The 113,712-nt window shown below is 65.0% G+C and carries 102 protein-coding genes, 2 tRNA genes, 1 pseudogene and 1 riboswitch (2 of these 106 running past the window's edge); of the genes and pseudogenes, 48 read left to right on the top strand and 57 right to left on the bottom strand.

Annotation, left to right across the window (positions count from 1 at the left end; translation table 11 throughout):
- Positions 1–541, top strand: partial view of a bifunctional 2',3'-cyclic-nucleotide 2'-phosphodiesterase/3'-nucleotidase gene (locus AC1DYU_RS16260; protein WP_476792536.1) — the 3' end only. The gene continues 1,415 nt to the left of window position 1, outside the view; the window shows 541 of its 1,956 coding nt (coding positions 1,416–1,956); its start codon lies beyond the left edge, outside the window; it ends in the stop codon at positions 539–541.
- 88 nt (positions 542–629) lie between these two features.
- Positions 630–1,955, top strand: a complete 1,326-nt coding sequence (locus AC1DYU_RS16255; RefSeq protein WP_476792535.1) for a GDSL-type esterase/lipase family protein — start codon at positions 630–632, stop codon at positions 1,953–1,955.
- Positions 1,956–1,969: 14 nt separating this feature from the next.
- Here the strand turns inward: AC1DYU_RS16255 and AC1DYU_RS16250 are convergent, their stop codons facing one another.
- The 5 genes from AC1DYU_RS16250 to AC1DYU_RS16230 all read right to left on the bottom strand — a co-directional run bounded on the left by AC1DYU_RS16250 (position 1,970) and on the right by AC1DYU_RS16230 (position 7,419).
- On the bottom strand, positions 1,970–3,040 hold the full coding sequence (locus AC1DYU_RS16250; RefSeq protein WP_476792534.1) for an HD-GYP domain-containing protein: 1,071 nt from the start codon (positions 3,038–3,040) through the stop codon (positions 1,970–1,972).
- 126 nt (positions 3,041–3,166) lie between these two features.
- The gene (locus AC1DYU_RS16245) at positions 3,167–3,904 is read right to left on the bottom strand and encodes an SIMPL domain-containing protein (protein ID WP_476792533.1); all 738 of its coding nucleotides are present in this window, start codon (positions 3,902–3,904) and stop codon (positions 3,167–3,169) included.
- A gap of 85 nt (positions 3,905–3,989) precedes the next feature.
- The gene (locus AC1DYU_RS16240) at positions 3,990–5,681 is read right to left on the bottom strand and encodes an acyl-CoA dehydrogenase family protein (protein ID WP_476792532.1); all 1,692 of its coding nucleotides are present in this window, start codon (positions 5,679–5,681) and stop codon (positions 3,990–3,992) included.
- A gap of 86 nt (positions 5,682–5,767) precedes the next feature.
- Positions 5,768–6,652 carry a DMT family transporter gene (locus AC1DYU_RS16235; RefSeq protein ID WP_476792531.1) on the bottom strand — a complete coding sequence of 295 codons (885 nt, stop codon included), beginning with the start codon at positions 6,650–6,652 and terminating at the stop codon, positions 5,768–5,770.
- Between the two features lie 107 nt (positions 6,653–6,759).
- Entirely contained in the window at positions 6,760–7,419 is a 660-nt protein-coding gene (locus AC1DYU_RS16230; protein WP_476792530.1) for a glutathione S-transferase family protein, read from the bottom strand.
- A gap of 175 nt (positions 7,420–7,594) precedes the next feature.
- Between AC1DYU_RS16230 and AC1DYU_RS16225 the strand changes: the two genes are divergently transcribed.
- Both AC1DYU_RS16225 and AC1DYU_RS16220 read left to right on the top strand, forming a co-directional pair.
- On the top strand, positions 7,595–7,777 hold the full coding sequence (locus tag AC1DYU_RS16225) for a type II toxin-antitoxin system HicA family toxin (RefSeq protein WP_476792529.1): 183 nt from the start codon (positions 7,595–7,597) through the stop codon (positions 7,775–7,777).
- Positions 7,778–7,814: 37 nt separating this feature from the next.
- Positions 7,815–8,243: a type II toxin-antitoxin system HicB family antitoxin gene (locus AC1DYU_RS16220; RefSeq protein ID WP_476792528.1), complete on the top strand. Its 429-nt coding sequence runs from the start codon at positions 7,815–7,817 to the stop codon at positions 8,241–8,243.
- A gap of 7 nt (positions 8,244–8,250) precedes the next feature.
- On the opposite strand, the gene ccrA is transcribed toward AC1DYU_RS16220, so the two are convergent.
- Positions 8,251–9,522, bottom strand: a complete 1,272-nt coding sequence (ccrA, locus tag AC1DYU_RS16215) for a crotonyl-CoA carboxylase/reductase (protein WP_476792527.1) — start codon at positions 9,520–9,522, stop codon at positions 8,251–8,253.
- A gap of 235 nt (positions 9,523–9,757) precedes the next feature.
- On the opposite strand from ccrA, the gene AC1DYU_RS16210 reads away from it, so the two are divergent.
- Positions 9,758–10,066, top strand: a complete 309-nt coding sequence (locus tag AC1DYU_RS16210; protein WP_158487108.1) for a hypothetical protein — start codon at positions 9,758–9,760, stop codon at positions 10,064–10,066.
- A gap of 24 nt (positions 10,067–10,090) precedes the next feature.
- On the opposite strand, the gene ubiG is transcribed toward AC1DYU_RS16210, so the two are convergent.
- Positions 10,091–10,861 carry a bifunctional 2-polyprenyl-6-hydroxyphenol methylase/3-demethylubiquinol 3-O-methyltransferase UbiG gene (gene ubiG / locus AC1DYU_RS16205; RefSeq protein ID WP_158487109.1) on the bottom strand — a complete coding sequence of 257 codons (771 nt, stop codon included), beginning with the start codon at positions 10,859–10,861 and terminating at the stop codon, positions 10,091–10,093.
- A gap of 149 nt (positions 10,862–11,010) precedes the next feature.
- Between ubiG and AC1DYU_RS16200 the strand changes: the two genes are divergently transcribed.
- The 8 genes from AC1DYU_RS16200 to AC1DYU_RS16165 all read left to right on the top strand — a co-directional run bounded on the left by AC1DYU_RS16200 (position 11,011) and on the right by AC1DYU_RS16165 (position 20,421).
- Positions 11,011–12,249 carry an aspartate kinase gene (locus tag AC1DYU_RS16200; protein WP_158487110.1) on the top strand — a complete coding sequence of 413 codons (1,239 nt, stop codon included), beginning with the start codon at positions 11,011–11,013 and terminating at the stop codon, positions 12,247–12,249.
- A gap of 89 nt (positions 12,250–12,338) precedes the next feature.
- Positions 12,339–13,721, top strand: coding sequence for a methyl-accepting chemotaxis protein (locus AC1DYU_RS16195; RefSeq protein WP_476792526.1), 1,383 nt, complete (start codon positions 12,339–12,341; stop codon positions 13,719–13,721).
- Between the two features lie 73 nt (positions 13,722–13,794).
- Positions 13,795–14,535 (top strand): metallophosphoesterase family protein, encoded by a 741-nt coding sequence (locus AC1DYU_RS16190; RefSeq protein ID WP_476792525.1) that lies wholly within the window; start codon positions 13,795–13,797, stop codon positions 14,533–14,535.
- A gap of 17 nt (positions 14,536–14,552) precedes the next feature.
- Positions 14,553–15,953 (top strand): protein kinase domain-containing protein, encoded by a 1,401-nt coding sequence (locus tag AC1DYU_RS16185; protein ID WP_476792524.1) that lies wholly within the window; start codon positions 14,553–14,555, stop codon positions 15,951–15,953.
- Between the two features lie 52 nt (positions 15,954–16,005).
- Complete coding sequence (locus AC1DYU_RS16180; RefSeq protein ID WP_476792523.1) at positions 16,006–17,049, top strand: phosphotransferase family protein; 1,044 nt, start codon at positions 16,006–16,008, stop codon at positions 17,047–17,049.
- 11 nt (positions 17,050–17,060) lie between these two features.
- The gene (locus AC1DYU_RS16175) at positions 17,061–18,332 is read left to right on the top strand and encodes an acyl-CoA dehydrogenase family protein (protein ID WP_476792522.1); all 1,272 of its coding nucleotides are present in this window, start codon (positions 17,061–17,063) and stop codon (positions 18,330–18,332) included.
- A 2-nt stretch (positions 18,333–18,334) separates the two neighbouring features.
- Positions 18,335–18,751 carry a thiol-disulfide oxidoreductase DCC family protein gene (locus AC1DYU_RS16170; RefSeq protein WP_476792521.1) on the top strand — a complete coding sequence of 139 codons (417 nt, stop codon included), beginning with the start codon at positions 18,335–18,337 and terminating at the stop codon, positions 18,749–18,751.
- Positions 18,748–20,421, top strand: coding sequence for a DUF4166 domain-containing protein (locus AC1DYU_RS16165; protein ID WP_476792520.1), 1,674 nt, complete (start codon positions 18,748–18,750; stop codon positions 20,419–20,421). The genes AC1DYU_RS16170 and AC1DYU_RS16165 overlap by 4 nt, the downstream gene beginning before the upstream one ends.
- A gap of 19 nt (positions 20,422–20,440) precedes the next feature.
- Here AC1DYU_RS16165 and AC1DYU_RS16160 read toward each other — a convergent pair whose 3' ends face one another.
- Genes AC1DYU_RS16160 through AC1DYU_RS16150 form a run of 3 tightly spaced genes read right to left on the bottom strand, consistent with a single transcriptional unit; the run spans position 20,441 to position 25,273 of the window.
- Positions 20,441–23,566 (bottom strand): efflux RND transporter permease subunit, encoded by a 3,126-nt coding sequence (locus AC1DYU_RS16160; RefSeq protein WP_476792519.1) that lies wholly within the window; start codon positions 23,564–23,566, stop codon positions 20,441–20,443.
- Positions 23,563–24,771 (bottom strand): efflux RND transporter periplasmic adaptor subunit, encoded by a 1,209-nt coding sequence (locus AC1DYU_RS16155; protein WP_476792518.1) that lies wholly within the window; start codon positions 24,769–24,771, stop codon positions 23,563–23,565. The genes AC1DYU_RS16160 and AC1DYU_RS16155 overlap by 4 nt, the downstream gene beginning before the upstream one ends.
- A gap of 19 nt (positions 24,772–24,790) precedes the next feature.
- Positions 24,791–25,273, bottom strand: a complete 483-nt coding sequence (locus AC1DYU_RS16150; protein WP_158487119.1) for a MarR family transcriptional regulator — start codon at positions 25,271–25,273, stop codon at positions 24,791–24,793.
- 170 nt (positions 25,274–25,443) lie between these two features.
- On the opposite strand from AC1DYU_RS16150, the gene AC1DYU_RS16145 reads away from it, so the two are divergent.
- The 3 genes from AC1DYU_RS16145 to AC1DYU_RS16135 are packed head-to-tail and all read left to right on the top strand — an operon-like array spanning position 25,444 to position 29,031.
- A complete protein-coding gene (locus AC1DYU_RS16145; protein WP_158487120.1) occupies positions 25,444–26,535 on the top strand; it encodes an NADH:flavin oxidoreductase/NADH oxidase in 1,092 nt (363 codons plus the stop codon).
- A gap of 33 nt (positions 26,536–26,568) precedes the next feature.
- On the top strand, positions 26,569–27,516 hold the full coding sequence (locus AC1DYU_RS16140; RefSeq protein ID WP_476792517.1) for an AEC family transporter: 948 nt from the start codon (positions 26,569–26,571) through the stop codon (positions 27,514–27,516).
- Between the two features lie 21 nt (positions 27,517–27,537).
- On the top strand, positions 27,538–29,031 hold the full coding sequence (locus AC1DYU_RS16135; RefSeq protein ID WP_476792516.1) for a carboxypeptidase M32: 1,494 nt from the start codon (positions 27,538–27,540) through the stop codon (positions 29,029–29,031).
- A gap of 114 nt (positions 29,032–29,145) precedes the next feature.
- On the opposite strand, the gene AC1DYU_RS16130 is transcribed toward AC1DYU_RS16135, so the two are convergent.
- Genes AC1DYU_RS16130 through AC1DYU_RS16115 form a run of 4 tightly spaced genes read right to left on the bottom strand, consistent with a single transcriptional unit; the run spans position 29,146 to position 31,762 of the window.
- Entirely contained in the window at positions 29,146–29,787 is a 642-nt protein-coding gene (locus AC1DYU_RS16130; RefSeq protein ID WP_476792515.1) for a CDP-alcohol phosphatidyltransferase family protein, read from the bottom strand.
- 3 nt (positions 29,788–29,790) lie between these two features.
- Positions 29,791–30,180, bottom strand: coding sequence for a hypothetical protein (locus tag AC1DYU_RS16125; RefSeq protein ID WP_476792514.1), 390 nt, complete (start codon positions 30,178–30,180; stop codon positions 29,791–29,793).
- Positions 30,177–31,127: a phosphatidate cytidylyltransferase gene (locus AC1DYU_RS16120; RefSeq protein ID WP_476792513.1), complete on the bottom strand. Its 951-nt coding sequence runs from the start codon at positions 31,125–31,127 to the stop codon at positions 30,177–30,179. Before AC1DYU_RS16120 ends, AC1DYU_RS16125 begins: the two co-directional genes overlap by 4 nt.
- The gene (locus AC1DYU_RS16115; RefSeq protein ID WP_476792702.1) at positions 31,124–31,762 is read right to left on the bottom strand and encodes a lysophospholipid acyltransferase family protein; all 639 of its coding nucleotides are present in this window, start codon (positions 31,760–31,762) and stop codon (positions 31,124–31,126) included. Before AC1DYU_RS16115 ends, AC1DYU_RS16120 begins: the two co-directional genes overlap by 4 nt.
- A 247-nt stretch (positions 31,763–32,009) precedes the next feature.
- Here AC1DYU_RS16115 and AC1DYU_RS16110 point away from each other — a divergent pair, with 247 nt between their 5' ends.
- Positions 32,010–32,300: a hypothetical protein gene (locus AC1DYU_RS16110; protein ID WP_476792512.1), complete on the top strand. Its 291-nt coding sequence runs from the start codon at positions 32,010–32,012 to the stop codon at positions 32,298–32,300.
- Positions 32,301–32,514: 214 nt separating this feature from the next.
- On the opposite strand, the gene AC1DYU_RS16105 is transcribed toward AC1DYU_RS16110, so the two are convergent.
- Positions 32,515–33,471 carry a LysR family transcriptional regulator gene (locus tag AC1DYU_RS16105; RefSeq protein WP_476792511.1) on the bottom strand — a complete coding sequence of 319 codons (957 nt, stop codon included), beginning with the start codon at positions 33,469–33,471 and terminating at the stop codon, positions 32,515–32,517.
- A gap of 135 nt (positions 33,472–33,606) precedes the next feature.
- On the opposite strand from AC1DYU_RS16105, the gene AC1DYU_RS16100 reads away from it, so the two are divergent.
- From AC1DYU_RS16100 to AC1DYU_RS16090, 3 genes are all read left to right on the top strand, one after another.
- Positions 33,607–34,443: an alpha/beta hydrolase gene (locus AC1DYU_RS16100; RefSeq protein ID WP_476792510.1), complete on the top strand. Its 837-nt coding sequence runs from the start codon at positions 33,607–33,609 to the stop codon at positions 34,441–34,443.
- Positions 34,444–34,500: 57 nt separating this feature from the next.
- On the top strand, positions 34,501–35,727 hold the full coding sequence (locus AC1DYU_RS16095; protein ID WP_476792509.1) for an efflux RND transporter periplasmic adaptor subunit: 1,227 nt from the start codon (positions 34,501–34,503) through the stop codon (positions 35,725–35,727).
- Positions 35,728–35,882: 155 nt separating this feature from the next.
- Complete coding sequence (locus tag AC1DYU_RS16090) at positions 35,883–39,068, top strand: efflux RND transporter permease subunit (protein WP_476792508.1); 3,186 nt, start codon at positions 35,883–35,885, stop codon at positions 39,066–39,068.
- A gap of 148 nt (positions 39,069–39,216) precedes the next feature.
- Here the strand turns inward: AC1DYU_RS16090 and AC1DYU_RS16085 are convergent, their stop codons facing one another.
- The 7 genes from AC1DYU_RS16085 to AC1DYU_RS16055 are packed head-to-tail and all read right to left on the bottom strand — an operon-like array spanning position 39,217 to position 45,884.
- The gene (locus AC1DYU_RS16085; protein ID WP_476792507.1) at positions 39,217–40,269 is read right to left on the bottom strand and encodes an ABC transporter substrate-binding protein; all 1,053 of its coding nucleotides are present in this window, start codon (positions 40,267–40,269) and stop codon (positions 39,217–39,219) included.
- A complete protein-coding gene (locus AC1DYU_RS16080) occupies positions 40,266–41,462 on the bottom strand; it encodes an NAD(P)/FAD-dependent oxidoreductase (RefSeq protein ID WP_476792506.1) in 1,197 nt (398 codons plus the stop codon). The genes AC1DYU_RS16085 and AC1DYU_RS16080 overlap by 4 nt, the downstream gene beginning before the upstream one ends.
- Positions 41,459–42,847 (bottom strand): FAD/NAD(P)-dependent oxidoreductase, encoded by a 1,389-nt coding sequence (locus AC1DYU_RS16075; RefSeq protein ID WP_476792505.1) that lies wholly within the window; start codon positions 42,845–42,847, stop codon positions 41,459–41,461. The genes AC1DYU_RS16080 and AC1DYU_RS16075 overlap by 4 nt, the downstream gene beginning before the upstream one ends.
- Positions 42,844–43,134 (bottom strand): (2Fe-2S)-binding protein, encoded by a 291-nt coding sequence (locus tag AC1DYU_RS16070; protein ID WP_476792504.1) that lies wholly within the window; start codon positions 43,132–43,134, stop codon positions 42,844–42,846. Before AC1DYU_RS16070 ends, AC1DYU_RS16075 begins: the two co-directional genes overlap by 4 nt.
- A gap of 11 nt (positions 43,135–43,145) precedes the next feature.
- Positions 43,146–43,940, bottom strand: a complete 795-nt coding sequence (locus AC1DYU_RS16065) for an ABC transporter permease (protein WP_476792503.1) — start codon at positions 43,938–43,940, stop codon at positions 43,146–43,148.
- Positions 43,941–43,950: 10 nt separating this feature from the next.
- The gene (locus tag AC1DYU_RS16060; protein WP_476792502.1) at positions 43,951–44,835 is read right to left on the bottom strand and encodes an ABC transporter permease; all 885 of its coding nucleotides are present in this window, start codon (positions 44,833–44,835) and stop codon (positions 43,951–43,953) included.
- Entirely contained in the window at positions 44,832–45,884 is a 1,053-nt protein-coding gene (locus AC1DYU_RS16055; RefSeq protein ID WP_476792501.1) for an ABC transporter ATP-binding protein, read from the bottom strand. Before AC1DYU_RS16055 ends, AC1DYU_RS16060 begins: the two co-directional genes overlap by 4 nt.
- A 179-nt stretch (positions 45,885–46,063) precedes the next feature.
- Between AC1DYU_RS16055 and AC1DYU_RS16050 the strand changes: the two genes are divergently transcribed.
- Both AC1DYU_RS16050 and AC1DYU_RS16045 read left to right on the top strand, forming a co-directional pair.
- Positions 46,064–46,882, top strand: a complete 819-nt coding sequence (locus AC1DYU_RS16050) for an IclR family transcriptional regulator (RefSeq protein ID WP_476792500.1) — start codon at positions 46,064–46,066, stop codon at positions 46,880–46,882.
- 95 nt (positions 46,883–46,977) lie between these two features.
- Positions 46,978–47,292 (top strand): Rdx family protein, encoded by a 315-nt coding sequence (locus AC1DYU_RS16045; protein WP_476792499.1) that lies wholly within the window; start codon positions 46,978–46,980, stop codon positions 47,290–47,292.
- 141 nt (positions 47,293–47,433) lie between these two features.
- Here the strand turns inward: AC1DYU_RS16045 and AC1DYU_RS16040 are convergent, their stop codons facing one another.
- From AC1DYU_RS16040 to thiO, 4 genes are read right to left on the bottom strand one after another with little or no spacing between them, the layout of a single operon-like run.
- Positions 47,434–48,048 carry a thiamine phosphate synthase gene (locus AC1DYU_RS16040; RefSeq protein ID WP_476792701.1) on the bottom strand — a complete coding sequence of 205 codons (615 nt, stop codon included), beginning with the start codon at positions 48,046–48,048 and terminating at the stop codon, positions 47,434–47,436.
- A gap of 14 nt (positions 48,049–48,062) precedes the next feature.
- Positions 48,063–48,851, bottom strand: coding sequence for a thiazole synthase (locus AC1DYU_RS16035; protein WP_476792498.1), 789 nt, complete (start codon positions 48,849–48,851; stop codon positions 48,063–48,065).
- A 2-nt stretch (positions 48,852–48,853) separates the two neighbouring features.
- On the bottom strand, positions 48,854–49,051 hold the full coding sequence (gene thiS / locus AC1DYU_RS16030) for a sulfur carrier protein ThiS (protein ID WP_476792497.1): 198 nt from the start codon (positions 49,049–49,051) through the stop codon (positions 48,854–48,856).
- The gene (thiO, locus tag AC1DYU_RS16025; RefSeq protein ID WP_476792700.1) at positions 49,035–50,030 is read right to left on the bottom strand and encodes a glycine oxidase ThiO; all 996 of its coding nucleotides are present in this window, start codon (positions 50,028–50,030) and stop codon (positions 49,035–49,037) included. The genes thiS and thiO overlap by 17 nt, the downstream gene beginning before the upstream one ends.
- 113 nt (positions 50,031–50,143) lie before the next feature.
- Positions 50,144–50,245: riboswitch (TPP riboswitch) on the bottom strand.
- 98 nt (positions 50,246–50,343) lie between these two features.
- On the opposite strand from thiO, the gene AC1DYU_RS16020 reads away from it, so the two are divergent.
- Complete coding sequence (locus AC1DYU_RS16020; protein WP_476792496.1) at positions 50,344–51,048, top strand: M15 family metallopeptidase; 705 nt, start codon at positions 50,344–50,346, stop codon at positions 51,046–51,048.
- Between the two features lie 6 nt (positions 51,049–51,054).
- On the opposite strand, the gene AC1DYU_RS16015 is transcribed toward AC1DYU_RS16020, so the two are convergent.
- Positions 51,055–52,173, bottom strand: a complete 1,119-nt coding sequence (locus AC1DYU_RS16015; protein ID WP_158483688.1) for a mandelate racemase/muconate lactonizing enzyme family protein — start codon at positions 52,171–52,173, stop codon at positions 51,055–51,057.
- A 312-nt stretch (positions 52,174–52,485) separates the two neighbouring features.
- On the opposite strand from AC1DYU_RS16015, the gene AC1DYU_RS16010 reads away from it, so the two are divergent.
- Positions 52,486–53,607: a patatin-like phospholipase family protein gene (locus tag AC1DYU_RS16010; protein ID WP_476792495.1), complete on the top strand. Its 1,122-nt coding sequence runs from the start codon at positions 52,486–52,488 to the stop codon at positions 53,605–53,607.
- A 178-nt stretch (positions 53,608–53,785) separates the two neighbouring features.
- Here AC1DYU_RS16010 and AC1DYU_RS16005 read toward each other — a convergent pair whose 3' ends face one another.
- Positions 53,786–55,171: an aminotransferase-like domain-containing protein gene (locus AC1DYU_RS16005; RefSeq protein ID WP_476792494.1), complete on the bottom strand. Its 1,386-nt coding sequence runs from the start codon at positions 55,169–55,171 to the stop codon at positions 53,786–53,788.
- Positions 55,172–55,316: 145 nt separating this feature from the next.
- On the opposite strand from AC1DYU_RS16005, the gene AC1DYU_RS16000 reads away from it, so the two are divergent.
- From AC1DYU_RS16000 to AC1DYU_RS15970, 7 genes are all read left to right on the top strand, one after another.
- Positions 55,317–56,636 (top strand): hydroxymethylglutaryl-CoA reductase, degradative, encoded by a 1,320-nt coding sequence (locus tag AC1DYU_RS16000; RefSeq protein WP_476792493.1) that lies wholly within the window; start codon positions 55,317–55,319, stop codon positions 56,634–56,636.
- A gap of 75 nt (positions 56,637–56,711) precedes the next feature.
- Positions 56,712–57,914, top strand: coding sequence for an ABC transporter substrate-binding protein (locus AC1DYU_RS15995; RefSeq protein WP_476792492.1), 1,203 nt, complete (start codon positions 56,712–56,714; stop codon positions 57,912–57,914).
- Between the two features lie 192 nt (positions 57,915–58,106).
- Positions 58,107–59,024: a branched-chain amino acid ABC transporter permease gene (locus AC1DYU_RS15990; protein WP_476792491.1), complete on the top strand. Its 918-nt coding sequence runs from the start codon at positions 58,107–58,109 to the stop codon at positions 59,022–59,024.
- On the top strand, positions 59,024–60,814 hold the full coding sequence (locus tag AC1DYU_RS15985; RefSeq protein ID WP_476792490.1) for a branched-chain amino acid ABC transporter ATP-binding protein/permease: 1,791 nt from the start codon (positions 59,024–59,026) through the stop codon (positions 60,812–60,814). Before AC1DYU_RS15990 ends, AC1DYU_RS15985 begins: the two co-directional genes overlap by 1 nt.
- Positions 60,815–60,816: 2 nt before the next feature.
- Entirely contained in the window at positions 60,817–61,521 is a 705-nt protein-coding gene (locus AC1DYU_RS15980; protein ID WP_476792699.1) for an ABC transporter ATP-binding protein, read from the top strand.
- 1 nt (position 61,522) lies between these two features.
- Positions 61,523–62,395, top strand: coding sequence for a hydroxymethylglutaryl-CoA lyase (locus tag AC1DYU_RS15975; RefSeq protein ID WP_476792489.1), 873 nt, complete (start codon positions 61,523–61,525; stop codon positions 62,393–62,395).
- Positions 62,396–62,600: 205 nt separating this feature from the next.
- Positions 62,601–63,308, top strand: a complete 708-nt coding sequence (locus AC1DYU_RS15970) for a L,D-transpeptidase (protein WP_476792488.1) — start codon at positions 62,601–62,603, stop codon at positions 63,306–63,308.
- A 26-nt stretch (positions 63,309–63,334) separates the two neighbouring features.
- On the opposite strand, the gene AC1DYU_RS15965 is transcribed toward AC1DYU_RS15970, so the two are convergent.
- Positions 63,335–64,021 carry a DUF2161 domain-containing phosphodiesterase gene (locus AC1DYU_RS15965; RefSeq protein ID WP_476792487.1) on the bottom strand — a complete coding sequence of 229 codons (687 nt, stop codon included), beginning with the start codon at positions 64,019–64,021 and terminating at the stop codon, positions 63,335–63,337.
- 241 nt (positions 64,022–64,262) lie between these two features.
- Between AC1DYU_RS15965 and AC1DYU_RS15960 the strand changes: the two genes are divergently transcribed.
- Both AC1DYU_RS15960 and AC1DYU_RS15955 read left to right on the top strand, forming a co-directional pair.
- Positions 64,263–65,012: an SDR family NAD(P)-dependent oxidoreductase gene (locus AC1DYU_RS15960; protein ID WP_476792486.1), complete on the top strand. Its 750-nt coding sequence runs from the start codon at positions 64,263–64,265 to the stop codon at positions 65,010–65,012.
- 72 nt (positions 65,013–65,084) lie between these two features.
- A complete protein-coding gene (locus AC1DYU_RS15955; RefSeq protein ID WP_476792698.1) occupies positions 65,085–66,203 on the top strand; it encodes a metallophosphoesterase in 1,119 nt (372 codons plus the stop codon).
- 125 nt (positions 66,204–66,328) lie between these two features.
- On the opposite strand, the gene AC1DYU_RS15950 is transcribed toward AC1DYU_RS15955, so the two are convergent.
- From AC1DYU_RS15950 to AC1DYU_RS15910, 9 genes are all read right to left on the bottom strand, one after another.
- Positions 66,329–68,086 (bottom strand): ABC transporter substrate-binding protein, encoded by a 1,758-nt coding sequence (locus AC1DYU_RS15950; RefSeq protein WP_476792485.1) that lies wholly within the window; start codon positions 68,084–68,086, stop codon positions 66,329–66,331.
- Between the two features lie 76 nt (positions 68,087–68,162).
- On the bottom strand, positions 68,163–68,441 hold the full coding sequence (locus AC1DYU_RS15945; protein ID WP_158483675.1) for a DUF2160 domain-containing protein: 279 nt from the start codon (positions 68,439–68,441) through the stop codon (positions 68,163–68,165).
- Positions 68,441–69,238, bottom strand: coding sequence for a carbohydrate ABC transporter permease (locus AC1DYU_RS15940; protein WP_476792484.1), 798 nt, complete (start codon positions 69,236–69,238; stop codon positions 68,441–68,443). Before AC1DYU_RS15940 ends, AC1DYU_RS15945 begins: the two co-directional genes overlap by 1 nt.
- Positions 69,238–70,137, bottom strand: a complete 900-nt coding sequence (locus tag AC1DYU_RS15935) for a carbohydrate ABC transporter permease (RefSeq protein WP_158483673.1) — start codon at positions 70,135–70,137, stop codon at positions 69,238–69,240. The genes AC1DYU_RS15940 and AC1DYU_RS15935 overlap by 1 nt, the downstream gene beginning before the upstream one ends.
- The gene (locus tag AC1DYU_RS15930) at positions 70,134–71,231 is read right to left on the bottom strand and encodes an ABC transporter ATP-binding protein (protein ID WP_476792483.1); all 1,098 of its coding nucleotides are present in this window, start codon (positions 71,229–71,231) and stop codon (positions 70,134–70,136) included. The genes AC1DYU_RS15935 and AC1DYU_RS15930 overlap by 4 nt, the downstream gene beginning before the upstream one ends.
- A 1-nt stretch (position 71,232) precedes the next feature.
- Positions 71,233–72,315 (bottom strand): ABC transporter ATP-binding protein, encoded by a 1,083-nt coding sequence (locus AC1DYU_RS15925; RefSeq protein ID WP_476792482.1) that lies wholly within the window; start codon positions 72,313–72,315, stop codon positions 71,233–71,235.
- The gene (glpD, locus tag AC1DYU_RS15920) at positions 72,315–73,853 is read right to left on the bottom strand and encodes a glycerol-3-phosphate dehydrogenase (protein ID WP_476792481.1); all 1,539 of its coding nucleotides are present in this window, start codon (positions 73,851–73,853) and stop codon (positions 72,315–72,317) included. The genes AC1DYU_RS15925 and glpD overlap by 1 nt, the downstream gene beginning before the upstream one ends.
- A 99-nt stretch (positions 73,854–73,952) precedes the next feature.
- A complete protein-coding gene (locus AC1DYU_RS15915; protein ID WP_476792480.1) occupies positions 73,953–74,747 on the bottom strand; it encodes a DeoR/GlpR family DNA-binding transcription regulator in 795 nt (264 codons plus the stop codon).
- 206 nt (positions 74,748–74,953) lie between these two features.
- A tRNA-Ser gene (locus AC1DYU_RS15910) sits at positions 74,954–75,044 on the bottom strand.
- A gap of 438 nt (positions 75,045–75,482) precedes the next feature.
- On the opposite strand from AC1DYU_RS15910, the gene AC1DYU_RS15905 reads away from it, so the two are divergent.
- The 10 genes from AC1DYU_RS15905 to AC1DYU_RS15860 all read left to right on the top strand — a co-directional run bounded on the left by AC1DYU_RS15905 (position 75,483) and on the right by AC1DYU_RS15860 (position 90,505).
- Positions 75,483–75,558: transfer RNA gene (locus AC1DYU_RS15905), tRNA-Phe, on the top strand.
- 94 nt (positions 75,559–75,652) lie between these two features.
- Positions 75,653–77,377, top strand: a complete 1,725-nt coding sequence (locus tag AC1DYU_RS15900) for a tyrosine-type recombinase/integrase (RefSeq protein WP_476792479.1) — start codon at positions 75,653–75,655, stop codon at positions 77,375–77,377.
- A gap of 469 nt (positions 77,378–77,846) precedes the next feature.
- Entirely contained in the window at positions 77,847–80,966 is a 3,120-nt protein-coding gene (locus AC1DYU_RS15895; RefSeq protein ID WP_476792478.1) for an AAA family ATPase, read from the top strand.
- Positions 80,963–82,279, top strand: a complete 1,317-nt coding sequence (locus AC1DYU_RS15890) for an McrC family protein (RefSeq protein WP_476792477.1) — start codon at positions 80,963–80,965, stop codon at positions 82,277–82,279. Before AC1DYU_RS15895 ends, AC1DYU_RS15890 begins: the two co-directional genes overlap by 4 nt.
- Complete coding sequence (locus AC1DYU_RS15885; RefSeq protein ID WP_476792476.1) at positions 82,276–82,539, top strand: hypothetical protein; 264 nt, start codon at positions 82,276–82,278, stop codon at positions 82,537–82,539. The genes AC1DYU_RS15890 and AC1DYU_RS15885 overlap by 4 nt, the downstream gene beginning before the upstream one ends.
- A gap of 831 nt (positions 82,540–83,370) precedes the next feature.
- Positions 83,371–84,066 (top strand): recombinase family protein, encoded by a 696-nt coding sequence (locus AC1DYU_RS15880; protein WP_476792475.1) that lies wholly within the window; start codon positions 83,371–83,373, stop codon positions 84,064–84,066.
- Between the two features lie 325 nt (positions 84,067–84,391).
- Positions 84,392–85,726, top strand: a complete 1,335-nt coding sequence (locus tag AC1DYU_RS15875; RefSeq protein WP_476792474.1) for a DNA cytosine methyltransferase — start codon at positions 84,392–84,394, stop codon at positions 85,724–85,726.
- Between the two features lie 20 nt (positions 85,727–85,746).
- Positions 85,747–87,291 (top strand): ATP-binding protein, encoded by a 1,545-nt coding sequence (locus AC1DYU_RS15870; protein WP_476792473.1) that lies wholly within the window; start codon positions 85,747–85,749, stop codon positions 87,289–87,291.
- Complete coding sequence (locus tag AC1DYU_RS15865) at positions 87,288–89,510, top strand: Z1 domain-containing protein (RefSeq protein ID WP_476792472.1); 2,223 nt, start codon at positions 87,288–87,290, stop codon at positions 89,508–89,510. The genes AC1DYU_RS15870 and AC1DYU_RS15865 overlap by 4 nt, the downstream gene beginning before the upstream one ends.
- The gene (locus AC1DYU_RS15860) at positions 89,510–90,505 is read left to right on the top strand and encodes a PD-(D/E)XK motif protein (protein WP_476792471.1); all 996 of its coding nucleotides are present in this window, start codon (positions 89,510–89,512) and stop codon (positions 90,503–90,505) included. Before AC1DYU_RS15865 ends, AC1DYU_RS15860 begins: the two co-directional genes overlap by 1 nt.
- A 210-nt stretch (positions 90,506–90,715) precedes the next feature.
- Here the strand turns inward: AC1DYU_RS15860 and AC1DYU_RS15855 are convergent, their stop codons facing one another.
- The 8 genes and pseudogenes from AC1DYU_RS15855 to AC1DYU_RS15820 form a co-directional block, all read right to left on the bottom strand.
- A complete protein-coding gene (locus AC1DYU_RS15855; RefSeq protein ID WP_476792470.1) occupies positions 90,716–91,786 on the bottom strand; it encodes an acyltransferase family protein in 1,071 nt (356 codons plus the stop codon).
- Between the two features lie 127 nt (positions 91,787–91,913).
- Positions 91,914–92,198, bottom strand: coding sequence for a hypothetical protein (locus AC1DYU_RS15850; protein WP_476792469.1), 285 nt, complete (start codon positions 92,196–92,198; stop codon positions 91,914–91,916).
- Positions 92,199–92,316: 118 nt separating this feature from the next.
- Positions 92,317–92,748: a hypothetical protein gene (locus tag AC1DYU_RS15845; RefSeq protein WP_476792468.1), complete on the bottom strand. Its 432-nt coding sequence runs from the start codon at positions 92,746–92,748 to the stop codon at positions 92,317–92,319.
- Between the two features lie 115 nt (positions 92,749–92,863).
- A complete protein-coding gene (gene yacG / locus AC1DYU_RS15840; RefSeq protein ID WP_476792467.1) occupies positions 92,864–93,088 on the bottom strand; it encodes a DNA gyrase inhibitor YacG in 225 nt (74 codons plus the stop codon).
- Positions 93,081–93,902: an SDR family NAD(P)-dependent oxidoreductase gene (locus AC1DYU_RS15835; protein ID WP_476792466.1), complete on the bottom strand. Its 822-nt coding sequence runs from the start codon at positions 93,900–93,902 to the stop codon at positions 93,081–93,083. The genes yacG and AC1DYU_RS15835 overlap by 8 nt, the downstream gene beginning before the upstream one ends.
- Positions 93,903–94,120: 218 nt before the next feature.
- Positions 94,121–95,317: an HlyD family secretion protein gene (locus tag AC1DYU_RS15830; RefSeq protein WP_158483663.1), complete on the bottom strand. Its 1,197-nt coding sequence runs from the start codon at positions 95,315–95,317 to the stop codon at positions 94,121–94,123.
- Positions 95,310–95,738: a hypothetical protein gene (locus AC1DYU_RS15825; RefSeq protein WP_476792465.1), complete on the bottom strand. Its 429-nt coding sequence runs from the start codon at positions 95,736–95,738 to the stop codon at positions 95,310–95,312. The genes AC1DYU_RS15830 and AC1DYU_RS15825 overlap by 8 nt, the downstream gene beginning before the upstream one ends.
- Positions 95,739–96,006: 268 nt before the next feature.
- Positions 96,007–96,339, bottom strand: a pseudogene (locus tag AC1DYU_RS15820) (Maf family protein); the annotation flags it as partial.
- 297 nt (positions 96,340–96,636) lie between these two features.
- On the opposite strand from AC1DYU_RS15820, the gene AC1DYU_RS15815 reads away from it, so the two are divergent.
- The gene (locus AC1DYU_RS15815) at positions 96,637–99,114 is read left to right on the top strand and encodes a methyl-accepting chemotaxis protein (RefSeq protein WP_476792464.1); all 2,478 of its coding nucleotides are present in this window, start codon (positions 96,637–96,639) and stop codon (positions 99,112–99,114) included.
- A gap of 113 nt (positions 99,115–99,227) precedes the next feature.
- Here AC1DYU_RS15815 and AC1DYU_RS15810 read toward each other — a convergent pair whose 3' ends face one another.
- Complete coding sequence (locus tag AC1DYU_RS15810; protein ID WP_476792697.1) at positions 99,228–99,836, bottom strand: Maf-like protein; 609 nt, start codon at positions 99,834–99,836, stop codon at positions 99,228–99,230.
- Between the two features lie 344 nt (positions 99,837–100,180).
- Between AC1DYU_RS15810 and AC1DYU_RS15805 the strand changes: the two genes are divergently transcribed.
- Positions 100,181–100,570: a hypothetical protein gene (locus tag AC1DYU_RS15805; protein WP_158483662.1), complete on the top strand. Its 390-nt coding sequence runs from the start codon at positions 100,181–100,183 to the stop codon at positions 100,568–100,570.
- Positions 100,571–100,597: 27 nt separating this feature from the next.
- On the opposite strand, the gene AC1DYU_RS15800 is transcribed toward AC1DYU_RS15805, so the two are convergent.
- The 4 genes from AC1DYU_RS15800 to AC1DYU_RS15785 all read right to left on the bottom strand — a co-directional run bounded on the left by AC1DYU_RS15800 (position 100,598) and on the right by AC1DYU_RS15785 (position 103,593).
- On the bottom strand, positions 100,598–101,434 hold the full coding sequence (locus tag AC1DYU_RS15800; RefSeq protein ID WP_476792463.1) for a CDP-alcohol phosphatidyltransferase family protein: 837 nt from the start codon (positions 101,432–101,434) through the stop codon (positions 100,598–100,600).
- 243 nt (positions 101,435–101,677) lie between these two features.
- A complete protein-coding gene (locus AC1DYU_RS15795; protein WP_476792696.1) occupies positions 101,678–102,397 on the bottom strand; it encodes a phosphatidylserine decarboxylase in 720 nt (239 codons plus the stop codon).
- A gap of 120 nt (positions 102,398–102,517) precedes the next feature.
- A complete protein-coding gene (locus AC1DYU_RS15790) occupies positions 102,518–102,982 on the bottom strand; it encodes a hypothetical protein (RefSeq protein WP_476792462.1) in 465 nt (154 codons plus the stop codon).
- A gap of 56 nt (positions 102,983–103,038) precedes the next feature.
- Complete coding sequence (locus tag AC1DYU_RS15785; protein WP_476792461.1) at positions 103,039–103,593, bottom strand: hypothetical protein; 555 nt, start codon at positions 103,591–103,593, stop codon at positions 103,039–103,041.
- A gap of 209 nt (positions 103,594–103,802) precedes the next feature.
- On the opposite strand from AC1DYU_RS15785, the gene AC1DYU_RS15780 reads away from it, so the two are divergent.
- Complete coding sequence (locus AC1DYU_RS15780; RefSeq protein WP_476792460.1) at positions 103,803–105,167, top strand: cytochrome P450; 1,365 nt, start codon at positions 103,803–103,805, stop codon at positions 105,165–105,167.
- A gap of 12 nt (positions 105,168–105,179) precedes the next feature.
- On the opposite strand, the gene AC1DYU_RS15775 is transcribed toward AC1DYU_RS15780, so the two are convergent.
- Both AC1DYU_RS15775 and AC1DYU_RS15770 read right to left on the bottom strand, forming a co-directional pair.
- The gene (locus AC1DYU_RS15775) at positions 105,180–105,668 is read right to left on the bottom strand and encodes a hypothetical protein (RefSeq protein ID WP_476792459.1); all 489 of its coding nucleotides are present in this window, start codon (positions 105,666–105,668) and stop codon (positions 105,180–105,182) included.
- 235 nt (positions 105,669–105,903) lie between these two features.
- Positions 105,904–107,817, bottom strand: coding sequence for an ABCB family ABC transporter ATP-binding protein/permease (locus AC1DYU_RS15770; RefSeq protein WP_476792458.1), 1,914 nt, complete (start codon positions 107,815–107,817; stop codon positions 105,904–105,906).
- Between the two features lie 167 nt (positions 107,818–107,984).
- Between AC1DYU_RS15770 and AC1DYU_RS15765 the strand changes: the two genes are divergently transcribed.
- Positions 107,985–108,332, top strand: a complete 348-nt coding sequence (locus AC1DYU_RS15765) for a hypothetical protein (RefSeq protein ID WP_476792457.1) — start codon at positions 107,985–107,987, stop codon at positions 108,330–108,332.
- Between the two features lie 117 nt (positions 108,333–108,449).
- On the opposite strand, the gene cimA is transcribed toward AC1DYU_RS15765, so the two are convergent.
- Positions 108,450–110,048 (bottom strand): citramalate synthase, encoded by a 1,599-nt coding sequence (gene cimA / locus AC1DYU_RS15760; protein ID WP_476792456.1) that lies wholly within the window; start codon positions 110,046–110,048, stop codon positions 108,450–108,452.
- Between the two features lie 159 nt (positions 110,049–110,207).
- Positions 110,208–111,980 (bottom strand): cysteine--tRNA ligase, encoded by a 1,773-nt coding sequence (gene cysS, locus AC1DYU_RS15755; RefSeq protein WP_476792455.1) that lies wholly within the window; start codon positions 111,978–111,980, stop codon positions 110,208–110,210.
- A gap of 323 nt (positions 111,981–112,303) precedes the next feature.
- Between cysS and AC1DYU_RS15750 the strand changes: the two genes are divergently transcribed.
- Positions 112,304–112,636 (top strand): hypothetical protein, encoded by a 333-nt coding sequence (locus AC1DYU_RS15750; protein WP_476792454.1) that lies wholly within the window; start codon positions 112,304–112,306, stop codon positions 112,634–112,636.
- On the opposite strand, the gene AC1DYU_RS15745 is transcribed toward AC1DYU_RS15750, so the two are convergent.
- Positions 112,620–113,288 carry a hypothetical protein gene (locus AC1DYU_RS15745; RefSeq protein ID WP_158483650.1) on the bottom strand — a complete coding sequence of 223 codons (669 nt, stop codon included), beginning with the start codon at positions 113,286–113,288 and terminating at the stop codon, positions 112,620–112,622. The two genes, AC1DYU_RS15750 and AC1DYU_RS15745, sit on opposite strands and share 17 nt — an antisense overlap.
- Positions 113,289–113,297: 9 nt before the next feature.
- Positions 113,298–113,712, bottom strand: partial view of a CreA family protein gene (locus AC1DYU_RS15740; protein WP_158483709.1) — the 3' portion only. The gene runs 98 nt beyond the window's last position; only the last 415 of its 513 coding nucleotides appear in the window; its start codon lies beyond the right edge, outside the window; its stop codon occupies positions 113,298–113,300.

Raw genomic sequence — 113,712 nt, 5'->3', positions numbered from 1 at the left:
CGAATGGCTGGAGCGCTCGGCCGGTATCTTCAACCGCATCGACGCGGCCAAAACGGCTGAGCAGCCCTTGATCAATCCGGGCTTCCCGGCGTTCAATTTCGACGTGATCGACGGCGTCACCTACAAGATCGATGTCACGCAGGCCTCGCGCTATGACGGCGACGGCAAGCTCGTCGCGCCAGACGCACGCCGCATCGTCGACCTCGCCTATGAGGGCAAGCCGATCGACAAGGCGGCCGAGTTCCTCGTGGTCACCAACAATTACCGCGCCTCGGGGGGCGGCAACTTCCCGGGCACGAAGACGACGGTGGTGCTGGAGGCGCCCGACCTCAACCGCGACGTGATCGTGCGCTACATCCTCTCGAAGGGCTCGATCGAGCCGAAAGCCGATGGCAACTGGTCGATCGCGCCCCTGCCGGCCAGCGTCGAGGCGACCTTCGTCACCTCCCCCGCCGCGGCCGGGAAGTTGCCCGATGGCCTCAAGGCCGAGGCTGTGGGCGATGGCGGCGAGGGCTTCGCGAAGTACCGGCTGCGGAGCTGACCGGCCGGGCAAGAGCTTGCCGAGCAAGGACTTGCCTGGCGCCCGTCGGCGCGCGATCCTCCCTGCAAAATAAAACGGGAGGATCGACATGCTGAGACTGGCCCTGATCGCTATGACATTCGCACTCGGCCTCGCGGGCGCCGCGACCGCGCAAACGGTGCTTCCCTGGAAGACGAGTTGGGCGGCTTCCGCCCATGGCCCCTACCCCGTTGGCAACCCCAGCGCCCAGCCGGACCAGCGTTTTGCTTTTCCCGATGCGAAAGCGGGCGCGCGAGACCAGAGCTTCCGGCTGATCGTGAAGCCGACGTTGTGGGGACCGCAGGCACGCATTCGCCTGAGCAACGCCTTCGGAACCAAGCCGATCACCGTCGAGGGCGCGCATATCGGCCTGCAGTTCGGCTCGGCCGCTGTCGTTCCCGGTACGAACCGGCCGCTCAGCTTCGGCGGCAAAAGCTCGGTGGTGCTGGAGCCCGGGGCCTCTGTCTGGAGCGATACGACCGATCTGCCTTTCGCCAGTGAACCTGCATCGCCCCTGCTACAGGGCCGCAAGCTCGCGATTTCGTTTCACATCGCGGGCGAGAGCGGGCCGATGACATGGCATGCCAAGGCGCTTCAGACCTCCTATGTCGGCGCGCCCGCCAGCGGCGCGAAGGGCGCCGAGGAGGCCGAGACCGGATTCCCCTACGCCACCGCCTCCTGGTTCTTCCTCGACGCGCTCGATATGCGCGCGCCGGCCGAGACGCCGGTCATCGTCGGCTTCGGCGATTCGATCACTGACGGCACCGCCTCGACAATGAACGGCGATGATCGCTGGCCGGACGTGCTGGCGCGGCGCCTCACACAAGCGCTCGGCATCAACAAGGCCGCCGTTCTCAACGCCGGAATCGGCGGCAATCAGGTGGCCGGGCCCGCTGAATATGGGCCGAGCAAGCCCTTCCCGGGAGGGCCTGCCGCCGTGCAGCGGCTGGAGCGCGACGTGCTGTCGCTGTCCGGGGTGACCAGCGTGATCTGGCTCGAAGGGATCAATGATTTCAGCAAGAACGGCAATGCCTCGCTCGAGGCCGTGACAGCCGGAATGCGCGACGGCGTTGCCCGGCTGAAGGCCAAGGGCATCCGGGTGGTCGGTGCCACCCTGGTCAGTGCGCTCGGCAGCACGAGCCCGGCCCACGGCTTCGCCGAGCAGGACGAGAAGCGCAAGGGCCTCAATGCCTTCATCCGGGCGCCGGGAAACTTCGACGCAGTGGCCGATTTCGACGCGGCAACGCTCGATGCCTCGACCGGCGGCCTCAAGACCGAATTCGTGCCGGATTCCACCACCGGCGGCCCCGGCGACAAGCTGCATCCCAACCGGACCGGCTATCTCATTATGGGCGCGGCGATCGACCCGGCGATCGTCCTGCCGGGCCGGAAGTAGCGGCCCGTGGCCCTTCAGGCCGCCTGCGCCGTCTTCAGCACGACCTGCTGGAACGCCCGCACCAGGGCCGCGTCCAGCTTGCCGCCCATCAGCACGAGGATCTCATAGGCCTGGTCGGGCACCATGGCGGGCTTGTAGCTGCGCCGCTCGATCAGCGCGGCGTAGATGTCGCAGATCGTGATCATCCGCACGAGGTCCGAGATCTGGCTGCTGCCGAGCCCGTCCGGATAGCCGGATCCGTCGAGATATTCGTGATGGGAGCGCACGGCGGCGAGGATTTCGGGCCGGAAGCCGCCCTGGGCGAGCAGCATCGCGTGGCCGATCGCGGGATGGGTGCGCATCACCGCCTGCTCGGCATCGTCGAGCGCGCCGGGCTTGTGCAGGATATCGAGCGGAATCCGTGCCTTGCCGATGTCGTGCAGCACGGCGGCCCGCGTCACGAGCTTGCGGTCCTCAGTTGAAAAGCCGAGCTGATGGGCAAAGCTCGCGGCAAGGCCCGCGACGAGCATGCAGTGCTGATAGGTCAGGTCGTCATAGCTCCAGACCACCTGGAGCCAGTCGCCGATTGCGCTGGCGCCGGCTGCCTGGTCGATCGCCTCGACCGAAGCCTCGACGGCGCGAAGCGCGATCGGCCTGCCGGCGGAAGCCGATTCGAGCATGTCGGCGAGCGACGCCGCCGCCGTCGCGAGATGGGCGCGGGTGAAGGCCACGGTCCCCCTGACGGGGTCGGCGCCGTCACCCTCATGCAGGAGCTGCTCGATGGTCTTCAGAAGCTGCGAGGCCTGCGTATCCGCCGACAGGACCTCGCTCGCGCCGATGGCGCGGGCCTGGATCGTCGAACGGGCGGTCATGTCCCGCAGCAGGCAGAGATAGGGCGCACTCCTGCCCCGATGGCGGGTCAATGCGGCGCGCATCGCCTCGACAGAATGCCGCTGTGCGAGATCGACGTCGCTGACGACGATCTGTGCCTCCGTAACAGGCCCGTCCCCCTGTCGCTCGAGCGAGATGACCCGGCATGGTCCCCACACGCCGAGACGGCGCGCAAGGTCGCGGCTTTCGTCGAAGCGATCGGTAATCAGAAGCATTCCCGCGGATTCCCCGGCCGGCGTGGTGCAGCACCGGACATGAAACAGCGAAATTATGAATTTACTGCGTATTCAATCGCGCACTCAACCGCAGCGAGCATCAACCGCCGGTGGCCGGCCGGTTACCTACGGGACGATCTCGAAGACCACGTTCACGGCCGTGCTGTAGCTGTTCTCGCCGCGCTCCACGGGAACAGAGCTGTCCGCAGACGCCGCCCGCATCATTTTGGCCATTGGCATCGGGCCGGGACGCAAGGATTGCTCCTCGATCGAAAGGATACGGCCGAGCTTGACGCCAGCGGCATCGGCCAGCGTGCGGGCTCGCTCCATGGCATCAGTGACGGCGCGTTTGCGGGCCTCCGTCAGGCTGGGCTTGAGGTCGTCATTGACGAAGCTGATGTCGCCGCCCTGGTTGACGCCGAGGCCGATAGCCTTGTCGAGAATGGCTCCGACCGCGGAAAGATCGCGGATGCGGACGGTCAGGGCGTTGCTGGCGGCATAGCCGCTGATCTTCGGCGCCTGGGGCTTCGCCTGCGGGCCTGCTTGCGTATAGCGCGGCTGGATGCTCAGGCCTGCGGTCTGCAGGTCGCGCTCGGCGATGCCGGCCGCCTTCAGGGCGCCGAGCACCTGCTTCATCGCCTCGCTGCTGGCGCTCAGAGCCTCGCGCGCCGTATCGGCCTCGCGCAGCACCGAGAAATTGAGGATTGCCATATCGGGGGCCACGCTGACCTCGCCCTCTCCGCTGACGCTGATCCGGGGCGAAGGCTGGGCCGGGCCCTGTTGCGCCATGGCAGTGGCCGACAGCACCGTCGTGGCACAGAGAAGCGCCGATCCAAGGAACAGGGTGGCTGCACGTTTCGACATGGAATGATCCTGATACTCTCGTGCCGTGATCGGCGAAGCGAGAGAAGCAGGGCCATCATGTCGAAATTATTGCCGTCTGATGACCTCAGCCCTCGACCAGCCGCCTTGCGATGACCTGCGCCTGGATCTCGGCGGCGCCCTCGAAGATGTTGAGGATGCGGGCGTCGCAGAGCACGCGGCTGATCGGGTATTCCAGCGCGAAGCCGTTGCCGCCATGGATCTGCAGGGCGTTGTCGGCGGCGGCCCAGGCAACGCGGGCCCCTAGCAGCTTGGCCATGCCGGCTTCGAGATCGCAGCGACGCTCAGCGTCCTTCTCGCGGGCGGCGAAATAGGTAAGCTGGCGGGCAATCAGGATTTCGGCCGCCATCATCGCCAGCTTGTCGGCGACGCGGGGGAAGGCGATCAGCTTCTTGCCAAACTGGACGCGCTCCCTGGCATAGCGCAGGCCGAGATCGAAGGCCGATTGCGCAACGCCGACGGCGCGCGCCGCGGTCTGGATGCGGGCGGCCTCGAAGGTCTGCATGAGCTGCTTGAAGCCCTGCCCCTCGACGCCGCCGAGCAGGTTTTCCGCCTTGACCTCGAAACCGTCGAAGGCGAGTTCGTATTCCTTCATGCCGCGATAGCCGAGCACCTCGATCTCGCCTCCGGTGAGACCTTCGACCGGGAACGGATCGGCATCGGTTCCGCGCGGCTTCTCGGCGATCAGCATGGACAGGCCGCGATAGCCGGCAGCGTCGGGATCGGTGCGGACCAGCAGCGTCATGATGTCCGCGCGGACGGGATGGGTGATCCAGGTCTTGTTGCCGGAGACCTTCCAGACGTCTCCGTCCTTGACCGCCCGCGTCCGCAGGCTGGCGAGGTCGGAGCCGGTGTTGGGTTCGGTGAAGACAGCGGTGGGCAAAAGCTCGCCCGAGGCCAACTTCGGCAGCCACTTCTCCTTCTGTTCGGCGGTACCGCCGCAGAGGATCAGTTCAGCCGCGATCTCGGAGCGGGTGCCGAGCGAGCCGACGCCGATATAGCCGCGCGAGAGTTCCTCGGAGACGACGCACATCGAGACCTTGGACAGGCCCATGCCGCCGAACTCCTCGGGAATGGTCAGGCCGAAGACGCCGAGCTCGGCCATCTTCTCGACCACCGCCATCGGGATGTAGTCATTCTTCAGGTGCCACTCATGGGCATGGGGCGTGACCTCGGCGGCGCAAAAGCGGCGCATCTCGGAGCGGATCGCTTCAAGGGTCTCGTCGAGGCCGGGATCGCCGACGCCCGCCGCACCGTCATCCTGGCTGAACAGGGCGACCAGGCGTGCGCGGTTCTCCGGCGTGTTGCCTTCAGCGATCAGCGTGTCAGCCGCCTCGGTCCGGGCTGCAGCAACGGCCTTCGCGGACAAGCCGAGCGCGGCCAGCCGGACGATCTCGTTCTGGCTCATCGGAATGCCGCCGAAGATCTGCGCGGCATATTCGCCGGCGCCGATCCGGATGGCGTAGTCCTCGATCGCGCCGTAGCGGTCCTCCATTGCGAGGCGCTCGCCATAGGCCTTCAGCTCGCGCAGCGCCATGACATAGGTCGCCAGCCAGGCGAGGCCATGGGCAGCGTGCTGCTGCTCCTCCAGCAGGGCCGAGGAGATCTTGCCCTCGGCCGTGACCTTCTCACGGACGGCAGCGATGGCCTCCTGCAGCAGGGTCTCAAAACCCGGCAGTGCCGCCTCGATCAACGCCACGGCGCTGGTCGGCATCTGCGATGCGGCGGCGGACGAAGCGGCGGCGGCTTGGGCGCTCATGGTTTTCCCTCCCTTGTTGCGACGCAGCATAGGGCGGGTTCTTGAAACCAGAAATGACTCTTTTGGCGGAAGACGCGACCGCCGCGCTACTTCCGGCTCGCCAGGACGACGCCGGCGATGGTCAGCGCCATGCCGGCAAGCTGGATCAGCGACATCGTCTCGCCGAACAGCAGCCAGGCCTCGAGCGCCACCAGCGCCGGGACGAGATAGAGGAAGGTGGCAATGCGCGAGACCTCGCCCCGGCGCAGGATGACGAGGTACAGCCCGATGCCGCCGAGCGAGAGCGCCAGCACCGACCAGCCCAGCACCAGAGCCATGGTCAGGTTCCACTCGATCCTCATCGGCTCCAGTGCGAAAGCCAGCGGAGCTGTGAACAGGAAAGCGGCGGCATACTGGATCGTCGTGACCGTGCGCAGGTCGCCGGAGACGATGCGGGCCTTCTGGTAGAAGGAACCGAAGGTCACGGCAAACATGCCTACGATGTTGACCACCACTGGCAGCAGGATGCCCCACAGCGCGACCGGATCGACCCCGACCAGCTTGGGCTCCAGCACGAGCGCGATGCCGACGAAGCCGCAGGCGATCCCCGCCCAGCGAACCAGCGAGATGCGCTCGCCGACAAGCGCCGGCGCCAGCATCGCAGTCAGGATCGGCTGGAGCCCTGCGATCAAGCCGGAGATGCCGGCCGGCAGGCCATGGCGCACCGCCCACCAGACGCCGCAGAGATAGATGGCGTGGAGCAGGACGCCGGTGACGATGCAATCGATCCAGGCCCGCGGCGTCGCGGGCCAGGGCGCCTTCACGGCGAGGGAGAGTGCGGCGAGCAAAATCGCCGCGCTGGCAAAGCGCACGGCCAGAAAGGTCAGCGGATCGGCATATTGCGCCGAATAGCCCGCGACGATCCACCCCGACGACCAGAGGAAGGTGAAGATCAGCGGGACGGCGCTGAGGAAGACGGGCGATGAGAACATGGGACGCCTTTGCGAGCGCGATGCTCTACATGGCTTCCCGTGCCCGTGACAGCGCTTGCGCGCCCGCCCGCCATGTCCGGATGGCGGGAGACAGTCCGTGGACCGCCTCAGTCGCGGTCAGGCGCGCCAGGCGGGAACCAGCTGCGGAAAGGCCGCGCCTCGTCGACCGCCCGCGCGAAGGACGGGCGCGCCAGCAGCCGCGCCCGGTAGGCGCGGGTGTTGGGGAATGCTACGTCGATCTCGTGGACCCAATCGGCGTAGAACAGCGCGGGCGCCGCGGCGCAGTCGGCCATGCCGAAATCGCTGCCGCAGGCCCATTCGCGCGACGCCAGCCTGCCGTCGAGCCATTGATAGGCGGCGTCCAGCATCGCGCGTGCCTCGGCGACGCCGTAGGGGTCGCGGTCCTTGGGCTCGCGGATATGGTCGAAGACGATGCGCTGCATCGGCGTCATGACGTAATTGTCGAAGAACCGGTCCATCATCCTGACCGGCAGTGCCGCCTTCGCGTCGGTCGGGAGCAACCCGTTGCGGCCAGGATGCGCAAGGGAGAGATGCTCGATGATGACGGTCGATTCGAGGATTGTCTCCTTGCCATCGACCAGCACCGGGAAGCGCTTCAACGGCCAGAGCGCGGCGAGCTCCTCGCCGGCCTTGGCATCGTCGGGGCCGAGCACCCGATACGCGAACGGCGTGCCGTTCTCGTAGAGGGCGACGAGCACCTTCTGGCAATAGGAGGAAAAGGGGTGCGCATAGAGCTGGAGCGACATCGCCACCTCGTTCGGATCATTACTTTACCGAATGATTAAGTGTTATCGCAGTGAGATGCAAGCCGGACCCGCTCGCCGTTGGATTTGGCCGTCCGCCACGGCGAGCCTCGTATAGGAACCGCTTGATCGGCGATCTCTGCGTGTGTTATCTTTACACATCATCAGGATCAGGTCGATGCATTCTCGGGACTTGATCAAGGAGCTCGAACGCGATGGCTGGGCGCTGCATTCCGTGACGGGCAGCCACCATCACTTCAAGCATCCGACCAAGCCCGGCAAGGTCACGCTGCCCCATCCGGTTAGGGATATGCATCCCAAGACGGTGAAATCCGTCAAGCGTCAGGCGGGCCTGGCTTGAGATGTCCGGAGTTGGCGGTCAATCTAGGGAGACACAGATGCCAGGCGCATATTTCGCCTTGATCCATCAGCCGGAAAACGGCTCCGAGTGGGGCGTCACATTCCCCGACTTGCCGGGTTGCGTGTCGTCGGGAGCGACCTTCGAGGAGGCGCAGCACAATGCTCGACAGGCTCTGGCCGGGCATGTCGCCGCACTGCGCGCCGATGGCGAGGACGTCCCGGCAAGTCGCAGTTATGTCGAATTGAATCGGGATCCAGATTACCTCGCCGAGGTCAGCGCTCCCCTCGCTCCCATGCCGGCTCTCATCCCGCTCGACGAGATCGCCGCACCCAAGGAGCGCGTGAATGTCATGCTGGATCGCGGCGTACTGCGGAAGATCGACGAAGCCGCACGCGCGAAAGGCGTCAGCCGCTCCGCTTTCATCGAGCAGGCGGCAGGCAAGGCGGCTTTGAAGCGCTCCGCCTGACGATACCCTACCCCGCCAGCGCCTCGGCCACGTCCTCATAGGTCCGCAACCCCGTTCGCGGCGCGTAGACCAGCACGGCCATGTTGCCGGGCGCGTGCTCGTTCTTCCACATCTTGTGATGGGCGAGCGGGATCTTGTCCCAGGGGAAGACCTCGGACATGCAGGGATCGACGCGGCGGTCGATGACGAACTGGTTGGCGGCGCTCGCCTGTTTGAGATGGGCGAAATGCGAGCCCTGCACGCGCTTCTGCCGCATCCAGACATAGCGGGCGTCGAAGGTGATGTTGAAGCCCGAGGTGCCGGCGCAGAAGACGATCATGCCGCCGCGCTTGGCGACGAGGCAGGAGACCGGGAAGGTCGCCTCGCCGGGATGTTCAAAGACGATGTCGACGTCCTTCTTGCCGGTGATGTCCCAGATCGCCTTGCCGAACTTGCGGGCTTCCCTGGTCCAGTCGTTGTATTCGGGCGAGTTCACCTTGGGCATCTGGCCCCAGCAATTGAAATCCTTGCGGTTGATCACGCCCTTGGCGCCGAGCCCCAGCACATAGTCGCGCTTGGTCTCGTCGGAGATCACGCCGATGGCGTTGGCGCCCGACGCGGCGCAGAGCTGCACACCGAAGACGCCGAGGCCGCCCGAGGCCCCCCATACCAGCACGTTGTCGCCGGGCTTGATGGTGTGGGGGGCGTGGCCGAAGAGCATGCGATAGGCGGTGGCCAGCGTCAGCGTGTAGCAGGCCGCCTCCTCCCAGGCCAAATGCCGGGGCTTCTGCATCAATTGCCGCGACTGCACACGGCAGAACTGCGCGAAGGAGCCGTCCGGCGTCTCGTAACCCCAGATGCGCTGGGACGACGAGAACATCGGGTCGCCGCCATTGCACTCCTCGTCGTCGCCGTCATCCTGGTTGCAGTGGACGATGACTTCGTCGCCGACCTTCCAGCGCTTGACCTTGGAACCGACGGCCCAGACGATGCCGGAGCAATCGGAGCCCGCGACGTGGAGCGCGCCCTTGTGGACGTCGAAGGGCGAGATCGGCTGGCCGAGCCCCGCCCAGATGCCGTTGTAGTTGACCCCGCCTGCCATCACGAGGAGCAGAACCTCCTCCTCGCCGATCGTCCAGGTCGGGATCACCTCGACCTGGAAGCTCTCCTGCGGCGGGCCATGGCGCTCGCGGCGGATCGTCCAGGCATACATGCTGGCCGGGACATGGCCGAGCGGCGGCAGTTCGCCGAGTTCGTAGAGATCCTTGAGTGGTGTCGCGGCGGCCTGCGGTTTCGGCATGGTCGTCTCTCCCTGCTTCTCCGGCGGTTTGCGATCCGCGCCTGCGGCCCGACGGAATTGCCGGAGATCATGCATCTTATGCTGCGGCGCGCCATCCATCCATCGGACTATACCGCAGCGCAAAATGATCGCATGCAAGCGCGCCGCTCGCGAAGCCGACCAGGCGGCGTTCCTCATGCAGCATCCCTTTAACGAGCCGATGCTATATCATCGTCGATGATTTCGGGGGTCTTCGATGCGCGCACTGATCCTGATGCTCGGCCTGCCCGACATGTCGACGCCGCAGCTGGTTGTCTTCCTGGCCTTTGTCGGGGTCGGTGTCCTGCTGTTCGGCTGGATTTCCGACATGCTGCTGCGCGACGGCGCCTTCGGCATCATCCTCAACGGCCTGACGATCCTGATCGGCGCCATCGTCGGCACCCTGATCTGGCGCAAGCTGGGCTATACGATCGGCACGAATCCAGCCGCGACCACAGCCTTCGTCGCGTTGGGCGCAGGGCTCGCGACGCTGATCATCATCACGACGGTCAGGCGCTGGCTCTGAACGGCCGCCCGGCAGGCTCCCCTGTCAGGCCTGACGATACGCCGCGAGCATGTAGTTGACGTCCGTGTCGCGAGCGGCCGACCAGCGGTCCGAGAACGGATTGTAGACGACGCCGGTGCTCTCGCCGAGATCGAGGCCGCCCCGCTCGATCGCCGCGCCGAGTTCGCCGGGCGTCACGAACTTCTCCCAGTCATGCGTGCCGCGCGGCAGCCAGCGCAGCACATATTCGGCCCCGACGATGGCCAGCGCATAGGATTTCAGCGTGCGGTTCAGCGTTGCCATGACGAGGAGCCCGCCCGGCCTCACCGCCGCGCAGCAGGCCGCGACGAAGGCCTCGACGTCCGAGACGTGCTCGACCACCTCCATGGCGAGCACGATATCGTAGCGGGCGCCTTCGGCGACCAGCGCCTCGATGGTCTGCTGACGGTAGTCGATCAAAAGCCCGCTGACCTCGGCGTGGGACTTGGCGACGCTGATATTTGTCGGCGCCGGGTCGAGCCCTGTCACCTGTGCGCCCAGCCGCGCCAGCGGCTCGCAGAGCACGCCGCCGCCACAGCCGATATCGACCAGCGTCAGCCCCTCCAGCGACCGCATCGTCTTGGGGTCACGGCCGAAGCGGGCGCAGGCGAGGTCGCGGATGAAGGTCAGCCGCACCGGGTTGAACTTGTGCAGCACGGCCATCGGGCCCTTCGGGTCCCACCAGGTCTTCGCCATCGCCTCGAAACGCGCCACCTCGGCGGGGTCGATGGTCGAATCGTTCTGGGTCGAGCCGTCGCGCTGAGCCGTCGCCGCCATGGTCTTAGCCTTCCGTCCGCGTTCCGTTGCGTGCCTCGCATTGACAGGCCGGCCGCTGCCCGTCATCTACACCCGCCCCGCGCCAGGCGCGAGGGTGACCTTTCGTCCCGGCTCGACCGGGACCACGATATGAGAGCCTCTGGACCGCCATGGCCCGTCTGGTGATGAAATTCGGCGGCACGTCCGTCGCCACGATCGAGCGCATTCGCAACTCCGCGCTTCACGTCAAACGCGAATTCGATGCCGGCAACGAGATCGCGATCGTCGTATCGGCAATGTCGGGCAAGACCAACGAGCTCGTCGCCTGGTGCAAGGAAGCCTCGGCGCTCTACGACCGTGCCGAATACGATGTCGTGGTCGCGTCGGGCGAGCAGGTGACGTCGGGCCTGATGGCGCTTGTCCTGCAAGAGATGGGAATGCCCGCCCGGTCCTGGCAGGGCTGGCAGATCCCGATCTACGGCTCGGACGCCCATGGCTCCTCGCGTATCGAGAGCGTCGACGGCGCCGGCATTCTGGCCGGCTTCGATCGCAACCGCGAGATCGCGGTCTGCTCGGGCTTCCAGGGCATGCATGCGCAGTCCAACCGCGTGGTCACGCTCGGCCGCGGCGGCTCGGACACCTCGGCGGTGGCAATCGCGGCCGGGCTCAAGGCCAACCGCTGCGACATCTACACCGATGTCGACGGCGTCTACACGACCGATCCGCGCGTGGTGCCCAAGGCGCGCCGCATGGACAGGGTCTCCTTCGAGGAGATGCTGGAAATGGCCTCGCTCGGCTCCAAGGTGCTGCAGGTGCGCTCGGTCGAGATCGCCATGGTCCACCGCGTGCCGACCTATGTACGCTCCTCCTTCGACGACCCTAACAATCCCAATCCAGGCACCCTCATCTGCGACGAGGACGACATCGTGGAACAGCAGATTGTCACCGGCATCGCGTTCTCGCGCGACGAAGCCCAGATCACGCTCCGGCGCGTAGCCGACAAGCCCGGCGTCGCGGCCGCCATCTTCGGCCCGCTCGCCGACGCCAACATCAATGTCGACATGATCATCCAGGTCGTCTCGGACGACCAGGCGACCACCGACATCACCTTCACGGTGCCGACTGCCGATTACGAGCGCTCCAGGACCCTGCTGGAGAGCCTGCACGGCCAGATCCACTATCAGGCGCTGCAGGGCGCGACCGACGTGGTCAAGATCTCGGCCATCGGCGTCGGGATGAGGAGCCATGCCGGCGTCGCCGCGCGCGCCTTCCGGGCGCTCTCGGAGAAGGGCATCAACATCCGCGCGATCACGACCTCCGAGATCAAGTTCTCGGTGCTGATCGACGCCGCCTATACCGAACTCGCGGTCCGGACCCTGCATTCGCTCTACGGGCTCGATGCAGCCTAGCGGCTAGAAAGCCGCTCAATTTCGCCTCAAATTCTTTAAGAGATTCATGAGAGCGTCATAACCGACCCATTTCTCGGCTATGGCGTACATTGTCCCAGGATCCCCGCCACCCCTCCTCCCGTGCCAAACCCGTCGCGATCACGGGCGCGGCCATCGACAAGCTCCTGCTCGCCTCGGGCGTCGATGAGCGGGCGCGGAATGTCGCGCGCGCATTGCTGCCGGTTGTCTCCAAACATGCCGGCGAAGCCTGCACCGCCTATTGCGACCATCTCGCGCGCTCCGTCGCAGACATGAAAGTGCATGTCGAGCGGCATCGTCAGCCGATCATCGAGGCCGAGCAGCGGCATTTCGAACTGCTGTTCAAGGCCGAGTACGGCAACGACTACGCCGACGACCTGAACCGGGCCGCGAAGACCGAATTCGGCGACGCGATGGGCATCCGCACCCGTCTTGGAACGGCGTTGCGTCTGATCGAGCCGCTGTTCCAGGAGATCGGCCGGCGGCGCCGCTTCAGCAGCCGCAAGGCCATCGACGACGCCGCCGCGCTGACCCGCCTGATCCTCACCGATGCGCTGGCCGCCACCTCCTGCCATCAGCGCGCGAGCCGTATCGGCCTGACGCAGCGCGAGAACGAACTGCATCTCGCCGCCACGTCCTTCCAGGGCAATGTCGCTCAATTGTCGGAAAGCCTGCAGATCGCAGCCACGGCGCTGCGGGACTACGCCGCGACGAGCCTTTATCGCAGCGGCCAGGCCGACCGCGAGGCGACGCTGGCGGAGGACGCCGCGCGCGACTGCACCGACCGGATCAGCCGCACCGTGGCAGCTACCAACGATCTGGTGAGCGCGCTCGACCATGTCAGCAGCGAAACGCAGCAGAGTTTCTCGGTCACCGGCCAGGCCGTGGCCGACACGCGCGAGGTCACGGCCTCGATGGCGGTCCTGGCGGAAGCGGCCGGCCGCATCGGCTCGATCGTGACGCTGATCGAACAGATCGCGACGAAGACCAACCTGCTCGCCCTCAATGCCACCATCGAGGCGGCGCGGGCCGGAGCGGCCGGGCGAGGCTTTGCGGTCGTCGCCGGCGAGGTCAAATCACTGGCACATCAGACCGCCAGCGCGACCGGCGAGATCTCGACGCAGATCGCCCAGGTCCAGTCGGCCGCCGAATCCTGCGTCCGCCATGTCGACTCGATCAGCCTGACGATCGCGCGGCTGGAGCAATCCGCGGCCTCGATCGCCCGGACCGTCCAGGAGCAGTCCACGGCGACCAGCGACATGGCGTCCGACACCCAGGAAGCCGCGACACGCACGCGCGAAGGGCTCGCCTCGGCACAGGCCGCGCGGCTCTCGATTGGCGACGTCACCAAGATGTCGCTCGAACTCGACAGCGCGGCGGTACAGGTCGAGGCCTCGGCGGGAATGATCAGCGACCTCGTCACGCATTTCCTGGCCGACCTGCGCGCGGCCTGAGCCGAAAGGCCTATGGCGCGAGGCAGCTTGGCCTGCCACATCATCGCCCAGCCTTCCCGCGACCCTGCCGCCCATGCGCATCGCCGTTCTGACGGACCTACACGCGAATCGCGAGGCGACGGAAGCCGTCCTCGCAGCGGTCGAACGCCTTGCGCCTGACCGCATCGCGCTGCTCGGCGACCTCGTCGGCTACGGTCCCGATCCGGTCTACGCAATCGAGACCGCCGAGCGCATGGTCTCCGATGGCGCGCTCTGCCTGCTTGGCAACCACGACGAGGCCGCCATCACCGGCCCATCGGGGATGACGCCGCATGCCCATGACGCGATCCTGTGGACGCGCGAACAGCTCTCGGCCGCGCATCTGGCTTTCCTTGCAACGCTGCCGCTCTCGGCCGAACTACCCGGCATGCTGCTCGTCCATGCCAGCGCGCGGACGCCGGGAAAATGGCCCTATGTCAGCCAGGAGAAGGCCGCCAGCGAATGCCTCGCCGCCACCGATGCCCCGCTCGTGCTGTGCGGCCACACCCATGTGCCGATGATCTATTACGCGCTACCCGGGCGCGAGCCGGTGCGGTTCTCGCCGCTGCCGCACGTCGCCGCGCCGCTTTCGGCAATCCGGCGCCATGTCGTCGTGATCGGGGCGGTCGGCCAGCCCCGCGACGGCAACCCGGCCGCATGCTTCGCACTGCTCGACACGGAACGAGCGGAGATCAGCATGATCCGCGTGCCCTATGACACTCAGGAGACGGCTCGAAAGATCAGCGCGCATGGCCTGCCGGACTGGCTTGGCCTGCGCCTGCACATCGGCCGATAGAAACGGAGGGGACGCCCATGGAGACGCCACGGATCGGCTCGGTCATCGACGGCTTCACCCTGACCGAGCGCCTGCGCTCGGGCGCGATGGCGACGCTGTGGCGTGCGACCCATCCGGATCACGACAGGCCCCTCGTGCTGAAGATCCCGATCCTCGATCCGGGCACCGACGTCTCGGTGATCGTCGGCTACGAGACCGAGGCGATGATCCACAAGCGCCTGTCGGGTCGGCATGTGCCGCGCTTCGTCTCGGCGGGCGACCTGGCCCGCATTCCTTACATCGCGATGGAGTTCGTCGCGGGCACGCCGCTCGCCGAGACGATGCGCGCGGCGCCGCTGCCGGTCGAGGAGGTCGTGCGCATCGGCATCGCGATCGCCGTTGCGCTGGCCGACCTGCATCGCCAAAACGTGGCGCATCTCGACCTGAAGCCGGACAACGTCATGATGACGCCGGCCGGGGCGGTATTGCTCGATTTCGGGCTCTCCCGGCATGCCGAACTGCCGGACCTGCTCGGCGAGGAAAGCTCGGCGCCGATGGGCACCGCCGCCTATATCGCGCCGGAACAGGTCCTCGGCGATCGCAGCGACGCCGCCAGCGACATCTTCGCGCTCGGCTGCATCCTCTACCAGATGACGACAGGCGAGGAGCCGTTCGGGCGACCGGCGACCGTGCCGGGGATGAAAAGGCGCCTCTACCACGCGCCGCGCCCGCCCCGCGCCATCCGCTCGGAAACGCCGGCCTGGCTCGAGGAGATCATCCTGCACTGCCTGGAGGTCGACCGCGGGCGCCGCTATGCCGACGCCGCGAAGGTCGCCTTCGACCTGCGCCATCCGGAACAGGTCGTGGTCGCGCGCCATCGCCGGCCGACGGCGACGCCGGGCCTAGCCAAGCGCCTGCTGGCGCGGTTCCAGAAGCGCGAGGAGGCTGCAATTCTCGGCCCGTCGGCACGCGCGCGCCGCGAGGCGGGTCCCTCCATGATCCTGGCGGCCGTGGACGTGTCCGGCGAGCATGACCGGCTCGCGCAGGCGATCCTGGCCGAAACGAAACGGCTTCTGGATGCGCGGGAGGATTCCTGGCTCGCCTGCCTCACCGTGCTGCGCACCGAGATCATCCGCGAGACGCAGAGTGTCGATGAGCACGGGCGCTCGGTCTACATCAACCGGCTGGTTGCCTTGAAGGACTGGGCGCGGCCGCTGCACCTGCGCGAGGACCGGGTCAGCTATCACGTCATCGAGGCCGTCAGCGCCGCCGATGCGATCCTGACTTATGCCGATCACAACGACATCGATCACATCGTGCTCGGCGCCCGCGCCTCCTCGGCGGTGCGCCGCCATCTCGGCAGTGTATCGACCAAGGTCGTCGCCGAGGCACATTGCTCGGTCTCGGTGATCAGGCTCAAGGGAAGCGCCGCATCTTGACCGGCAGATCGCGGCGTTGACCGTTGCTCCGCACCTCATGATGATGCCCGCCATGTCAGCCGGCGCCGCCTCCAGCACTCCCGAATTCGACCCCGCTCGCCTCGATGCCTTCCTGCGCTCCGCCCTGCCCGGCCGCGCCAGCGGGGCCATGAAGCTGGAACGGATCAGCGGCGGGCAATCGAACCCGACCTTCTTCCTGACCTATCCGGACGCCGGAACGCGGCTCGTGCTGCGCAAGAAGCCGCCGGGACCTCTGCTGCCCTCGGCGCATGCAGTCGATCGCGAATACCGGATCCTGAAGGCGCTGGCGGGAGCGACTGTCCCGGTGCCGCCGGTCGTGCTGTTCCATGGCGAGGACGATGTCGTCGGGACGCCGTTCTACCTGATGGAAAGGCTCGACGGGCGCGTCTTCCACGACACCGCCCTGCCCGGTGTCTCCCGCAACGAGCGCCGGGCGATGTATTTCGCCATGGCCGAGACGCTGGCCGCGCTGCACCGTTTCGACTGGCAGGCCGCGGGCCTCACCGATTTCGGCAAGCCCGGCAATTACTTCGCCCGCCAGATCGCCCGCTGGGGCCGGCAATGGCGCGAGACGAAAACGCATGAGATCGCGGCGGTCGATCGCGTCTTCGACTGGCTCGGCCAGCATCTCGACGACACGCCTGAGACCACCATCGTGCATGGCGATTTCCGGCTCGGCAATCTGATGTTCGCGCCGGCTGAGCCGCGCGTGATCGCGGTGCTCGACTGGGAATTGTCCACGCTCGGGCACCCGCTTTCGGACGCCGCCTTCTCCTGCCTGCCCTGGCATTCGACGCCGCAGATGTATGCCGGCATCGCCGGGCTCGATCGCGAGGCATTCGGCATTCCCACCCAGGCCGAGTATCTCGAACGCTATTGCGCGGCGGCCGGGCGCGGTGATGGGCCGGGACGTTTCCATCTCGCCTTCTCGCTGTTGCGTTTCGCCGTCATCCTCGACGGCATCGCAGCGCGGGCCAGGACGGGCAACGCGGCGGCCGACAACGCGGTCGCGGTCGGCGAGATGGCCGAGAGTTTCGCGCTGCGTGCGCAGGCCGTGATCGACGGCAGCGACTGAAGGATAGCCCCATGGATTTCGCCTATTCCGCCAAGGTCGAGGAGCTGCGCACGCGGCTGCAGGCGTTCATGGACGCCCATGTCCAGCCAGCCGATGCCGCCTGGCGCGCGGAGGTCGAGGCCGGGCGCTATCCGATGGCCCTGATCGACGGGTTAAAGGCCAAGGCCAGGGCGGAAGGGCTGTGGAACCTGTTTCTGCCGGCGCTGAAGCCGGACGAGCCCGGCACGCGGCTCGCCAACCTCGAATATGCGCCGCTCGCCGAGATCATGGGGCGGATCTACTGGTCGTCGGAGGTGTTCAACTGCAACGCGCCCGACACCGGCAACATGGAAATCCTGCACATGTTCGCGACGCCGGAGCAGCGCGAGCGCTGGCTGGTCCCGCTCATGAACGGCGAGATCCGCTCCTGCGTCGGCATCACCGAGCCCGGCGTCGCCTCCTCGGACCCGACAAACCTGCAGACCACGATCGTCCGCGACGGCGACGACTATGTCGTCACCGGCCGCAAATGGTGGACGACCGGCGCGCTGCATCCCAATGTGAAGTTCTGCATCGTCATGGGGTTGTCGAATCTGGCTGCTGATGCCGATCCCCACAAGCGCCATTCGATGATCATCGTGCCGATGGATGCCAAGGGCGTCACGGTCATGCGCAACCTGCCACTGCTGAACCATCATTCGCCCGAGGGGCATACCGAGACGGATTTCGACGCCGTGCGCGTGCCGGCCGCCAATATGCTGGGCGAGGAAGGGGCGGGCTTTGCGCTGGCGCAGGCGCGGCTCGGGCCCGGGCGCATCCATCATTGCATGCGCTCGATCGGGCAATGCGAGGTTGCCCTCGAACTGATGGTCGAGCGGGCCCTGCAGCGCAAGGCCTTCAGCCGCAACCTCGCCGACTACGCCAATGTGCAGGACTGGATCGCGGAGGGGCGCATGGAGATCGACCAGGCGCGGCTGCTCTGCCTGCGCGCTGCCTGGATGATGGACACGCAGGGCAACAAGGCGGCGCGCACCGAGGTCTCGTCGATCAAGGTCGTGGCGACGCGGCTGCAGACCAAGATCGCCGACCGGGCGATGCAGGTCTTCGGCGCGGCGGGGCTCTCGAACGACACCCCGCTCGCCTTCATCTACAGCTGGGGCCGGGCCCTTCGCTTCATCGACGGGCCCGACGAGGTCCATCTGCGCACCGTCGCCCGCGCTGAGATCAAGAAGCGGCAGGGCGCCAACCGCAGCACCATGGCCGAGCAGGGCGTGACGATGCCTTATCTGAAGCCAAGCGCTTAGCGATGAACCCGCCTGCCCTGGTCTGGCTCTATGACGGCGTCTGCGTGCTCTGCTCCGGCGGTGTGCACTACACTCTGCGGCATGAGCGCGACCCTACGATCCGCTTCGTCGCGATCCAGTCGCGCGAGGGCCGCGCGCTGGCGCAGGCGCATGGCATCGATCCGGACGATCCCGAGAGCTTCCTGTTCATCGAGGACGGCCAAGCGCTGGAGAAATCCGACGGCGTGCTGGCGCTGCTGCGGCATCTCGGCGGACCGGCGCGGCTCTTGCTGGTCGGGTTCGTGCTGCCGCGCGCGATCCGCGACTGGCTCTATGACCGGGTGGCGCGCAACCGCTACCGGCTGTTCGGCCAGAAAACATCTTGCGAAATGCCCGACCCGGCGCAGCGCCACCGCTTCAGCCTGCCGGACGGAACGTGACACCGCGCCGCGTCCTGCTGATCGGCGGCACCGGCGTGTTCGGCCGGAGGCTGGCGCGCCATCTGGCCGCCATCCCGGGGCTGGAGCTGCTGATCACCTCGCGCGACGCGGCTAAGGCCCGCGCGCTGGCGAGCGCGATTGTGCCCGTTGCCGGGACGACGATCTCCGGGCTGGGCTTCGACCATCGCCGCGATCCGGCTGCAGAGATGGCGAGATTGACGCCCTGGCTGGTGATCGACGCTTCCGGACCATTTCAGGGTGCCGATTACGAGGTTCCGCGGGCCGCGCTGTCGGCCGGCGCGCATGTCGTCGATCTCGCGGATGCGCGCGACTACATCCTCGGCTATGGCGCCGCGCTGGACGGGCTGGCGCGCGAACGCGGCCTGGTTGCGCTGGCGGGCGCGAGCTCGACGCCCGCTCTCTCGGCCGCCGCCGTGGCCGCCCTCACGACGGGCTGGCAGCGCATCGACACCATCGATATCGCGATCACGCCCGGCGGGCGCAGCGAGGTTGGGGAAGCGGTCATCGCGGCGATCGTGTCCTATGCTGGCCGGCCGATCCCGATCTGGCGCGAGGGCATGCTTCAGGACACGCATGGCTGGCTGGAGAGCCGGCGCATCGCCATGCCCGGTCTCGGCAACCGCCGCGTCGCGGCCGTTGAAACAGTCGATGCGCAATGGCTCGGGCCGAGGCTGAAGGTGCGCTCCCGCGTCGCCTTCCGGGCCGGGCTCGAATCTCCGATCGAGCAATGGGGCATCATGGCCCTGGCGTGGCTTCGCCGTCACGGTGCGATCGGGAAGCTCGATATGCTGATCCCGGCCCTGCTGGCGGCGCGGCGCATCACACGTCTGCCGACCTCGGATCGCGGCGGCATGCTGGTCGCCGTCGGCGGGCTCGATGCCGAGGGCCGATTGCGGCGCGCCTGCTGGTCGCTGCTGGCAGAGCGCGGCGACGGCCCGCATGTGCCGACACTTCCGGCGGCCGCGGCACTGCGGGCACTGCTCGACGGCCGGCTCGCGCCCGGTGCCCGGCCCGCGGCCGGGGCGCTGACGCTGGCGGAGATCGAGGCGGAGGTGGCTCCCTACGCGATCACGACGCGTCGGGAAGACGCGGTCCACGGCGTGTCCGTCTTCCGCCAGGCGCTCGGCGAGGCGGCGTTCGCGGCGCTGCCTGCCCCGCTCGTGGCCCTCCATGCCGGGGAGGGCCCGCCGGTCTGGCGTGGCAGCGCCTGCATCGAGGCCGGCACGCATCCCCTCGCCCGGCTGGTCCGGCGGTTCATCGGCCTGCCGCCGGCCGGCAGCGACGTGCCTGTCACCGTGACCATCGAGCGCATCACCGGCGCCGATGGCGAGGCGGAACTCTGGACGCGGAATTTCGGCGGGAAACGCTTCATGTCGCGCCTGTCGGTGGATGGGCGCGGTGAGCTCGAGGAAGCGTTCGGACCCGTCCGCTTCCGGCTCGGCGTCGCGGCGAGCGGGGATGGCCTCGCCCTTCCCGTCACAGGCGCCCGCTGTCTCGGCATTCCCGTTCCGCGCATCCTGCTGCCCCGTTCGGAGGCGCGCGAGTTCGTCGATGAACAGGGCCGCTTCCGCTTCGACATCAAGCTGTCACTGCCTTTCGTCGGCCTGCTAACGCATTATCGCGGCTGGCTCGTGCCCGCCGGCGACTAAGCAAGGCCGAAGCGGCGTCTCACTCCGCCGGCGCGGGATGAGACGGCGCGGCGGGCCTGCTCTTCGCGAAAAGCCGTTCCAGCCCCTGGCTCAGCTTCTCCATGTAGAGGAACAGCACGGGCGTGATGAACAGCGTCAGCACCTGGCTGATCATCAGGCCGCCGACGACGGCGATGCCGAGCGGCTGGCGCAGCTCCGCGCTGGCGCCGGCGCCGAGCGCGATCGGCAGCGTGCCCATCAGCGCCGCCAGCGTCGTCATCAGGATCGGCCGGAAGCGCATCACGCAGGCCTGATGGATCGCCTGCTCCGGCGTCCTGCCCTCGCGTTTGAGCACCAAAGCGACGTCGATCATCATGATCGCGTTCTTCTTGACGATGCCGATCAGCATCAGGAGGCCGATGATCGCGATCACCGAGAGGTCGAGATCGAAGAGCCTGAGCGCTCCGAGCGCGCCGATCGCAGCCGAAGGCAGGCCGGTCAGGATCGTCAGCGGATGGATGAAGCTCTCATAGAGGATGCCGAGCACGATATAGATCGTCAGGATCGCGCCAGCGATCAGCAGGCCCTGATTGGCGAGCGAATCCTGGAAGGTCTTGGCGGTGCCGGCGAATGTGGTCGAGAGCGAGGCCGGCAGGCCGATCTCGGCTTTCAGGGCGTTGATGCGGTTGACGCTGGCACCCAGCGCGACGCCGGCCGGCAGGTTGTAAGAGATCGTCACGGCCGGAAGCTGGCCGAGCTGATTGACCGTGAGCTGGCCTGCGGTGCGCTCGACATGGGCGAAGGCTCCAACCGGCACCAGCGTGCCGTTGGCCGCGCGGACGCGGATCGCGTCGAGCCGCTCCGGTCCCCAGCCGCCCTTGGGATCGAATTCGACGACGACGTTGTAGTTGTCGCCGGTCGCATAGATCGTCGAGACCTGCCGGACGCCGAAGCCGGAATAGAGCGTTGAGCGCAGGATGTCGGCGCCAATGCCAAGCGAGTTCGCCTTGTCGCGGTCAACGACCAGCGTCGCCTCCAGCGCGTTGTTCTGAAGGTCGGAGGTGACGTCGGCGAAGGTGGCGCGATCCTGGGCCATGGCCTCGGTCAGGCGCACGGCCCATTCGTTCATCTGGGCCTGGTCGAGGCCCTGGACCACGAGCTGGTACTGGCTCTTGGAGGCACGCGCGCCGATGTTGAGGTTCTGCACCGGGGTCATGTAAGCGGTGATGCCGGGAACCTGGGCGAGGTCGCGCCGCAGCGAGGCCAGCACCGGCTGCAGGGCCGGCCGCTGCTCGCGCGGCTTCAGTTCGACGAAGAGCCTGCCGGCGTTGAGCCCGCTGGCGCCGCCGCCACTGCCGCCGACCGAGGAGGCGACATGGGCGACATGGGGCGACTTGCGGAAGACCTCCGCCACCTGGCCCTGGAGTTTCTGCATCGCCTCGAAGGAGATGTCCTGCCGCGCCTCGGTCGAAACCTGGAGCTGGCCGATATCCTCCTGCGGAAAGAAGCCCTTGGGCGCGCTCTGGAGCAGCCAGACGCTGGCGGCCAGCGTCACGAAGAAGGTCAGCAGCATCAGCGGCTTGAAGCGCAGGCAGAAGACGAGGCCCCGATCATAGCCGCGCAGGATCGCGTCGAAACCGCGTTCGAGGAACCGGCCGAAGGCGTTCTCCTCATGATGCTGCGAATAGCCGCTGAGCAGCCGCGAGCACAGCATCGGCGTCAGCGTCAGCGAGACGAAGGCCGAGGCCAGGATCGAGACCGTCACCACCACGGCGAATTCGTTGAAGATGCGCCCGATGACGCCGCCCATCAGCAGGACCGGGATGAACACCGCCACCAGCGACAGCGAGATCGAGACGATGGTGAAGCCGATCTCGGCGGAGCCCTTCAGCGCGGCGTCGAAGGCAGACAGCCCGTCCTCCTCCATGTGCCGGACGATGTTCTCCAGCATGACGATGGCGTCGTCGACGACGAGGCCTACCGAGAGCGTCAGGCCTAAAAGCGAGATGTTGTCGATCGAGAAGCCGAAGAGATACATCGCTGCCAGCGTCGCGACGATCGAGATCGGCACGGCGACCGCCGGGATCAGGGTCGCCGCGACCCGGCGCAGGAAGACGAAGATCACCATGACGACGAGCGCGACCGTCAGCAGCAGCGTGAACTGCACATCGTCCACCGCGTGGCGGATCGAGCTCGAGCGGTCGTTCAGCAGCGCAAGCGAAGCGGCCGCCGGCAGCTGCTCGGAAAAGGCCGGCAGCATCGCCTTGACCTTGTCGACGACCTGAACGGTGTTGGCGTCGGGCTGGCGCTGGACCGCCAGCACCACGGAGGGCGTGCCGTCGAAGGTGCTCGCCGTCTGCAGATTCTCGACGGAGTCGATGACCTTGGCGACGTCGCCGAGCCGGACCGGCTTGCCCTCGCGGGTCGCGATGATGACCTTGGCAAACTGCGCCGCATCGGCGAGCTGGGTCCTGGCCTGGATGGTGAGCTGCTGGCTGGTGTTCTGGAGCGTGCCGACCGGCGTGTTGGCGTTGGTCGCGGTGATTGCGGCCTGCAATTCGTCGACACCGATGCCGCGCGCGGCGAGCGCGGTCGGATCGATCTGGATGCGCACCGCATATTTCTGGCTGCCGAAGATCAGCACCTGCGCCACGCCGTCGACCGTCGAGAGCGCCGGCGAGATCACCTGCTGCGCGAAGGCGTCGAGCTGCGAGAGCGGCACGACGTCGCTCTTCAGCGCCATCAGGATGATCGGCGCATCGGCCGGGTTGACCTTCCGGTAGCTCGGCTGGGTCGTCATCTCCAGCGGGAGCTGGCGCTGGGCGCGGGCGATCGCGGCCTGTACGTCGGCTGCGGCCGCGTCGATGTTGCGGGTCAGCACGAACTGGATCGCGATCGAGGTCGTGCCCTGGGCGTTGGTGGTCGCGATCGAATCGATGCCGGCGATGGTGGCGAACTGCTTGACCAAAGGCGTCGCGACCGAGGTCGCCATCGTGTCGGGCGAGGCGCCGGGCAGTTGCGCCGAGACGTTGACGACCGGGAATTCGGCGCGCGGCAGCGCCGCCACCGGCAGGAAGCGATAGGCGAAGGAGCCGGCCAGCACGAGCGAGGCCGACATCAGGATCGTCGCCACCGGGTGGCGGATGCAGAAGCCGGAGATGTTCATGAGCGTTCTCCGCTGGCGACCGGTACGTCCTGCGCCGGCTGGGCCTTGGCGCCGGGGCTCTTGTCGCGGATATGCGTGCCCTGCTTCAGCCGCATCTGGCCATCGGTGACGACGCGATCGCCGGGCGCGACGCCGCTTGCGATCGCCGTGCGCCCGCCATCGCTCAGCGCGACCTCGACCTGGCGCAGCTCAACCGTCTCGTCAGGCTTCACGACATAGACGTAAGGGCCCTTCTGGCCGGTCTGGACCGCGACGGTGGGGATGATCGTCGTGCCCGTCAGCGTGTCGGCAGCGATCTCGACATCGACATATTGGCCCGGCCAGAGCGCGAGATCGGCGTTGGGGAATGCGGCCTTCGCCGCGATCGTGCCCGAGGCCCTGTCGACGACGGAATCGACGAAGTTGAGCGTGCCCATCGCCGGCGTGCCGCGCGCTCCGGCGACGATGGCGGAGACGGGCACGGCCGTGCTCGCGGCGAGCGCGCGCCGCAGCACCGGCAAATCGCTTTCCGGCATCGAGAAGGCGACCCGCAGCGGCCGCATCTGGGTGATGGTCAGCAGGCCCGTGCCGGTACTGTTGGCGCCGACGAGATTGCCCGGCGTCACCTGCACCGCGCCGACGCGGCCGTCGATCGGGGCCGTGATGCGGGTATAGCCGAGCTTGACCTTGTCGGCTTCGAGCGTGGCCTTGTCGGAGAGGATCGTCGCCGCTGCCGAGCGCTCGTCGGCCGTCGCCTGGTCGACCGATTGCTGGGTTCCGGCGTTCTTGACGAGAAGCTGCTGATAGCGCGCGAGATCGGCCTCGGCCCGCTTGTGCGTGGCCTCGTCGCGGGCGATGGCCGCCTCATCCTTGTCGATCTGGGCCTTGATGTCGCGGTCGTCCAGCGTGAAGAGCAGGTCACCCTTTTTGACGAACTGGCCGTCCTCGACATGCTGGGCCATGATCTGGCTGTCGAGCCGCGACTTCACCACGACGCTGGCCGGCGTCTCGACGAAACCGATGGCGCGCTTGCGGACCGGGAAATCCTCCCTGGTCGCGACGGCCGTCGTGACCGAGACGGGCGCTCCGTCGCCGGCACGGCCGGCACGGGCCGAGCGAGCGGGGTCGGCGGGTTCGACCCTGCCGCGGGAGGTGTTGAACCAGACCCCGGTCGCGATCACGGCCGCCGTCAGAACGGCGATGGTCAGGACGCTCTTGCGCTTCATCAATCTCGGGCTCCGGGTATCAAACGGGGTTGTCGGCAAAAGGTGCCGCGGCTTGCGTCGTGCGGTCCTGCTTTCGGCTGCGAATGCGGTCGCGCACGGTCGCCAGCGTGTCGAGCACCGTGCGGATCGCGTCTTCCTCGACCTCGCCGAGAAGGTCCGTGGCGATCTCGTTGCGCAGGTCGTCGAGACCATCGACCAGCGTGCGCCCCTCCGGCGTCAGATGCAGGAGATGGGCGCGGCGGTCGCGTGGATCGGGCCGGCGCTCGACGAGCTTCTGGTCTTCGAGACGATCGATCAGGCGGGCGACGGAGATCGGCTGCATGTCGAGCTGCTCGGCCAGCGAGACCTGGTTGAGACCCTCCTGGCGGCGCAACCGGCCGAGGATCCCCCACTGCGCCCGCGTGGTGCCATGTTCGCGCGCCCGCTGGTCGACATGAGTGCGCAGGAGACGCGCCGTCTCGACCAGCTGGAAGGTCAGTTCGCGCCGCAGCGGGCGTTGCATGGGCCGGGCCCCTATGAAAAAGCGTCCATATGATAAGCAAGCTTATCATTCATCGGATTGCGGCGAATATGGGTCCGTCTCGCAACTGCACAATCACGCGATGATATGAGAGGGTGTTGGCCGTTGCGGGTCGCGTCGCCTATATCGGTGGCCGCATCAGGAGACAGACGATGAGCCAGCTTTTCAGCCCCTTCCAGATCGGCGGCCTCACGCTCGCCAACCGCATCGTCATCGCGCCGATGTGCCAGTATTCGGCTGAAGACGGCAATGTCAGTGACTGGCACACCATCCATCTCGGCAATCTGGCGCTGTCCGGCGCCGGGCTCTTGATCATCGAGGCGACGGCAGTCGAGCCGGCCGGGCGGATCAGCCCGCAGGATGTCGGCCTCTGGTCGGACGAGAACGAGGCGGCGCTCGCCGGTGTTCTCAAGTCGGTGCGGAAATGGTCGGACATGCCGATCGGCGTCCAGCTCGCTCATGCCGGGCGCAAGGCCTCGGTCGACCAGCCCTGGAAGGGCGGTGGACAGCTCGGCATCGACCAGGGCGGCTGGGAGGTGTTCGGCCCCTCCTCCGCCGGTTTCGAAAGCTATCCGCGCCCTCCGCAGGAGCTCTCGACCGACGACCTCGCACGACTGGTAGAGGCCTTCGCCGCGGCGGCCAAGCGCAGCGTCCGGCTCGGGCTCGATATGATCGAGCTGCACGGCGCCCATGGCTATCTGCTGCACCAGTTCCTGTCGCCGCTCTCGAACCGCCGCACGGATGCCTATGGCGGCTCGCTGGAGAACCGGATGCGTTTCCCGCTCGCGGTGTTCGCGGCGGTGAAGGCGGCGGTGCCGGCGGGCTATCCGGTGGGCATGCGGGTCTCGGGCACGGACTGGGTCGCGGGCGGCTGGGACATCGAGCAGACCCTCGTCTTCGCCGGCGAACTCAAGGCGCGCGGCGCCGATTTCATCCATGTCTCCAGCGGCGGCAACTCGACCGCGCAGCAGATTCCGCTCGGCCCGAACTACCAGGTGCCGCTGGCGCGCGCTGTCAAGCAGGCGACCGGCCTGCCGACCATCGCGGTTGGGCTGATCACCGAGGCCGACCAGGCCGAGGCGATCATCGGCACGGGCGATGCCGATATGGTCGGGATCGCGCGCGGCATCCTGTTCGATCCGCGCTGGCCCTGGCATGCTGCGGCGCAGCTCGGCGCCCGCGTCAAGGCGGCGCCGCAGTTCCTGCGCTCGCAGCCGCGGCAGTACAAGGAGCTGTTCAGCTAAGGCCACAGCCCGCCTGCTGGCACCTGCCACATCATGCTCCAGTTCCTTGCGACTTCGACGCCGTTCTTCGCGGTGATCGCCTTCGGCGCGCTGATGTCGGGGCGGATGGGGCTCGGCCCCGAGGCCATCCGCATCCTCAACGTCTTCGCCTTCTTCGTGGCGGCGCCGGCGATGATCCTGCGCGTGGTCGCGCGGCAGCCGCTGGCCGAAGTCTGGAACATGGTGTTCTTCGGCGCGCTCTCGGCGATCGCCGTCATAATCCTGCTGGTTGGGCTCGCGATCGCGCAAAAGGTGCTGCGCGTGCCCTATCTCGACGCGGTTTCGCGCGGACAGGCCGTCGTCGCCGGTAATTTCACCTTCCTCGGCGTGCCATTGATGCTGGCCTTTCTCGGCGACGCGGCGGCGGGGCCGATCGCCATCGGCTTGATCATCGACGGCGCCGTGGTGCTGCCCTTCGCCTATGGGCTGCTTGAGGCCGGGCGAGGCGATGGCTCGTTCTCGGCCAGCGCCTGGAAGCTCGTGCGCGGCACCCTGATCAACCCGTTCATGCTGTCGATTCTGGGCGGCGTCGGGCTTTCGCTGGCGCAGATCGCAATACCTGACCCGATCGATCGCTTCCTCGGCTTTCTCGGACCGGCTGCGGCGCCCGCGGGCATCTTCGCGCTGGGCCTGGCCACGCGGCAGTGGAGCGGTGGCGCCTGGCCGATCAGAGCCGTGCTGCCGCTGGTCGCCGGCAAGCTGATCCTGCATCCGCTGATCGTGTTCGTGGTCATGGCCTATGTGCTCAGGCTCGACCCTTTCTGGGTGAAGGCCGGCGTGCTCTATTCGGCGCTGCCGATCGCCGCCAATGTGTTCGTGCTCGCCGAACGCGCCGGAGGCGATGCGCGCGTCATTGCGCTCGCCATCGTCGCCTCGACCGCGCTCGCGGCACTGAGCTTCCCCATCGCAAGCTGGCTCGTGACACTCTGGGCCGGCGGCTGAGACAAACCGGAGCCGTTTCGCATGACTGCCTATTCCGACCTCTCCGCCCATTTCGGCCGCACGGCCGCGCTCGGCAATGCAGTCGGCATCCTGCAATGGGACAGCGACGTGATGATGCCCAAGGGTGCGGCCGGCACGCGGGCCGAGAGCATGGCCCTGCTGCGGGTGATGCATCACGGCATGATCACGGACGAACGCATCGGCGACTGGCTGGCGGATGCCGATGCCGACAATGACCTCGGCCCCTGGGAGCGCGCCAATCTGCGCGAGATCCGCCGGCTCTGGACGGTCGAGACCGCCCTGCCCGCCGATCTGGTCGAGGCTTCATCCAAGGCGATCTCGGCCTGCGAGATGCGCTGGCGGCAGGCCCGCGCCGAGGCCGATTTCGCCGGGCTGCTGCCCTGTCTCGCCGAAGTCCTGACGATCCAGCGCGAGATCGGCCGGGCCAAGGGCGAGAAGCTCGGCCTGTCGCCTTACAACGCGCTGCTCAACGACTACGAGCCGGGCGGGCGCTCGGCCAAGATCGACCTGCTGTTCGACGACCTTGCCGCCTTCCTGCCGGGCTTCACGCAGGAGGTGCTGGCGGTGCAGGGCAAGCGCCCGCAGGTGGCCGACCCGGAGGGGCCCTTCGCGATCGAGAAGCAGCGGGCCCTGGGCCTCAGGATGATGGCAGCGCTGGGCTATGATTTCGAGCGCGGCCGGCTCGACGTCTCCACCCATCCGTTCTGCGGCGGGGCCGACAATGATGTGCGCATCACCACGCGCTATGACGAGAGCGACTTCGCCAAGGCGCTGATGGGCGTGCTGCACGAGACAGGCCACGCGCTCTACGAGCAGGGGCGGCCGCAGGGCTTCCTGAACCAGCCGGTCGGCGCCGCGCGCGGCATGAGCCTGCATGAGAGCCAGTCGCTGCTGGTCGAGATGCAGGCCTGCCGTTCACAAGAGTTCATCGCCTTCGCCGCGCCGCTGATGCGCGAGACCTTCGGCGGCTCGGGACCGGCCTGGGAGACCGAGGCGCTGTGGCGGCGCTACACCAAGGTCGAGCCCGGTTTCATCCGCGTCGATGCCGACGAGGTGACCTATCCGGCCCATGTGATCCTGCGCTACCGGCTGGAGAAGGCACTGATCGCCGACGCCATGCCGCTCGCTGAACTACCCGCTGCCTGGAACGCCGGCATGCGCGACCTCCTCGGCGTCACCGTGCCCGACGACCGGCTCGGCTGCCTGCAGGACGTGCATTGGCCGAGCGGCGGCTGGGGCTATTTCCCGACCTATACGCTGGGCGCGATGACCGCCGCGCAGATCTTCGAGGCCGCCTGCACCGCCTCCCCCGACATCCTGCCGGCGATCGGCCGCGGCGATTTCTCCGGGCTTCTGTCCTGGCTGCGCACCAACGTCCACAGCCGGGGCTCGCTGCTGGAGACCGACGACCTGCTGACGCAAGCGACGGGACGGCCGCTGGATGCAGGCGTGTTCAAGGCGCATCTGCGGAGGAGGTATGGGGAGGAGGGTTGAGGAGGTGGCGGGTCAGCTTTCGACGCAACGCAGAACCGATGACGATCCCAAGCTGAAGACCTGGCCCGCACCGATGTTCCAGTCAGTATCGCAGCTAACGAAATTGGATGGCGTTCAACGCGCGCGCAATGCGCGTACGATATTCGCGGCCCGCCTGAGGGCTGTCACAGCGGCGCCCGCCGCGATCAGCCAGAGCGCGCCGATGAGAACCTCGTCCTGGCCGCGCCAGAGCGGCTCCAGCAAGGACAGCAGCGCCGCCGCCGTGATCGTCGCCATGCGGTGCTGCTTGGCCATCGGGCCGGAGAAGTCGGCTGGCAGCCCACAGGCGCGACCAAGCTCGCGCGTATAGGCGGTCAGCACGGCAAAGGCGGCCGCTGCCCATCCCAGCGCCGGCACGCCAGCTCCGTAGCCAGCGCCGACGAGAATGAAGATATCGGCGATGCGGTCGGGAAATTCGTTCCAGAACGGTCCGTCGGGCGCCTGCTTGCCACCCTCGATCGCAACCATGCCATCGAAGAGATTGCAGAGCAGCCTGAACTGGCAGAACAGCGCCGCCGCCAGGAACAGTGCGACGCGCGACCCGGAATGAGCGCCGCCCGCGAGCCAGAAGCAGGCGCCGGCACAGGCTGCCATCACCATACTCGCCATCGAGATCTGGTTCGGCGTGACGGCGGCAGTGCTCAGGCGGCGCGCAATGGAACGGGCCCAGCCTGAATCGCGGCTCGCGAGCGGCCGTCTGTTGTCATCCTGCGCCAAGGCTCAGACCTTCCTGCTCCGCCAGAGCGAGACATTGTAGAGCGCGGCATAGCTGGTCGCGACCGTCAGCGGGACGGCGATCGTCCTGAGTATCTCGGGCGTGCCGCCGATCGTGTGGATGGTTGTTAGCAGCCCGGCCGAGACGAGCCCTGCAATGAGCGGCGGCGCCAGAAGCGCCGTCAGGCCGGAGAAGCGTCTGGCCAGCGCCTCGATGCCGCGTTTCAGGAGCAAGGTGATGGCCGCAGAGAGTGCGCCCTGGATCAACCCTGCCTGGAGGGGGGCCGGCATTGGATGGGTGCGGTTGGCGAAGGCCGCCCAACTCCCCATGGCGAGGAAGGCGAAGGCCACATGGACGACGCTGCTTGCCATCAGACGCTGAAGCTGGAGGCTCATGTCGCCGACCAGCCGTACCGGACGAGATGAAAGAAGATCGGTGCCGAGAAGACCACGGAATCCAGCCGGTCAAGGAAGCCGCCATGACCCGCGATCAGGTGCCCCCAATCCTTGACGCCGCGGTCGCGTTTGATCGCCGACATGACGAGTCCGCCGAAGAAGCCCATCAGGACGATGACCAGCGAGAGGAACGCGGCCTGCAGCGGTGTGAACGGCGTCATCCAGGACAGTGCCGCACCGACAGCCGTGGCACTGAGCGCTCCCCCGACAAAGCCCTCGACCGTCTTGGAGGGCGAGAGCCGGGGCGCGATCTTAGTGCGACCCAGAAGCTTGCCCCAGACATATTGCAGGACGTCGCTGATCTGCACGACGATGACGAGGAAGGCGATCAGGAGCACGTTGCGCCCCTCGAAACCGGGGATATCCAGGGTCAGCAACGCTGGCACGTGCGACGTGCAGAAGACGCAGATCATCAGGGCCCACTGCACCTCGGCGATGCGCACGAGATAATGGTCCGTGTCGCCACGCAACGCTGCGATGATCGGCATCAGCAGAAAGGCGTAGACCGGGATGAAGATCGAGTAGAGACCGTACCAGTCGATCCAGACCAGATAATACTGCACCGGCAGCACGACGAAGAACCCGGCCGCCAGTGCCCAATGGTCGGCACGGCGCGTGTTGGTCAGCGTGATGAATTCGCGCAAGGCTGCGAAAGAGCAGAAGGCGAAGAGCAGCGTCACGCCGGTCTTGCCCCCGATCAATGCCAACCCCATCAGCACGACCATGATCCACCAGGCGCGGATTCGGTCGTTCAGGTTCTCAACCACGGCGTTGGAACCGTTGGGCGACAGCCTGCGCTGAAGCCCATAGCCGATCGCCGAAGCCAGGACGAGGACGGCGAGCAGGCAGGTGAGCACGGCCACCAGGTCAGGATGCGGCATCGTCATGATGCGCTCGCCTTCGGCGACAGGGCGAGCAGCGCAGCTTCCGCCCGAGCGAGAAAATCCTGCTTCGCCTCCGTATCGGTGAGGCGGATGGCAGCGCCGAAGGTGACGGTGCAGATCAGCGGGATCGGCACGATCTCGCCTTTCGGCATGACGCGGTTGAGATTGTCGATCCACACGGGCACGAGCACGACGTTCGGCCGGGTCCGTGCCAGATGGAACAGCCCGCTTTTGAACGGCAGAAGCGGCGCATCGGTGGTGTTGCGCGTACCTTCGGGGAAGACGATGAGTGATGAGCCCGCATCCAGCGCTTCCGTCATCTGGCCGATCGGGTCGTTGGCCCGGCTGGCACGATCGCGATCGATCAGGACGGCCTTGAACACATCGCAACCGATGAAGCGCCGGAGGCGGCTCTTGAGCCAGTAGTCGCTCCCGGCGACCGGCCGGGTCACAAATCGCATGCGACGCGGCAGCACCGTCCAGATGAGGACGAAGTCGCCGTGGCTGGCGTGATTGGCGTAGTAGATCCGCTGCTCGTCGACCGGCGCGACCCCGTCCCACCGTCCACGGACCGCGGTGAGGAAGCGGGCGAACAACACGATGAGCGTGCCAGCTACGCTTATCCCCACTCCGCGCATCGCCATTCCCAACCACATCTCCTTGAGGAAGTAGCGTTCAATTCGGGGGTTGTCGATATCGGAGACCTTGGGTTCGACGATCGGGTTTGCAGTGGGTCTTTCCAGAATCTCCGCTTACGGATGAGGTGTCAGAGTCTGCTTTTGGCGCATCTTATCCGGACGAGCGACGGGCGCTTGTGGCCCCAACCGGAAACCGAGCGAATAGCCGCCACAGCCGCACGTCCCTCACTCCGCCGCGCATAGAGCCATGGACCTGCCAGCCATCATGCGGGATCATGGAGTCATGGTCCGAATCATTGCCGCCCTGATCGCCGCGTCCATCCTGTGGCCCGCTCCTGCGGCGCTCGCAGCCAGCGCGTGCCGCCCAACACGCGACGGCAAGGATCGTATCGAGCCGGTGGGTGGCTGTCCGAGCGGCTATCACATGCGCGGGGCCTGCTGCGAGTCGTTCAAAGTCATGTCGCAACCCAGCAGCGCCGTGAAGACCTGCCCGGCCGGTACGGTGCCGAACCTCGGGGCCTGTGTCGCCAGGAAGTGATCCACCTGAATCGGGCGGCTAGGGCATGCCGTGCTGGCTCAGAAACACGGCATCATCCCGGGCGACCGCAGGGAGACCCGGGATCCATTCCGGAACCTCACGCGGATATGCTCCGGAATGGATCCCGGATCGGCGCCGCTTCGCGGCTTGTCCGGGATGACGGCGCGGTTCCGTACAATGCCGGTGCGCTCTGGGCGCGGAACGGCCCCTTCCCTCACTCCGCCGCGCAGACCTCCTCACCGAGCAGCTTCAAACTAGATTTGCGCTGGATCTTGTCGTCCTTGGCGAAAAGCTCGGCCAGCCAGTCGACGAAGACGCGGACCTTGTTGGAGAGGTGGCGGTTGGGCGGGTAGACGATGTGCAGGGGCTTCGGCGCCGAGCACCAGTTGGTCAGGACCGGCACGAGTTCGCCTGCATTGATGTGGTCCTGCACCATGAAGCTCGGGACCTGGATGACGCCGAGCCCTGCCAGCGCGGCCGCGACATAGCCGGTGCCCTCGTTCAGCGAGACGATGTAGCGGCTCCTGACCTCGATGGTCTCGCGCTCATTGGCATAGATGAAGGGCAAGGTCCGTGCGCCGCCGGCCATGCGATAGCCGACGATGGAGTGGTTATCCTCCAGGTCGCTCGGGTGCTTGGGCATGCCGTGGCGGGCGAGATAGGAGGGGGCGGCGCAGGTGATCGTGAACATCTCGCCGATGCGCCTTGCGATCAGGCTCTGGTCCTGGATTTCGCCGGCGCGCACGGCGCAGTCGAGATTCTCGGCGAGGAGATCGGCCGGGCGGTCGCTCAGGCCGAGATCGAGCTGGATCTCGGGATAGCGCTCATGGAACGCCGGCAGCGCCGGGATGATCACCGCCATCGCGAGCGAGGCGCTGCAATCGACCCGCAAACGCCCGCTCGGGCGTGCCTGCGACAGCGCCATGCTGGCGTCGAGCTCGTCGATCTCGCCGAGCACCCGCAGAGCCCGCTCGTAATAGGCGGCGCCGTCCATGGTCACGGTGACGCGGCGCGTCGTGCGGTTGAGCAGTTTCGCGCGCAGATGCCCCTCGAGCTGTTGGATCTGCTTGGTGATCGTCGGCTTGGGAACGTCGAGCAGGTCCGCGGCGCGGGTGAAGGTGCCGGCCTCGACGACCCGGACGAAGGCGCGCATGGCGCTGAGCTGATCCATTCGAACCCTCCGATCGGGCCTAGCGCCACGCCGTGATTATTTCTCTGAGGAAATAATGAATGAGCGAAAGAGCCATTTATTGCTCCATGAGTATCACTTAAATCGTGCTGCATCGCAACACCACAGGCCGCGCCCATGCTCGCCACGTCGATCCAGCCCTATCGTAACCCCCGCGCCGTCTTCTGGCGGCAGGAGACGATCGTGGCCGGCCCGGCGTCGCTGGCGGCCAGGCTCTATGCGCCCGCCGAGATCGCAGCTGACGCCGGGATCGTCGTGCATCTGCATGGCGGCTCGTTTACCGGCGGCTCGCTGGTGGAGGGCGAGGCGGTCGCGACGATGCTGGCCGAGGCTGGCGCGGTCGTGATCTCGCTCGACTATCCGCTGGCGCCCGCGCATCGCTTTCCCGAAGCGCTGGAGGCGACATATGGGGCGCTCGTCGCCATCGGCAAGATGCGCGCCCGCTGGGCCGCCAAGCAGGCGCCGCTCTATGTCGCGGGCGAAGAGGCGGGCGGCAATCTCGCCGCCGCGCTCGCCCTGATGAGTCGTGACCGGCGCGGACCGGCGCTGGCCGGCCAGATCCTGCTCTCGCCGATGCTGGATGCGTGCCTGGGCACCTATTCGCTGCGCTCCGCCGACGCAGGCCCGGTCGGCTGCCACTGGGCCGATGGCTGGGCCGATTATCTCGGCACGCCCGACAAGGCTGCCCACCCCTATGCCGCCCCGCTCAATGCTTCCAGGCTCGCCGGCCTGCCGCCGGCCCTGCTGATCAGCGCGGGGGACGACCCGATGCGCGACGAGGCCGCGGCCTACGCGGCACGCCTGCAGAAAGCGGGTGTGAGCGTGCGCCACCATGTGCAGACTGGCCCGACGCAATGGCCGGCGGCTTACGCCGGCGCGCCGCAGAACGGCTCCTGCCTTTGTATGGCCTGCCACCATGTGAGTGACTTCTACGCCCTGACCGCACCTCCCTAGGCGCCCCATACCGCGCCTGTCGCCTTCATATTTTTCTCTCATCCAAGGACTGACCCCATGTTTCAGGGAACGCATCGTCGTGGCCTGCTGGGCGGCGGACTCGCCGCCGGCGCCTCGCTCGCCACTCTCGCCCTCGCCTTCAACCTGTTCGGCGGACACGCCCAGGGCGACACCCCGGCGGCTGCGCCTGCCGCACCGCCGGCGACCCCGGTCTCGGTTGCGACCGTCGAGCAGCGCGACATCGTCAACTGGGCCGAATTCTCCGGCCGGCTCGAAGCGATCGAACGCGTCGAGCTGCGCTCGCGCGTGTCGGGCGTGGTCGAGGCCGTGCATTTCCGCGAGGGCGGGCTGGTCAAGCAGGGCGATTTGCTGGTCAGCATCGACCAGGCGCCCTATCTCGCCGAGTTCGAGCGGGCGCAGGCCCAGGTCCTGGCCGCCGAGGCGCGCGTCGCGCTCGCCGTCGGCGAGAACGAGCGCGGCCAGCAGCTGATGGCGAGCCGCAACCTCTCCCAGCGCGAGCTCGACACCCGCTACAACGCGCTGCGCGAGGCGCAGGCCAATCTGCGCGCCGCCCAGGCGACGCAGCAGACGGCGCGGCTCAACCTCGACTACACCCAGATCCGCGCGCCGATCAGCGGGCGCACCGGGCGGCTCGGCATCACCGTCGGCAACCTCGTCACGGCCGGCGCCTCGGCTCCGCTGTTGACGACGCTGGTCTCGGTCGATCCGGTCTATGCCTCGTTCGACGCCGACGAACGCACGGTGCTGGATGCCCTCGCCAGCCTGCCAGGCAGCGAGCGCGCGCTGGAGCGCATCCCGGTCCGGCTTGCGACCGCGACGTCGGAGGCCGCGAACTTCACCGGCAAGCTGCATTTCGTCGACAACGGCGTCGATGCGGCAAGCGGCACGGTGCGGGTGCGGGCGCTGCTCGACAACCCAGACGGCAAGCTGCTGCCGGGCCAGTTCGTGCGCGTGCAGATGGGCCAGGCGCGGGCCGAGCAGGGCCTCGTGATCAATGAGCGGGCCGTTGGCACGGACCAGAACAAGAAATTCGTCTTCGTGGTCGGAGACGACAACAAGGCGCTCTGGCGCGAGGTGACGCTCGGCACCACGCATGAGGGGCTGCGCGTCGTCGTTTCCGGCCTCAAGGCCGGCGAGCGCATCGTCGTCAACGGCCTGCAGCGCATCCGCCCTGGCGCAAGCGTCGCGCCGGAGTCGGTGCCGATGGCCGAGAAGATCGAACTGAAGCGCGGCTCCGCCAAGACCGAGATCGCCCAGCGCTGACTGTCCCAAAACCCTCGGCGTCATCCCGAGCGACCGGAGGGAGACCCGGGATCCATTCCGGAACGGCTCCGGCATGGATCCCGGATCTCCGCTTCGCTGCGTCCGGGATGACGCGTGCTTTATGAATTCACATCCGCTCCAAAGGGGGGCGTGCCATGAACCTGTCCAAATTCTTCATCGACCGGCCGATCTTTGCCGGCGTCCTCTCCGTCCTGATCTTCCTCGCCGGGCTGATCTCGCTGCGCATCCTGCCGATCTCGGAATATCCCGAGGTCGTGCCGCCGACCGTCGTGGTGCGCGCGCAATATCCCGGCGCCAATCCGCGCGTCATCGCCGAAACCGTGGCGACGCCGATCGAGGAGCAGATCAACGGCGTCGAGGGCATGCTCTACATGTCGAGCCAGGCGACGACCGACGGCGTGATGACGCTGAACGTCACCTTCAAGCTCGGCACCGACCCGGACAAAGCCCAGCAGCTCGTCCAGAACCGGGTCAGCCAGGCGGAACCGCGCCTGCCCGAGGAGGTGCGCCGGCTCGGCGTCACCACCATCAAGAGCTCGCCGGACCTGACGATGGTGGTGCACATCACCTCGCCGAACGGCCGCTATGACATGACCTATCTGCGCAACTACGCCGTCCTCAACGTCAAGGACCGGCTGGCCCGCATCGACGGCGTCGGCCAGGTCCAGCTCTTCGGCTCGGGCGACTATTCGATGCGGGTCTGGCTCGATCCGCAGAAGGTCGCCGAGCACGGCCTCTCTCCTTCCGACATCGTGCGCGAGATCCGGGCCCAGAACGTCCAGGCCGCGGCCGGCGTGATCGGCGCCTCGCCAAGCGGCCCGGGGCTCGATCTGCAGCTCTCTGTGAACGCTCAGGGCCGTCTCGCGAACGAGGAGGAATTCGGCGACATCATCGTCAAGACCGTCGCCAGCGGCGCCGTGATCCGCCTCAAGGACATCGCCCGCATCGAGCTGGGCGCCGCCGAATACGCGCTGCGCTCTCTGCTCAACGGCAAGTCGGCCGTCGCCGTACCGGTCTTCCAGGCGCCCAACTCGAACGCGATCGCCATCGCCGACCAGGTCCAGGCGGTGATGCGCGAAATCAAGCAGAACATGCCCGAAGGCGTGGACTACTCGATCGTCTACGACACCACCCAGTTCGTGCGCGCCTCGATCAAGGCCGTAATCACGACTCTGCTCGAGGCGATCGCGCTCGTCGTGCTCGTCGTCATCGTCTTCCTGCAGACCTGGCGGGCCTCGATCATCCCGCTTGTGGCCGTGCCGGTCTCGGTCGTCGGCACCTTCGCCGTGATGTATCTGTTCGGATTCTCGATCAACGCGCTCTCGCTGTTTGGCCTCGTGCTGGCGATCGGCATCGTCGTCGACGACGCGATCGTCGTGGTGGAGAATGTCGAGCGCAACATCGAGCACGGGCTGGAGCCGCGCGAGGCGACCTACAAGGCGATGCGCGAGGTCTCCGGCCCGATCATCGCGATCGCGCTCGTGCTCGTCGCGGTGTTCGTGCCGCTCGCCTTCATCTCGGGCCTGACCGGCCAGTTCTACCGGCAGTTCGCACTGACCATCGCGATCTCGACGGTGATCTCGGCGGTCAACTCGCTGACGCTGTCGCCGGCACTCGCGGCGCTGCTGCTGAAGGGCCACCACGCCCCCAAAGACACGCTGACGCGCTTCATGGACCGCGTGTTCGGCTGGTTCTTCCGCGGCTTCAACCGCTTCTTCAATCGCTCGTCGGAGGCCTATGGCAGCGGCGTGCGCCGCATCCTCGGCCGCAAGACGGTGATGATGGTGGTCTATGTCGGCCTCGTCGCCCTGACCGGCGTGCTGTTTCGCACCGTGCCGTCAGGCTTCGTGCCGGGCCAGGACAAGCAGTATCTCGTCGGCTTCGCGCAACTGCCCGATGCCGCAACGCTGGACCGGACCGAGGACGTGATCCGTCGCATGGACGAGATCGCGCTGAAGCATCCCGGCGTCGAGAACGCGATCTCCTTCCCCGGCCTGTCGATCAACGGCTTCACCAACTCGTCGAATGCCGGCATCGTCTTCGTGGGCCTGAAGCCCTTCGACCAGCGCAAGGACCCCTCGCTCTCCGGCAACGCCGTCGCCATGCAGCTCAACAAGGAGTTCGCCGGCATCAAGGACGCGTTCATCGCGATGTTCCCGCCGCCGCCCGTGCAGGGGCTGGGCACGATCGGCGGCTTCAAGCTGCAGATCGAGGACCGCGCCGGACTCGGCTACAAGGCGCTCGACGAGGCGACCAAGGCCTTCATGGCGAAGGCCGCGACCGCGCCCGAGATCACCGGTATGTTCTCGAGCTTCCAGGTCAACGTGCCGCAGCTCTATGCCGATATCGACCGCACCAAGGCGCGCCAGCTCGGCGTCCCCGTCACCGACGTCTTCGAGACGCTGCAGATCTATCTCGGCTCGTCCTATGTCAACGACTTCAACAAGTTCGGCCGCACCTACACGGTGCGCGTCCAGGCCGATGCGCCCTTCCGCGCCTATCAGGAGGACATCGGCAAGCTGAAGGTCCGCTCGACCTCCGGCGAGATGGTGCCGCTCTCGGCCGTGCTCAACGTGCGCAGCGATTCCGGCCCCGAACGGGCGATGCGTTACAACGGCTTCCTCAGTGCCGACATCAATGCCGGCCCTGCCCCCGGCTATTCCTCGGGGCAGGCGCAGGACGCCGTGACGCGCATCGCAGCAGAGACCCTGCCGCGCGGCTTTGTCTTCGAATGGACCGAGCTGACCTATCAGGAGATCCTTGCCGGCAACTCCGCGCTGCTGGTGTTCCCGATCGCCATCCTGCTCGTCTTCCTGGTGCTGGCTGCCCAGTATGAGAGCCTGACTCTGCCGATCGCGATCATCATGATCATCCCGATGGGCTTGCTCGCAGCCATGGCCGGCGTCTGGTGGACCGGTGGCGACAACAACGTCTTCACCCAGATCGGTCTGGTGGTTCTGGTCGGCTTGTCGGCGAAGAATGCGATCCTGATCGTCGAATTCGCGCGCGAGCTCGAATTCGAGGGCAGGACGCCGGTCGCGGCCGCGATCGAGGCCAGCCGCCTGCGGCTGCGGCCGATCCTGATGACGTCGCTCGCTTTCATCATGGGCGTGGTGCCGCTGGTCACCTCGACCGGCGCCGGCGCCGAGATGCGTCATGCGATGGGCGTGGCGGTGTTTGCCGGCATGATCGGCGTCACCGCCTTCGGCATCTTCCTGACGCCGGTGTTCTACGTGCTGATGCGCAAGCTCACCGGCAACAAGCCGCTGAAGCAGCACGGCGCGGTGGCGGAGCCAGCGCATATGGCCGAAGCGGCGTGAGACGGCCCGCCGACAAATGAAACGCCGTCATCCTGGGCTTCGCGAAGCGAAGTCCCGGGATCCATCGTAGAGCGCTGAGCCCTCCGATGGATCCCGGGTCGACCGTCGGTCGCCCAGGATGACGGCGTGTTTCGTGTGTTTTCCGGAACTACCGCTCGATCATCTTGTTCCAGCGGCTGTTCCATTCCGGGCGCTTGGCGTTGATCGCGTCCCAGTCCAGCACCACGGCGGTCTTCATGAAGCCGTGGAAGGTCTCGAGCTTCTTTTCGGCCTCGGGCGTGGTCGCCTTCGACTTGGTGTTCGAGGGCACGATGTTGCCGGTGGCGAGCGCCTTCGATTGCGCCTCGGCCGAGAGCAGATAGGCGGCGAGCTTCTGCGCTAGTTCGGGCTCGGAGTTGTTGGCGATGACGCATTGCGCCACCATCAGCACGACCGAGCCTTCCTTGGGCTGGGCGTATTCGACCGGGATGCCCTTCTCCTTCAGGTTCGAGACGCCGGTCGGGGTCAGCGGGAAGATCGCAGCCTCGCCGGTCTGGACCATCTCCGAGATCTTGGCCGAGTTCGGAATGAACTCGATGACGTTCTTGCCGATGGTGTCACGGAATTTGCCGAAGCCCGGCTCGACATTGGCCTCGGTGCCGCCCTGGATGCGGTTGAACATCAGGAAGGCGTGCAGGCCGAAGGACGAGGCCGAGGCCGACTGGAACACGACCTTGTCCTTGAACTTGGGATCGGCCAGGTCCATCCAGGAGGTCGGCGCGGCCCAGCCCTTCTCGTCGAACATCTTCTTGTTATAGGCCAGTCCGGTCATCCCCATGTCGATGCCGACAGCCATGTCGCCCTTCATGCGGGCGCCCTTGTCGAGTTCGCCGAGTTCGGGACCGTCCTTCAGCTTCTCGCAGAGGCCGGCGCCGACGGCGCGGACCATGACGCCGTCATCGAGGAACATGACATGCATCTGCGGCTTGTCCTTGGCCGCGGTCGCCTTGGCGAGAATGTCCGACGAAGTGCCGGGAACGACGACGACCTTGACGTTGTTGGCCTTTTCGAACTCCGGGAAGACGCCTTGCGTGAAGGTCTTCTCGAAGTTGCCGCCGTTCATGCCGACATAAAGCGTCTTGGTCTGGGCGAAGGCCGATGTCCCGGCGACGAGCGCCAGAGTGGCGACGGCGGCGCCAAGCGCGGTGCGACGATGGATCATGTGAGAACTCCCCTGTTCTGCGGCTCTGAAACGCGCCCCGCACCCGAGCCGTCGGCTATGCGGTCGCTGGTTGAAGAAGGCGTGTTGAAACGGCCGATCGAGAAGGCCTCGATCGGCGTGGTGGTGGCGCCGTCGCGGATGAGTTCGGCCAGGACCTCGCCGACGCCCGGCGCGATCTGAAATCCGGCTCCGGTAAAGCCGAAGGCGTGGAACAGGCCGGGCGTCGTGCCGCTCGGACCGATCACCGGGTTGTGGTCGGGCATCGCCGCCTCGGTGCCGGTCCAGAAGCGGATCGCCTGGGCATGGCGCAGCGCCGGGAACAGCGCAGCCGCCTTGTTCATGATGGCCAGCGCGCCTGCGCCGGTCGGCCGGGCGAAATCCACATCAGCCAGCGGCAGGCCGCGCTCGCCGCCGACGAGGCAGTTCCCACGGCCGACCTGGCGGGCATAGATGCCGGCGCCCTCCATGCCGGTGTTGACGGTCATGATCGGGGCGAGTGGCTCCGTCACCACCATCGAGGGGTAGATGCGGCTGATCGGGACCGGCTCACCGAAGCTCTCCGCGAAGGGGCCGGCCCAGGCGCCCGCGCTGTTGATCAGCGCGCCGGCCCGGATCTTCAGCCCGTCGCCCGCCTCCAGCGCGAAGCCCGTGCCGTTGCGGGTCGCTGATGTCACCGGCGTGTTCTCCAGCACATGGGCGCCGGCCCGGCGTGCGGCGCTGGCGAAGCCCGCCGCCACGAGGCGCGGATTGGCGTGGCCGTCTCCGGCGCAGAGCGAGGCGCCGGTAATGTCGCCTTCTATCCAGGGATAGCGCTCGCGCAGATCGTTGTGACCGATGAGCTCGAGGTCGAGGCCCTGGTCAGCGACGCCGGCCGCATAGGCTTCGAGCGCCGCCATGTCGGCCTCGCCGCGCGCGAGCTTGAGATGGCCCGAGCGCAGGAACTCGCCGTCGATGCCGATCAGGGCCTTGAGACGCGGCCAGATCGCATGGGCGCGCTGCGACAGCGGCAATTGCTCGCGCGGCCGACCCTGCCGGCGCACGCCGCCATAATTGACGCCGCTCGCCTGCGCGCCACAGAAGCCCTTGTCGAGAAGCGCGACGCTCAGGCCCATGCCGCGCAAGGCGAGGGCAGCCGAGGCGCCGACGAGGCCGCCGCCGATGATCGCGACATCGACATCGAGGCGGACGCTCACTCCACGGCCTCCGTTTCGGCCCCGACCGGCGTCAGCACCAGCGGCACCGGCTTGAGCGGCGCCTGGGCGCGCAACCGCCCGACGCTGTCGAGGCTGCGACCGGTCTGCGCCGCCAGCAGCTCCGCCGCCGCGCCAGCGCAGATGCGGCCCTGGCAGCGGCCCATGCCGACGCGGCTGACAGCCTTCAGCCGGTTGATCTCGACGATGTCGAAGCGCTCGATGGCGTCGCGGGCTTCGCCAGTGCGGATCTCCTCGCAGCGGCAAAGCAACGTGTCGTCGGCGAGGCCCGCGGCCCAATGCGCCGGGAAGGGGAACGCGGCCTCCAGCACATCGCGGAAACGGTCGATCCGGCTGAGTTCGGCTTCCAGCACGGCGGCGCGTTCCAGCGAGTACGGCAGACGCCGATCCTCGCAGAGCGCCAGCGCGGCGCGTTCCCCCGCCCGCTCGGCCGCGTCGGCGCCAGCAATGCCGGCGCCGTCTCCGGCGAGATAAACGTGCGGAACGCTGCTGCGCCCGGTGGCGTCGCGCTGCGGCAGCCAGGTGCGGTCGCGCTGGTCGAAGCGGAAGGCGCAGCCGGCAAGGTCGGCCGCTTGCGTCTCCGAGCGCAAAGCCAGCCCGTAGCCGACGCCATCGCAGGCAATGCGGTGCGCGCGGCCAGCTTGCGTCCAGGCGACGCCAGAGACCGCATCCTCGCCCTCGAACCGGACGTCCTCGACGCCGGAATGGATGGCGACGCCGCGCAGGCGCAGTTCGGCGACGAAGCGCATGCCCCGGAGAACGACGGCCGGAAACAGCGACAGGCCGCGCAGCATGGCGAATTTGGCCGAGAAGGGCGCCGCATCGAGCACGGCCGCGACCTCGACGCCGGCCTTCATGTATTGCCAGGCGACGAGATAAAGCAGCGGCCCCGTACCGACGAAGACGACGCGGCTGCCGATGGCGCAGCCCTGCGCTTTCAGCGCGACCTGCGCGCCGCCGAGCGTGAAAACGCCGGGCAGCGTCCAGCCGGGAAGCGGCAGAATGCGGTCGGTCGCGCCTGTCGCCAGGATCAAGCCATCATAAGCGACGCGGCGGCTTTCGCCGGCGACCGCGATGTCGGCCACACCTTCGCGCAGGTTCCAGAGCAGCGCTTGGGGCCAGTAGTCGAGATGGCCGGCCAAGCCTGAAAAGTCGCGATGCAGCGCCTGCGCCTTGCCGGCTTCCGAACCATAGAGCGCCGTCTCGCTGCGCTCATCCGGGACGAGACGCTGGCGATAGATCTGGCCGCCGCAGGAAGGAGCCTCGTCGACGATGAGGGGCCGCAAGCCGGCAGCGACGAGCGCCTGCGCGGCACGGATGCCGGCCGGCCCGGCACCGACGACCAGGGGCTGTGCACGCCCGCTCATGGCGTCCGCCCCGGTCGCGTGACGATGTTCATGCCCGCCACCAGTGGCGTGGAGCAAGCGCGCAGGCGCTCGCCATGCGAAAGCGTCACCCAGCAATCCTGGCAGGCGCCCATCTGACAGAAGCCGGCGCGCGGCTGGCCGGAGAACTCGCTGGTCCGGACGGCGTTGGCGTTGCTCAGGATCGCGGTCAGCAGCGTGTCGCCCGCCCTGCCCTGGCGCGGCTCGCCGTCGAGCGTGAAGGCGATCGTCGCGTGGCGTTTACGGGCGATGCGATGAAGCAGTGGCATGGCGTTCGCCCTCACTTCTGCCCGACGAGGATCTTGTCGAGGCCGAAGGCGCGGTCGAGGATCAGCATTGCGCCGGCGGTCAGCGCGATCATCAGGGCGGAGACCGCCGCCATCATCGGATCGATCGATTCCGTGGCGTACATGTACATCCGCACCGGCAGCGTCACGGTCTGCGGCGAGGTCACGAAGATCGACATCGTCAGCTCGTCGAAGGAATTGATGAAGGCGAGCAGCCAGCCGCCGGTGATACCGGGCAGGATCATCGGCGCCGTGACGCGGCGAAACACCGTCCAGTGCGAGGCGCCCAGCGTCATCGCCGCCTGCTCGGCGCTGCGATCGAGGCCGGTGAAGGCCGCCATCACCAGCCGCAGCACATAAGGCGTGATGACGATGACATGGGTCGCGACCAGCCAAGCGAAGGAGCCGGCCGCGCCGACCAGCGCGAACAGGCGCAGGAAGGCGACGCCAAGCACGAGATGGGGAATGATCAGCGGCGACAGGAACAGCGCGTTGAGCGTGCCCCTGCCGGGAAACTCGTAGCGGTTGATGGCGAGCGCGGCGGGCACCGCGAGCGCGACCGAGATCGTCGCCGACAGCGTCGCCAACCAGAGGCTGTTGACGAAGGACGCGACGAAATCGGGATGGATGAAGATCTCGCGAAACCAGCGCAGGGAGAACGAGGTCGTCGGGATCGACAGCGTGTTCTCGGGCGTGAAGGCGACGAGGCAGATCACCACCAGCGGCGCCAGTACGAAGGCGACGACGAGGCTGTGAAAGACGAGCGCGATGGGGCCGTTCTTTTGCATAGCGCCGTCCTCAACCCAGAGTCCGGCGGGCGCGCGCCTCGACCATGCGGTTATAGCCCAGCATGATGGCGAGGTTGGCGGCGAGCACGATGATGGCGATGGCGGCGCCGAGCGGCCAGTTCAGCTCATGCATGTATTCGTCATAGACCAGCGTCGCGGCCATCTTGAGCCGGCGGCCGCCGAGCAGGCCGGGAATGGCGAAGGCGCTGGCCGAGAGGCCGAAGACGATCAGGCTGCCCGAGAGCATCCCCAGCGAAACCTGCGGCATCACCACGCGGCGCAGCGCCGTGAAATGCGAGGCGCCCAGCGTCAGGGCTGCCGCCTCGACCATCGGATCGAGCTTCTGCAGCGCGGTCCAGACCGGAATGACCATGAAGGGCAGCATGACGTGGACGAGAGCGATCACGATCGCAGTCTCGGTATAGAGCAGCCGCGCCGTGCCGAAGCCCAGCGCCTGCAGCGTCTGGTTCACCAGCCCGGTGGAGCCAAGCAGCATGCTCCAGCCGAAAGCGCGCACCACCACCGAGACCAGTAGCGGGCCGATGATCACCAGCAGGAAGACCGAGCGCCAGGGATCGCGCATCCGCGACAGGATATAGGCCTCCGGAGCGCCGATGACCGCGCAGATCAGCGTGGTGAGGAAGGCGAGCCGCAGCGTGCGCCAGAAGGTGCCGAGATAGTAGTCGTCCGAGAACACCGCGATGTAGTGGGCCAGCGTGAACTCGTTCTTGATGCCGGTGGTGTGGTCATAGACGTGGAAGGACAGGATCACGGTCAGGACCAGCGGCAGCACCACCAGCCCGAGAAAGATCAGCGCGCCGGGACCGACCAGCAGCCAGGGCGTGGGATTGACGCGTCCGGCCGGCGGGCCAAGGCTCTCGCTGGTGGCGCTCATGCGGCAGCCCCTGCCGGCGCATCGACCTTGAGGCTGGCGGGCGCCCAGCCGAGCGAGACCAGCGCGCCCTCGCCGGGCGGTTCCTCGCCCTGATTGGGCACCGAGACTGAGATGACGCCGACCGGCGTCTCGACGCTGAAGAGCCAGTAGCTGCCGAGGAAGAAGCGGGCGAGGATGCGTCCGTCGACGATACCCTGCCCGGCTTCGGCCAGCACGATTTTTTCGGGCCGCAGCGACAGCGCGACCGCCTGCCCGTCAGGGAATGCAGCCTGCTCGCTCGGCAAGGCGATGCCGGCGACCTCGGCGCGGCCGCCCTGCCAGACGCCCTCGATCCGGTTCATCTTGCCGACGAAGGACGAAATGAAGGCCGTCGCCGGCCGCTCATAGAGCTTGTAGGGCGCATCGACCTGCGTCATGCGGCCCTGCTCCATCACCACGACGCGGTCGCTGATCGAGAGCGCCTCGGCCTGATCATGCGTGACCATGATCGTCGTGGTGCCGACGCTGCGCTGGATGCGGCGCAGTTCGAATTGCATCTCCTCGCGCAGCTTGGCGTCGAGGTTCGACAAGGGTTCGTCGAGCAGCAGCACCGGCGGCTCGATCACCAGCGCACGCGCGATCGCGACGCGCTGGCGCTGGCCGCCCGACAACTGGCGCGGATAGCGCTCGGCGAAGGCGGCGAGATGGACCAGGCCGAGCATCTCGGCGACGCGGCGGTCGCGCTCAGGCCGGGCGATTTTGCGCATCTCCAGGCCGAAAGCGACGTTCTCAGCCACCGTCATATGCGGGAACAGGGCATAGCTCTGGAAGACGATGCCGAGCCCGCGCCTGTTGGGTTTTTCGTGGGTGATGTCGCGGCCGTCCAGCGTGATGCGCCCGCCGGTCGGTTCGACGAGGCCGGCGATCATCTGCAGCGTCGTGGTCTTACCGCAGCCGGAGGGTCCGAGCAGCGAGACGAATTCGCCCTTGGCGACGCTGAGGTCGACATCGCGCACGGCGGCGAGTTCGCCATAGACCTTGCTCAGCGATTGCAGCGTCAGGAAGCCCATCGGCACCTCGGATGCGGGCGCCCGGCTCTGATCGAACCGGAGGCCGAACTGCGATAACCCAAGCAGACGCAGGCGACACAAATCCGTCAATCAAGGATTTCACATTGGAGAATTTATATTGACATAATTTCTTCATATGGAATTTTATTCTGCGTCGAACTCATTTGATTTCAGGACACATGCCGGATTCCGCGGATGCCCCATCAAGCCTGCAGCGCGCCTTGCGGCTGCTGCGCATCGTCGCGGCGGGCGATGCCGCCGGGATGCGGCTGAAGGACATCGCCAGCGCCGCCGGTTGCGGCCAGCCCAGCGCGCACCGTGCCCTGCGGGACCTGATGGCGGAGGGCTTCGTCGAGCAGGTCGCCGGCGGCAAGCGCTATCGGCCGGCCCTGGAGTTCTTCGTGCTCGCCGCCCGCGCCGGCCAAGCCGGTGGCCTGCGCGACCTGGCGCGGCCGGCGCTGCTGCGGCTCTCGGCGACGCTGAGCGACACCGTCTTCCTGCTGGTGCGCAACGGCTATGACGCGGTCTGCCTCGACCGGATCGAGGGCCCCTTTCCGATCCGCTCCTTCACCGGCGACATCGGCGGCAAGGTGCCGCTCGGGCTTGGCCAGGGCAGCCTTGCCATGCTGGCACATCTGCCCGAGGCCGAGCGCGAGGCGGTGATCCGCTTCAACATGCCGCGCCTGCTCGATCGCGGCTTCCTCGACGAGGCCGCGCTGCGCAATGCGCTCGACCGGGCCCGCGCCCAGGGCTGGGTCAACCTGAACACCGGGCTGATCCCCGGCATGGCCGGCGTCGCGGTGCCGGTCTGCGACGCGGATGGGCGTGCGGTCGCAGCGCTCAGCGTCGGCACGCTGCTGGAGCGGCTGCGCGAGGACCGGCTCGCCAATGTCGTCAGCATCCTCAAGACGGAAGCCGAGGCGCTGGGCGCGAGGCTCAACCCCTTCGACATGGCGCTGCGCTATCCCTCGCGCAGCCTGAGCGCGATCGCGAGCTGAACAGCCCGCGCCGATCCGTCATGCCGCAGAATGCTTGCCTGACGCGGAGAACCATGGTTTCGAAGGCGCAGCATCATTCCTGAAGGCAGATCGTCATGACCGAAACCCCAGCAAAGCCCGCCCCGCGCATCGCCATCACCTATTGCTCGATGTGCCAGTGGATGCTGCGCGCCGCGTGGCTCGGCCAGGAACTGCTCTCGACCTTCGGCCAGGATCTCGGCGAGGTCGCGCTGATCCCGCGCACCGGCGGCGTCTTCCAGATCAGCTATGACGGCGAGCTGATCTGGGACCGCAAGACCGAAGGCGGCTTCCCGGATTCGAAGATCCTGAAGCAGCGCGTGCGCGACCGGCTCGACCCCGAGCGCAGCCTCGGCCATGTCGACGGGCATGTGGCGGTGGAGAGCGTCTGAGCCGCCATCGCATCAAGATAAAGCGCGGCCGTCATCCCGGACGCAGCGAAGCGGAGCTCCGGGATCCATCGTAGGGAACTGCGCTCTACGATGGATCCCGGGTCAAGCCCAGGATGACAGCGGTGGTTCGGAAGAGAACCTTCAGGCGCTACGCGCTCTACCCCGCGTCGCCGCGATCCAGGCCTTTGCCCGCGCCTCCAGATCGGCGTTGAGCGTGATGTCCGTCACCGCCGCGACGATGTCGGCACCGGCGGCAAAAACGCCCGGCGCGCGGTCGAGCGAGATGCCGCCGATGCCGACCAGCGGGATGCTCCCGATGCGGCGCTTCCACTCCGTGACGCGGTCGAGCCCCTGCGGATCCCATTTCATCGCCTTGAGGATCGTCGGATAGACCGGGCCGAGCGCGACGTAGTCCGGCTCGGTCGCCAGCGCCCGCTCCAACTCGTCCTCGTCATGGCTGCTGATGCCGAGCCTCATGCCGGCCTTGCGGATCGCATCGAGATCGGCGTCGTCGAGATCCTCCTGGCCGAGATGGACGAAGTCGCAGCCCTCCTCGATCGCCAGATGCCAGTAGTCGTTGACGACGAGGACGCAATCGGCCTCCGCGCAAAGCGTCCTGGCCCGGGCGATCTCGCGCGCGGTCTCGGTCTCGGTTTTGTCCTTGATGCGCAACTGCACGAGCTTGATGCCAAGCGGCAGCATGCGCGCGAGCCAGTCGGCGCTGTCGAAGATCGGGTAGAACGGGTCGAGCTTCATGACGGCAGCCTTGCTCATGATAGAAACGCCTTGCCCATGACGGGGGTGGAGGGAGCGGCCATGTCGCGCGCCTCGATCGGCTGCGCTTCAAAGGCCTGACGACCGGCCTCGATCGCGCTGGCGAAAGCCTTGGCCATCAAGGCGGGATCGCCTGCCCTGGCGACGGCCGTGTTGAGCAGGATGCCGTCATAGCCCAGTTCCATGGCATGGGCGGCATGGGAGGGCAGGCCGATGCCGGCATCGACCACGAGCGGGATGCCCGGGAAATGCTGGCGCATGGTGCGCAGGCCATAGGGGTTGTTGAGGCCCCGGCCCGAGCCGATCGGCGCGCCCCAGGGCATCAGCACCTCGCAGCCGGCGTCGAGCAGGCGGCCGCCGACGACGATGTCCTCGGTGGTGTAGGGAAAGACCTCGAAACCGTCGGCGCTGAGGATGCGCGCCGCCTCGATCAGCCCGACGACATCCGGCTGGAGCGTGTCGTCCTCGCCGATCACCTCGAGCTTGATCCAGTTGGTGCCGAAGACCTCGCGCGCCATCTGCGCGGTGGTGACGGCCTCCTTGACGCCGTGACAGCCCGCCGTGTTGGGCAGGACGCGCACGCCGAGCTCCTTGACCAGGGACCAGAAGGCCTGGCCGCAGGCACTCTCCCCGGTCCCGCCCTCTCCGGCCTCCCGCCGCAGGGAGACCGTGACGACCTCGACGCCCGAGGCCCTGACGGCCTCGGCCAGGATCGCCGGAGAGGGATATTGCGCCGTGCCGAGGAAAAGCCGGCTCTTAGGCTCGAAACCGTAGAATGAGGCCATCATCAGCCGCCCTGCATCGGGGCGACGACCTCGATGCGGTCGCCATCCGCAAGCCTGACGCTCTCGCGCAAACGCGAGGCGACGAAATCGCCGTTGACGGCGGTGGCGACGACCTTGCCGGCATAGCCGAGCTCGGCCAGCGCCTGTGCCAACGTATCGGCCACGACCTCGCGCGGCTCGCCGTTAAGCAGCAACGTCATGAAGCATCTCCGGAATACTGGCTGGATCGAGCACCGCATCCGCCGCCAGCCGCGCCATGGCGGGGCTGAGCAGGAAGCCGTGGCGATAGAGCCCGTTGACATGGATCACCCGGCCCCGACGCGTCAGCCTGGGCAGGTTGTCGGGAAAGGCCGGGCGGGCATCGACGCCGATCTCGACGACCTCCGCCTCACCGAAGGACGGATGCAGCGCGTAAGCCGCGCCGAGCAGTTCCAGCATCGAGCGGGCCGAGATGCGACTGCGGTCGGCGCTCTCGATCATGGTCGCGCCAACCATGAAGAGCCCGTCCGCGCGCGGCACGACATAGAGCGGAATGCGCGGATGCAGCAAGCGGATGGGGCGAGCGAGCGTGATATCGCAACTGCGCAACAGCAGCATCTCGCCCTTGACGCCGCGCAGATCGGGCAGTGCATCGCGGGCCGAGAGACCGCGACAGTCGAGCACGATATCGGCGGCAATGTCGGCCGCCCTCGCCTCGCTGCCGAAATGGATCTGCGCGCCGGCCGCCAGCACATGCTGCGACAACCCGGCGAGCGCCTGGCGCGGATCGAGATGCCCCTCGCCTTCGAAGAACAGCCCCTTGCCGAAGCGGCCGGCGAGATCGGGTTCGAGCGCCGCGATCCCCTCGCCATCGAGCTCGACGAAATGCGAGGTGCGCTGGCCGAAGCGTCGGAGTTCGCTGCGGTCGCGGCTCGGTGCCAGGACGAGCGTGCCCTTGCGGACGACGCCCTCGACATGGCGTTCCCACCAGCCAGCAGCCTCCTGCCCGAGGCGGATCACGGGCTCCTCGGCGCTCTCGCCCTCGCACCAGGGCGCGAGCATGCCGCCGGCGAACCAGGAACAGGCCCGCTCGCCCGCGAAGGCGCCGCGCTCATGCAGCGTGACCGTCGCGCCGCGAGCCAGCAACTCGGCCGCGCAGGCGAGACCGACGACGCCGGCACCGATGATGCCGACATGCACGGGTTTGCCTGCGCCGGTCTTCAGGCGCTGGGGCGGCCTCGGCTGTGCGGACGAATCGGACATGCCATTCCCACTTGACCGGGAAGACAACGGCGATGGCGTGCCGAAGACAGCGACGAGCCTGAACCGTTCCCTTCGCCGGCATTACCCGGATCAGGTTCGATGGGTTGGCGATCGAACGCCTCTCAGCCTTGTGGGCACCCCAACGGACGGGTGAGTTGTAGAACTGCCGGCTCGCAGGGGCAAGCCAGTCACTGCGGCCACGCGCCCACGATTGCCGGTCGGGGCTTTTCCCGCGATATCTGCAGGCACGATGAGCCGACATCTCCTGCCCCGCCTTGCCGTACCCGGACTGGCGCTCGTCCTGGGCGGGTCTTGCCTCGCGACGACGCTGCCGCCGGGCTTCGTGCGTCTTGCTGAGGTGAGCAAGGCGATCCGGCAGGAGATCCGCTATGCCGGCGCCGAGAATTTCACCGGGCGGCCGGTGGCGGGCTATGGCGCGCCCGAATGCTGGCTGAAGCAGGAGACCGCCGAGGCGCTGGCGCGGGTCGCAGGCGTGCTGGCGCGCTCGGGCTGGCGGCTTATCGTCTATGACTGCTACCGACCGCAACGCGCCGTCTCGGCTTTCGCCGCCTGGGCGGCTGACGAGACCGACCAGGCCCGCAAGAGCGACTACTATCCGCGCATCGACAAGCGGGAGCTTTTCGCGCTCGGCTATATCGCCGCGACGTCCTCGCATTCGAAGGGCACGGCGGTGGATGCCGGCGCCGAGGCGGTCGACGGTGCCGGCAATGCTTCGGCCCTGGATTTCGGCACGCCCTTCGACCGCTTCGACCCGAGCTCGGCCGGTGCCAGCCGCGAAGTCGGCGAGATGGCAGCCGCCAACCGGCGCAGGTTGGCCGCCGCCTTCAAGGCGCAGGGTTTCGCCGCCTATTCACGCGAATGGTGGCATTTCGGCTTCAAGGGCGCGGCGCGCGCGCCCAGTTACGATGTTCCGATCGCGGCCGAGGCGAAATAGCCGGCGTCAGCTCAGCGATTTGGCGAAGCGTGCGATGGCGTCGGCTGTCGGCGTCGTGCCGGCGCCCGGTTGCTGGGGTTTCAGGAAACAGCCATCGACGACATTGGCCGGCTCGACGAAGGCGTCCTTGATCCAGGGGATGTATTCGAGCACCGGCGTCGCCTGGTGCCAGTAGGCGAGATGGACATGGACCTGGCTCATCTCGCCGGCATGGGGCGCGACCGGCAGGCGGCTGGCGAGCGCGAGATCGGCGACCTGGATGTATTCGGTGATACCGCCGAGCCGGGTCACGTCGGGCTGGACATAATGGATCGCGTCGGCCGTGATGAAGCTGCGGAAAGCGTCGAGCGAGTACAACTGCTCGCCGAGCGCGACGGGGATCGAGGTCGAGCGGGCGAGCGCCGCATGCGAGCCGACATCGTCATACCAGAGCGGCTCCTCGAACCAGAAGATGTCGAGCGGCTCGGCCCGCGCGCAGAAGCGCTTGCAGGTCGGCAGATCCCATTTGCCGTTGCCGTCGATGGCGAGGCTGACATGGGAGCCGACCGCCTGCCGCACCGCTTCCAGACGGCCGATATCGATGCCGGGATCGGCATGGCCGACCTTGACCTTGATGCGGTGAAAGCCATCGCGCTCGACCGCCATTCGGCAGCCATCGACGAGCTGGTCCTTGGGAATCGAGAGCCAGCCGATATCGGTGTTGTAGGCCTCCAGCCTGGGCTTGGTCGCGCCGCCGAGCAGGTGCCAAAGCGGGACGCCGGCCTTCTTCGCCTTGAGATCCCACAGCGCGATATCCACCGCCGCCAGCGCAAGCTGGGTGATGCCGGCGCGGCCGACCCATTGCAGGGCCGGTTGACGGGCAAGCTTCAGCCAGAGCCGGCTGATCTCGGAGGCATCCTCGCCGATCAGCAGCGGGGCGTAGCAGTCGCGGATACAGGATGTGATCAGCCTGTCGGAGGGCAGATCGGCATGGGTGCCGGTGAAGCCGTAGCCCTCCAGCCCATCCTCGGTGACGATCTTGGTGCCGACCACGCCCCAATGGCTGATGCGGTGCGTCGAATCTGCGATCGAACCGCCCGTCACCGGGATGTGCAGGATGAAGGGTTCGATACTGGCGATGCGCATGGTGGTCCTCCCGGCCTCCGCTCGCGGCCAGGGATCGACCGCGACGGCTTGTTGCGACGAGTTCGACCACAGGATGCCAGCCGCTTCAACGGCCGTCGCCGCAGGGGGCGACCTGCCGAAAAGGCCGACCGGACGATGGCGCGTGGCATGCGGCGATCACGGCGACGGATCACTGCGGGTCCATGTTGCTGGTCGATTACAAATTGTAACGCTGCCGTCATGGTTCGGCCGGGAAGCATGTCTCCTATGCGCCGCCGCCTTCAGCGACAACCAAGGCCCGCCACGACAGCCCCTTCAGCGAAAGCGTCGAAGATGAACGCGCTCGAACATGCCGGCCCGGGCGCAGCAGTGACGGTTGGTGCGAGAGGCTTTCGGCTTCTTGCGATCGCCGCGCTGGTCTTCCTGTCGGCCTGCACGCACCGCGACATTGTCCTGAACGCAGATGAGGCCGTCGTCGCGGCAGGTTTCTATGCGTCGTCAGGGAGCCTGCCGGCAGCGACGCCGAAGCCGCTTCGCTCCGGCGGCAGCGACGTTCTAATCCTGACGAGCGGAGGCGCGGACGGCGCCTTCGGCGCAGGCGTCCTCAGCGCCTGGTCTGCCAGTGGAAAGCGGCCCGTCTTCGACGTCGTCGCGGGCGTCTCGACAGGTGCGCTGCAGGCGACGCCGGCCTTCCTGGGCAAGGGCCATGATGGCCTGCTGGAGCAGGTCTATACGACGACGCGGACGCGCGACGTGTTCCGCTCCAACGGCGTCAAGACGATCATCGGCTCGGGTCTGTACGACCCGGCCCCGCTGCGCCGTCTCCTGATGGAATTGATCACCGATGACCTTCTCGACGAGGTCGCTGCCGCGCACAAGGCGGGTCGGCGGCTTTACGTCGTGACGACCGACATGACGCTCGGCAAGTCGGTGTTCTGGGATATGGGCGTGATCGCGACGGCCAGCGAGAACAGGCGGGGCGACTATGTCGATATCCTGATCGCGTCGGTGGCGGTTCCCGGCCTGGTCGAGCCCGTGCATGTCAACGACCGCAGGCGGAACACCAGTTCGCTCCATGGCGACGGCGCCGTGAAGACGCCGACGCCCCTGGAATCCTTCATGTTGCCCGCGAAAGGCGCCGGGCGGGCCCGGGTCTGGGTCATCGCCAACGGGCATGTCAGCCGGGATGCCGCGCTGCGCAGCGACGCCGCGAACACCCTGACGCTGGCGCGCCGGGGCGTGTCGCAACTGATCCGGCAACTGCTCTACAGCTCGGTCCGCGAGGCCGAGGCAAAAGCCGCGCAGACGGGCGCGCGCTTCCAGCTCATCGCGCTGCCGGAAACAACGCCGGAAGCCGTCGACCCCTTCCAGTTCCGGCCGACCGAGATGAAGAGCCTGTTCGAGACAGGCCGTGCGATCGGCGCCCAGACATTTGGCTCGCTGTCGCGGATTTAAAGCTGGCTGCCCCATTCCAGGTGGCGAAGCGCGCCTGACCTGGAAGCGCTTTCCGCTAGGACAGAGCCTGCCTCAGACGGGCGGCAATCGTCGCGGCTGCGATCGCCGTGTTCAGGCGGCGCTGAAGCGTTCGGCGCGTTGACGCATCTGTTCATTTCAACAGCCCTGCATGGCCTGGTCAGGCCAGGCTCTGCTGCAGGAACGCGATCAGGCGCGTGTCGTCGCCATAAGCGATGTTGACCCGCATTCCCGGCCGCGTCTGCTGGCGATCGGGGAAGAAGACCGTGCCGGGCGCGATGAAGATGCCCTGCTCCGAGGCGAGGCGCGCCAGCTCCAGATCGTCAAGGCCGGGCTCGAAATCGGCCCAGAGATAATAGCCGCCGGTCGGGGCTGCGAAGATCGGGAGGCCGAGCCGGTCGAGGTTCTGCAGCGTGCGCGCGGTCGCCCGCTCGATGCGCTCGCGCAGGCGCTTGAGATGGTGCCGGTACTGCCCGCTGGCGATCAGCTCACTGACCATCCGCTCCAGATAGCCAGAGCTGTTGACCACGGTCAGCATCTTCATGTCCGTCAACGCCCGGCTGACGCCTGGGCTGGCGGCGACATAGCCGACGCGCAGGCTGGCCGAGAGCGTTTTCGAGAAGGTGCCGAGATAGATCACGCGTTCGAGCTGGTCGAGCGCCGCCAGGCGCGGCAGGCCCGCCGGCACCGCATCGGCGAAGACATCGTCCTCCACGACGATGAGATCATGCTTCGCCGCGATCTGCAGCAGGCGATGCGCCACCGGCAGCGCGATCGACCCGCCGGTGGGATTATGCGCCACCGATTGCGTGAAGAAGGCTTTTGGCGCGTGCCGGGCGATCTGCAGCGATAGGTCGTCGAGATCGGGACCGTCGGGCAAGCGCTTGACGCCGACGATCTCGACCCGCGCCAGCTTGAGCTTGCCGAAGAGCGGATAATAGCCGGGGCTGTCGACCAGCACCGTGTCGCCCGGCTGCAGCAGATGCCGGATGATCAGGTCGAGGCCATGATTGATGCCGAAGGTGAGCAGGACCTGCTCCGGCGCGACATGCACCCCGCGCTCGGCCAGCATCAGCCCGATCTGCGCCCGTAAGGGGCCATAGCCGAGCGGATCGCCATAGCCATGCTCGATCGGCCGTTCGCCCTTGCCGGTCTTGAGGCGCAGGTGCCGGCCGAGTTCGGAATCCTCGGTCCATGACGCCGGGGGGCGGCCATCCCCGACGCGGACGGGATGGGTCTGGCGCAATTGCTCCCGCAGCAGCGAGACGATGTCGATCGCCTCCGTCATGTGAGCCGGCGGCGCCTCGATCGCGTTGCGGCCGGCGGCCCGGACATAGAAGCCCGAGCCCGGGCGCGCCTCCAGCCGTCCGAGCGCGACCAGACGGTCATAGGCCTCGACCATGGTGTTCTTGGAGACACCATATTCGAGTGCCGCCGCACGCAGCGACGGCATGCGCCGGCCAGGCGGGGACTGACCGGCCTCGATCGCACGGGCGATGCGCGAAATGATGCGGTCTGTGCGGCTGCCTTCGGTGCCATCGTCCATCGCGGCCTCCGATTGTACCAGTCGATCGACTGGTACGCGGAATGGGATCGTACGGGTAATTGTGCCTTGTTCCTCTTGGGCCTTTGCGAGAGCCTGTCAACCAACAAGCAGGCGACAAGCCCCAATGCGGGCGGAGGAAATCCCCATGACGACGGCTGAGGCGCGCGCCGACGATGCGCGATCCGTGAATTCGCGCATCGAGAACTACCGCAACCTGTCGTGCCTGGAGCGGCTCGACCAGGCCGTTGCAGCAGCCGGCCTCTCGGCCAGCGACCGCGCCCTGCTGGCGACGCCTGGAGCGCTGCCGCTGACGCTCGCCAACGGCATGATCGAGAACGTCGTCGGCACCTTCGAGCTGCCACTGGGCATCGCGACGAACTTCACCGTCAACGGCAAGGATTACCTGATCCCGATGGCGGTCGAGGAGCCCTCGGTCGTCGCAGCCGCATCCTACATGGCCCGGATCGCACGCGGCTCGGGTGGCTTCCTGACCTCCAGCAGCCTGCCGATCATGCGCGCGCAGGTGCAGCTCATCGGCATCAGCGATCCCGAGGGCGCGCGCCACAAGCTGCTGTCGGCGCGCGACGAAATCGTCGCGGCCGCCAATGCCCGGGATAAGGTGCTGATCTCGCTCGGCGGCGGCTGCCGCGACATCGAGGTGCATGTCTTCCCGCAGACGCCGCGCGGGCCGATCGTGGTGATGCATCTCCTGGTCGATGTGCGCGACGCGATGGGCGCCAACACCGTCAACACCATGGCCGAGACGGTCGCTCCGATCGTCGAGCGCATCACCGGCGGCACGGTGCGGCTGCGCATCCTGTCGAACCTGGCCGACCTCAGGCTGGCGCGGGCCACGGTGCGCATTCCCGCCGCGGCGCTGGCCACGCCGGAATTCTCAGGGCAACGCATGATCGACGGCATGCTCGACGCCTACACCTTCGCGGCGATCGACCCCTACCGGGCCACGACCCACAACAAGGGCATCATGAACGGTGTCGACCCTGTCGTGGTCGCCACCGGCAATGACTGGCGCGCGATCGAGGCCGGCGCCCATGCCTATGCGGCGCGGGGCGGCCGCTACACCTCGCTGACGACCTGGGAGGTCTCGAAGGACAACGAACTCGTCGGCTCGATCGAGATGCCGATGGCGCTCGGCCTCGTTGGCGGCGCCACCAAGACGCATCCGTTGGCGCAATGGTCGCTGCGGCTGATGGGCGTCGAGACCGCACAGGAACTGGCCGAGATCACCGTTGCCGTCGGCCTCGCCCAGAACATGGCGGCGCTGCGCGCGCTCGCAACCGAAGGCATCCAGCGCGGCCACATGGCGCTGCATGCCCGCAACATCGCCATCGTCGCCGGCGCCGAGGGCGCCGAGATCGAGGCGATCGCGGCCGAACTCGCCCGGACCCATGACGTCCGCGTCGACCGTGCCCGCGAACTTCTCAGCCAGCGCCGCAAGGCCTGACGCCGAGCCATTCCCGCCCATCTGCCTGCCACGACACAAAACCGCGAAAAGCGGATCATCCCCGGAGGAGACACCATGACCACCCTGTTTTCGCGCCGTGCACTCGGCGCCCTGCTCCTCACGACCAGCCTGGCCTTCGCCGCCCCGGCCCTCGCCCAGAACGAGATCAAGATCGGCTACAATGCCGATCAGTCGGCCAGCGGCGTGGCCGAACTCGGCATAGCCGGGCTGTACGGCTTCCAGGCCGCGATCGAGGACGTCAACGCCAAGGGCGGGGTGCTTGGGCGCAAGCTCGTCGGCGTGGTCCGCGACGACATCGCTTCGCCGCCGAAGTCGATCCAGAACATGAACGAGCTGATCGACAGCGAGAAGGTCGCGGCGGTCGTCGGGCCGACCAATTCCGGCAACGCATTGGCCTGGCTGCACATCCCGCAGCAGAAGAAGGTCCCGGTCATCTCCCATGTCGCGACCGCGACCGACATCACGGCGCGCTATCTGAAGGAGCCGCAGAACTACATCTTCCGCGTCTCGATGGTCGATCGCGAGCAGCTCGCCCTGCTCGCCGCCTATGCGATCAAGGCCACCAAGACCAAGAACATCGCCATCGTCGCCGATACGACGGGCTATGGCCAGGCGGCGACCAAGGACCTGCTGGAGATTCTGGCCCTGCACGGCGTCAAGCCGGTGGCGATCGAGAAATTCGGCCCCAAGGACACCGACATGACCTCGCAGCTCGCCAAGGTGAAGGCGGCGGGCGCCGACATGGTGATCTCCGGCTCGCTCGGCGATGCGACCGCGCAGGTTCTGAAGAGCATGGAGAAGATGGACTACTATCCCGGCCTGCTCTCGACCTGGGGCTCGATCAACACGCCGCTGATCAACATCGCCGGACCCAAGCTCGCGGAGAAGACGATCTTCGCGGCCTCGACCACCGAGGATGCCAACGAACGGGCGGTCGCCCTGCACAAGCGGCTGATCGCCAAGCACCCCAACATGCCGGCGTTCGTCTCGGCGGCGCAGGGCTATGATGCGGTGATGCTGATCGCTGCCGCCATCGCCCAGGCCAACAGCACCGATGGCGAGAAGATCCAGCAGGCGCTGGAGAGCCTCGGCAAGGTCCAGGGCATCATCAAGGCCTATGACAAGCCCTTCTCCAAGGAGCAGCACGAGGCGCTCGGTGTCGCCGATTTCCATCTCGCACAGTGGAAGGACGGCCGCGTCGTCAAGGTCGACAACGAGATCGTCAAATCCCTGACGGCGGCCGATCTGAAGCGGTGACGGACACGGCCCGGCAACCATAGGCAATCCGGGAGCCGGCATTCCTCCGGCATGGTCGGGCTTGTCCCGACCATCTACGTCTTCCCTGGTCGAGCCCCATGACCAAGACGTGGATGCTCGCCACAAGGGCGAGCATGACGGCCAGGCTCGACGGACCAAAGGGCCGACGCCGCGACCCGGCATGGAGCAAAGATGACGGCAATCCTTCAGGCGTTGGCGAGCGGACTGGCGCTGGGCGCGATCTACGGCCTGATCGCGCTCGGCTTCAACATCACCTACGCCACGACCAAGACCTTCAATTTCGGCCAGGGCGCCTTCCTGGTGCCCGGCAGCCTGGTCGGCATCTCGCTGCTGCTGCTGGCCGCCGGCAAGCCGCATTGGGGCAATCTCGCGCCCGAAGAGATGACCCTGCTGAGCTATGGCCTGGCGACGCTGGCGAGCGTCGCCATCGTCGGCGCGATCGGCATCGTCCTGTACTACTGTGCGATCAAGCCCTTCGTCGGGGCCGGCGGCCTGAACTGGGTGTTGAGCACGATCGGCTTCGGCATCATCCTGCAGAACGCGGCGCTCGCAGTCTGGGGCCCGGCCTCGATCGCGGTGCCCTCGCCGCTCGGCAACGAGGTCTGGCGCATCGCCGGCGCCGGCATCCGCCCGCAAGAAGTGCTGATCGCGGTCGTCGCGATCTCGGTCATGGTCGGGCTCGACATCGTCATCCGCAAGACCCGCTTCGGCAAGGCGCTGCGCGCCGTCGCCTTCAATCCGCAGGCGGCAGCGATCGTCGGCATCAATGTCGAGAAGGTCGTCATCATCGCCTTCGTGATCTCGTCCTCGCTGGCGGGGCTGGCCGGCATGCTGATCGCGCCGATCACCACGGCCTCGGTCTTCATCGGGCTCGGCGTCGCGCTCAAGGCCTTCTCGGCGGCGATCGTCGGCGGACTGACCAATCCGCGCGGCTGCATGCTCGGCGGTTTCCTGCTCGGCTTGATCGAGGCGCTGGTCGGGCTCTGGCGCGCCGAAATGCGCGAGATCACCATCTTCCTGCTGATCATCATCGTGCTGGTGCTGCGGCCCGGCGGCCTGCTCGGCGCGCGCAGCGTGGAGAAGATCTGATGGGTCTCGTCCACGGCCTCTCGCTCGCCTTTGTCGCAGCAGCTCTCGCGCTCCTGCCAACGCTTCCGCTCAACGACTTCCATCTGCAGATCCTGTTCACGATCGGCGTGAACTACCTTGCCGCCGCCGGCCTCAACGTGCTGGTCGGCTATGCCGGGCAGAAATCACTGGGCCATGCCGGCCTGTTTGCGGTCGGGGCCTATACGGCGGCCATCGCCAGCGTCGAATGGGGCATCAGCCCCTGGCTCTCTCTGCTGCTCGCCTGCGGCTTTGGGGCGGTCTTCGGGCTGATCATCGCCCTGCCATCCGTCAGGGTCTCGGGCCCGAGTCTGGCCATGGTGACGATCGGCTTCGGCATCGTGGTCGAGAAGATCGTCACGGAATGGACCGACATCTTCAAGGGCCAGGCGGGTCTCTACGGCATCAGCGCGCCCTCGATCGCGGGGCGCGCCTTCACCAACCTGCACTGGGTCTGGTTCATCGCTGCACTCTGCATCCTGACCCATCTGATGCTGCGCTCGCTGCTGAGAGGCCGCTATGGCCGCGCCTTCCTGGCGGTGCAGATGGCCGAGCCCGCCGCGCAATCGGTCGGCATCTCGGTCTCGCGCTACAAGACGCTGGCGTTCGTGATCTCGGCGGTGACCTGCGCGCTGGCAGGCGCGGTGGTGGCGCAGCAGAACCAGTATTTCAACTCCGACTTCGTCACCTTCAACCTGTCGATCTTCTTCCTCGTCGTGGTGATCTTCGGCGGCTCGGGCTCGATCTATGGACCGCTGCTCGGCGCGGTGGTGCTGACCCTGCTCGACGCCTGGCTGGCGCGCTGGCCGGCCCTGCAGCATTTCAGCTATGGCGCGCTGCTGCTGTTCTCGCTCTATCTGATGCCCAATGGCCTGGCCGGCGCGCTCACCGCCCTGTTCCGGGGCCGCTGGAAAACCGTCGGCCGTTCGCAAGCCGAAGCCGGCGTCTCGGTTCTCGCGGCGCGCCCGTCGCCCGGTGACGGCAGCGCACTCCTCGTCGTTGCCGATCTCTACAAGGCCTATGGCGGCATCGTGCCGGTCAACCGCGTCGGCTTCACCATCGGCACGGGCAAGGTCCATGCGCTGATCGGCCCCAACGGCGCCGGCAAGACCACGCTGCTCAACCTGCTGTCGGGCCATGTTGTGCCCGATGGCGGCTCGATCCGCTTTCTCGGGCAGGAATTGGCCGGCCTGCCGGCGCACCGCGTCGCGAGCCTCGGCATCGCCCGCACCTTCCAGAACCTGAAGCTGTTCGGCGATCTCTCGGCGCTCGACAACGTCCTGCTCGGCGCGCATCGCCATGTCGGGGTGAGCTTTCCCGCCGCGCTGCTCGCCCTGCCCGCGAGCCGGCACGCCGAGGCCCGGGCCCGGGCCGATGCGCTGGCGCTGCTGGCCGATCTCGGCCTCGGCGAGCGCGCCTTCGAGCCGGCCCGGAGCCTGCCCTACGGCCTGCAGCGCCGGCTCGAGATCGCGCGTGCGCTGGCCTCCCGGCCAAAGCTCTTGCTGCTGGACGAGCCGGCGGCGGGCCTCAACCCGCAGGAGACGCATGAACTCGGCGACGTCATCAAACGAATCCAGGCGGCAGGCGTCACCGTGCTGCTGATCGAGCATCACATGGACCTGGTCATGGGAATCTCGCAGCATGTTCTGGTGCTCGACTATGGCGCGCTGATCGCGGAGGGCGCGCCGGACGCGATCCGAAAGGACCCCCGCGTCATCGCCGCCTATCTCGGTGCCGATGACGATGCCGCCGTCGTGGAGAGCGTCGCATGAGCATGCTCCGTATCGACGATCTGTGCGTGCGCTACGGCGCGATCGAGGCGCTGAAAGGCATCTCGCTGCAAGTCGCTGCCGGCGAAATCGTCACGTTGATCGGCGGCAACGGCGCCGGCAAATCGACGCTGATGCGTGCCATCGCCGGGCTGGTGAAGCCGGCATCGGGGGCGATCGCCTTCGAAGGCCGCCCGATCGCCGGCATCAGGCCGCATCATTGCGTCCGGCTCGGCATCGGCCACTCGCCCGAGGGCAGGCTCGTCTTCGGCGACCAGAGCGTGCGCGACAATCTGATGCTTGGCGCCTATGCCCGCGACGACTCGGACGCTATCGCAGCCGATATCGACAAATACTTCGCCGTTTTCCCGCGCCTGGCCGAGCGTCAGGACCAGCAGGCCGGCACCTTGTCGGGCGGCGAGCAGCAGATGCTGGCGATCGCGCGCGCGCTGATGAGCCGGCCCAAACTGCTGCTGCTGGACGAGCCTTCGCTCGGGCTCGCGCCGCTGATCGTCCGGGAAGTCTTCGCGGTGATCCGGCGTCTGCGCGAGGAGGGCGTCACCATCCTTCTGGTCGAGCAGATGGCGAATCTGGCGCTTGCCGTCGCAGACCGCGCCTATGTCATCGAGACCGGGCGGATCACGCTGGAGGGGACCGGCGCCGAATTGCTGCGCGACGAGCGCGTTCGCTCGGCCTATCTCGGAGCCTGAAATGACGTCGCGCCGCGTCAGCATCGTCGAGGTCGGCCCGCGCGACGGCTTGCAGAACGAACCCGCCTTTATCTCGACTGCCGACAAGATCACGCTGGTCGGTATGCTGGCCGATGCGGGCTTGCGCCGGATCGAGGCGACCGCATTCGTCTCGCCCCGCTGGGTGCCGCAAATGGCAGATCATGCACAGATCATGGCCGGCCTTACGCAGCGACCCGGCGTCGTTCATTCCGCCCTCGTTCCTAACGAGAAGGGCGCCGAGGCGGCGTTGGCGGCCGGCGCACAGGCGCTCGCCGTTTTCACGGCGGCGTCCGAGACATTCTCGCAGAAGAACACCAACTGCACGATCGCTGAGGGCATCGCGCGCTTCGCGCCGGTGCTGGCGCTCGCGCGGCGGGCCGGCGTACCGGTCCGTGCCTATGTCTCCTGCGCGCTCGATTGTCCCTATGAGGGCGAGATCGCGCCCGATGCCGTGGCGGACGTCAGCGCCCGCCTCCTTGGCATCGGCTGCGACGAGATCGCGGTTTCGGACACGCTCGGGCGCGGCACGCCGGAGCGGACGGCGGGGATGGTCGAGGCGGCGTTGCGGGTGGTGCCGGCGACGCAGATCGCCGGGCATTTCCACGATACGCATCGTCGTGCCATCGCCAATGTCGCTGCGGCCTGGAGCCTGGGCGTCCGCGTCTTCGACGGCGCTGTCGGCGGGCTCGGCGGCTGTCCCTATGCACCCGGCTCCGGCGGCAATCTCGCCACGGAAACGCTGGTCGCGCATTTCGAAGCGCGCGGCATCGAGACGGGAATCGACCTGCCGCGCCTGAAGAGCGTCGCGACCTGGATACGATCTCTCACCAGGACAGGCGGGGCAGGCATCTGATCCTGCGTAGGCAACGGACCTGCCTCGCGAGCCTGCCTAACGATGTCGAGAGGTTCTTCGTAACGGCACAGGAGGCCCAGCGCAGCGACGGCCAAAGCTTGCCAATCCGGTCGAGTGACGGCAATCTGAGCTTAGCAAGATGTTCAGCTTATCTGTGCCGGAGTGTTCTCTCGTCGGGCAACAGGACAAGGGAAACTCCAAAATCATGATCATCGACGGTATGAATGCCGATGCCGGCAAGATGGACGAGATCGCGCCTGGGCGCCGCGCGGGGCTTGTGAACCGCCGCTCGTTTTTGGTCGGCTCGGCTGTCGGTCTCGGCGCGCTGGGGCTGGGCGGTTGTGCGGTCACCGACGGCATGAGCCTCGCCGAGGCCGAGAAGGTTTACGGGCCGGTGCCCCAGGAGAAATTCCCGATTCCCGCGGTCGACGTGACCAAGGTCGATCCGAAATATTTCCGTCGCACCGTTGCCTATGATGGCAAGGAAGCGCCCGGCACGATCATCGTCGACCCTAGCAACTACTACGTCTACCGCGTCGAAGGCGACGGATCCGCCACGCGCTATGGCGTCAACGTCGGCCGCGACGGCTTCCGCTGGAGCGGCGAAGCCTATGTCGGGCGCAAGTCCGAATGGCCGACCTGGACGCCGCCCAAGGAAATGATCAAGCGCCAGCCTGAGGCGGCCCAATACGCCCGCGGCATGCCCGGCGGCCTCGACAACCCGCTCGGCGCCCGCGCCCTGCATCTCTATCAGAACGGCGCCTACACGCTGTACACGATCTACGCCTCGAGCGATCCCGAGACGATCGGCACGGGCATGACCAGCGGTTGCGTCGGCCTGCTCAGCCAAGACATGATCCACTTGTATGATCGAACGCCGGTCAAGTCGAAGGTGGTGGTGCTGCCGGCATAGCCAGCCCCTGGGGGGTGGCTGCGGCCCTATGCGGATGGTCCGTTACGATCCGGGCTGGCTGGCGGCTCAGGCTGCCATCCCGCCAATGCGCTGCGGCCTGTCTCGGTGAGCGCGTAAACGCCGCGCTCGAAGCGTTCGAACCAGCCATAGACGTTACGGTGCAGGATCTTCTGCGCATCGGGGAATGATGGCTTGAGATCGCGCGGCCGCTGCGGCGCCAATGTCATCGCAGCCGCGCAGGCAAGCGCCTGCTGCCGATACGCGGTCATGATGGGTTTGCGCGTGCTTCCGCCGGCGGACGGATCGCCCTGGCGTCGCTTGTGCTCCTCGACCAGCCGCGAACGCCGTCGCGGGTCCTTGCGCGGCATCGGGGCGGCCGGGGACACGAGGACGTCGACACGACCTGACCGGTCGACGCCCAGCAACCCGAAGCCGAGGCGCCGGCACAGATTGCGATATCGCGGATCGCTTTCCCGCCCCTTGCCGCGGGCGGAGAGCTGAGCCGCCAGCCAGATTTCGTCGCCGAGGCTCATCCTGTCCACACCCTGGAGGATGAGCTCGAGATTGAAGCTCAGCTTCAGTTCGCCGATCACGACCACAGTCGGATCATCGTCCCGGAGCCCGACAAGATCGCAGTGCCCGACCTCTCCCTTGACGGTGTAGCCCAGACCTTGGAGGAAGTGTTTGACGGGTAGATAGAGAGACGTTTCCACGCGGACCTCCGGACAGCCGATTCGCAGAATGCCTGATACTCGTTTCGCAGAGGCAAACGCGGGGCAAAGACGCGTGACCAGGTTCCGAAATTCGAGCAGACTGGCCGCGCGGCCGTGCCATGCGCTCCGCTTGCGGCGGCCACACCTATCGACCATCGGCTGCTCGGCAGAGCTTTAGGTCGAACTAAGACGATCGGCATGCTCGCCGGCCCCGGTCCGACAGCAGCAAGGACATGCCCAGATGACCAAGGACTTCACCGGCAAGCGCGTGATCGTGATGGGCGGCAGCCGCGGCATCGGGCGCTCGATCGCGCTGGGTTTCGCGGTGGGCGGCGCATCGGTTTCGATCTGTGCCCGCAGCGCCGGACCGCTCGAAGCAACGCGCCAGGAGATCGAAGCGCTCGGTGTCACCGCACATGCGGCCAGCGTCGATCTCGCCGATGCGGCTGCGATCGAGGCCTATGTGCCCGAGGCGGTGAAGGCGCTGGGAGGGCTGGACGTCCTCGTCAACAACGCCTCCGGCTTCGGCCATTCCGACGATGAAGAGGGCTGGGCGGCCTCGCTCAATGTCGACATGATGGCCGTCGTCCGCGGCAGCCATGCCGCGATTCCCCATATGAAGCCGGGCTCGTCGATCGTGAACGTCTCGTCGATCTCGGCGCTGCGGGCTTCGTCGCGTTCGGCCCCCTATGGCGCGGTCAAGGCGGCCGTGATGCACTACACAGCCAGCCAGGCGAAGATGCTGGCGCGCGAGGGCATCCGGGTGAACTGCGTCGCGCCCGGCTCGATCGAGTTCCCGGGCGGCACCTGGGAGGATCGGAAGACCTCCAACCCCGAGCTCTACCAGTCAACGCTGGCCAGCATCGCTTTCGGCCGGATGGGCAAGCCCGAGGAGGTCGCCGAGGTCGTGCTCTTCCTCGCCTCCGACAAGGCCAGCTGGGTCACGGCCCAGAGCATCGTGGTCGATGGCGGGCAACTCGTCGGCCCCTGAACCGATCCACCAACGAGCGAACGGATCGGCCCGCTGCTTTGGCCTGCGCGAGCGCGAACACGGAGAGAGTTGATCTTCCACCTAATTTTCAGCCTGCCATGCCTGCTCGTCATCACACGGTTTCTCTGGCCGCTGTCGTTGCCGCTTTCGGTCAAGGTTGCCATCGCCCTGCTGATGCTCGGGGCCTCGCAATACCACCTCTGGAGCCGTCTCTCGTCGGGGTCGGTCTTCTCGCCCGAGTTTCCACGTAGCGTCGTCATCATCTTCAACTGGGCATTCGGCGCGATCGTGCTCCTGGCCGTCTTCCAGCTTGCACTCGACCTATCAACGGTGATCGCGGCCGTGATTCATCGAGGCGGCATAACGGTCCATGACAACATTCGCTACGGGATCGCCGCGGTCGCCGGATCGCTGTCGGCGATCGGCGTTCATCAGGCGATCCGCGTGCCGCGGCTCAAGGACATGGAGATCGAAATCCGTGGGCTGCCGGCGCAGTTCGATGGCTACACAATCCTGCAACTGACCGATCTGCACATCAGCCGTTTGTTTCCCGTGGCATGGACCAGGGCCGTGGTGGTCGCGTCGAATGCGCTCGGCTGCGATCTCATCGTCGTGACCGGTGACCTGATCGACGGCGCGCTCCCGGCGCGGCAAGCCGCTGTCGCGCCCTTGGCCGAGCTACAGGCGGCAGACGGCATCTACGTCATTCCGGGCAACCACGAATACTTCTTCAGCTACCAGGACTGGATGCAGCACTACATGAGGCTTGGGATGCGCGTTCTCGAAAATGGTCACGCGGTCCTGTCGCGCGACGAAGGGCGCCTCGTCCTGGCCGGCGTGACCGACGTCTCCGCCACCCGTTCAGGGTATGCGCCACCCGATCTGAATGCTGCCCTTGCGGGAGCCCCTTCCGGCGTTCCCGTTCTGTTGCTCGATCATCAACCCATGCTGGCGCGCGAGGCCGCCAGGCGCGGTGTATCCCTGCAGCTGTCGGGACATACGCATGGCGGCATGATCCGGGGCCTGGACCGGCTCGTTGCGCGGTCCAACGCGGGATTCGTGTCGGGCCGGTACGACGTCGACGGCATGACGCTTTACGTGAACAATGGCACAGCCCTGTGGCCCGGCTTCGCCCTACGGCTCGGCCGCCCCTCCGAACTGACCCGGATCACGCTGCGACAGCCGAAATAGGCCAACGAACGGATCGTCCGCGCCCGAACCGCTCTTTCCGATCGGCATTCCGACCATTGAGAAGCAGGGTGCGGCGTCCTCCGCCGCACCCTGCGCTTTTCGCGACACCTTAAGCCTTAATGCCCTCAGCCCTTCTTTGGCGGCGAGGCGGGCCAGCTCTTGATCAGGGTGTCGTAATCGATCGTCTCGCCTTTCGGCTTCTCGTTGGCGAGCTTGCGCTGGGGCGCCACCGTGCCGGCCTTCTCGGCCTTGGCGAACCATTCCTCGGCCGTGGTGCGCGGGTTGAGCTTGGGACCGCAATCACCCTGCACGCCCGAGCGCTCGAGCCGCTCCATCACCGAATCCTGGGCGGCAGCCAGGGCATCCATCGCCGCCTGCGGCGTCTTGGCGCCCGAGGAGGCGTCGCCGATATTCTGCCACCAGAGCTGGGCGAGGCGCGGATAGTCCGGCACGTTGTTGCCGGTCGGAGTCCACTGCACGCGTGCCGGCGAGCGGTAGAACTCGATCAGGCCGCCAAGTGCAGGCGCGCGCTCGGTGAAGCTCTTGTCCCAGATATCCGTCTCGCGGATGAAGGTGAGCCCGACATGGCTCTTCTTCAGGCTGACCGTCTTGGAAACGATGAACTGGAGATAGAGCCAGGCCGCCTTGCGGCGCTCGATGGGCGTCGAGTTCAGCAGGGTGGCCGAGCCGGCATCCTGGTAGCCGAGCTTCATGCCGTCCTTCCAGTACGCCCCCTTCGGAGACGGGGCCATGCGCCATTTCGGCTTGCCGTCGGCACTCATCACCGGCAGGCCGGGCTTGACCATGTCGGCGGTGAAGGCCGTGTACCAGAAGATCTGCTGGGCGATCGCGCCCTGCGCCGGAACCGGGCCGGACTCGCCGAAGGTCATGCCTTGCGCCTGGGGCGGGGCGTATTTCTTCAACCAGTCGACGTATTTGGCGATCGAGTAGACCGCCGCCGGGCCGTTGGTGTCGCCGCCGCGCTCGACCGACGAGCCGACCGGGCGACAGCCCTCCATGCGGATGCCCCATTCGTCGACCGGCAGGCCGTTGGGAATGCCCTTGTCGCCATTGCCGGCCATCGAGAGCCAGGCGTCGGTGAAGCGCCAGCCGAGCGAGGGGTCCTTCTTGCCATAGTCCATATGGCCGAAGATCTTGGTGCCGTCGATTTCCTTGACGTCGTTGGTGAAGAAATCGGCGATGTCCTCATAGGCCGACCAGTTCACGGGAACGCCGAGGTCGTAGCCGTACTTGGCCTTGAACTTCTCCTTCAGGTCGGCGCGCTGGAACCAATCATAGCGGAACCAGTAGAGGTTCGCGAACTGCTGCACCGGCAGCTGGTAGAGCTTGCCATCCGGGCCGGTGCCGAAGGACTTACCGATGAAGTCGTCGATATCGAGCTGCGGATTGGTGACGTCCTTGCCCGGGCCGGCCATCCAGTCCGTCAGGTTGGTTGCCTGCTTGTAGCGGAAATGCGTGCCGATCAGATCGGAATCGTTGATCCAGCCATCATAGATGTTCTTGCCAGACTGCATCTGGGTCTGGATCTTCTCGACCACGTCGCCTTCCTGGATCAGGTCGTGCGTCAGCTTGATGCCGGTGATCTCGCTGAAGGCCTTGGCCAGCACCTTGGCCTCGTATTCATGGGTGGTGATCGTCTCCGAGACGATGTTGATCTCCATGCCGGCGAAGGGCTTCGCCGCGTTGATGAACCATTCCATTTCCTTGAGCTGGGCGGCCTTGTCCAGGGTCGAGGGCTGGAACTCGCTGTCGACCCATTTGCGCGCCTCCTCGGGGCCGGCAGAGGCCGGGCCGGCGGCGAGCGCCAGGGCTAGGAGGCTCGCTCCGGTCGTTCTCTGAAGGTTCTTCTTGAGCGTCGTCATCGTCTTCCTCCGCTTCGGTTGATCCGATTATCCATCCCGTTTCGGGATTGGCCTTTTCTTGCTGTTGGGCCTGTCCTCACACCCAGCGGAACACCGCTGCGGCATAAAGAAGCGCAAGGCCGGAAGCCCACCCCAGGCCCGGACCGACGAGGCCGAGCCAGGCGAGGTGAATGAAGGCGCTGCCGAGCAGCGAGATGAAGAGCCGGTCGCCGCGGGTGGTGGCGATGCCGATGACGCCGACGCGCTCGGTCTCGGGCCTGAAGATCGCGAGCAGGGTCAGGGTGAGGAGAAGCGAGGCGATGCCGGCGAAGAAGACGCCGGTCTGCCAGGTCCAGGCCATCCAGGCGAGTTCCATCACACCCTCCCCAGGGCGAAGCCCTTGGCGATGTAGTTGCGCACGAACCAGATCACGAGCGCGCCCGGGATCAGGGTGAGCACGCCGGCGGCGGCGAGCACGCCCCAATCCATGCCGGCCGCCGAAACCGTGCGGGTCATGGTCGCGGCGATCGGCTTGGCGCTGACGCTGGTCAGCGTGCGCGCCAGCAGGAGCTCGACCCAGGAGAACATGAAACAGAAGAAGGCGGCGACCCCGACGCCGGAGGCGATCAGCGGCAGGAAGATCTTCACGAAGAAGCGCGGGAAGGAATAGCCGTCGATCGCCGCCGTCTCGTCGATCTCGCGCGGCACGCCGGACATGAAGCCTTCGAGAATCCAGACCGCGAGCGGCACGTTGAACAGGCAGTGCGCCAACGCCACCGCCCAAGGCGTATCGAACAGCCCGATCGCCGAGTAGAGGTTGAAGAACGGCAAGGCGAAAACCGCCGGCGGCGCCATCCGGTTCGACAGCAACCAGAAGAACAGATGCTTGTCGCCGAGGAAGCGGTAGCGCGAGAAGGCGTAGGCCGCCGGCAGCGCGAAGGCGAGTGAGAGCAGCGTGTTCAGCGCCACGTATTTCAGCGAGTTGAGATAGCCGTTGTACCAGCTCGGGTCGGTGAAGATCTTGATGTAGTTATCGAGGGTGAAGGTCCTCGGCCACAGCGTCAGCGTGCTGGTGATTTCGGTGTTGGTCTTGAAGCTCATGTTGACGAGCCAGTAGATCGGCAACATCAGCGCGATTAGGTACAGAGCGAGGATCAAGCGGCCGCCGCGCATCAGACCCTCCCCGCGTCGGCATCGGCACGCGCATCGGCTGCTGTCATCACCGTGTAAAACACCCAGCACACCGACAGAATGATCAGGTTGTAGACGATCGAGAGCGCCGCAGCCTTGCCGAGGTCGAACTGGCCAAGTGCGAGCTTGACCAGCTCGATCGACAGGAAGGTCGTCGAATTGCCGGGGCCGCCGCCGGTGACGACGAAGGGCTCGGTGTAGATCATGAAGGAATCCATGAAACGCAGCAGCACGGCGATCAGCAGCACGCGGCTCATCTTCGGCAGCTGGATGGTGCGGAACACGGCCCAGCGCGAGGCGCCGTCGATGCGGGCGGCCTGATAATAGGCATCGGGAATCGACTTCAGGCCGGCATAGCAGAGCAGCGCCACCAGCGAGGTCCAGTGCCAGACATCCATCACGATGATGGTGAACCAGGCCGCGAGCGGGTTGGCGACATAATTGAAGTCGATGCCGAGCGCGTTCACCGCCGCCCCGAACAGGCCGATGTCGCCGCGCGCGAAGATCTGCCAGATCGTGCCGACGACGTTCCACGGGATCAGCAACGGCAGCGCCATCAGCACCAGCGTCGCCGAGACCGTCCAGCCCTGGCGCGGCATCGACAGCGCCACGACGATCCCGAGCGGGATCTCGATCGCGAGGATGATTCCCGAGAAGGCGAGATTGCGCCAGAGCGAGTCGTAAAAGCGCGAGCCGAGATCGCTCTTCGGATCGAGCAGCTCGGAAAACCAGCCGAGGCCGTTCCAGAAGAACTGGTTGTTGCCGAAGGAATCCTGGACCGAATAGTTGACCACCGTCATCAGCGGGATCACCGCCGAGAAGGCGACGATCAGCAGAACCGGCAGGACGAGGAGCCAGGCCTTCTGGTTGACCGGCTTCATGGCTGGCCTCCCGCCGCAAGCGCTTCGCCCTGGACGAGATGGCCGTCGCGGTAGATGTGGATCTGCGCGGGGTCGAGCTGGAGCGAAGCCTCGTCGCCGTCGAACTCCGCTTCGTCCGGCACCATCACCGAGAACTTCAGGCCGCCGAGCTCGACCCGCGCAATGCGGGCGCGGCCGATGTCGTCGATGCGGCTGATCCGCGCCGGCAGGCCCTCGCCGCGTCGGCGCAGCGCGGCGTATTCCGGCCGGATGCCGAGTTCGATCCGGCCGGCGAGTGCCGGATAGCGGCGCGCCAGCGCGACCGCTTGGCCGGCGACCAGTGCCTGTGTCCCTTCGACGGCGCAAGGCAGGATGTTCATCCCGGGCGAGCCGATGAAATGGCCGACGAAGGTGTGAGCCGGATGCTGGAACAGCTCTTCCGGCGTGCCGGTCTGGACCACGCCGCCCTCATGCATGACCACGACCGTATCGGCGAAGGTCAGCGCCTCGGTCTGGTCATGGGTGACGTAGATCATCGTCAGGTCGAGTTTGCGGTGCAGTTCCTTCAGCATCGAGCGCAGCTGCCATTTCAGATGCGGGTCGATCACGGTCAGCGGCTCGTCGAACAGGATCGCGGCGACATCGGGCCGGACGAGGCCGCGGCCGAGCGAGATCTTCTGCTTGGCATCGGCGCCGAGCCGGCTCGCCTTGCGGTCGAGCGCCGAGGTCAGGTCGAGCAGGCCGGCGATCTCGGCGACGCGCGCCTCGATCAACTTGCGCTCGACGCCGCGATTCACCAGCGGGAAGGCGAGGTTCTCGCGCACCGTCATGGTGTCGTAGACGACCGGGAACTGGAAAACCTGGGCGATGTTGCGCGCCTCTGTGGGTTGCCGGCTGACATCGACATCGTCGAACAGGATGCGCCCGCGTGTCGGCACGACCAGGCCAGAGATGATGTTGAGCAAGGTGGTCTTGCCGCAGCCGGAAGGGCCGAGCAGCGCATAGGCGCCGCCCTGGCGCCAGACATGGTCGACCTCGCGCAGGGCATAGTCCTGCGGCCCCTGCGGGTCGGGCTTGTAGGAATGGGCGAGCTTGTCGAGCGTGATCCGGGCCATCTCACGCCGCCTTGGCCAGAGCGGCGGCGAGCCCACCGCTGTCGTCGAACAGGAAGAGACGGCGCGGATCCAGCCAGGCGGTGACGGCCTGGCCCGGCTCCAGCCGGCGCACGCCCGGCACCAGCGCGATCAGGCGGTGCACGCCGAGATCGAGATGCACATAGGATTCCGAGCCGGTGATCTCGGAGACGGAGACGGTCGCCGGCAATGCGAACGCCGAGGCGGGCGGTCGGTCGAGGGCGAGATGATGGGCCCGGAAGCCGATCGTGTAAGGTCCGTCAGGCACGCCGGCGAAGGCGCCCTCGGCGGCGACGGTCGCACCCGTCGACAGCGCGACCTGATCGCCTTGCTTGACGCCGGAGAGGGTGTTGAGCGGCGGATCGGAGAAGACCTGCGCCGTCGTGAGGTCGCACGGCCGGCGGAAGACCTCGGCCGTCGGGCCGAACTGGGTGAGACGACCCTGAAACAGCGCCGCGGTGTTGCCGCCGAGCAGCAGCGCCTCGCTCGGCTCGGTGGTGGCATAGACGAAAATCGCGCCGGATTCGGCGAATATCCGCGGCAGTTCCTCGCGCAATTCCTCGCGCAGCTTGTAGTCGAGATTGGCCAGCGGCTCGTCGAGCAGCACGAGCTCGGCGCGCTTGACCAGAGCGCGGGCGATCGCCGTGCGCTGCTGCTGGCCGCCGGAGAGCTCGAGCGGCTTGCGCGCGAGATAGGGGTCGAGCCGCAGCAGCGCCGCCGCGTTCTTGACCCGGGCGTCGATCTCGCTGGCCGGCAGGCGCGCCACCCGCAAGGGCGAGGCGATGTTCTCGTAGACGCTCATCGCCGGGTAGTTGATGAACTGCTGATAGACCATCGCGACGTTGCGCTTCTGGACCGGCTGGCCGGTGACGTCGATGCCGCCGACCAGGATTCGGCCCGTGCTCGGCGCGTCGAGCCCGGCCATCAGGCGCATCAGCGAGGTCTTCCCGGCCAGCGTCGCGCCGAGCAGGACGTTGAGCGAGCCCTTCGGCAGCGTCAGCGAGATGCCGTTGAGCAGATCCTGCCCGCCGCGCGCCAGTCCGACATTGTCCAGCACCAGGCTCATCAGCGCGGCTCCGTCTGCAGGGACACGGCCGGCGTCCTGGCGGCTCGCGCCGCCATGTAGTCAGCGAGTGCCCTGCCCTGCTCGTCAGAAAAGCGCAGGCCGAGCTTGCTGCGACGGAACAGGACGTCCTGGGGCGAGAGCGCCCATTCCTGCGCCATCAGCCAGGAGACCTCGCGCTCGGTCAGGTCGGCGCCGAAGACCTGGCCAAGATCGGCCATCGCGGCGGCGCCTTCGAGCAGCGTTTCGGCGCGTGTGCCGTACGCCCGCGCCAACCGTCGCGCCAATTTGCACGGGAGCCAAGGCCGCGGAGCGATGATCTTTTCAACCAGGGCCTCGAAGCCTCCGACCGGGAAGTCGCCCCCTGGCAACCGGGCATCCGCGGTCCAGGGCGGAGCACGCAGCGCCGGCACGGCGGCGGACAGCTTCTCGACCGCTGCCTCGGCGAGGCGCCGCGAGGTCGTGATCTTGCCGCCGAAGACCGAGAGCATCGGCGCCTGCCCCTCCGGGACATCGAGCGTCAGGACATAGTCGCGCGTCGCTTCCTGCGCCTTGGAGGCCCCGTCGTCATAGAGCGGGCGCACGCCGGAATAGGTCCAGACGACCTGGTCCGGCGTGATCGGAACGCGAAAATAGTCACTCGCCGCAGTGCAGAGATAGGCGATCTCGTCCGCGCTGGCGGCGACCTGGGCCGGGTCGCCCTCATAATCCTTGTCGGTGGTGCCGATCAACGTCAGATCGCCCTCATAGGGGATGGCGAAGATGATGCGGCCATCGGCATTCTGGAAGATGTAGCAGCGGTCGTGCTCGAACAGGCGCGGCACGACGATGTGGCTGCCCTGCACCAGCCTGACGGCTGCGGGGCGCGTGCTGGAAACGATGCCGTTCAGCACATCGGCCACCCAAGGGCCGGCGGCGTTGACGAGCGCGCGGACGCGGACCGTGGCCTCAGCCCCATCCCGATCTTGCGAGGTGACGAGCCAATGCCCCGCCTGGCGGCGCGCGGCGACGACTTTCGTGCGCGGCAGGATGGTCGCGCCATGGTCGGCCGCATCGCGCGCATTGAGCACGACCAGGCGCGAATCCTCGACCCAGCAATCGGAATATTCGAAAGCGCGGGTGAAGTGCGGCTTCAGCGCGCCCCCCGCAACGTCACGGCCGAGGTCGAGCGACCGCGTGGCCGGCAGCAGGCGGCGACCGCCGAGATGATCATAGAGGAAGAGGCCGAGGCGGAGCAGCCAGGCGGGGCGCAAGCCCGCATGGTGCGGCAGCACGAAACGCAACGGCCAGACGATATGGGGCGCTGCCCGCCACATCACCTCGCGCTCCGCCAGCGCCTCGCGCACCAGTCGGAACTTGTAGTGCTCGAGATAGCGCAGGCCGCCATGGATCAGCTTGGTCGAGGCCGAGGAGGTGGCGCTGGCGAGATCGCCCTGCTCGAACAGCACGACGGAGGCGCCGCGCCCGGCCGCATCGCGCGCGATGCTGCAGCCATTCACACCGCCGCCGATGATGGCGATATCGAAGACAGGACCCGTCACGCATTCCTCCAGGCAGGCGGCTTGAGCGCCTTTCCTGATCGGAGGCTAGCCAGTGCTTTGCTTGCGGGCAATGGCAAAACGAAAGCAAAAGCGAAAATTTCAGCTTTCGCTTTCGGCCACCGCGTCCGGCCCGGCGGTCTCGACCACCGAAATCCCGGTGGCGCGACACAGATCGCGGAGAGGTTCGGAGGTCAGGCGGTCGGTGACGAAGACGTCGACGTCGCGCAGATGGCCGATGCGGATCGGAGCGGAGCGCTCGAGCTTGAGGCTGTCGGCGACGAGCAGGCATTGGCGGGCGTTCTCAATGATCGCCTGCGAGACACGGACCTCGCGATAGTCGAAATCGAGCAGCGCTCCGTCCGGATCGATCGCCGAGGTGCCGATCACGGCGTAGTCGACCTTGAACTGGCGGATCAGATCGACGGCCGCCGCGCCGACGACGCCGCCATCGGAGCGCCGCACCGGCCCGCCGGCGACGATCACCTCGATGCGAGGATGCGGATAGAGCAAGGTCGCGACATGCAGGTTGTTGGTGATGACGAGCAGGCCGCGATGGTCGGAAAGCGCACGCGCGACCTCCTCCGTGGTGGTGCCGATATTGATGAAGAGCGAGGCGTCGTTGGGGATCAGCGCCGCGGCGGCGCGGCCGATCCCGACCTTCTCGTCATGGGCGATGAAGCGCCGCGCCTCGTAGGCAAGATTCTCGACGCTGGAAGCGACGACCGCGCCACCATGCACACGCGACATGATGCGCTGCTCGCAGAGCTGGTTGAGGTCCTTGCGGATGGTCTGCACGCTGACCTCGTAGCGCGCCGCCAGCTCCTCGACAGCGACCCGCCCCTGGCTGCGCGCCAGCGTCACGATTTCGCGCTGACGTGGCGTGATCGTCTCCATGGCGGGCTCCGGTTGGCAGGCAGCAGGCTGGCGGCAAGCAGGGCCTGCGTCAATCGTCAGGGCCGGGAGCGACCGGAGATTGCGGAGTCAGCCAAGGCAGGAGCGCCACAAGCGGAAGTCGGCCAGTCGATGAGAACGGATGACGATGCCCCCTGAAGCGCTGGATTGGCTCCTGCGGTAAGGTCGCCGAGGCTCGTGTGAGAATGTGGCGGAGACGGAGGGATTCGAACCCTCGATACCCTTTTGGGGTATGCTCATTTAGCAAACGAGTGCCTTCAGCCTCTCGGCCACGTCTCCGTTGGATGCTCTATGCCCGATTGCCGCGCGCTTTGACAAGTCATGGAACGGACAATCCCGCCTTTTCCGCAGATGGCGGTTTTTCCGCGCTTATGGGACTGCCTTTGCGCCGGCCGGCCGCATGATGCGGATGCCGGGCGCGGTCCGGTTCGTCGGCGGCGTCTGCTTTCGCGATCCCTGCGCAAGGCCCGCTCGAAATCCCGGCCAGCGCTCGATTCGCCGGGCGTCATCGTCAGGGAGCCGGTCGCGCTCTCCGCGTGCTGCGAGGCGTCGCGCGCGCCGGCGGCCATTGCCGAATGCCTTGCTGCCGCCCTCGCAATGGCGGGATTCACAGGCAATCACGGCCTTCGTCGCAAAGCTGTCAAAGCGACTGGACAGCCCGGCCGCCACCGACTATACCGCGCCGACCAACGGGATGCGGCTTCACGCTTCCCCGGCGCCCAGATAGCTCAGTTGGTAGAGCATGCGACTGAAAATCGCAGTGTCCCTGGTTCGAATCCAGGTCTGGGCACCATCTCCCCTTAGGGGATTGAAATCATTGATTTTGCTACCATATTGGCTGTGTACCGGGGCACAAAACCGGGGCACATCCCAACATGGCGAGGCGCATGAGCTACGTTACAAAGCGAGCCGATTCCGACGTTTATCAATTCGTTTACCGGACGCCATCGAAGGCGCTGGCCAAATTGCGGGGAAGACCCCTGCTGATCAGTTTTTCATATATTGGCCAAGAGAACCCATACACGATCCGGCCGATCGTCGGAGAGAAAGTTAAATTCTCTCTCAAGACATCTGACAAAAACATCGCGTTGGCCAGACAGGTTGAAGCATTGCGTCAGATCGATGCGTATTTCGACGCTGTCAACTCGAATGAAATCGAGCTATCTCATCGCGATCTCGTCAGAATGTCGCGGGCCATCTATGAAGCCTATCTCGAAATCCACCAGGAAGAGCCGGGTCTGCCTCGGCAGCTTGCCGAGCATAAAGCCCTGTCTCGCGCCATCAGCGAAGGTCGTATCAAGTCCCTGCATTCTCTCAAAATGGGTGAGATCAGCGGCGCCTCGGCTGGGGAACTGTTCGGCGACGACCTAACTGCTGGCGTCAACGCCCTCCCCCAGGGCGAGCCCGATCATCAGGCGCTCGAAACCCGATTTGGTGAACTGGCGGATTACCTGCTTGCTCGCTATCGGATCGCCGTGAACGACGCGACGCGGGGCCGATTGCTCCTGCAATGTGCCGCTGCGTCTATCGATGCCGGATGGCGCCTCAAGGACAACTCGGCTGGCAACTATGGTCCCGACAAACGCATAGAGCGTTTCGGAGAGCCGTTCGTCGCGCCCAAGCAGTCCGATGCCTCAGGGAAGCCGGCAGCGGCGTCCAAGACGAGCCTGACGTCGATCCTAGAGGCATGGTGGATCGAAGCGAAAGCGACCGGGCTCAAACCGAGCACCTATGAGAGCTACAGCCACGCCGTGGCCGGCTTCGTCAAATATCTAGGGCACGACGATGCAGCGAAGGTGACGGCTGACAACGTCATCGGGTTCAAGGATCATCGCCTTGCGCAGATCAACCCGAGAAACGGCAAACCGATCTCACCCCGTACAGTGAAGGGCAGTGACCTGTCGGGCCTGAAAACCATATTTGGATGGGCTGTTTCAAACCGGAGGGTCGCAACGAACCCGACCACCGGCGTCACGGTCAAGGTAGGAAAGAAGCGCACCACCCGTTCGAAGGGTTTTACTGACGCAGAGGCGACGGCGATCCTCGCGGCGGCAGACGGTATGACGAGAGGGCAGGAACAGCCCAAGACATTCCAGGCGAAGCGTTGGGTTCCATGGTTGTGCGCTTACACCGGCGCTCGCGTGGGTGAGATCGCGCAGCTTCGCAAAGAGGACGTTCGGCAGGAACGTGACCTATGGGTGATCCGGATCACGCCAGAGGCCGGCACCGTCAAAACTGATGAAGCCCGAGACGTGGTCTTACATCCTCATGTCGTCGAGAAGGGCTTCCCCGCTTTCGTCGCCGGGTCAAAGCCGGGACACCTCTTCGTGACGCCACACAAGAGGACGGGAGACGTACTTGGCCCGCTACAGGGCATCATCAACCGTCTGGGGGAACAGGCTCGCAAGGTCGTGCTCGACGTCGAAGTCCAACCAAACCATGGCTGGCGTCATCGGTTCAAGACCGTGGCCCGCAGCGTCGGCATAGACCCCCGTGTCATGGACGCGATTCAGGGTCATGCTGCACGGACGGCGGGCGACGACTACGGCGATGTGACGGTCGCGGCCATGGCCTTGGCACTGGCGAAGTTCCCCAGGCAGGGCGTAGCGTGAAAGATATGAGAGTGGCGGCAGCGACAGTGACGACGCCGCCACGAGTCACCACGACCGCCAAAACGAGTTGTGACCTTTCTCGAGCCGGGAGGCGAACGGCTTGAATTTCCTCTTGGTGGCGCGATCCGGACGAACTCCAGTCATACGAATCCGAGCACGGTGGCGCCTACTCGTGGTCTGCTCTTCGTGATTGTCTTGCGCGAGAATCCGGGGGAACCGATGTGCTGAAGTCCCAGCCTCAAAAATTTAACTTTGCGCATTTTTCCGATGTAGCTTTCTATCCCCCGTCCCTCATTGAGTGGATCGGAGTGTTCGCAGCGCTGCACGGAATGGGCAAAAGACCGTGCGAGGCCGCAGCGGCAGAAAAGATATCATTTCTTCGTAGAGAAGCTTCGAGGAGCGTTAATAGCGTGAGGGTGGAACGTTGAGGAAAGAAGAATTCCGCTCGTGGCTAGCCCCGTTGCGATCCGTGAAGGGCACGATCAATCGCGTGTCGCGGGCGGGAAGAGTTGAACGCGGGCTGGAGGTTCTTGGGCTGCCCTATCGGGATCTCGATGACGCGTATGGGGCCGACGGCTTGAAGTCGGTTCTCGTTGCGCTTCGCTATTGGGCCTCGCGCGCCAAAGCCGGGGAAATGCCACCGCAGCCGCTCGTCCGGACCTCTGCTCAACCAGGCAAGCAACTGCTTAGCCTGATGAACGCCATCCAGAATTACCGCCGGTTCTGCGACGATCTGGCGGGATCGTCAGGTGGGGGCTGGCCCGAACTTGAGACTATGCGAACCGAGTTCCTCGAACGAATGCCGGATTTTGAGCATTTCGACCAGCGTGAGGGCTCCTATTGGGAAAGAGAGCGCTCTTATAAAGAGGAAATTCTCAGGACTTCGGCGACCGCAGTGTCGTCCGCAAAGTCGGACGCGGAGGCCGGCCACGCTGTCTGTGATGCGCTTATGCCGGTATCCGGCCCTCCGCTACGCTGGCAGACGATTGATGCGATTGCCAAGATCGATATGGAGCTCGCGGAAGAGTTCGATTCCGTCTTGGGGCGCTTAGTGCGATCGTCGGAACCCGTTGTCTCAGCCGTTACCTCTGCGGCCCAAGAACTTGAGCGGCTCCGCGTTCGCGGGCTCACCCCGCTCTCGAAAGGAGAAACCCTCTCTATCGCCTTCTCGGTTGCCGCTGCCATAAGGCCGACAGAATCCGCGTTCTTCCGCATTTCGAAAGCTCGGGATGCAGTGAAACGCTTGGGCAAAGGGCCCTCGTTTGCAAACGAAACGATCGACCCCACCGAAGTCACAGATTGGCTGGGCTTTCTGCAGCGCATCTTCGAAATCATGCGCGACGACTGGCAGTGGCATCCATGCGACCTGCTTGACGTGCAGGGCTTTCTTTGGGTGGTCCTGGATAAGGGCTGGGCAGCCGACCACGAGGACGACGAGCCGAGTTTCTTGCTCCTCTATGATACGAATGGCAACGAGTATGAGCCGGCACTCCAACTGAATCGAGCCTCAGAAGTAAGTGCTTTTCGGATCAAGCCGGCAGGCGCTTCGAACGAAACGACAGACGCAGTCGAAACGGATAGCTTGTTCGATGTTGCTCGCGCTCTACTCATCGACGACAGACCTGTACGAATTCGCGCCATCAGCGCGAGTGTGGCGAACTATTTATCCTACGGTCCTGGGAAAAAACTACAAAAGTACCGCATGAGCGACGATCTCGCTGATGCGCTTGGCTTACCCCCTACTGGAGATGTCGCGGCCAAAGCGGCCGGTGATCAACTCAAGGATGCCGACCTGATCCGGAAATTCGTTCTCGAAGAGTACCTTACGCCCGCCCGGAAGTCGGGATCGCGAGACATTACAGTATTGGTCCACGAGATCAACGCGCGCCTGGGTCTCAACCAAGCATGGCCGAACATCTGTCAGGTTCTGGAAGGCAAGAAGTTCCACGCGCTCGCCAAGGTCGGACCGCCAGAAAGAATTGGGGCTCCACAGAGCTCAGCGACTCGATTTCGTTTCACTCTCGATCGCGAGGATTTCGTGCAATCTAGCCCAACAAACCTCATTCTCTACGGCCCGCCGGGTACGGGGAAGACGTACCGAACGGCGGCAGAGGCCGTACGTTTATGCGACGATCTCCAGGAGGAGGACCCGCTCCTCATCGATCCATTGCGGCGTAAAGAACTGCGTAGCCGGTACGACCAACTTGTTGACGCGGGCCAGATACGAGTTGTTACCTTTCATCAGAGCTATTCATACGAGGAGTTCATCGAGGGCTTGCGGCCTGTTACCGGTGGTGAGTCTGCGGACATGAATGGCGCCGCCGGGACGGGATTTCGTCTCGCGCCGACCCGGGGAATATTCCGCGAAATCTGCGCTGTTGCCGAGGAAGCGCGTAAAAATGCGGGACGTGGCGGCGGGTTCGACCTCGCCGGGCGCAGGGTCTTCAAGATGTCGCTGGGTCGCGCTGGCGCGGAGGATCACATCTTCGATGCCGCGATTGAGGGCGGTTACGCGGTCCTCGGTTGGGGGGGCGACGTCGATTGGTCGGATCAGAAGTTTGAGACGTGGTCCGAGATCCTGGAAAGATGGCGCGAGGAGAAGCCCGAGGCTAACGGCAATGATCCGAACGTCGTTCAGATGTGGCCATTCCGTAGCGCCATGAAACCGGGCGATCTCGTCATCGTATCCGAAGGCAATTCGCATTTCCGCGCGATCGGCGAGGTGACCGGACCGTACCGCTTCGAGCCGACGGGTGAGGACGCGTACGCCCATCGCCGACCTGTCCGCTGGCTGCTTGTGCCCGACGAGGCGTTGCCGGCGGAGATGATCTACGGGAAGAACTTCATGATGCAGTCTTGCTATCAGCTGAAGGACGCACTGCTGAAGAAGGAGGCGCTGGCACGATTGCTGCCTGGCGGCAGGCCTGCAAGCGGCCGTACGGACCAGTTTGTTCTCGTAATCGACGAAATCAATCGCGCTAACGTCTCCAAGGTGCTGGGTGAGCTGATCACTTTGATCGAACCCGACAAGCGTCTCGGAACTGGGCCGGAACAGCTTACGGTCAAACTACCTTACTCCGGTGAGATCTTCGGGGTGCCGGCGAACCTGCATATCGTCGGGACAATGAACACCGCCGACCGCTCGATCGCCTTGCTCGATACGGCGCTTCGCCGGCGGTTCGAATTTATCGAGCTGATGCCGGATCCCGATTTGCTGCCGGAACGCCTCGACAACGTGCCGCTCAGGGCCATGCTGCGGACGATAAACGAGCGAGTGGAATATCTCTTCGACCGCGAGCATCAAATCGGCCATGCTTTCTTCGTCCGATGCTCTACGCAGGCTGACGTTGATCGCACGATGCGCAATAAGGTGATCCCGTTGTTGCAGGAGTATTTCTACGAGGATTGGGAGAAAATCGCCCAGGTACTCGGTGATGCCGATGCGGCCGTAGGACAAGGCCGCTTCATCCTGCGCGAGAGACTGAACCCACCGAAGAGTCTGAGTGCGGCAGAGGAGGATGCGCCGGAGCGGTGGCGCTGGCGTGTCCGCGCCTCTTTCGCCGCCGATGCCTATCTGCAGTTCACATGAGGAGCTGGACCCTTCCGGAGTGGGGCAGCCTGAAATACGGGGACGCCATCGAGTGCATCCCCGAGAAGGCCGCCGATCAACTCGCAGCAGCGGCACGCCAGTCGGCTCCCACGCGCGCGTCGGGCGATTGGGTACTTGAGCATGGTCGGCATGCGCTCAAAGCTCGAAATTTCGTCGGCGTTGTCGCAGCGCCCGGACTGGCGCTTGAGATCCTTCCAAAGATCGACGGGCTCGGGAACGTCAGCGACGAGGAGGCGCGCGGTCGCGTCCGGCACCGGCTGGTTCATATGCTCGCTGTTGCACTTGACCTTGACGTCGGAGCTGGCCGGATCACGACGCTGGGTTGGCAGAAAGACAATCTGCTCGAGCTATTGATCCGCCTGTTCACTGACAAATTGATAGACGTCGCGCGATCCGGTCTGCCGCGGCAGTATCTCACCAACATGGATGACCTCCCGGCGTTGCGGGGGCAGCTCGACGTCGTTCGGCAGTTTACCATCCGTGCGGCCACACCGCAGAAGCTCGCTTGTCGGTACGACGACTTTCTCGACGACATTCCGCTCAACCGGGTGATGAAGGCGACTGTGCAGCGCCTTCGCCGGCTCACGCGGCGTGCGGAGACGCAGCGCCGGCTGATGGAGCTTGAGTTCCTCTATGCCGATGTCGGGCCGATGGGCACAGTCGATCCTGCGAAGATTCGTCTCGACCGCACCAATGCCCGCTGGCGCGAATTGCTTGACCTAGCGCGGTTGATCTTGGGGCGACGCTATCAAACAACTTCGCTTGGGCACGAAGATGGATACGCGTTGTTGTTCGATATGCAAGCGTTGTTCGAATCCTTCTATGCTGCGATGCTCAGGCGAGCATTCGCCGGCAGCGGCATCAAGGTCGTTGCACAGGGCGGACGACTGTTCTGCCTTGAGGAAATCGACGAGGACGGAGTGAGCGGGCAGCGGCGGTTCCAAACCAAGCCGGACATCCTGCTGAAGCAAGCTGGCCGGACGGTTGCCGTAATTGACACCAAATGGAAGCGGCTCGCGTCCTACTCCGACGATCCGAAGCACGGAGTGTCGCAGGCCGACGTCTACCAGATGATCGCTTATGGCCGGCTCTACCGCAGTTCGCGGCTGTTGCTCGTTTACCCGCATCACGCAGGCCTAGGCTCTCTGGAGGGCGTACAGCGCGCTTTTCGCGTGGCCGAAGGGGAAGAGCGCCTTTCCTTCGCGACGTGCAATGTCGGCGACGGCACGAGCATGGCTCAGCGTTTGCGTGGGACCCTAGATGCGTGGATGCAGCTCGATCTGGTCGCTTGAGCAAGGATCTCCGCTTGGTGCGGTTGAGAGCACGCGCTTTCGGCCTAGCCTTCGGCACCGCCACCACCGCTCAGCGATCATTCCACCGCCTCTCTGGATTGTCGGTGCCGTCGCCGAAAAGTTCGGCGGGAGCCAATCTGGCTCGCCTGGAGTCTATCGCCGAGATGAGGCTCGTAATGCGCTTTCTCAACCGGATCAAATGTCTGGTGGCGGCTGCGAACGGATGTGCGCATGTGGCGCTGATCGAGCGTCCGTCCTGAGACCCGTGTAACGACGACTCCACACCCCCGTGTTGTTGCAGGTTGGGGAGGTCCTGGAGTTGTATGGCAAAGGTCGACCAGCCCCGGCATATAGCCAGGGTGGTACCGATGCCATTGCAAGTGCGTGCAGGCTGGAGCCGGCCCCGTATGCAGATGGCCCATTGGACGCACGTCCGCCAATGGTCGCGCACAACTTGCGAACCCCGACGTGGGTCCGTCCTCCCGCTTTGCGCTTCAGGTCTGCGGGTGCCGACGCGAGGAGCCCCGTGGTGTCGGCGTGATCTAGAGATCATTGGGGCCCACTGTCTGCGACCGCAACCCCAACAATCCAACTGATAGAATGGAAACGTGATGTTATAACGTTGCAATAATGGCATTAATGCGAATTTGAAAGATGTCTAAGCTATTGACAATATTTACGAAATTACGAAATGCGACTTTTCTGAGGCTGCCTTTTATGGCGACCAAAGTCGAATTGCGGGAAGTCGATCGTTCTTTTGCCGCACCTGTTTGGAAAAACTCACCACAGATCAGTTCTGCCAGCCGCTGAGCTGGCCGATCAAGCCTTGTTGTAGCATTGCCGTGCGATTGTTGTAGCAATTGCTAGGATTGATTTCATATTTTTCAATGACTTAGCCGAGAGGCTCATACGCTGGGCCGGCTCCGATTTGATCGCTTGCCCAGTGAGGATGGACGACCCCGAGCTCCAATAAGAGGCGGGTGGGGCCCCAAAATGGGTGGGGTACTTCTCAGAAAAAAGACTGCCCAACGAGCCTGATAACTGTTACGTTTGTAACAACGAACGTAGTTCGAAACGAAACAGGTAATCTCATGGCCGAAGGGCGGTTTGTCAGCTATCTCAGAGTAAGCACTATCAAGCAGGGAGCGTCTGGCCTTGGCCTTGAAGCTCAGCGCGAGACTGTAGCAGCGTACCTTAATGGGGGTGACTGGCAGCTCGTCGGAGAGTTTGTCGAGGTCGAGAGCGGAACCGCCAAGGGTGACCACCGACCGGAGTTGGAAAAGGCCTTGGCCCGATGCCGCGTGATGGGGGCGAAGCTCATCGTAGCGAATGTCAGCCGACTGACCCGCAACCCTGACTTCATGACGAAGCTGATCGCTGCCGATGTCGAGGTCAGGTTTTGCGACCTTCCCCAGATCGAAGGCCCTGCCGGCAAGTTCATGATCCGGCAGATGTTGGCAGTTGCCGAGTTAGAAGCCGGATTGATCTCAGAACGGACCCGGAAGGCCCTGGCGGCTGCCAAGGCTCGCGGTGTCAGGCTGGGGGGCGACAGGGGCAACCTGCCAGCGGTATCTTCCCAGGGGCGCGCTGTCAGCCTCACGGTGCGTCGGGAGAGGGCCGCTCGAACGGCGATCGACCTCGCACCCGTAATTGCAGAGATCAGGGCCGGTGGCGCGTCATCCCTTAGAGAGATTGCAGTAAGCCTCAATTCTCGGGAAATCTGGACACCACGCGGCGGTAAGTGGAGTGCCGTGCAAGTGCAGAGAGTATTGGGGCGCATCAGATAAGTGGGGCACTGCAAATCCGACGGCATATGTGACTCGGAGCCGATGATTTCGCCATTGCAAGTCAATCAGAGGATGATTGGTCTGACGTGACCAGGGAGCGGCCTTCCCTGCCCGCAACTGATTCTCGCTGGGGCGGAGTAGGAGGCGCGTCATGTTTGGTTGTCGGGTTTGCGAAAACGTTGCATTTTGGCCGCTTAACGTTCGTTTAGCTGAGCTTCCCGCACCCTTCTTGAGGGGCAACGAGGATCATGCTTCCCTTCGCGCTCTGATTGCGCCAACACTAACTACCGATTGAAGCCTGCTGGTCGACGTCCGAAAAATGAGCATGCGATTCGTTGACCTTTTTGCGGGCCTCGGCGGTTTCCATCAGGCGTTAAGCGCCCTTGGGCACCAGTGCGTCTTTGCCTCCGAAATCGATCCGACTCTCGCTGAACTCTACAATCGAAATTTCGGCATTAGGCCTGCTGGGGACATTCGAGCGGCACACGAGAAGATTCCACCGCATGATATCCTCTGCGCTGGATTTCCTTGCCAACCGTTCTCCAAGGCTGGCGACCAACTTGGCTTCGATTGTCCACAGTGGGGCGATCTGTTTGACTATGTGGTGATGATTTTGGAGCGGCATAAGCCGCGTTTCCTGATCATCGAGAACGTCCCTAATCTTATGCGCCATCGTGGCGGTGAGACGTGGCGCGCGGTGTGTCATCGTTTGGAACTCACCGGATATCGGATCGATTCGAACCGATTTTCTCCACATATGCTCGGCGTGCCTCAGATCAGAGAGCGGGCGCTGCTTGTGGGCGACCGGGAGGGCCTCTCAGGGTTTGCCTGGCCCACTCCAACCCATGATTTGTCCGACATCCATATAGGAAGCGTTCTCGATAAGAATCCCACCGCGTCTCGCCGACTGAACGATCGTTTTGTTGAATTTTTGACTGCATGGCAGCGCCTGATTGCTGCCTTCCCAGCGAAGGAAGACCTGCCTTCATTTCCCATTTGGGCAATGGAATTCGGAGCAACGTACCCCTACGTCGATAAATCACCTTCCCATCTTGGATTTCAAGCAATCACCGGATTCAAAGGTGCGTTCGGCCGTAGTTTGAAAAACATGACAGCAGAAGAAGTCGAGAAAGCGCTGCCTGCTTACGCGAGGGACGACCTTCAAGAGTTTCCGCACTGGAAAAAACAGTTTATTCGCCAGAATCGTGAATTCTATAAGAAGTACAAGAGCATAATTGATCCGTGGCTCCCCTCAATTCAAGAATTCTCTCCAAGCTTTCAAAAATTAGAGTGGAATTGGAAGGGCGGACCGCGTGATATTTGGCAGACGATAATTCAGTTTAGAGCATCTGGAATTAGAGTAAAACGACCGAACGCTGCGCCTTCTCTCGTTGCTCTGACGACGAGTCAGGTGCCCGTCATTCCTTGGGAGCGCCGATACATGACGCTGCGGGAATGCGCGCGCTTGCAAAGCATGGGCGATTTGGAGCACCTGCCAGACACTCAGGGAGCTGCCTACAAGGCGCTAGGAAATGCCGTGAATGTCGCCGTGATCAAGGCAATTGCACAGGCACTTGTGAACCGTGGCGAGCCCAAAGATCGCATGGCCACCAGATCGAGTTCGGCATTCCATGCTGGGCTTGAGCCAGCCCTATTTTAACTGAGAATGAGGCGGAGGGCGTGACAAACACGGTCAATATTCGCCCTGGAGTAAGCGTTCTCAGCGTGCTTCGGCATCTCAATTATAAAGCTTGGTTCGCCCTGGCCGAATTCGTGGACAATTCAATCCAGAGTTATCTTAGCAACCGTGACAAGTTGCACGCCCTGCACGGCAAAGATTTCAAGCTCAAGATCAAAGTCAGCATCGACCCGACGCTGCCGGCTTGTATCACGATCCACGATAACGCTGGCGGTATTCAGATTGGGGACTTTCCGCGAGCATTTCGACCTGCGGCCGTCCCTCCGGACAGAACTGGACTGTCTGAATTTGGGATGGGCATGAAAAGCGCAGCATGTTGGTTCGCGCCGCGTTGGTCGGTCCGAACCAAAGCGATCGGCGATTCCGTGGAGCGTCACGTTCGTTTCGACGTCGCCAAGATCGTCAGGGACCAGATAGAGGAACTGGAGATCACGACCCAACCCGTTGATCAGAACTGGCATTTCACGGAGGTCACATTAGAGAACCTTCATCACGTCCCGATCAAAAAGACAGTTGGGAAGATCAAAGAGCATCTGACAGATATTTACCGAGTGTTCCTTCGTCAAGGGTGGCTTGAACTCAAGATCGGCAACGATGTTCTGACGCCTGATGAGCCAGCAATTCTCTTCGCGCCTTATGCCAAAGCGCCGAATGATCCAGCACGTCTATGGCGAAAAGAGATCGACTTCGACTTGGGTGATGGCCAGCACATCACTGGCTTTGCAGGCTTGCGCGAACCCGGCAACTACGCCCGAGCTGGCTTTGCTCTTTTCCGCCGGGGCCGGCTGATACAAGGCAGCGGCGATGAGGGATACAAGCCCGATACAATCTTTGGTCAACATGGGAGCTTTCGATCGCTTCGCCTGTTCGGTGAACTCCACCTTGAAGGATTCGACGTCTCTCACACCAAAGATGGCTTCCGATGGGACGAGAACGAACAGCCATTCCTTGATCTCTTGAAGGAGCATTTGGATGCAGGCGACATCCCACTGCTACGGCAGGCCGACAACTATCGCGCTCTCGCTGCTAGAGCTGACCGAGAGCGAGCAGCTAAGGATGTCATAGACCGAACAGCAGATCTGCTTGCGCAAGAGTTGCCACGAGCCATGGAGGCCGTCGCGGCGCAACCTGCGATTGAAACACAGCAAACGCAACTTGAGCCCACGCCGGCCCTTGCCAGCAGGGAAGTGACTTTGGGTTTCAGGGGAGAAAACTGGCGTATCAGAATCGAACTCAGTGATGACCCCGCAGAAGGGGCATGGCTAGCGTTGAGTGATGTTGGCCCCGACGTGGCCTCGGAAAGGTTGATCGAAATCCGAGTTTTATATCGTCATCCTTTCATGACGCGATTTGCACCTCGCGGCGCTGATGACTTGGAAGCGCTCCTTCGTGTTGCTGCTGCGCTGGCTTTGGCTGAGACGTTGGCTCGCTTCCACGGTGTGAAAATGGCCGGCACCGTGCGCAGAAACTTCAACGAGATTCTTCGTGATGCTTTGTCTTCAAGCGACCGGGAGAAAGTACAATGAGCCTCACGAAGGTCACGATCGCTCCCCTCGCCCCGCCCGCGCCTCCGGTTGGTGCTACGTGGGCTCCAGTTGTTGGCGATCAAGCAACTGGTCTCATGGAGCGTCAGAACAAGCTATCCCCAGACGCACGTGCACAAACGCTGCAGACAGCTGCTTCGATCCTCAGTCGGGGGCAGAATCCCGCCATTCAGAGGGGTCAACGCACGGGTCTCGTGGTTGGCTACGTACAAAGCGGAAAGACGCTCTCGTTCACTACTGTAATCGCGATGGCCAGAGACAATGACATCCCTCTTGTCATCGTCATCGCCGGAACTTCCGAGCCTCTTTTCAAGCAAACACGAGACAGATTGTCTGAAGAATTGCGAATTGACGATGATGACATTCCACCGTCTTGGCTGCACATTCCAAATGCCGACGTTACTAATGAAGACATAGTTCGTAAACGACTTGAAGACACGCGCGACCCTGAGAGGACGAAGGCTGAGAATGCGACCTTGCTGCTTACGGTGATGAAGCAGCACAATCGATTGAAGAATTTAGACCAACTACTTTCAAAACTTGACCTGGCCAAAATTCCCGCAATCATCATTGATGACGAGGCGGATCAGGCAAGCCTGAATACCCAAGTCAATATTGGTGGAGTGAGCACGACATATCAAAGCCTTATTACAATTAAATCGCGGCTGCCAAACCATACGTTTCTTCAGTACACAGCGACTCCCCAGGCTCCATTGCTGATCAACATTATTGATGCTCTTTCGCCCGATTTTGTTGAGGTCTTGAAGCCCGGGGATGGTTACGTAGGCGGCATCGAATTCTTTGGTGGTGATCAACGATACGTCAAAGTCATTCCTGCCAACGATGTACCATCCCGAGCGAACCCTATCAGTGGAGCCCCCCCAAGCCTTGTGAAAGCGTTGGCCTTCTTTTTCGTCAGCGTCGCAATTGGCCTTATCGAAGGGCAATCGAGGGCCAATCCCAACAGATCAATGCTCGTTCATCCCTCTCGTACCACCGACGAGCATTTGAATTACTTCACAAGCATTTCCGGTATCAGAGATGACTGGCTCGCCCTTCTGATCGGCCCAGAAACCGAACCCGATCGTGTTGATCTCATCGACGCGTTTCGTGTCGCTTATCATGATCTGGCAGGAACAGCGACTGATGTGCCGCAGTTCGTTGATGTTGAAATGCGTCTCAAGCGCGCCTTGAAGGAAACACAGGTGCGCGAGATCAATCGTCGCGCCGGTCAGAGAACACCTGCGATTGAGTGGAAGCAGGCCTATGCCTGGATACTGGTCGGCGGACAGGCCATGGATCGCGGATTTACCGTGAGAGAGCTATCTGTGACCTACATGCCGCGCGGCACTGGGGTCGGAAATGCCGATACACTACAGCAACGGGCGCGGTTTTTTGGCTACAAGCGTCGCTACCTCGGGCACTGTCGCCTCTTTCTTGAGGCAGATGCTCTCGACTCTTTCCGAGCTTACGTCGTACACGAAGAAGAGATGCGGCAAGAGTTGGTCAAACTGCAACAGTCTGGCGAACCCCTGCCAAACTGGAAACGCAAATTCATTCTTGATCCTGGGCTTCGGCCGTGCCGATCCAACGTGATCGAGCGTGATTACGGCCGTGGCAATTTCTCCGACGATTGGTTCTTCCCTCGCATGGCTCGAATGTCCGTTGACGCGGTCGATGCCAACACGACCACTGTTTCGGCATTCCTCGAAAAGATCGACCTTTTGCCTGACACGTCTTTCCCATCGAGCCAACCAGCTCAGCAGCACCTGATTGCCGAAAACGTGCCACTGAAAGATATCGTCAGCAAGTTACTTGTCGATTATCGCGTGCAAGGCGCAAGGGACACGTCCGATCTAATTGGCCTGCTCCTGCAGCTTCAACGAGCTGTTGAACAAGATCCTTCCGAGACAGGGCGTGTCTACCATATGCGCCCCAAATTCAGAGGTCGCCGTGGAGTTGACGATCAGGGGCGTATCGGAAGCATTCGACGCATTCTCCAGGGCTCCACATTGGGCACTGGCGGATATCCTGGCGACTTCGCCTTTCGCGATCCAGCGCGAGTTAATGCTCAGGTTCACTTCTTTGATCTCACCGATAGCGATGGCGGGCCTGTTGTCCGGACCAATGTGCCAATTTTGACAGTGTGGGTGCCGAAGCGCCTCGAAGCCGACTGGATAACACAGGACCAGTCGGACTGATGGTTGGGGTCGCCCTTTCAAGCATCCTACGCGAGCCTCGATCCCGAGCATCCGCAGGGGTCTACGAGGTCGAGGTAATTCCAGGGTTTCCGCTCCACTATGTCGGCCGAGATGACCAGGGCCGAGCATGCGTTCTCTTGGGTTCGGTGGACTCTGACAGCCGCGCGCCCGTGCGCTTGAGCGGCTTGAGTGTTCAATATGCGCTGACATGCGCGGTGAGGGTTTCAAACTGTGAGGACATCAGGCGAGTTCTGACAGTTGTCACCTGCACAGGCGCTGGCCCTGACGCGGAGCGATATTTCCTTCATATCTTGGCATCTGTAGTCGATATTCTCGGCACTAAGCCAAGCCTACGTCAGGTCGCTGAAGCGATCACGCAACTCGCCGCAATATTTCAGCGCCTGACGCTGCCTTCTAGAGAAAGCGTCGTGGGAATTGTTGGCGAATTGATTCTCATCGCGTCTGCGGCCAGCCACGTGGCTGCAATCGCGGCATGGCGCATTGATCCCGATGAACGCTACGATTTTGTGCTCGGGAAACTCCGGCTTGAAGTCAAAAGCAGCACGACCCGCCGACGTATTCACGGCTTTTCGTTCGAGCAATGCGATGTTCCAACTGAATGCCAGGGGGTAGTGGCTTCTGTAATTGTAGAGAAAAGCGCGGGTGGGCTCAGTCTTGAGGGCCTGATAGGGGTGATCTGTGAAGCGGTCGCTTCATTTCCACAGACGGTTTTCAAGGTGCAGCAGACTCTTGCCGACACCCTCGGAGCAGGCTTACCAGAAGCACTCGGCTTCAGATTTGACTACAACTTGGCTATCTCTGAAATTAAATTTTATGATCTAGAGAAAATTCCTGCAGTTCGTACACCTCTCGATCCATTGGTGAGTCAAATACGATTTATGTCCGACCTAAGTGCTTCATTTCCATTGAGTCGCGATTATGAAAATAAGTATTTGTCCGATTTCGTTAAGCGAAATTCATCGGCAAGTCCATAATTATACTGAATTTATTCCCCCGTCAGTCAACGTTTTCAGGAAACGGATGGACAAATTTGGCTTGCGCTGAGGCACAAGACCGGGGCACAAACAAGCGCCGGTCGGCTAATCGTGGCCTGCAAAATCAATGACTTAGAGTGGTCTCCCGGCAATCCAGGTCTGGGCACCATTCTTCCCCTCATCCAACAGCGTCCAAGCGGCCGCGACGCGTCAGTGCCGGTCGGGGTCTCCCGCTTCAGCGGATGACGAGACGTATCTGGCCCGCATCGTCAGGAACGGCGATTCGATCACGGCATAGCTCAGGGCGGCCAGAGCGACCGTCAGCGGCAGGACCAGCACAAGCCCTGTCAGATAAGGCGTCGCCAGCGGCAGCGGCATCAAACGCGCCACGAGCATCCACACCAGGATATGCCACGCATAGATCGAATAACTGATCTTGCCGAGATAGCTTAAGGCGTTCGACAGCGGGATCCGCATGTCGGCTCGAAGATAGGTGATGATCAGCGCGGCCCAGATCACCCCCTGGACATCAGGCCAAATGATCCAGAGCGGCGATGCATTGGAAAGTCCCAGCCATCTGTACAGGGCCACCAGCAAGATGTTGATGGCGACGATCATGAGAACGGGCCAATACCAGGCGAACGTCCGACCTTCGGTTTCCTTGTAGGCGATCCCAGCCAGACATCCGATCAGGAAGATGTCCAGATTCCCGAATATCGAGAAATAGGCCATGTGATAGACGGTGCCGTTCAGGACGAAGACCGCCGCGCGAGCCGTGATCAGAAGGAGGATGAGAGCGCAGTAGAACCGCGTTCCCCGGGCTTTTAGTGCCAGCGCAAGAACCGGAAACAGCAGATAGAACTGGATCTCGACCATCACGGACCATAGCTGGCCGCCAAAGGGGCCGTATGTCATCCGGTACAAATTCGAGACCGGCAGCAGGGACAGGAGATAGTCGATGCCCACGGACGAGCTGCGAGGATCGGGCGTCGAGAAATAGCCGAGCGTCACCACAAAGACGAACAGAGGATAGATTCTCAAGGCGCGGTTGATATAGAATCCCTTGACCGAGATATCCTTGCCGTAGGTGATCAAGGTCAGGATCATGCCGCTCAGTACCATGAACAGCGATACACCGATATAACCCTGATCCAGAATCGGCAGCCGAACCGTATTTTTCTGACTATAGAATATGGTCGCATGATACATCAGGACGATGAATGCTGCAAAGAATCGGAGATGATCCAGCCTGTCGATGTATTTGATATTCTGACTTTTCACCGCAATACCCTATTCACGCTTTGATCTGGAGACGATCACCGCCGAATAGCAGCCACCGATCGGGTTGCATAACATTGCCGTGGCTTGTGTTCGTCAAGAGCGGATGGCGCGCCGCGGCACTACCCCGTCAGGACAGGCGGCGGTCGCGGATGTCGGCGATGCGGTCGCAGATCGCGCGGTGCTCGGCGAGAAGCTGCTGGAGCGGCGTCAGAGGCCGGAAGGCGCGAGCGTCATGCTCGTCCTCGTCCTCGTCGCTCCAGGCTTCGATCGCCTCGTCGGCGGCTTGCAGATGATGCTCAAGCGGCGCGGCGATGGCGGGCTCGCCGCCCTCCTCGGCGATCCGCAGCGCAATCCTGAGCCGCAGCGCCTGCTCGGCTTCCAGAACGGATTCGAGTTCGTCGGTATAAGCCATCGCGTCGCTCTCACCGGCCGCGAACGGTGCGGCCGCGCGGTGTATAGCGCAAACGAAGCGAGGCGGCAGGGTGCTGCCGCCTCCTGCCGTGCAAGCGCAGCCCTCGTGTCACGCCGCGCTACTGGATGATGCCGCGCTTGATCAAGCCGTCGATATCGCAGCGGCAGGAACTGCCGACGGGCTGCGGCCGTGTCTGACAGGCGCCGCGCGAGGTCGCGCAGTAGTCGCCGAAGCGCGCGCGCGGACGATAGGGCTCGTCGTAGCCATAGCGCGGCCGTCGATCCCAGCCATCATCCCTGCCGCGATAATCCCGACCGTCCCCCCTGCCGCGATAATCGTAGGGCTGGCTCTGCACCGGCGGCTGCTGGTAGCGCTGACGCGGCTGCGGCTGCTGGTAGCCCGGGGAAGGCGGCGCCTGACGTCCGTAGCCGGGAGGCAGCGGGCCCGAGGAAGCGTCCTGCGCGACCTGATAATTCTGGGCACCGACCGAGGTCACCGACAGGAGCGCCATTGCGGCAACCGCCATAAGCGTCAGTTTGCGGATCATCATGCGTATCCTTCTCCTGGTGCCATCCGGCCTTGATCAATGCGCGGAGGGCTTGTCAGGTTCCAGCTAGCAGGGCGCTGATGAATGGCGGGTGAAACGCGCGACCTCGCCCCGCCTGTCACACGTCCTCGTCGCGCTCTCGCGCCGGCAGGCCCGTCTCGGTCTCCTCGACCGCCTCGCCGGGAATGACATAGTTGCCCTTCAGCCAGCGGCCGAGGTCGATATCGGCGCAGCGGGCCGAGCAGAAGGGCTTGTAGCGCGCGACGGCCGGCTTGCCGCAGATCGAACAGGGCTTGCCCGGGGGCGCGCTGGCGGGCGGTGGCGTATTTTCGTTGTCAGCCATATTTGAGCGTGATTCCTCCATCGACGACGAGTTCGAGGCCCGTCACATAGCGCGCCTCGTCGCTCGCCAGGAACAGCGCCGCGTAGGCGACGTCCCAAGCCTCGCCCATATGGCCCATCGGGACCTGCGCGTCACGCGCCGCCCACATCGCCTCGACGTCGCCCTCGCCATAGGCCTGGGCGAGCCCGGCGGAATGCTCGACCATCGGCGTCTTCATCAGCCCGGGCAGGATCGCGTTCACGCGGATCTTCTGGGGCGCGTATTGCACGGCGGTGGTGCGGGTGAGCTGGTTCAGCGCCGCCTTGGTGGCGGAATAGCTGGCATAGGGCACGCCGGTGTAGCGGATCGAGGCGATCGAGGAGATGTTGATGATCGAGCCGCCCTCCCCGCTCTCCTCAAACTGGCGCTGCATCACCGGGATGACGTGCTTCATGGCGAGGAAGGCGCCGGTGAGGTTGACCTTGAAGACGCGGTCCCAGACCTCTTCCGACAGCTCGACGACGCCGCCGACCTCGGCGATGCCGACATTGTTGTCGAGGATGTCGATGCGGCCATAGCGGCCGAGCGTGCGGCCGACGAGGTCGGCCACGGCCTCGTTGCTGGTCACATCCGTCTGCACTGCGAAGGCCTGCCCGCCTTCGTTCTGGATGAAGGCTGCGGTCTCCTCGGCCGCGGCGAGGTTGAGATCGGCGCAGATCACCTTCGCGCCTTCGCGGGCAAAGACCGTGGCGGTCGCCTTGCCATTGCCCCAGCCCGGCCCGATCGAGCCCGCGCCGGCCACGATCGCGACCTTGCCCCTGAGTCGTCCAGACATGCGTGTTCCTCCGTTCGGCGCGCCTTGTCAGGCTGGCGCGTTGTTCACGAGGCTCAGGATCGGGGGTTATGAGGCGAGGTGCAAGGCTGCGTGGCGCGACGCAGACCCGATCGACCGGCAATGCCGGCCGGTCCTGCTCTCTCGCGTCGCAAGCCAGCAAGTTGTGCGCCGACCGCCAGCAATATCGATGCGACGTTCAGCTGCCGCTTCTCAGCACATCAATGGCCGCCGCCGCCGGCGAGGCCAATTCCGGTAATCAGCGATCCCCAAACCTTCAGACGCAAGCCCACGGCCTTGATCACGCCGGTGGCCGCGATCAAATGTCCCGTAAATCCGCCGAGATTGTTGGTGTAGGTCTGAACGAGGCAGCCTGTGCCATCGAGCATGATCTTTTGTTGTTCTTTATGCTCAAGCTCCAGATACACCAGCAGCGATCCGCGTCGGATCCGCTCATTAAGCTCAACCAAGCGTCCTCCCGGCACAATCTGGCCGGTCGAAATCGCAGGCTGGATGTAGCGGACCCGCGCCGGGAGAATCGTGTTGCTGAAGCTCAGGCCGATATTGGTGTCGCAGGAGATTTCGGCAGGCATGCCTTCGTACAGCGCGGTGCGCGTAGCCTGAGAGAAGCCAGCCGTAATTCTGAGCGGGAGATCGTCCGGACGGTCGGGGATGATCACCATGGCTGGACTCAGGATCAGCGTCGATGCGGGACTTCCCTCGCTCATCGCCAACTGGGTTACGATACCGCCGGTGAACGAGCGCACCTCGGTCTTTTCCAGTGCGGCCTTGGCACTGTCCAAAGCCGCTTCGGCAGCCTTGCGTTGCGCGGGCAGGGATTGAGAAATGTCCACCTGCGCCAGGTTTAGCTGAGCTTGCGCGCCCGCCAAATTTGCCTCTCCGATCGCGAAGGAGGATTCCGCCAGGCGCACGGCGTCCCGAGAGCCTGAGCTCCTGGCGAGCAAGGTCTGCGCGTTCTCAAGGTCGCCCCTCAGCTTATCCAGCGATGCGCTTGATACAGCCACGCTGGCCTGCGCAACCTTGAAGTTGTCATTAGCCTTGGCTTCGGCGGCGGCAATCTTGGCAAATTCGGCCTCGGCCTGCTTCAACGCGGCTTGCTGGGTGCTGCTTTCGATCCGGAAAAGCAGATCACCGGCTGAAACCCTCTGCCAGTTCTTCACCGCGACTTCGGTGACCGGACCGCTTGTCTGCGCCACGACCGAAACAGTGCGGAAAGGCAGGAGGCCGGAATATGATTTGGGGTGAAAGTAGAATATCGCGACGAAAAGGAAGAACGCCAGGAACGCCCACAGGAATATCGCCGTTCGCATGTTCCAGACGGTCATGGCTTCGCCGCGACGCTTCAACTGGTAATAGCGGATCACGGCGGGAAAGGATGTCAGGAGCAGCTCAAGCATTCCTGGCTTCCTCAGTTTGAACGGGACGAACAGCGGAGGCGTTGTCAGGTGATCCTGCGACGACGACCGCCGGCACCGCAGCGATGTCAGGTCCCACCTTGCCAATATTAGGGACATGAAAACGGGACCAGTCCGCCATCACGGCAAGAAGGATCGCACTTACGGGGAGCAAAACGTGGAAATGCTCGAGCGGGAAGATTTCGTAGAGCAGGGCAATTGCCAGCAATGTCGGGATCGTCTTGGCAAGGGGCGTTCCCTTGGCCCTGTGTTCGGCCCACCGATCGAACGCCGCATACAGCGTCACGATCCCGTAGAGCGCGAGACAGATCAATCCCAGCGCCACCCACGCTAAAATGTCTGTATTGCCCGGAGCGGTAAACCAGGACGGCGTTGAATGCCCGAGGCTGTCTTCAATCGCCATCTGCACCAATCCTCAGCAGGCCACGCGCGGAAAATCTAAGGGCGTTTGGAGACGAACTGCAACATATAAGTGCGTCCTGGCGGCAGACGGTTTCAATATTCGTTGCGTTGGCCGACCTAATCGATTGCCTCGAACCTGCCGTACCGCGGGTCGTCAGCGCGCCCGCCGATCGTCACAATGGGATGCGGCCTGACTGCTCCGCTGTGCTTCACGGTTTTGCTTGCCGGAAGTGGACATCCGCTGCGTCAACGACCGGCCATCGGCCCCCTCACCCCACATTCATCCAGCCGAACCGCACCGGGAAGCCCTCGCCGCCGAGCAGGTTGACCGTCTCGTAGAGCGGCAGGCCGACGACGGCGGTGTAGGAGCCGACGAGCTTGACGACGAAGGAACCGGCGATGCCCTGGATGGCGTAGCCACCGGCCTTCCCGCGCCATTCGCCCGAGGCGAGATAGGTCTCGATGTCCTCTGTCGAGAGCCGCTTGAAGCGCAGCCGCGTCTCGACGACGCGCTCGCGGATCGCACCACCCGGCGTCACCAGCGCGACCGAGGTGTAGACGCGGTGCGCCCGGCCCGACAGCAGGCGCAGGCAGGCGGGAGCGGCTGCACCCAGATAAAGAGCCTACCGCAGAGGAACATTCTCAGTCATTACGTCAATCATCACTGAGATCCCCTTCAATTTTTGCTACTGCCGGGAGTTTCCGATCGCCCGATGTCGACGAAGGTATAACCGCTAGCCCTGAATCCTCAAAGCGGCTTGATCTGGATCAATGAGAGATGAAATAGATTTGGTATTATGAAGGATTTACATACCGTCATAGTGAACGAAATCTTACTATATTAACTTAATTTTATTCACTGGCAACGATTCTCTACGCAAGGTCATTTGAGGTGAAACATGAGCGCGTTCTCGGAACGGTTTCGTCGGCTGGCAAGCCCGGCATCTGCAGGACAGATTCGCCAAATTGCAACAACCGATCGACTTGAGGGCGTCGAAGCGAGCTCATTCCGTTTCGGAGGCAGGCATTCTCCGCTCGCTCTCGCATTCATATCTCCAAACGTCGACTTCGACGCAATTGCGCGACGTCTTGCAGCGCTTGCTGGCAGCACGCCCGTCATCGCGGTCAGCACCGCTGGTGAACTGTGCTCCCAGCCCGGCGAAAGCGTCTATCTAGGCACTCCCGAGGGTTGGCGCTCCATCGTCATTCAGGTCTTCTCGCCCGCGCTGATCGCCGAAACCGAGATTTTCTCGGTGCCACTGCACAGTGAGGATATTCGCAGGTCGGGCGGTGCCGCCGAACACGACCAGCGTGTCGACCGCATCGTATCCGAGCTGGGGCAGATCACCCCAAAGCTTAAGATCGATTCTCGGGACACTTTTGCGCTGACGTTTATCGACGGCTTGTCGAAGTCGGAGAACTATTTCCTCGAGGCGGTCTACCGCAGCGGCCGCTTTCCCTGCATGTTCATGGGCGGTTCGGCCGGAGGCAAACTCGACTTCCAGCGAACGTTCATTTTCGACGGACGCCGCATTCTTGAGAACCATGCGGTCATCGCGCTGATCAAGATGGCGCCGCGGCAGCGCTACGGGCTGTTTCGTAGCCAGAACTTCCGCCGAACCGATCGCTCGTTCACCATCGTCAAGGCTGATCTGAACCAGCGGACCGTCCAGTCGGTCTTCGACCCCGCAACCGGCAAGGTCTGCTCCTTCATCGAGGCGATGTGCGCCGCTTTCCAATGCGGTCCGACCGAAGTGCAAGCTGCACTTGGAAAGCGCGCTTTCGGCATCGAGATCGACGGAGAGATCTTCGTGCGCTCCGTGGCCGGCTTCGACTTCGGTGCGGATGAGGTGGCTTTCTATTGCGACATCGCCGCCGGGGATGAATTGTACATCCTCGAAGAGACTGACTTCATCCAGCAGACGCGTGAAAACGTCGAGAGCTACCTGGCCGGCAAGCCGAAGCCAGCAGGCGTGTTCATGAGCGATTGCATCCTGCGTCGCCTCGTCAACGCGAACGACCTTTCCCGCGCCACCCAGTTGTGGCCGGTACCCGCGGCTGGATTTTCGACGTTTGGCGAGTTGTTCGGCATCAACGTCAACCAGACCTTGTCGGCAATTGTGTTCTTCACGGATGTCGACGAGTCATTCAGTGATCCGCTCGTTGACAATTTTCCCGTGCTCTACGCCAAGTTCGCAAACTACTTCAGCCGACGGACATTGGCGCGGAACGAGCGCAGCCGCTCACGCCAGATGCTTCAGCGTGCATTCGGCGAAGTGATAACGGCCGCCGTTGCCGGAGATTTCTCAAACCGGGTCACCACGCAGTTCCCAGACGAGGAGCTGAACAGGCTTGCCGCCAACGTCAACACGCTGGTGGAAACCGTCGATCGCGGCCTGGGCGAAACATGCGAGGTCCTCGCGGCTTTGGCCGAAGGCGATCTCACCAATTTCGTTCGCTCCAGCTATAGCGGGCGCTTCGCCGAGCTGAAGCAAGGCATTAACGGCACGATCGAGCGCCTCTCGCACGCGCTCCAGACCATCCAGACAACATCGGGCGAAGTGGCGGGATCTGCGCGGGAGATCCGTGCCGGCGCGAACGACCTCTCGAACCGCACTGAAGACCAGGCTTCGAGCCTTCAGCAAACGGCCGCGACCACAGAGCAACTCGCAGCCTCGGTCAAATCGAGCGCAACTGGATCTCGTCAGGCCGCGATGCTCGCCGAGGAGGCCCTGAAGACGGCCGATTCGGGAGGCGATATCGTTCGCCGTGCTGTCGATGCGATGAAGCGTATCGACGAAGGCTCCCGGAGGATTTCAGAGATCAACTCTGTCATCGATGGCATCGCCTTCCAGACGAATTTGCTAGCCTTGAACGCCGCCGTCGAAGCTGCTCGTGCCGGCGACGCAGGAAAAGGCTTCGCGGTCGTGGCTTCCGAAGTCCGCACCCTCGCCCAGCGCTCCTCCCAAGCCGCGAAGGACATCACCACCCTGATCAGCTCATCGACGGACGTGGTCAAGGAAGGCGTGGAACTCGTACAACAAGCCGGTCAGTCGCTAGAGCAGATCTTGGCGGCCTCGCGCAAAGTATCGACTACGATCGCCGAAATTGCTTCGGCTTCCGCAGAACAAGCGAACGGCATCGACGAAATGAGCCGGGCCGTCGCGCATATGGATGAAATGACGCAGCAAAACGCAGCCCTGTCAGAGGAAAGCGCCGCGTCCTCGACTGCCCTGACGGACCAGATCGAGCGGCTCGACCAGCTGCTGGCCGCCTTCAGGCTCCCTCAAGCAAGCGGGGGACGAAGCCTGCCTCATGCTTTCGCTCAGCAAGCCTATCCCGCCGCTGCAAACATTCGCGCCTTTGCGAAACGCTAAGCGCCCGCACAGACGGGTCCGCAAGGGGCCAAATATGCCCGGGAGCGCGTTCGCAGATTGGCCTGACCAAGAGCCGACGTTCCGGGAGTCCGGGAAAGGGCCAACAGCCCCCCTCACCCCACATTCATCCAGCCGAAGCGGATCGGGAAACCCTCGCCTCCCAGCAGGTTCACCGTCTCGTAGAGCGGCAGGCCGACGACGGCGGTGTAGGAGCCGACGAGCTTGACGACGAAGGAGCCTGCGATGCCCTGGATGGCGTAGCCACCGGCCTTCCCGCGCCATTCGCCCGAGGCGAGATAGGTCTCGATGTCCTCTGTCGAGAGCCGCTTGAAGCGCAGCCGCGTCTCGACGACGCGCTCGCGGATCGCACCACCCGGCGTCACCAGCGCGACCGAGGTGTAGACGCGGTGCGCCCGGCCCGACAGCAGGCGCAGGCAGGCGGCAGCCTCGTCGACGATCTCGGCCTTGGGCAGGATGCGCCGACCGGCCGCGACGACCGTGTCGGCCGCGATGATGTAGCAGCCTTCGAGATCGGGGCGGCTGGCAGCGCCGATGCGCGCGGCCTGCGCCTTCTCGCGGGCGAGGCGGCGGGAGAGGTCGCGCGGACGCTCGCCCTTCAGCGGCGTCTCGTCGAGATCGGCCGGCAGCATCGCGTCGGGCTTCAGCCCCGCCTGTTCGAGCAGCGCGAGGCGGCGTGGTGAGGCCGACGCCAGCACCAGCATCGGCCGCCAGCCGGGATGTTTGGGAGAGGCAAAGAAGCTCAAGGGCAGTCCGATACGATTCAGGCGCGGCCGGACGCCGCGCCTCAAGGCTCTAGAGCATTTTCGGCGATGGATAAATCCACCGCGCCAGCCATGCGCCCGGGGCGGAATTGCGCAGCAGAATGCGCCACACCATTCAGCATGAGCATAAAATCGCCAACAAGAATGCGTGATTCCGCATTGCACAATTTGACGCAACGGGCCCATTCTTCCTCCTGCGAGGCGTTGCGGCCGTCGTGCGGGATGCGCCCATGCGCATTTCTCCTGGGAGCCTTGCCTCCCAAAGTCCCGGAGCCAACCACCACATGGCGATATCGAGCAAGAAGCCGCGTTCCGTCACCGGGACGGGCGTGGAAGCGCAGGCTCTCGCGGCGCGGATGGTTACGCTGCAGGCCGATGCCGGCCTGACCATCGCTATGCGCATGCCGATCCTGCTGAAGGGCGTGCTCGGCGACAGCCATGGCCAGCACGAGGCTGCCAAGGCGGTCACCGAGAAGGTCTCGGCCGTGATGGAGAGCGGGTTCGCCGCCGGTCACGCTACGGTGATGTTCTGGTGGGGTCTGGCGCTGAATCCCCTGGCGCCGCTCGATTTCGCCGAGGCTGCAGCCAAGGTCGCCAACAGCACGCTGGAGCCGTTCTCGAAGCGCACCAGCGCCAATGCAGCGCGGCTGACCGGCCGCGGGCGCAAGCGGTAGCCGCGCGACCGCGGGCTTCCGCCGTGGTCAGACGGCTTCGGGCGGGACGTCGATCGGCACGGCCGGGGCGGCTGCATGCTCGCGCTCCAGCTTGCGGTAGCGGGCGACGCTGAGCGGGATCAAGGCGAGATAGGCGATGACGACGAGCGCCAGCATCTCGAACGGATAGGCGAAGAGCAGCCCTGCGACGACCACGACCGCGACGAAGATCGGCAGCACCTTGTCGCGCGGAACCCGCGTCCCCAGCGTCTTGCCGGCATAGCAGGGAATGCGCGAGATCGTCAGGAAGGCGATGAACAGGATATAGGCGCCGACCGGAAGAGCGCCGTACTCCTGCACGGGCACGCCGATGAAGTGCAGGTAGAGCGGCAGCATAGCGGTGATCGCACCAGCGGGCGCCGGCATGCCGACGAAGAAGTTCTTCTGCCATTCCGGCCGGTCGGGATCGTCGATCATGACGTTGAAGCGCGCGAGCCGCAGCGCCATCGCGCAGGCCAGCGTCAGCACGATGATCCAGCCAAACGACTTCAGGTCGTGCAGCACGAAGATCCACAGCACATAGCCGGTGGCGACGCCGAAATTGACGAAATCAGACAACGAATCGAGCTCGGCGCCGAAGCGCGAGGTGCCCTTGAGCATGCGCGCGAGACGCCCGTCGACGCCGTCGAGCGCAGCCGCGACCAGGATGCAGATGGTCGCGGTGTCGAGCTTGCCCTCGACGACGAGGCGCATGGCGGTCAGCCCGAGGCAGAGCGCCAGCAGGGTGATCACATTGGGCGCGATCAGCCGAAACGGGATCGGCTTGAAGCGGGCGCGCCTGGATTCGACGCGTTCGGGCTCGAAGGGGGGAAAGAGGTCGCTCATACGAGCCGGAATACGCGGTTTTGGGGGCGGAGGCTAGGCGGGAGAAAGTTCGTCATGGTCACCGCGTGAACCGCGGGGAACCCCTCTCCTGTAAGGAGAGGGGCAGGGGTGAGGTGTCGGCCCTTGACCAGTCAACTTCGAGGCGCGGCTGTGAGGTTGCGACCGAAACGCTGATGACGGCCGGCCCCTCACCCCTGCCCCACTCCCTACGGGAGAGGGTTCCCCGCGCCTTCTCGTGACGGCTCAAATCCCCCGGAACATCCGCGCCGCGAGTTCGCCACCAGCGAAATCGGCCAGCACGGTCTCGCCCGCAAACGCCGTCTGACCTTCGCCAACCAGCGGGATGACGCCGACCGGCAGGTAGACGTCGACGCGCGAGCCGAAGCGGATCAGGCCGAAGCGCTCGCCGGTGCCGATCACGTCACCCTCCTTGACGAAGGGCACGATGCGGCGGGCGATCAGCCCGGCGATCTGTACGACGCCGACGATGCCGGCGCTGGTCTCGATCGCCAGCGCATTGCGCTCGTTGTCGTCGCTCGCCTTGTCGAGTTCGGCGTTGAGGAAGAGGCCGGGCGTATAGGCCATCTTGACGATGCGGCCGGGCACCGGCGCGCGATTCACATGGCAGTCGAAGACGTTCATGAAGATCGAGATGCGGGTCATCGGCTCGGCCGGGAGGTTCAACTCCGGCGGCGGCAGGGCCGAAGCGATCTGGCTGACGCGGCCATCGGCCGGCGAGATCACCAGTCCCTCGCGCTGCGGCGTGATCCTGATCGGGTCGCGGAAAAAATAGCAGATCCAGAGCGTGATGATCGCGCCGATCCAGCCGAAGGGCGACCAGAGATTGGCAAGCACGATCGTCGCAACCAGGGCGATCGCGATGAAGACATAGCCCTCCTTGTGGATGGGCACGATCACCTTGCGGACGGAATCGACGAGCGACATGGGTTCAAGTTCCAGGATGTGGCTGGCGCGGCGTTTGCGCGTGCGGCTGTGGCCTATCGCGGAGTTGGTCCGCAAGCTTTGGTGCGTGGTGTAAGAGGTTCGGAGCCGCGGGGAAAGGGGTGTGCGACAGCTTGTCCCCTATCCGCCGGGGCAGTGCTGCACGAGATCGGCAAGCGCGCGCCGGCTCGCCGTGAGATCGAAGGTGGCTGAGACGGCGTTTCCATCCGCGACCGGAACGGAAACGACCAACCGCGCCGTCGCAAGGACCAGTTTCAGCAGCCCCGTGGGCGACGGCAGGTGGATGGCATGATCGTCGCCGACCACACCATCGATTGCGCTCGAAGGGTGAGCGTCGGGCTGCAGCGACAGGGCCGCGCTCCGCCGCGTGGCGCCGAAAAGCCCCTCGTCCTTCAGCGGAACAAGCGCAATCGATAGATTGGCGTCGATGCAGCGAATGGCCAGGCCAAAGGACGACTTCTTGCCGGAGACGATGGCGGCGACGTCCTTGTGCCCGTTTGCCTTGTCATGGGTGACCACGGCCCAGGGGCCGATCGTCTTGACTCCGCTCGCCTGGGCCAGGCTCGCGGCCTGGGTCAGCGCCACCAATATCCCTGAGAACACGGCGATCCGCCGCAAGCTCCGCCCGACCACGGCCCAACTCATCGCGATACCGACCCCAATGGCTTGCTGATCGGCGTCAGGAACTGGCGCCATTCCGGTGGAACAGGCTGGCCGATCTCGGCCGGGAAGGCTGGCAGCAACGAAAAGGCGAGCGGCTGGTCAAGCTTGTCGCTCTGGAGCACGAGCGTGTCAGACCTGAGAAGCCGGGCCGAATGACGCGGAACGACCGCTCCGGCCGCGACGACCATGCCGCCAACGCTCAGCACGAAGCAGGAATCGAGAGGATTCCAAGACTTCTCCTGCGGCAGGACAGGCGCGGCCGGCACCGCCGATTGCGCAAACTGCCCACCCTGCCAGTGGACCGTCAAGGCCTCGTCGAGCCGCAGGGGCGCATGGGGAAACGTCAAGGCAGCAGACATCGGCCATAACCGCCCTTTTGGCACAGCGCAGGCTGTCAGGAGGCCGGGGCGACTCGGCTGCAAGACCCAGAGCGACCAGCCCTGCATCGGTTCGGCGCCAGAGGAGCCGATCGCGAAGCAGGCCACAAGGCCGATCCCCAGAAGCACCTCCAAGAGGCGCAGGCGCTTCCACATCTCGCCCACCATGTCAGCGGAGCCGTGGCGTCATGGGTACGGCCCGCACATGCGAAGTGCAAGGGAGGATCGCCGACGCCATTTTCTCGAGAAGATTGCCGGCACGGAACCCTGCTCCGCGAGATCCTGCCGATCAGCGGCAGATGAAAAGCGGCGCATTGGCGCCCCATTCCCGAGGGAATATCGCGCATGACGACGGAGACCGCGCCGTGACACTGACCGCCCTCGATGCAGCAAAGCCCTCCGGGTTGGTCGAGAGCCGGCGTCCGGCATTGTCCGTGATCGCCTCGCTGCTACGCAACCCTCTGCAGGCGATGCCGCCGGAGGTCTATCGCGAGAAGCTCGTGCTGGCGAAGACGGGCGGGCGCACCAGCCTCTATGTCTGCGACCCCGCCATGATCCAGGAGGCGCTGACGAAGCAGGCCGCCTGCCTCGGCAAGGGCGATCTGATCCGCAAGGTGCTGGGACCGGCCATCGGCGAGGGGCTGCTGACGGCCGACGGCGCGCATTGGCGCTGGCAGCGCCAGGCGGTGGCGTCGGGCTTCCAGCATGAGCGGCTGCTCGGCTTCCTGCCGGCGATGATCGCAACGGCGCAAGCGACGCGCGAGCGCTGGCTGGCGGCGCCCGGGCCGCTCGATATCGGCCACGAGATGATGCGCACGACCTTCGACATCATCATCGAGACGATGCTGTCGGGCTCGCAGGCGCTCGATGTCGGCAAGGTCGAGCGGGCCATTTCGGACTATCTCGAACCGACCAATTTCATGTTCGTCTACAACCTGTTCGGCGCGCCCGGCTGGCTGCCCTATCCCGGCCGCAGCAAGGCCAGAGCTTCCGTCAGCTATCTGCGCGAGAGCCTCGGCGGGCTGGTGGCACAGCGCCGGACCGATGCGGAGCCTCGCGGCGACCTGCTCGACATGCTCATGGAGAGCGCCGATCCGGAAACCGGGCGGGCGATGAACGATGTCGAGATCGTCGATAACCTGCTGACCTTCGTCACCGCCGGCCATGAGACGACGGCGCTCGGCCTCGCCTGGACGCTGCATCTGCTCTCGCAGCATCGCCAGCACGAGGCCGCCGTGCTCGCCGAGATCGCAGGCGTTACCGGCGGTGGGCCGCTGCGGCCGGAGCACGTCGCGGCGCTGCCTCTGACCAAGGCCGTGTTCCAGGAGGCGATGCGGCTTTATCCGCCGGCTCCGGTCATCACCCGCCAGGTCGAGGCTCCGTTCACGCTCGGCGGCGTCTCGCTCAGCGAAGGCATGGTGCTCTATGTGCCGATCCAGGCGGTGCACCGGCATGAACGGCTCTGGGATCGGCCGGATGAATTCGACCCCGGCCGGTTTGCACCGGAAGCGGTCCGCGCAAGGCACCGCTACGCCTATCTGCCGTTCGGTGCCGGGCCGCGCATCTGCATCGGCAGCGCCTTTGCCACGATGGAGGCGGTCGCGATCCTCGCCGTGCTGCTGCCGGCGCTGCGGCTCGAACCGGTCTCCACTCGGGCGCCCGAGCCGACGCTGAAGATCACGCTGCGGCCGAAGCGGCCGCTGCGGATGAGCGCCGTCGCGCGCGCCTGAGCGGGAGCCTTTTCAGGCCAGCGCGCGGTAGGTCGTGAAGCGCCGCGCCGCCAGCCAGGTCAGCACGACGAAGACCACGAACAGCAGTCCTTCCGAAATGGCGAAGGGCGGCTCGGACTGGGTCGGCGCCATCGCCCGCAGTGCCGGGACCTTGGAGAAGAGCTGCGCGACCAGCACGAAGAGCAGCAGGTAGAAGGTCAACATCACCGTGATGGCATAGGTGCGACGCCAGACGCCATCCAGCCGGCGGGCATAGAGCGCGTAGCCCGCGATACCGACGAGCAACAACGAGATCGCGCCGACAATGTGTGAGGGCAGCACGCCGTTGAAGGGAAAGCCGTATCCGGTCGCGCTGGTGGCGAAGGCCGTCGAGAGGAAGACGCCGGTCCAGCCGGGCCGGACATGGCCTTTCAGCAAGCTCGCCGCGACGGGAAATCCCGCCACGATGGCGACCAGGCTGAGCCAGGTGTGAAAGCCTACGAATGTGGTCGGATCGAACATCTGGAAGCCCCCCGGCGCTAGCCGGAGCAGGCGACTCCGGTGGTCGCAGGATGCCGGAAACCGCTCGCAGATGCGAGCGATTTCAATTCGAATGCTGCGTCGCAGGTTGGCAAAGCAGACCCGTCATGCTCGCCCTTGTGGCGAGCATCCACGTCTTCAACACGACCTTCGATCAGCGAAGACGTGGATGGTCGGGACAAGCCCGACCAGACGGCACGAGGGACGCCACTCTGCCCTACGGCGTCAGCGAAACCCGCACGCTCGGCTCTTCCTCGGCGGTGGCGCGCTGCAGCGTCGCCTTGGCCTCGTCGACCTGGCGCTGGCGGTTCCACAGCGCCGCATAGATGCCGTTAGCGGCGAGCAGGTCGCGGTGGTGGCCGCGTTCCGCGATCAGGCCCTTGTCGAGCACGATGATCTCGTCGGCATTGATCACGGTCGAGAGCCGGTGGGCGATGACCAGCGTGGTGCGGCCTTCGCTGACCCGGTCGAGCGCGTCCTGAATTTCCTTCTCGGTGAAGGAATCGAGTGCCGAGGTCGCCTCGTCCAGCACCAGCACGGGCGGGCCCTTCAGGATGGTGCGGGCGATGGCGACGCGCTGCTTTTCGCCGCCCGAGAGCTTCAGGCCGCGCTCGCCGACCGAGGTGGCGTAGCCCTCCGGCAAGGATTTGATGAAGCGGTCGATCTGGGCGAGGCGCGCGGCCTCCTCGACCTCGGCTTCCGTCGCCTCGGGACGGCCGTAGCGGATGTTGTATTCGATCGTGTCGTTGAACAGCACCGTGTCCTGCGGGACCATGCCGATGGCGGCGCGCAAGCTTACCTGCTGCACGTCGGCGATGGGCTGGCCGTCGATCAGGATGCGGCCCTTCTGCGGCTCGTAGAAGCGGAAGAGCAGCCGCGAGATCGTCGACTTGCCGGCACCCGAGGGGCCGACGATGGCGATCGTCTTGCCCGCCGGTACGGTGAAGGAAATGCCCTTCAGGATTGGCCGCTCGGGGATATAGGCGAAATGCACGTCCTCGAAGGTGACCTCGCCGGCCGGAACGGCAAGCGGCTTGGCGCCCGGCTTGTCCTGGATCTCGGGGTCCTTGCCGATGAGGGAAAACATCTGCTCGATGTCGAGGGTTGCCTGCTTGATCTCGCGATAGACGGTGCCCATGAAATTCAGCGGCTGATAGAGCTGGATCAGCATGGCGTTGATCAGCACGAAATCGCCGACGGTCAGCGTTCCCGCGCGGAAGCCCTGCACGGCCATGACCATCGAGATCGTCAGGCCCGTGGCGAAGATCGCGGCCTGGCCGAAATTCAGCCAGGCGAGCGATGTGTAGGCCTTGACCGAATTGCGCTCGTAGCGCGCCATTGAGACGTCGTAGCGCGCGGTCTCGCGGGCCTCGGCGCCGAAATACTTCACAGTCTCGTAGTTGAGCAGCGAGTCGATCGCCTTCGAATTGGCGTCGGTGTCGGACTCGTTCATCTGGGTGCGGATGGCGATGCGCCACTCCGTCGCCTTGATGGTGTAGGCCATGTAGGTGGTGACCATCACGACCAGCACGACGACATAGACCCAGTTGAAGATCGTCAGCAGCACGGCGATGATCAAAACGAGCTCGATCACCACCGGCACGAGCTGGTTCAGGCCGAGCCGGACCATCTCCTCGATGCCGTTGCGGCCGCGCTCCAGAACCCGCGTCAGTCCGCCCGTCTTGCGTTCGAGATGGAAGCGCAGCGAAAGATGATGCAGGTGGCCGAAGGTCTGCAGCGCCAGCGTCCGGACCGCATGCATGAAGACCGGCGCAAAGAGCGCGTCACGCAACTGGATGAAGGCGGCGGAGCCGACGCGGGCGAGACCGTAGATCACCGTCAGGGCCAACGGCGCTCCAACCAGCCAGGGCAGCCAGTGCTGCAAGCTCGACGGCGTGTTAGCGAGCGCATCCGTCGCCCATTTGAAGGCGAACGGCACGCCCATCAGCACGACGCGGCCTATGACCAGCAGGGCGAAGGCGAGCACGACGCGCTTGCGCAGATCGGCGCGGTCCGCCGGCCAGAGATAGGGCCAGAGCGCGCGGAAGGTCTCAACGAAGCCGGAGCCCGGCTGGAGCAAGGCGGGGCGCACGAAGGTCGGCGCCGGAGGCGGCGCTACAGGCGGTGACATCTTGGGACGATTCCAGGTTGGGAGGCTGATATAGGGCCAATCGCCAGCGAATGCATGGGGCGTCGCGCAGGGCGGGATTGCGGCGGCGGCTGCCTTGCTTACGTCCCATGCGCGGTGTCAGATCGCACTCGGAGCGCCCAAGGCGCGTCACCGGGGACAAAACAACCATGAAAATTCAACGCGTTGTCGTGACCGGACTGCTCGGGATCAGCGTCGGCCTTCTGTCTGGCGCCCTGCCCGCCGCCGCCCAGAAGGCCAAGCCACCGGCCCAGATCACCATCAAGAACATGCGAACCGCACCGCTCACCCTGTTCGAGATCGCCACCGGCGGTGACCAGCCCCGCCTCGTCGGCAAGATCGCCAAGCCGCTGGCGCCGGGCCAGAGCGTCGCCGTAAAACTGAACAAGCCGGCCGGCTGCAGCTATTTCGTGCTGGCGAAGTTCGGCGACGAGGCCGAGAGCGACGCCGAGGGCATGGATTTGTGCAAGGACAGGATTATTCGCCTGACGGAGTGAGGGTCGCTGGCTCCACCGTCATGCTCGCCCTTGTGGCGAGCATCCACGTCTTGAACGCAAGCCTCGACGAAAGAAGACGTGGATGGTCGGGACAAGCCCGACCATGACGGAAGCGCCTCACACCGTCGCGCCAGCCCGCAGCAGCTTGTAGGTGATCGAGTCGACCAGCGCCTGGAACGAGGCGTCGATGATGTTGGCGCTGACGCCGACCGTGGTCCAGCGCTCGCCGGTTTCGTCCATGGATTCGATCAGGACGCGCGTCACCGCATCGCTGCCGCCCTGGAAGATGCGAACCTTGTAGTCCACCAGCCTTAGGCCCTCGATCAGCGCCTGGTAGCGGCCGAGATCCTTGCGCAGCGCCTGGTCGAGGGCGTTGACCGGACCGGACGGGCCTTCTGCTGCCGTGATCAGCACCTCGCCGCCGACCGTCAGCTTCACGATCGCCTCCGAGAAGGTGACGAGGTCGCCGAGCGCATTGTGGCGGCGCTCGACATTCACAGCGAAGCGCTCGACCGTGAAATAATCCGGCACCTCGCCCATGATGCGCTTGACCAGCAGCATGAAGGAGGCGTCGGCGCCCTCGAAGGCATAGCCCTGCGCTTCCTTCTCCTTGATCTCCTCCAGCACCCGGCCGAGGCGCGGGTCGTCTCGCCCGAGCGTGACGCCGATGCGCTCGAGCTCGGCGACGAGGTTCGACTTGCCGCCCTGATCCGAGATCAGCACCTTGCGCGTATTGCCGGTCGCCTCGGGCGGGACATGCTCATAGGTGCGCGGGTCCTTCAGCACGGCCGAGGCATGGATGCCGGCCTTGGTGGCGAAGGCCGAGGCCCCGACGAAGGGCGCGTGCCGGTTCGGCACCCGGTTCAGCATCTCGTCGAGCTGACGCGAAGTATGGGTCAACTCGCCAAGCTGTGCCTCATTGACACCGATCTCGAAGCGGCCGCGATAGCGATCCTTGAGCTTGAGCGCGCCGATCAGCGTCACCAGATTGGCATTGCCGCAGCGCTCGCCGAGGCCGTTCAGCGTGCCCTGGATCTGGCGCACGCCGGCCTCGATCGCGGCCAGCGAATTGGCGACAGCGCAGCCGCAATCATCATGGGCGTGGATGCCGAGATTCTCGCCGGGAACGACCTTGGCTACCTCGGCGACGATGGCCGAGATCTCGTCGGGCAGCGTGCCGCCATTGGTGTCGCAGAGCACGACCCAGCGCGCCCCGACATCATAGGCTGCCCGGGCGCAGGCCAGCGCATAATCAGGATTGGCCTTGTAGCCGTCGAAGAAATGCTCGCAGTCGAGCATGACCTCGCGGCCGGCGGCCTTGGCGGCCTGGACGCTTTCGCGGATGCCGGCGAGGTTCTCCTCGAGCGAAATCTCGAGCGCGACATGGACATGATAGTCCCAGGCCTTGGCGACAAAGACGATGGCATCGGCCTTGGCCTCCAGCAGCGCCGCGATGCCGGGGTCGTTGGCGGCCGAGCGCCCTGCCCGCTTGGTCATGCCGAAGGCGGCGAACTTCGCCTTGGTCGTCGGCTTGCTCGCGAAGAAGGCGGTGTCGAGCGGATTGGCGCCGGGATAGCCGCCCTCGACATAGTCGATGCCGAGCTTGTCGAGCATGGCGGCGACCGCGCGCTTGTCGTCGAGCGAGAAATCGACGCCGGTGGTCTGCGCGCCGTCGCGCAGCGTCGTGTCGAAGAGATGGATGCGCTGCGCTGTCACGGCTTGCGTCGCAATTTGAAGCGCAGCACGCGCGGCATCACCATGGCGAGCATGACGAGCTTCATGGCGATGGACAGCGCGCCGGCACGGCGGATTTTCGGGGTCATGAGCGTCGTTCTTCTTGTTTGTTGAAGCGGAATGCGGGAGTGGCGTCGCGGTTCATCGCTTCACCTCCCAGGTCGTGGTCGGCTCGCCGGTGGCGGGGTCCTTGCCGTCCTTGAGCGCGATGCCCATGGCGGCGAGCTCGTCCCGGATGCGGTCGGATTCAGCGAAATTCTTGGCGCGGCGGGCGTCCAGGCGGGCGGCGATGAGGCGCTCGATCTCACGATCGTGAGCGCCGATCGACGGCCTTAGATTTAGCTCGAACGCATCGATCTGACTGGCCAAACCTCCAGTTTCTGGTCGCAGGGCCTCGATATTCTCGTCAACCCAATCCCTCAGAGCGAAAAGCGCTGCAATGGTTTTTGCGTGCGGTCGTAACAAGCCCGTCTTTGACGTTGGCCGTTCGACAGCACTACGCACAATATTGCGCATCTCATTTTTCGAGAGAGCGCCGAGCGTGTTTATGACATACGTCGTGGCCCGAGCTGCCGTTACGAACTTGCTCGCCTCGGGTTTAAATCCAAGAAGTTGAAGCATAATACTTACTTCACGCCTATCGCTATTTCGATAGCCGAATTTTCCATCTACAATCGTATCAATCAGCGTAAACGCTTCTGATAAATTTAGGTCATCGCATAGACTTGTTAGAAATCTTTCTCGGAACCGATTTTTCTTTGCATAAGTCGCTCGCTCAGCAGCAAACTCATTCCACCGAGAAAGGCGCGCCTCCGCCTCCTCCAACGCCTTCACCGTCCAGTCGATCGGCTGGCGGTAATGCGTCTTCAGCATTGCGAGGCGCAGCACCTCGCCTGGCCATTTGCGCCCGCCGAAGGTCTCCGTCTCCAGCAGTTCGTTGATCGTGACGAAGTTGCCGAGCGACTTCGACATCTTCTCGCCTTCGACCTGCAGGAAGCCATTATGCATCCAGTAGTTGGCCATGCGGCCGGTACCGTCCGCGCCGCCAAAGGCGCAGCAGGATTGGGCGATCTCGTTTTCATGGTGCGGGAAGACGAGGTCGATGCCGCCGCCATGGATGTCGAACAGGTTCTTCCGCGGATCGTCGCAGGAGAGCCCGCCGCCGAAGGGTTCGAGCAGCTTCGCCATCGACATGGCCGAGCATTCGATGTGCCACCCCGGGCGGCCGGGCGTCACGATGCCGGCCGGCGAGGGCCAGCCCGGATCGATGCCGTCGCGGCTCGGCTTCCACAGTACGAAGTCCATCGGATCGCGCTTATAGGGGGCGACGTCGACGCGGGCGCCGGCGATCATCTCGTCGAGCGGGCGGCGCGCCAGCGAACCATATTTGGGCGCCGACCGGAGATGCGCGACGGCCGGCACATGGAACAGCACATGCTCCTCGGCGACATAGGCGACGCCACGCGCGATCAGGCGCTCGATGATCGCCTTCATCGCCTCAATATGGTCGGTGGCGCGCGGCTCCTCGTCGGGTCGCAGGTTGCCGAGCGCGTCGATGTCGGCGTGGAACTGCGCCGTCGTGGCTTGCGTAACCTTCGCGATCGCCTCGTTCAGGGGCAGGCCCGGCCAGTCGCGGGCTGCCCTCGCGTTGATCTTGTCGTCGACGTCGGTGAGGTTGCGGGCATAGGTGACCTTGGTCTCGCCCTTGCCGCCATCCCACACGCCCTGCTTCGCCAAATGCTTGAGCAGCCGGTAGAGCACGTCGAAGACGATGACCGGGCGGGCATTGCCGATATGGGCGTAGTCATAGACCGTCGGGCCGCAGACATACATCCGGACGTTGGCCGGATCGACCGGGACGAAGTCCTCCTTCGTCCGCGTCAGCGTGTTGTAGAGCCTGAGGGTCGGCGACATCGGGGCGGGTATCCTGGCAAACGAAGACGAACGTGACGGCGAGCCTGTCCTGGCCGTTGGCCGGGGCGCTGTCTGTCTTTCCGTTTCAGGACGAGGACGTGAGCAGCCGGCCAGCGAAAGCTAGCGGCAAATCATGCAAATTGGGTTGAGGGCTCGCGTCATCACAAATGGATTGCCTGTGCGCGGGCTTCGCGTCAAGAGGCGCCCCGATTTCGCCGCACTGCACCATCAGAAGGCCGGAACTTCATTCAATTTTAACTGATCGGAACCATCCTCCTGATTCGAGGGTTGAGCGCCCGTCAGCCACGAGGACACCCGGGAAAATGCGCCGCGCCGTTGCCCTGATCGGCCTGTTCGGGATCGTCGGAGCCGGGCTTTCGCTGTCGCTCCTGCCGATCAGCAAGACGTCGGCCGCTCCCAGCGACCAGCGCACCTTCCTGATTCCGGCCAGCGACGGCTATGGTGTCGCCGACTGCCTTTCCAGCACATCCGAATGCGGCAAGATCGTCGCCGACGCCTGGTGCGAGGCGCAGGGCTTCGCCAAGGCGAGCGCCTACGGCCTGGCCTCGCGCGAAGACTTCACCGGCTCTCTTTCCAAGGCGAAGACCGCCCAGGCCGCGCCCGAGCAGCCGCTGGTGATTACTTGCGGGGGGTGAGGACGTCCCAGCGCTTCGTGGCCCACCAGTCGCGTTGCCAATCGGTGTAGCCGAGCAGTTCGCCCTGGCGGCGCTCGAGTGCTTCGTTCCAGCCCGACAGCGCCGCCGTTTTCCACGTCTCGATCCAAGCGTCGATCCGCCACTCCTCTCCGCGAAGCGCGACGTAGACGGATCGCGTCCCTTCCACCGTCTCGCCTGATGCATTGCGCTTCGGCGACGGAAATGGCTGGTCGATGATGCGCCGGACGAAACGGCCCTCGTCGACGAAAGGGTCGAAAAGGGCCATCCAGGCCTCGAACCAGTCGCTGGGATATCCATCGCCGAAGGCGGCGAATGGTTTGCGGCCTTCGAGCATCAGCGGCAACTCGAATTCGGTATGGATCAGGTAAGGCACGGCACGAAGAGTGCGCCACTCCACAAGCCGGACTTCGCCGTGTTGGCAAGGAAACACGAAGCCGACCACTGCCGACAGGCGCTCCAGATCTGAGGCATCAAGCTCCCAGATTGCCCCGTCGAGCACGTCCCTTACGTCATCGCCCAATATGGCGATCAGCGGCTCGATCGTCTCCAGCGAGAATTGCGATTCGAGGATCGGACAGCCAAGTGCCGCGTCCATGGCCTGCAGGACAAAGCGGTGGCAGGCCGTATCCATGATTCGACTTTACTTGATCCACTCAGCGCATTTCGGCGCGTCGCCGTTGCCACCCCAGGGCATGATCGGCACGGTCGAGGTCGAGTTCTGCGGCGAACCGTCGATCAGCTTGTCGGAATAGACGAGATAGACCAGCACGTTGCGCCTGGCGTCGCAGCCGCGCACGATCTGCATCTTCTTCCAGACCAGCGAACGGCGTTCGCGGAAGACGACATCGCCCTGGTCGGCCTTCTCCTTGAACCTGATCGGTCCGATCTGCCGGCAGGCGAGCGAGATCTCCGAGACCTCCTCGGCAACGCCAAACATGCCGGAGACGCCGCCCTTCTCCGGAATCGTATAGTGGCAGGCGACGCCCTCGACGACGGGGTCGTCGACGCCGTAGACGGCGAGCTTGTCGTCCGGCGTCAGCATCTTCCAGACGGTC

It is taken from the genome of Allobosea sp. P2_B12, assembly GCF_056404835.1.
The sequence above is the reverse complement of the archived record's forward strand: the minus strand, read 5'-3'. Positions and strand labels throughout refer to the sequence as shown.

Bases quoted from the DNA above. Each gene is read 5' to 3' on its own strand.
- AC1DYU_RS16255 (WP_476792535.1), top strand. From the start codon at position 630: ATGCTGAGACTGGCCCTGATCGCTATGACATTCGCACTCGGCCTCGCG.
- AC1DYU_RS16250 (WP_476792534.1), bottom strand. From the start codon at position 3,040: ATGCTTCTGATTACCGATCGCTTCGACGAAAGCCGCGACCTTGCGCGC.
- AC1DYU_RS16245 (WP_476792533.1), bottom strand. From the start codon at position 3,904: ATGTCGAAACGTGCAGCCACCCTGTTCCTTGGATCGGCGCTTCTCTGT.
- AC1DYU_RS16240 (WP_476792532.1), bottom strand. From the start codon at position 5,681: ATGAGCGCCCAAGCCGCCGCCGCTTCGTCCGCCGCCGCATCGCAGATG.
- AC1DYU_RS16235 (WP_476792531.1), bottom strand. From the start codon at position 6,652: ATGTTCTCATCGCCCGTCTTCCTCAGCGCCGTCCCGCTGATCTTCACC.
- AC1DYU_RS16230 (WP_476792530.1), bottom strand. From the start codon at position 7,419: ATGTCGCTCCAGCTCTATGCGCACCCCTTTTCCTCCTATTGCCAGAAG.
- AC1DYU_RS16225 (WP_476792529.1), top strand. From the start codon at position 7,595: ATGCATTCTCGGGACTTGATCAAGGAGCTCGAACGCGATGGCTGGGCG.
- AC1DYU_RS16220 (WP_476792528.1), top strand. From the start codon at position 7,815: ATGCCAGGCGCATATTTCGCCTTGATCCATCAGCCGGAAAACGGCTCC.
- ccrA (WP_476792527.1), bottom strand. From the start codon at position 9,522: ATGCCGAAACCGCAGGCCGCCGCGACACCACTCAAGGATCTCTACGAA.
- AC1DYU_RS16210 (WP_158487108.1), top strand. From the start codon at position 9,758: ATGCGCGCACTGATCCTGATGCTCGGCCTGCCCGACATGTCGACGCCG.
- ubiG (WP_158487109.1), bottom strand. From the start codon at position 10,861: ATGGCGGCGACGGCTCAGCGCGACGGCTCGACCCAGAACGATTCGACC.
- AC1DYU_RS16200 (WP_158487110.1), top strand. From the start codon at position 11,011: ATGGCCCGTCTGGTGATGAAATTCGGCGGCACGTCCGTCGCCACGATC.
- AC1DYU_RS16190 (WP_476792525.1), top strand. From the start codon at position 13,795: ATGCGCATCGCCGTTCTGACGGACCTACACGCGAATCGCGAGGCGACG.
- AC1DYU_RS16185 (WP_476792524.1), top strand. From the start codon at position 14,553: ATGGAGACGCCACGGATCGGCTCGGTCATCGACGGCTTCACCCTGACC.
- AC1DYU_RS16180 (WP_476792523.1), top strand. From the start codon at position 16,006: ATGTCAGCCGGCGCCGCCTCCAGCACTCCCGAATTCGACCCCGCTCGC.
- AC1DYU_RS16175 (WP_476792522.1), top strand. From the start codon at position 17,061: ATGGATTTCGCCTATTCCGCCAAGGTCGAGGAGCTGCGCACGCGGCTG.
- AC1DYU_RS16170 (WP_476792521.1), top strand. From the start codon at position 18,335: ATGAACCCGCCTGCCCTGGTCTGGCTCTATGACGGCGTCTGCGTGCTC.
- AC1DYU_RS16160 (WP_476792519.1), bottom strand. From the start codon at position 23,566: ATGAACATCTCCGGCTTCTGCATCCGCCACCCGGTGGCGACGATCCTG.
- AC1DYU_RS16155 (WP_476792518.1), bottom strand. From the start codon at position 24,771: ATGAAGCGCAAGAGCGTCCTGACCATCGCCGTTCTGACGGCGGCCGTG.
- AC1DYU_RS16150 (WP_158487119.1), bottom strand. From the start codon at position 25,273: ATGCAACGCCCGCTGCGGCGCGAACTGACCTTCCAGCTGGTCGAGACG.
- AC1DYU_RS16145 (WP_158487120.1), top strand. From the start codon at position 25,444: ATGAGCCAGCTTTTCAGCCCCTTCCAGATCGGCGGCCTCACGCTCGCC.
- AC1DYU_RS16140 (WP_476792517.1), top strand. From the start codon at position 26,569: ATGCTCCAGTTCCTTGCGACTTCGACGCCGTTCTTCGCGGTGATCGCC.
- AC1DYU_RS16135 (WP_476792516.1), top strand. From the start codon at position 27,538: ATGACTGCCTATTCCGACCTCTCCGCCCATTTCGGCCGCACGGCCGCG.
- AC1DYU_RS16125 (WP_476792514.1), bottom strand. From the start codon at position 30,180: ATGAGCCTCCAGCTTCAGCGTCTGATGGCAAGCAGCGTCGTCCATGTG.
- AC1DYU_RS16120 (WP_476792513.1), bottom strand. From the start codon at position 31,127: ATGACGATGCCGCATCCTGACCTGGTGGCCGTGCTCACCTGCCTGCTC.
- AC1DYU_RS16115 (WP_476792702.1), bottom strand. From the start codon at position 31,762: ATGCGCGGAGTGGGGATAAGCGTAGCTGGCACGCTCATCGTGTTGTTC.
- AC1DYU_RS16110 (WP_476792512.1), top strand. From the start codon at position 32,010: ATGGACCTGCCAGCCATCATGCGGGATCATGGAGTCATGGTCCGAATC.
- AC1DYU_RS16105 (WP_476792511.1), bottom strand. From the start codon at position 33,471: ATGGATCAGCTCAGCGCCATGCGCGCCTTCGTCCGGGTCGTCGAGGCC.
- AC1DYU_RS16100 (WP_476792510.1), top strand. From the start codon at position 33,607: ATGCTCGCCACGTCGATCCAGCCCTATCGTAACCCCCGCGCCGTCTTC.
- AC1DYU_RS16095 (WP_476792509.1), top strand. From the start codon at position 34,501: ATGTTTCAGGGAACGCATCGTCGTGGCCTGCTGGGCGGCGGACTCGCC.
- AC1DYU_RS16090 (WP_476792508.1), top strand. From the start codon at position 35,883: ATGAACCTGTCCAAATTCTTCATCGACCGGCCGATCTTTGCCGGCGTC.
- AC1DYU_RS16085 (WP_476792507.1), bottom strand. From the start codon at position 40,269: ATGATCCATCGTCGCACCGCGCTTGGCGCCGCCGTCGCCACTCTGGCG.
- AC1DYU_RS16075 (WP_476792505.1), bottom strand. From the start codon at position 42,847: ATGAGCGGGCGTGCACAGCCCCTGGTCGTCGGTGCCGGGCCGGCCGGC.
- AC1DYU_RS16070 (WP_476792504.1), bottom strand. From the start codon at position 43,134: ATGCCACTGCTTCATCGCATCGCCCGTAAACGCCACGCGACGATCGCC.
- AC1DYU_RS16065 (WP_476792503.1), bottom strand. From the start codon at position 43,940: ATGCAAAAGAACGGCCCCATCGCGCTCGTCTTTCACAGCCTCGTCGTC.
- AC1DYU_RS16060 (WP_476792502.1), bottom strand. From the start codon at position 44,835: ATGAGCGCCACCAGCGAGAGCCTTGGCCCGCCGGCCGGACGCGTCAAT.
- AC1DYU_RS16055 (WP_476792501.1), bottom strand. From the start codon at position 45,884: ATGGGCTTCCTGACGCTGCAATCGCTGAGCAAGGTCTATGGCGAACTC.
- AC1DYU_RS16050 (WP_476792500.1), top strand. From the start codon at position 46,064: ATGCCGGATTCCGCGGATGCCCCATCAAGCCTGCAGCGCGCCTTGCGG.
- AC1DYU_RS16045 (WP_476792499.1), top strand. From the start codon at position 46,978: ATGACCGAAACCCCAGCAAAGCCCGCCCCGCGCATCGCCATCACCTAT.
- AC1DYU_RS16040 (WP_476792701.1), bottom strand. From the start codon at position 48,048: ATGAAGCTCGACCCGTTCTACCCGATCTTCGACAGCGCCGACTGGCTC.
- AC1DYU_RS16035 (WP_476792498.1), bottom strand. From the start codon at position 48,851: ATGGCCTCATTCTACGGTTTCGAGCCTAAGAGCCGGCTTTTCCTCGGC.
- thiS (WP_476792497.1), bottom strand. From the start codon at position 49,051: ATGACGTTGCTGCTTAACGGCGAGCCGCGCGAGGTCGTGGCCGATACG.
- AC1DYU_RS16020 (WP_476792496.1), top strand. From the start codon at position 50,344: ATGAGCCGACATCTCCTGCCCCGCCTTGCCGTACCCGGACTGGCGCTC.
- AC1DYU_RS16015 (WP_158483688.1), bottom strand. From the start codon at position 52,173: ATGCGCATCGCCAGTATCGAACCCTTCATCCTGCACATCCCGGTGACG.
- AC1DYU_RS16010 (WP_476792495.1), top strand. From the start codon at position 52,486: ATGAACGCGCTCGAACATGCCGGCCCGGGCGCAGCAGTGACGGTTGGT.
- AC1DYU_RS16005 (WP_476792494.1), bottom strand. From the start codon at position 55,171: ATGGACGATGGCACCGAAGGCAGCCGCACAGACCGCATCATTTCGCGC.
- AC1DYU_RS16000 (WP_476792493.1), top strand. From the start codon at position 55,317: ATGACGACGGCTGAGGCGCGCGCCGACGATGCGCGATCCGTGAATTCG.
- AC1DYU_RS15995 (WP_476792492.1), top strand. From the start codon at position 56,712: ATGACCACCCTGTTTTCGCGCCGTGCACTCGGCGCCCTGCTCCTCACG.
- AC1DYU_RS15990 (WP_476792491.1), top strand. From the start codon at position 58,107: ATGACGGCAATCCTTCAGGCGTTGGCGAGCGGACTGGCGCTGGGCGCG.
- AC1DYU_RS15985 (WP_476792490.1), top strand. From the start codon at position 59,024: ATGGGTCTCGTCCACGGCCTCTCGCTCGCCTTTGTCGCAGCAGCTCTC.
- AC1DYU_RS15980 (WP_476792699.1), top strand. From the start codon at position 60,817: ATGCTCCGTATCGACGATCTGTGCGTGCGCTACGGCGCGATCGAGGCG.
- AC1DYU_RS15975 (WP_476792489.1), top strand. From the start codon at position 61,523: ATGACGTCGCGCCGCGTCAGCATCGTCGAGGTCGGCCCGCGCGACGGC.
- AC1DYU_RS15970 (WP_476792488.1), top strand. From the start codon at position 62,601: ATGATCATCGACGGTATGAATGCCGATGCCGGCAAGATGGACGAGATC.
- AC1DYU_RS15960 (WP_476792486.1), top strand. From the start codon at position 64,263: ATGACCAAGGACTTCACCGGCAAGCGCGTGATCGTGATGGGCGGCAGC.
- AC1DYU_RS15950 (WP_476792485.1), bottom strand. From the start codon at position 68,086: ATGACGACGCTCAAGAAGAACCTTCAGAGAACGACCGGAGCGAGCCTC.
- AC1DYU_RS15945 (WP_158483675.1), bottom strand. From the start codon at position 68,441: ATGGAACTCGCCTGGATGGCCTGGACCTGGCAGACCGGCGTCTTCTTC.
- AC1DYU_RS15940 (WP_476792484.1), bottom strand. From the start codon at position 69,238: ATGCGCGGCGGCCGCTTGATCCTCGCTCTGTACCTAATCGCGCTGATG.
- AC1DYU_RS15935 (WP_158483673.1), bottom strand. From the start codon at position 70,137: ATGAAGCCGGTCAACCAGAAGGCCTGGCTCCTCGTCCTGCCGGTTCTG.
- AC1DYU_RS15930 (WP_476792483.1), bottom strand. From the start codon at position 71,231: ATGGCCCGGATCACGCTCGACAAGCTCGCCCATTCCTACAAGCCCGAC.
- AC1DYU_RS15925 (WP_476792482.1), bottom strand. From the start codon at position 72,315: ATGAGCCTGGTGCTGGACAATGTCGGACTGGCGCGCGGCGGGCAGGAT.
- AC1DYU_RS15915 (WP_476792480.1), bottom strand. From the start codon at position 74,747: ATGGAGACGATCACGCCACGTCAGCGCGAAATCGTGACGCTGGCGCGC.
- AC1DYU_RS15900 (WP_476792479.1), top strand. From the start codon at position 75,653: ATGAGCTACGTTACAAAGCGAGCCGATTCCGACGTTTATCAATTCGTT.
- AC1DYU_RS15890 (WP_476792477.1), top strand. From the start codon at position 80,963: ATGAGGAGCTGGACCCTTCCGGAGTGGGGCAGCCTGAAATACGGGGAC.
- AC1DYU_RS15880 (WP_476792475.1), top strand. From the start codon at position 83,371: ATGGCCGAAGGGCGGTTTGTCAGCTATCTCAGAGTAAGCACTATCAAG.
- AC1DYU_RS15875 (WP_476792474.1), top strand. From the start codon at position 84,392: ATGCGATTCGTTGACCTTTTTGCGGGCCTCGGCGGTTTCCATCAGGCG.
- AC1DYU_RS15865 (WP_476792472.1), top strand. From the start codon at position 87,288: ATGAGCCTCACGAAGGTCACGATCGCTCCCCTCGCCCCGCCCGCGCCT.
- AC1DYU_RS15860 (WP_476792471.1), top strand. From the start codon at position 89,510: ATGGTTGGGGTCGCCCTTTCAAGCATCCTACGCGAGCCTCGATCCCGA.
- AC1DYU_RS15850 (WP_476792469.1), bottom strand. From the start codon at position 92,198: ATGGCTTATACCGACGAACTCGAATCCGTTCTGGAAGCCGAGCAGGCG.
- AC1DYU_RS15845 (WP_476792468.1), bottom strand. From the start codon at position 92,748: ATGATGATCCGCAAACTGACGCTTATGGCGGTTGCCGCAATGGCGCTC.
- yacG (WP_476792467.1), bottom strand. From the start codon at position 93,088: ATGGCTGACAACGAAAATACGCCACCGCCCGCCAGCGCGCCCCCGGGC.
- AC1DYU_RS15835 (WP_476792466.1), bottom strand. From the start codon at position 93,902: ATGTCTGGACGACTCAGGGGCAAGGTCGCGATCGTGGCCGGCGCGGGC.
- AC1DYU_RS15830 (WP_158483663.1), bottom strand. From the start codon at position 95,317: ATGCTTGAGCTGCTCCTGACATCCTTTCCCGCCGTGATCCGCTATTAC.
- AC1DYU_RS15825 (WP_476792465.1), bottom strand. From the start codon at position 95,738: ATGGCGATTGAAGACAGCCTCGGGCATTCAACGCCGTCCTGGTTTACC.
- AC1DYU_RS15815 (WP_476792464.1), top strand. From the start codon at position 96,637: ATGAGCGCGTTCTCGGAACGGTTTCGTCGGCTGGCAAGCCCGGCATCT.
- AC1DYU_RS15810 (WP_476792697.1), bottom strand. From the start codon at position 99,836: ATGCTGGTGCTGGCGTCGGCCTCACCACGCCGCCTCGCGCTGCTCGAA.
- AC1DYU_RS15805 (WP_158483662.1), top strand. From the start codon at position 100,181: ATGGCGATATCGAGCAAGAAGCCGCGTTCCGTCACCGGGACGGGCGTG.
- AC1DYU_RS15800 (WP_476792463.1), bottom strand. From the start codon at position 101,434: ATGAGCGACCTCTTTCCCCCCTTCGAGCCCGAACGCGTCGAATCCAGG.
- AC1DYU_RS15785 (WP_476792461.1), bottom strand. From the start codon at position 103,593: ATGTGGAAGCGCCTGCGCCTCTTGGAGGTGCTTCTGGGGATCGGCCTT.
- AC1DYU_RS15775 (WP_476792459.1), bottom strand. From the start codon at position 105,668: ATGTTCGATCCGACCACATTCGTAGGCTTTCACACCTGGCTCAGCCTG.
- AC1DYU_RS15770 (WP_476792458.1), bottom strand. From the start codon at position 107,817: ATGTCACCGCCTGTAGCGCCGCCTCCGGCGCCGACCTTCGTGCGCCCC.
- AC1DYU_RS15765 (WP_476792457.1), top strand. From the start codon at position 107,985: ATGAAAATTCAACGCGTTGTCGTGACCGGACTGCTCGGGATCAGCGTC.
- cysS (WP_476792455.1), bottom strand. From the start codon at position 111,980: ATGTCGCCGACCCTCAGGCTCTACAACACGCTGACGCGGACGAAGGAG.
- AC1DYU_RS15750 (WP_476792454.1), top strand. From the start codon at position 112,304: ATGCGCCGCGCCGTTGCCCTGATCGGCCTGTTCGGGATCGTCGGAGCC.
- AC1DYU_RS15745 (WP_158483650.1), bottom strand. From the start codon at position 113,288: ATGGATACGGCCTGCCACCGCTTTGTCCTGCAGGCCATGGACGCGGCA.